This window comes from Nocardia sp. NPDC101769, assembly GCF_044766925.1.
GTDB lineage: Bacteria > Actinomycetota > Actinomycetes > Mycobacteriales > Mycobacteriaceae > Nocardia.
Map to the genome: position 1 here is coordinate 1 of NZ_JBIWMX010000027.1, position 115,343 is coordinate 115,343.

108 protein-coding genes, 2 tRNA genes and 2 pseudogenes (1 of these 112 running past the window's edge) are annotated in these 115,343 nt (G+C 68.1%); 46 read left to right on the forward strand and 66 right to left on the reverse strand.

The features are described 5' to 3' along the window. The 18 genes from ACIRRA_RS32825 to ftsY form a co-directional block, all read right to left on the reverse strand. Window positions 1–127: transposase (locus ACIRRA_RS32825; protein ID WP_402776563.1), on the reverse strand; the 127-nt coding region annotated here is incomplete at its 3' end. Window positions 128–576: 449 nt separating this feature from the next. After that, window positions 577–3,000, reverse strand: a complete 2,424-nt coding sequence (locus ACIRRA_RS32830; protein WP_402776347.1) for a Tex family protein — start codon at window positions 2,998–3,000, stop codon at window positions 577–579. Between the two features lie 598 nt (window positions 3,001–3,598). Then, a complete protein-coding gene (locus tag ACIRRA_RS32835; RefSeq protein WP_402776349.1) occupies window positions 3,599–3,925 on the reverse strand; it encodes a DUF732 domain-containing protein in 327 nt (108 codons plus the stop codon). 13 nt (window positions 3,926–3,938) lie between these two features. Further along, complete coding sequence (gene trmD / locus ACIRRA_RS32840; protein WP_356997765.1) at window positions 3,939–4,634, reverse strand: tRNA (guanosine(37)-N1)-methyltransferase TrmD; 696 nt, start codon at window positions 4,632–4,634, stop codon at window positions 3,939–3,941. 4 nt (window positions 4,635–4,638) lie between these two features. Next, entirely contained in the window at window positions 4,639–5,175 is a 537-nt protein-coding gene (rimM, locus tag ACIRRA_RS32845) for a ribosome maturation factor RimM (RefSeq protein ID WP_402776353.1), read from the reverse strand. Further along, complete coding sequence (locus tag ACIRRA_RS32850) at window positions 5,176–5,418, reverse strand: RNA-binding protein (protein ID WP_029930032.1); 243 nt, start codon at window positions 5,416–5,418, stop codon at window positions 5,176–5,178. Window positions 5,419–5,580: 162 nt separating this feature from the next. Next, the gene (rpsP, locus tag ACIRRA_RS32855) at window positions 5,581–6,021 is read right to left on the reverse strand and encodes a 30S ribosomal protein S16 (protein ID WP_354837712.1); all 441 of its coding nucleotides are present in this window, start codon (window positions 6,019–6,021) and stop codon (window positions 5,581–5,583) included. 454 nt (window positions 6,022–6,475) lie between these two features. After that, window positions 6,476–6,862 (reverse strand): Uma2 family endonuclease, encoded by a 387-nt coding sequence (locus ACIRRA_RS32860; protein ID WP_402776364.1) that lies wholly within the window; start codon window positions 6,860–6,862, stop codon window positions 6,476–6,478. Between the two features lie 94 nt (window positions 6,863–6,956). Beyond that, a complete protein-coding gene (locus ACIRRA_RS32865; RefSeq protein WP_402776366.1) occupies window positions 6,957–8,057 on the reverse strand; it encodes an amidohydrolase family protein in 1,101 nt (366 codons plus the stop codon). Between the two features lie 57 nt (window positions 8,058–8,114). Further along, complete coding sequence (locus tag ACIRRA_RS32870; RefSeq protein WP_402776368.1) at window positions 8,115–9,041, reverse strand: LysR family transcriptional regulator; 927 nt, start codon at window positions 9,039–9,041, stop codon at window positions 8,115–8,117. A 268-nt stretch (window positions 9,042–9,309) separates the two neighbouring features. Continuing rightward, the gene (locus ACIRRA_RS32875; RefSeq protein ID WP_402776371.1) at window positions 9,310–10,047 is read right to left on the reverse strand and encodes an MBL fold metallo-hydrolase; all 738 of its coding nucleotides are present in this window, start codon (window positions 10,045–10,047) and stop codon (window positions 9,310–9,312) included. A gap of 33 nt (window positions 10,048–10,080) precedes the next feature. Further along, window positions 10,081–11,028 carry a fumarylacetoacetate hydrolase family protein gene (locus ACIRRA_RS32880; RefSeq protein WP_402776374.1) on the reverse strand — a complete coding sequence of 316 codons (948 nt, stop codon included), beginning with the start codon at window positions 11,026–11,028 and terminating at the stop codon, window positions 10,081–10,083. 304 nt (window positions 11,029–11,332) lie between these two features. Beyond that, window positions 11,333–12,904, reverse strand: coding sequence for a signal recognition particle protein (ffh, locus tag ACIRRA_RS32885; protein ID WP_402776377.1), 1,572 nt, complete (start codon window positions 12,902–12,904; stop codon window positions 11,333–11,335). Between the two features lie 119 nt (window positions 12,905–13,023). Then, window positions 13,024–13,332, reverse strand: coding sequence for a hypothetical protein (locus tag ACIRRA_RS32890; RefSeq protein WP_356997748.1), 309 nt, complete (start codon window positions 13,330–13,332; stop codon window positions 13,024–13,026). A gap of 197 nt (window positions 13,333–13,529) precedes the next feature. Further along, on the reverse strand, window positions 13,530–15,977 hold the full coding sequence (locus ACIRRA_RS32895) for a [protein-PII] uridylyltransferase (RefSeq protein ID WP_402776380.1): 2,448 nt from the start codon (window positions 15,975–15,977) through the stop codon (window positions 13,530–13,532). Between the two features lie 116 nt (window positions 15,978–16,093). Next, window positions 16,094–16,432: a P-II family nitrogen regulator gene (locus tag ACIRRA_RS32900; RefSeq protein WP_040859831.1), complete on the reverse strand. Its 339-nt coding sequence runs from the start codon at window positions 16,430–16,432 to the stop codon at window positions 16,094–16,096. Between the two features lie 5 nt (window positions 16,433–16,437). Beyond that, window positions 16,438–17,760 (reverse strand): ammonium transporter, encoded by a 1,323-nt coding sequence (locus tag ACIRRA_RS32905; protein ID WP_402776565.1) that lies wholly within the window; start codon window positions 17,758–17,760, stop codon window positions 16,438–16,440. A 261-nt stretch (window positions 17,761–18,021) separates the two neighbouring features. Continuing rightward, entirely contained in the window at window positions 18,022–19,764 is a 1,743-nt protein-coding gene (gene ftsY, locus ACIRRA_RS32910; RefSeq protein ID WP_402776384.1) for a signal recognition particle-docking protein FtsY, read from the reverse strand. Between the two features lie 216 nt (window positions 19,765–19,980). Between ftsY and ACIRRA_RS32915 the strand changes: the two genes are divergently transcribed. Then, a complete protein-coding gene (locus ACIRRA_RS32915) occupies window positions 19,981–20,370 on the forward strand; it encodes a DUF2237 domain-containing protein (RefSeq protein ID WP_326357779.1) in 390 nt (129 codons plus the stop codon). A gap of 18 nt (window positions 20,371–20,388) precedes the next feature. On the opposite strand, the gene ACIRRA_RS32920 is transcribed toward ACIRRA_RS32915, so the two are convergent. Then, the gene (locus ACIRRA_RS32920; protein ID WP_402776389.1) at window positions 20,389–21,294 is read right to left on the reverse strand and encodes a hypothetical protein; all 906 of its coding nucleotides are present in this window, start codon (window positions 21,292–21,294) and stop codon (window positions 20,389–20,391) included. Between the two features lie 174 nt (window positions 21,295–21,468). Further along, window positions 21,469–22,263 carry a TetR/AcrR family transcriptional regulator gene (locus tag ACIRRA_RS32925; protein ID WP_402776392.1) on the reverse strand — a complete coding sequence of 265 codons (795 nt, stop codon included), beginning with the start codon at window positions 22,261–22,263 and terminating at the stop codon, window positions 21,469–21,471. Between the two features lie 103 nt (window positions 22,264–22,366). Here ACIRRA_RS32925 and ACIRRA_RS32930 point away from each other — a divergent pair, with 103 nt between their 5' ends. Next, window positions 22,367–23,287 (forward strand): NmrA family NAD(P)-binding protein, encoded by a 921-nt coding sequence (locus ACIRRA_RS32930; protein WP_402776395.1) that lies wholly within the window; start codon window positions 22,367–22,369, stop codon window positions 23,285–23,287. A gap of 57 nt (window positions 23,288–23,344) precedes the next feature. On the opposite strand, the gene ACIRRA_RS32935 is transcribed toward ACIRRA_RS32930, so the two are convergent. Together ACIRRA_RS32935 and smc are read right to left on the reverse strand one after the other, a co-directional pair. Further along, window positions 23,345–23,548: an HAD family acid phosphatase gene (locus tag ACIRRA_RS32935; RefSeq protein ID WP_402776399.1), complete on the reverse strand. Its 204-nt coding sequence runs from the start codon at window positions 23,546–23,548 to the stop codon at window positions 23,345–23,347. A 97-nt stretch (window positions 23,549–23,645) separates the two neighbouring features. After that, complete coding sequence (smc, locus tag ACIRRA_RS32940; protein WP_402776401.1) at window positions 23,646–27,257, reverse strand: chromosome segregation protein SMC; 3,612 nt, start codon at window positions 27,255–27,257, stop codon at window positions 23,646–23,648. 94 nt (window positions 27,258–27,351) lie between these two features. On the opposite strand from smc, the gene ACIRRA_RS32945 reads away from it, so the two are divergent. After that, window positions 27,352–28,290, forward strand: coding sequence for a MerR family transcriptional regulator (locus ACIRRA_RS32945; protein WP_402776404.1), 939 nt, complete (start codon window positions 27,352–27,354; stop codon window positions 28,288–28,290). 61 nt (window positions 28,291–28,351) lie between these two features. Here the strand turns inward: ACIRRA_RS32945 and ACIRRA_RS32950 are convergent, their stop codons facing one another. After that, on the reverse strand, window positions 28,352–28,780 hold the full coding sequence (locus ACIRRA_RS32950; protein WP_402776407.1) for a DUF1707 domain-containing protein: 429 nt from the start codon (window positions 28,778–28,780) through the stop codon (window positions 28,352–28,354). Window positions 28,781–28,951: 171 nt separating this feature from the next. On the opposite strand from ACIRRA_RS32950, the gene ACIRRA_RS32955 reads away from it, so the two are divergent. Then, window positions 28,952–30,184, forward strand: coding sequence for an acyl-CoA dehydrogenase family protein (locus ACIRRA_RS32955; RefSeq protein WP_402776409.1), 1,233 nt, complete (start codon window positions 28,952–28,954; stop codon window positions 30,182–30,184). A 2-nt stretch (window positions 30,185–30,186) separates the two neighbouring features. Next, a complete protein-coding gene (locus ACIRRA_RS32960) occupies window positions 30,187–31,311 on the forward strand; it encodes an acyl-CoA dehydrogenase family protein (protein ID WP_402776411.1) in 1,125 nt (374 codons plus the stop codon). 111 nt (window positions 31,312–31,422) lie between these two features. Here the strand turns inward: ACIRRA_RS32960 and ACIRRA_RS32965 are convergent, their stop codons facing one another. Then, window positions 31,423–31,602, reverse strand: a complete 180-nt coding sequence (locus ACIRRA_RS32965; protein WP_356997725.1) for a hypothetical protein — start codon at window positions 31,600–31,602, stop codon at window positions 31,423–31,425. A gap of 229 nt (window positions 31,603–31,831) precedes the next feature. Between ACIRRA_RS32965 and ACIRRA_RS32970 the strand changes: the two genes are divergently transcribed. From ACIRRA_RS32970 to ACIRRA_RS32990, 5 genes are all read left to right on the forward strand, one after another. Then, the gene (locus ACIRRA_RS32970; protein ID WP_402776414.1) at window positions 31,832–32,272 is read left to right on the forward strand and encodes a carboxymuconolactone decarboxylase family protein; all 441 of its coding nucleotides are present in this window, start codon (window positions 31,832–31,834) and stop codon (window positions 32,270–32,272) included. 63 nt (window positions 32,273–32,335) lie between these two features. Continuing rightward, entirely contained in the window at window positions 32,336–33,091 is a 756-nt protein-coding gene (locus ACIRRA_RS32975) for a metallophosphoesterase (protein ID WP_402776417.1), read from the forward strand. 178 nt (window positions 33,092–33,269) lie between these two features. Beyond that, window positions 33,270–33,713 (forward strand): CBS domain-containing protein, encoded by a 444-nt coding sequence (locus ACIRRA_RS32980; protein WP_402776420.1) that lies wholly within the window; start codon window positions 33,270–33,272, stop codon window positions 33,711–33,713. A 19-nt stretch (window positions 33,714–33,732) separates the two neighbouring features. Then, complete coding sequence (locus ACIRRA_RS32985) at window positions 33,733–35,022, forward strand: SLC13 family permease (RefSeq protein WP_402776423.1); 1,290 nt, start codon at window positions 33,733–33,735, stop codon at window positions 35,020–35,022. Between the two features lie 83 nt (window positions 35,023–35,105). Further along, complete coding sequence (locus ACIRRA_RS32990; protein WP_402776426.1) at window positions 35,106–37,256, forward strand: acyltransferase family protein; 2,151 nt, start codon at window positions 35,106–35,108, stop codon at window positions 37,254–37,256. Window positions 37,257–37,501: 245 nt separating this feature from the next. Here ACIRRA_RS32990 and ACIRRA_RS32995 read toward each other — a convergent pair whose 3' ends face one another. From ACIRRA_RS32995 to ACIRRA_RS33040, 10 genes are all read right to left on the reverse strand, one after another. Beyond that, complete coding sequence (locus ACIRRA_RS32995; protein ID WP_402776429.1) at window positions 37,502–38,314, reverse strand: alpha/beta fold hydrolase; 813 nt, start codon at window positions 38,312–38,314, stop codon at window positions 37,502–37,504. 136 nt (window positions 38,315–38,450) lie between these two features. After that, window positions 38,451–38,786 carry a MarR family transcriptional regulator gene (locus tag ACIRRA_RS33000; RefSeq protein WP_402776431.1) on the reverse strand — a complete coding sequence of 112 codons (336 nt, stop codon included), beginning with the start codon at window positions 38,784–38,786 and terminating at the stop codon, window positions 38,451–38,453. A 446-nt stretch (window positions 38,787–39,232) separates the two neighbouring features. After that, on the reverse strand, window positions 39,233–40,180 hold the full coding sequence (locus tag ACIRRA_RS33005; RefSeq protein WP_402776434.1) for a potassium-transporting ATPase subunit C: 948 nt from the start codon (window positions 40,178–40,180) through the stop codon (window positions 39,233–39,235). Next, window positions 40,180–42,330, reverse strand: a complete 2,151-nt coding sequence (kdpB, locus tag ACIRRA_RS33010) for a potassium-transporting ATPase subunit KdpB (protein WP_402776437.1) — start codon at window positions 42,328–42,330, stop codon at window positions 40,180–40,182. Before kdpB ends, ACIRRA_RS33005 begins: the two co-directional genes overlap by 1 nt. Then, complete coding sequence (gene kdpA, locus ACIRRA_RS33015) at window positions 42,327–44,003, reverse strand: potassium-transporting ATPase subunit KdpA (protein ID WP_402776440.1); 1,677 nt, start codon at window positions 44,001–44,003, stop codon at window positions 42,327–42,329. Before kdpA ends, kdpB begins: the two co-directional genes overlap by 4 nt. Continuing rightward, entirely contained in the window at window positions 44,004–44,198 is a 195-nt protein-coding gene (gene kdpF / locus ACIRRA_RS33020; protein WP_379421375.1) for a K(+)-transporting ATPase subunit F, read from the reverse strand. Between the two features lie 253 nt (window positions 44,199–44,451). Beyond that, window positions 44,452–45,921, reverse strand: coding sequence for a DHA2 family efflux MFS transporter permease subunit (locus tag ACIRRA_RS33025; protein ID WP_402776442.1), 1,470 nt, complete (start codon window positions 45,919–45,921; stop codon window positions 44,452–44,454). Further along, window positions 45,918–46,433 carry a nitroreductase/quinone reductase family protein gene (locus ACIRRA_RS33030; RefSeq protein WP_402776443.1) on the reverse strand — a complete coding sequence of 172 codons (516 nt, stop codon included), beginning with the start codon at window positions 46,431–46,433 and terminating at the stop codon, window positions 45,918–45,920. The genes ACIRRA_RS33025 and ACIRRA_RS33030 overlap by 4 nt, the downstream gene beginning before the upstream one ends. Then, entirely contained in the window at window positions 46,430–47,833 is a 1,404-nt protein-coding gene (locus ACIRRA_RS33035; RefSeq protein WP_402776444.1) for a cytochrome P450, read from the reverse strand. Before ACIRRA_RS33035 ends, ACIRRA_RS33030 begins: the two co-directional genes overlap by 4 nt. Further along, window positions 47,817–48,641, reverse strand: a complete 825-nt coding sequence (locus tag ACIRRA_RS33040; RefSeq protein WP_402776445.1) for an alpha/beta fold hydrolase — start codon at window positions 48,639–48,641, stop codon at window positions 47,817–47,819. The genes ACIRRA_RS33035 and ACIRRA_RS33040 overlap by 17 nt, the downstream gene beginning before the upstream one ends. 374 nt (window positions 48,642–49,015) lie before the next feature. Here ACIRRA_RS33040 and ACIRRA_RS33045 point away from each other — a divergent pair, with 374 nt between their 5' ends. Then, window positions 49,016–49,807, forward strand: coding sequence for a TetR/AcrR family transcriptional regulator (locus ACIRRA_RS33045; RefSeq protein WP_402776446.1), 792 nt, complete (start codon window positions 49,016–49,018; stop codon window positions 49,805–49,807). A gap of 9 nt (window positions 49,808–49,816) precedes the next feature. Here ACIRRA_RS33045 and ACIRRA_RS33050 read toward each other — a convergent pair whose 3' ends face one another. Beyond that, entirely contained in the window at window positions 49,817–51,646 is a 1,830-nt protein-coding gene (locus tag ACIRRA_RS33050; RefSeq protein ID WP_402776447.1) for a protein kinase, read from the reverse strand. A gap of 78 nt (window positions 51,647–51,724) precedes the next feature. Then, window positions 51,725–52,390: a hypothetical protein gene (locus ACIRRA_RS33055; RefSeq protein WP_402776448.1), complete on the reverse strand. Its 666-nt coding sequence runs from the start codon at window positions 52,388–52,390 to the stop codon at window positions 51,725–51,727. 443 nt (window positions 52,391–52,833) lie between these two features. Between ACIRRA_RS33055 and ACIRRA_RS33060 the strand changes: the two genes are divergently transcribed. The 3 genes and pseudogenes from ACIRRA_RS33060 to ACIRRA_RS33070 all read left to right on the forward strand — a co-directional run bounded on the left by ACIRRA_RS33060 (window position 52,834) and on the right by ACIRRA_RS33070 (window position 54,988). Next, window positions 52,834–52,986, forward strand: coding sequence for a hypothetical protein (locus ACIRRA_RS33060; RefSeq protein WP_402776449.1), 153 nt, complete (start codon window positions 52,834–52,836; stop codon window positions 52,984–52,986). Between the two features lie 111 nt (window positions 52,987–53,097). Next, a pseudogene (locus ACIRRA_RS33065) lies at window positions 53,098–53,324 on the forward strand (transposase); the annotation flags it as partial. A gap of 914 nt (window positions 53,325–54,238) precedes the next feature. Next, window positions 54,239–54,988: a hypothetical protein gene (locus tag ACIRRA_RS33070; protein ID WP_402776450.1), complete on the forward strand. Its 750-nt coding sequence runs from the start codon at window positions 54,239–54,241 to the stop codon at window positions 54,986–54,988. A gap of 526 nt (window positions 54,989–55,514) precedes the next feature. On the opposite strand, the gene ACIRRA_RS33075 is transcribed toward ACIRRA_RS33070, so the two are convergent. The 3 genes from ACIRRA_RS33075 to ACIRRA_RS33085 form a co-directional block, all read right to left on the reverse strand. Continuing rightward, window positions 55,515–55,700, reverse strand: a complete 186-nt coding sequence (locus ACIRRA_RS33075) for a hypothetical protein (protein ID WP_402776451.1) — start codon at window positions 55,698–55,700, stop codon at window positions 55,515–55,517. 966 nt (window positions 55,701–56,666) lie between these two features. Then, window positions 56,667–56,978, reverse strand: coding sequence for a hypothetical protein (locus tag ACIRRA_RS33080; RefSeq protein WP_402776452.1), 312 nt, complete (start codon window positions 56,976–56,978; stop codon window positions 56,667–56,669). A gap of 923 nt (window positions 56,979–57,901) precedes the next feature. Further along, window positions 57,902–58,330 (reverse strand): recombinase family protein, encoded by a 429-nt coding sequence (locus ACIRRA_RS33085; protein WP_402776453.1) that lies wholly within the window; start codon window positions 58,328–58,330, stop codon window positions 57,902–57,904. Window positions 58,331–58,346: 16 nt separating this feature from the next. On the opposite strand from ACIRRA_RS33085, the gene ACIRRA_RS33090 reads away from it, so the two are divergent. Further along, complete coding sequence (locus ACIRRA_RS33090; protein ID WP_402776455.1) at window positions 58,347–60,863, forward strand: ATP-binding protein; 2,517 nt, start codon at window positions 58,347–58,349, stop codon at window positions 60,861–60,863. After that, window positions 60,860–61,561, forward strand: coding sequence for a response regulator (locus ACIRRA_RS33095; protein ID WP_402776456.1), 702 nt, complete (start codon window positions 60,860–60,862; stop codon window positions 61,559–61,561). The genes ACIRRA_RS33090 and ACIRRA_RS33095 overlap by 4 nt, the downstream gene beginning before the upstream one ends. Window positions 61,562–61,601: 40 nt before the next feature. Here ACIRRA_RS33095 and ACIRRA_RS33100 read toward each other — a convergent pair whose 3' ends face one another. Next, window positions 61,602–62,795: a cytochrome P450 gene (locus ACIRRA_RS33100; RefSeq protein WP_402776458.1), complete on the reverse strand. Its 1,194-nt coding sequence runs from the start codon at window positions 62,793–62,795 to the stop codon at window positions 61,602–61,604. Between the two features lie 161 nt (window positions 62,796–62,956). Between ACIRRA_RS33100 and ACIRRA_RS33105 the strand changes: the two genes are divergently transcribed. The 8 genes and pseudogenes from ACIRRA_RS33105 to ACIRRA_RS33140 all read left to right on the forward strand — a co-directional run bounded on the left by ACIRRA_RS33105 (window position 62,957) and on the right by ACIRRA_RS33140 (window position 69,086). After that, a complete protein-coding gene (locus ACIRRA_RS33105) occupies window positions 62,957–63,613 on the forward strand; it encodes an HAD family hydrolase (protein ID WP_402776461.1) in 657 nt (218 codons plus the stop codon). Window positions 63,614–63,683: 70 nt separating this feature from the next. Beyond that, a complete protein-coding gene (locus tag ACIRRA_RS33110) occupies window positions 63,684–64,148 on the forward strand; it encodes an OsmC family protein (protein ID WP_402776463.1) in 465 nt (154 codons plus the stop codon). Further along, window positions 64,145–64,426 carry an acylphosphatase gene (locus tag ACIRRA_RS33115; RefSeq protein ID WP_379401089.1) on the forward strand — a complete coding sequence of 94 codons (282 nt, stop codon included), beginning with the start codon at window positions 64,145–64,147 and terminating at the stop codon, window positions 64,424–64,426. The genes ACIRRA_RS33110 and ACIRRA_RS33115 overlap by 4 nt, the downstream gene beginning before the upstream one ends. Window positions 64,427–64,453: 27 nt before the next feature. Then, complete coding sequence (locus tag ACIRRA_RS33120; protein ID WP_402776465.1) at window positions 64,454–65,617, forward strand: hypothetical protein; 1,164 nt, start codon at window positions 64,454–64,456, stop codon at window positions 65,615–65,617. Then, window positions 65,617–66,780 carry a glutathionylspermidine synthase family protein gene (locus ACIRRA_RS33125; protein WP_402776467.1) on the forward strand — a complete coding sequence of 388 codons (1,164 nt, stop codon included), beginning with the start codon at window positions 65,617–65,619 and terminating at the stop codon, window positions 66,778–66,780. The genes ACIRRA_RS33120 and ACIRRA_RS33125 overlap by 1 nt, the downstream gene beginning before the upstream one ends. Window positions 66,781–66,823: 43 nt before the next feature. Next, entirely contained in the window at window positions 66,824–67,276 is a 453-nt protein-coding gene (locus ACIRRA_RS33130; RefSeq protein ID WP_402776469.1) for a DUF350 domain-containing protein, read from the forward strand. A 127-nt stretch (window positions 67,277–67,403) separates the two neighbouring features. Then, a pseudogene (locus ACIRRA_RS33135) lies at window positions 67,404–68,488 on the forward strand (IS110 family transposase). A gap of 412 nt (window positions 68,489–68,900) precedes the next feature. Further along, on the forward strand, window positions 68,901–69,086 hold the full coding sequence (locus ACIRRA_RS33140; protein ID WP_402776567.1) for a response regulator transcription factor: 186 nt from the start codon (window positions 68,901–68,903) through the stop codon (window positions 69,084–69,086). A 6-nt stretch (window positions 69,087–69,092) separates the two neighbouring features. On the opposite strand, the gene ACIRRA_RS33145 is transcribed toward ACIRRA_RS33140, so the two are convergent. From ACIRRA_RS33145 to ACIRRA_RS33170, 6 genes are all read right to left on the reverse strand, one after another. Next, window positions 69,093–69,674, reverse strand: a complete 582-nt coding sequence (locus tag ACIRRA_RS33145) for a dihydrofolate reductase family protein (protein WP_402776471.1) — start codon at window positions 69,672–69,674, stop codon at window positions 69,093–69,095. A gap of 118 nt (window positions 69,675–69,792) precedes the next feature. After that, on the reverse strand, window positions 69,793–70,650 hold the full coding sequence (gene mutM, locus ACIRRA_RS33150; protein WP_402776473.1) for a bifunctional DNA-formamidopyrimidine glycosylase/DNA-(apurinic or apyrimidinic site) lyase: 858 nt from the start codon (window positions 70,648–70,650) through the stop codon (window positions 69,793–69,795). After that, a complete protein-coding gene (gene rnc / locus ACIRRA_RS33155) occupies window positions 70,651–71,421 on the reverse strand; it encodes a ribonuclease III (protein ID WP_354837808.1) in 771 nt (256 codons plus the stop codon). It lies immediately after the preceding gene. Between the two features lie 17 nt (window positions 71,422–71,438). Next, window positions 71,439–71,621 (reverse strand): 50S ribosomal protein L32, encoded by a 183-nt coding sequence (gene rpmF, locus ACIRRA_RS33160; RefSeq protein ID WP_040859971.1) that lies wholly within the window; start codon window positions 71,619–71,621, stop codon window positions 71,439–71,441. Window positions 71,622–71,623: 2 nt separating this feature from the next. Next, the gene (locus ACIRRA_RS33165) at window positions 71,624–72,304 is read right to left on the reverse strand and encodes a YceD family protein (protein WP_402776476.1); all 681 of its coding nucleotides are present in this window, start codon (window positions 72,302–72,304) and stop codon (window positions 71,624–71,626) included. A 105-nt stretch (window positions 72,305–72,409) separates the two neighbouring features. Then, complete coding sequence (locus tag ACIRRA_RS33170; RefSeq protein WP_402776478.1) at window positions 72,410–73,156, reverse strand: DivIVA domain-containing protein; 747 nt, start codon at window positions 73,154–73,156, stop codon at window positions 72,410–72,412. A gap of 265 nt (window positions 73,157–73,421) precedes the next feature. On the opposite strand from ACIRRA_RS33170, the gene ACIRRA_RS33175 reads away from it, so the two are divergent. Further along, window positions 73,422–73,979 (forward strand): GtrA family protein, encoded by a 558-nt coding sequence (locus ACIRRA_RS33175; RefSeq protein ID WP_402776480.1) that lies wholly within the window; start codon window positions 73,422–73,424, stop codon window positions 73,977–73,979. Window positions 73,980–74,200: 221 nt separating this feature from the next. Continuing rightward, window positions 74,201–75,256, forward strand: coding sequence for a hypothetical protein (locus ACIRRA_RS33180; RefSeq protein WP_402776482.1), 1,056 nt, complete (start codon window positions 74,201–74,203; stop codon window positions 75,254–75,256). 51 nt (window positions 75,257–75,307) lie between these two features. Here the strand turns inward: ACIRRA_RS33180 and coaD are convergent, their stop codons facing one another. Continuing rightward, on the reverse strand, window positions 75,308–75,793 hold the full coding sequence (gene coaD / locus ACIRRA_RS33185; RefSeq protein ID WP_356997673.1) for a pantetheine-phosphate adenylyltransferase: 486 nt from the start codon (window positions 75,791–75,793) through the stop codon (window positions 75,308–75,310). Window positions 75,794–76,049: 256 nt separating this feature from the next. On the opposite strand from coaD, the gene ACIRRA_RS33190 reads away from it, so the two are divergent. Next, window positions 76,050–77,201 carry an alkaline phosphatase family protein gene (locus tag ACIRRA_RS33190; RefSeq protein WP_402776484.1) on the forward strand — a complete coding sequence of 384 codons (1,152 nt, stop codon included), beginning with the start codon at window positions 76,050–76,052 and terminating at the stop codon, window positions 77,199–77,201. 96 nt (window positions 77,202–77,297) lie between these two features. Here the strand turns inward: ACIRRA_RS33190 and ACIRRA_RS33195 are convergent, their stop codons facing one another. From ACIRRA_RS33195 to ACIRRA_RS33210, 4 genes are all read right to left on the reverse strand, one after another. Then, entirely contained in the window at window positions 77,298–78,296 is a 999-nt protein-coding gene (locus tag ACIRRA_RS33195; protein WP_402776569.1) for a sigma-70 family RNA polymerase sigma factor, read from the reverse strand. A gap of 45 nt (window positions 78,297–78,341) precedes the next feature. Further along, window positions 78,342–79,082 carry an SDR family oxidoreductase gene (locus tag ACIRRA_RS33200; RefSeq protein WP_402776486.1) on the reverse strand — a complete coding sequence of 247 codons (741 nt, stop codon included), beginning with the start codon at window positions 79,080–79,082 and terminating at the stop codon, window positions 78,342–78,344. 70 nt (window positions 79,083–79,152) lie between these two features. After that, complete coding sequence (rsmD, locus tag ACIRRA_RS33205) at window positions 79,153–79,710, reverse strand: 16S rRNA (guanine(966)-N(2))-methyltransferase RsmD (RefSeq protein ID WP_402776488.1); 558 nt, start codon at window positions 79,708–79,710, stop codon at window positions 79,153–79,155. Continuing rightward, entirely contained in the window at window positions 79,707–83,111 is a 3,405-nt protein-coding gene (locus ACIRRA_RS33210) for a pyruvate carboxylase (protein ID WP_402776490.1), read from the reverse strand. Before ACIRRA_RS33210 ends, rsmD begins: the two co-directional genes overlap by 4 nt. Window positions 83,112–83,431: 320 nt before the next feature. Between ACIRRA_RS33210 and ACIRRA_RS33215 the strand changes: the two genes are divergently transcribed. The 6 genes from ACIRRA_RS33215 to ACIRRA_RS33240 all read left to right on the forward strand — a co-directional run bounded on the left by ACIRRA_RS33215 (window position 83,432) and on the right by ACIRRA_RS33240 (window position 89,561). Beyond that, the gene (locus tag ACIRRA_RS33215; RefSeq protein ID WP_402776492.1) at window positions 83,432–84,631 is read left to right on the forward strand and encodes a hypothetical protein; all 1,200 of its coding nucleotides are present in this window, start codon (window positions 83,432–83,434) and stop codon (window positions 84,629–84,631) included. 61 nt (window positions 84,632–84,692) lie between these two features. Further along, on the forward strand, window positions 84,693–85,880 hold the full coding sequence (locus tag ACIRRA_RS33220) for a hypothetical protein (protein ID WP_402776494.1): 1,188 nt from the start codon (window positions 84,693–84,695) through the stop codon (window positions 85,878–85,880). Continuing rightward, a complete protein-coding gene (locus ACIRRA_RS33225; RefSeq protein ID WP_402776496.1) occupies window positions 85,877–87,076 on the forward strand; it encodes a hypothetical protein in 1,200 nt (399 codons plus the stop codon). Before ACIRRA_RS33220 ends, ACIRRA_RS33225 begins: the two co-directional genes overlap by 4 nt. Before the next feature lie 74 nt (window positions 87,077–87,150). Continuing rightward, window positions 87,151–88,680, forward strand: coding sequence for a serine/threonine-protein kinase (locus ACIRRA_RS33230; protein WP_402776498.1), 1,530 nt, complete (start codon window positions 87,151–87,153; stop codon window positions 88,678–88,680). A gap of 131 nt (window positions 88,681–88,811) precedes the next feature. Further along, complete coding sequence (locus ACIRRA_RS33235) at window positions 88,812–89,348, forward strand: hypothetical protein (protein ID WP_402776500.1); 537 nt, start codon at window positions 88,812–88,814, stop codon at window positions 89,346–89,348. Window positions 89,349–89,384: 36 nt separating this feature from the next. After that, window positions 89,385–89,561 carry a DUF1737 domain-containing protein gene (locus tag ACIRRA_RS33240; protein ID WP_402776502.1) on the forward strand — a complete coding sequence of 59 codons (177 nt, stop codon included), beginning with the start codon at window positions 89,385–89,387 and terminating at the stop codon, window positions 89,559–89,561. On the opposite strand, the gene ACIRRA_RS33245 is transcribed toward ACIRRA_RS33240, so the two are convergent. Beyond that, window positions 89,524–90,441, reverse strand: coding sequence for a helix-turn-helix domain-containing protein (locus tag ACIRRA_RS33245; protein WP_402776504.1), 918 nt, complete (start codon window positions 90,439–90,441; stop codon window positions 89,524–89,526). The two genes, ACIRRA_RS33240 and ACIRRA_RS33245, sit on opposite strands and share 38 nt — an antisense overlap. Window positions 90,442–90,551: 110 nt before the next feature. Here ACIRRA_RS33245 and ACIRRA_RS33250 point away from each other — a divergent pair, with 110 nt between their 5' ends. The 5 genes from ACIRRA_RS33250 to ACIRRA_RS33270 all read left to right on the forward strand — a co-directional run bounded on the left by ACIRRA_RS33250 (window position 90,552) and on the right by ACIRRA_RS33270 (window position 95,089). Beyond that, on the forward strand, window positions 90,552–91,766 hold the full coding sequence (locus ACIRRA_RS33250) for a DUF445 domain-containing protein (RefSeq protein WP_402776506.1): 1,215 nt from the start codon (window positions 90,552–90,554) through the stop codon (window positions 91,764–91,766). 217 nt (window positions 91,767–91,983) lie between these two features. Next, on the forward strand, window positions 91,984–93,405 hold the full coding sequence (locus tag ACIRRA_RS33255; protein ID WP_402776508.1) for a short-chain fatty acyl-CoA regulator family protein: 1,422 nt from the start codon (window positions 91,984–91,986) through the stop codon (window positions 93,403–93,405). 184 nt (window positions 93,406–93,589) lie between these two features. After that, entirely contained in the window at window positions 93,590–93,721 is a 132-nt protein-coding gene (locus tag ACIRRA_RS33260) for a hypothetical protein (protein WP_402776510.1), read from the forward strand. Window positions 93,722–94,044: 323 nt separating this feature from the next. Next, entirely contained in the window at window positions 94,045–94,266 is a 222-nt protein-coding gene (locus tag ACIRRA_RS33265) for a DUF397 domain-containing protein (protein ID WP_402776511.1), read from the forward strand. A 97-nt stretch (window positions 94,267–94,363) separates the two neighbouring features. Continuing rightward, window positions 94,364–95,089, forward strand: a complete 726-nt coding sequence (locus ACIRRA_RS33270; protein ID WP_402776513.1) for a hypothetical protein — start codon at window positions 94,364–94,366, stop codon at window positions 95,087–95,089. Between the two features lie 4 nt (window positions 95,090–95,093). Here the strand turns inward: ACIRRA_RS33270 and recG are convergent, their stop codons facing one another. Both recG and ACIRRA_RS33280 read right to left on the reverse strand, forming a co-directional pair. Beyond that, the gene (gene recG, locus ACIRRA_RS33275) at window positions 95,094–97,364 is read right to left on the reverse strand and encodes an ATP-dependent DNA helicase RecG (protein WP_402776515.1); all 2,271 of its coding nucleotides are present in this window, start codon (window positions 97,362–97,364) and stop codon (window positions 95,094–95,096) included. Beyond that, on the reverse strand, window positions 97,365–99,083 hold the full coding sequence (locus ACIRRA_RS33280; RefSeq protein ID WP_402776571.1) for a DAK2 domain-containing protein: 1,719 nt from the start codon (window positions 99,081–99,083) through the stop codon (window positions 97,365–97,367). A 339-nt stretch (window positions 99,084–99,422) separates the two neighbouring features. Between ACIRRA_RS33280 and rpmB the strand changes: the two genes are divergently transcribed. Further along, window positions 99,423–99,614 carry a 50S ribosomal protein L28 gene (gene rpmB / locus ACIRRA_RS33285; protein ID WP_011210730.1) on the forward strand — a complete coding sequence of 64 codons (192 nt, stop codon included), beginning with the start codon at window positions 99,423–99,425 and terminating at the stop codon, window positions 99,612–99,614. 72 nt (window positions 99,615–99,686) lie between these two features. Next, a complete protein-coding gene (locus ACIRRA_RS33290) occupies window positions 99,687–100,223 on the forward strand; it encodes a GNAT family N-acetyltransferase (protein ID WP_402776517.1) in 537 nt (178 codons plus the stop codon). Here the strand turns inward: ACIRRA_RS33290 and ACIRRA_RS33295 are convergent. From ACIRRA_RS33295 to ACIRRA_RS33305, 3 genes are read right to left on the reverse strand one after another with little or no spacing between them, the layout of a single operon-like run. Next, window positions 100,207–100,467 (reverse strand): hypothetical protein, encoded by a 261-nt coding sequence (locus ACIRRA_RS33295; protein ID WP_402776519.1) that lies wholly within the window; start codon window positions 100,465–100,467, stop codon window positions 100,207–100,209. The two genes, ACIRRA_RS33290 and ACIRRA_RS33295, sit on opposite strands and share 17 nt — an antisense overlap. Window positions 100,468–100,500: 33 nt before the next feature. Continuing rightward, complete coding sequence (locus ACIRRA_RS33300) at window positions 100,501–101,178, reverse strand: uracil-DNA glycosylase (RefSeq protein ID WP_354837984.1); 678 nt, start codon at window positions 101,176–101,178, stop codon at window positions 100,501–100,503. Window positions 101,179–101,225: 47 nt separating this feature from the next. After that, window positions 101,226–102,161: a thiamine-phosphate kinase gene (locus ACIRRA_RS33305; protein WP_402776521.1), complete on the reverse strand. Its 936-nt coding sequence runs from the start codon at window positions 102,159–102,161 to the stop codon at window positions 101,226–101,228. Window positions 102,162–102,332: 171 nt separating this feature from the next. On the opposite strand from ACIRRA_RS33305, the gene ACIRRA_RS33310 reads away from it, so the two are divergent. Next, window positions 102,333–103,226: a DUF3515 domain-containing protein gene (locus ACIRRA_RS33310; RefSeq protein ID WP_402776523.1), complete on the forward strand. Its 894-nt coding sequence runs from the start codon at window positions 102,333–102,335 to the stop codon at window positions 103,224–103,226. A gap of 48 nt (window positions 103,227–103,274) precedes the next feature. On the opposite strand, the gene ACIRRA_RS33315 is transcribed toward ACIRRA_RS33310, so the two are convergent. The 3 genes from ACIRRA_RS33315 to ACIRRA_RS33325 form a co-directional block, all read right to left on the reverse strand. Beyond that, a complete protein-coding gene (locus ACIRRA_RS33315) occupies window positions 103,275–103,574 on the reverse strand; it encodes a DUF6191 domain-containing protein (protein ID WP_402776525.1) in 300 nt (99 codons plus the stop codon). A 106-nt stretch (window positions 103,575–103,680) separates the two neighbouring features. Then, window positions 103,681–104,778, reverse strand: coding sequence for a D-alanine--D-alanine ligase family protein (locus tag ACIRRA_RS33320; RefSeq protein WP_402776527.1), 1,098 nt, complete (start codon window positions 104,776–104,778; stop codon window positions 103,681–103,683). Between the two features lie 64 nt (window positions 104,779–104,842). Beyond that, the gene (locus tag ACIRRA_RS33325; RefSeq protein ID WP_402776529.1) at window positions 104,843–105,838 is read right to left on the reverse strand and encodes an NAD(P)H-dependent glycerol-3-phosphate dehydrogenase; all 996 of its coding nucleotides are present in this window, start codon (window positions 105,836–105,838) and stop codon (window positions 104,843–104,845) included. A 269-nt stretch (window positions 105,839–106,107) separates the two neighbouring features. Here ACIRRA_RS33325 and cofC point away from each other — a divergent pair, with 269 nt between their 5' ends. The 3 genes from cofC (at window position 106,108) to ACIRRA_RS33340 (ending at window position 110,029) form a co-directional block, all read left to right on the forward strand. Further along, window positions 106,108–106,806 (forward strand): 2-phospho-L-lactate guanylyltransferase, encoded by a 699-nt coding sequence (gene cofC, locus ACIRRA_RS33330; protein WP_402776531.1) that lies wholly within the window; start codon window positions 106,108–106,110, stop codon window positions 106,804–106,806. A gap of 62 nt (window positions 106,807–106,868) precedes the next feature. After that, window positions 106,869–109,073: an RNA degradosome polyphosphate kinase gene (locus ACIRRA_RS33335; protein ID WP_402776533.1), complete on the forward strand. Its 2,205-nt coding sequence runs from the start codon at window positions 106,869–106,871 to the stop codon at window positions 109,071–109,073. Next, window positions 109,070–110,029: an NUDIX domain-containing protein gene (locus ACIRRA_RS33340; protein ID WP_402776535.1), complete on the forward strand. Its 960-nt coding sequence runs from the start codon at window positions 109,070–109,072 to the stop codon at window positions 110,027–110,029. The genes ACIRRA_RS33335 and ACIRRA_RS33340 overlap by 4 nt, the downstream gene beginning before the upstream one ends. Before the next feature lie 262 nt (window positions 110,030–110,291). On the opposite strand, the gene ACIRRA_RS33345 is transcribed toward ACIRRA_RS33340, so the two are convergent. The 3 genes from ACIRRA_RS33345 to leuC all read right to left on the reverse strand — a co-directional run bounded on the left by ACIRRA_RS33345 (window position 110,292) and on the right by leuC (window position 113,174). After that, window positions 110,292–110,927, reverse strand: coding sequence for an HU family DNA-binding protein (locus ACIRRA_RS33345; RefSeq protein WP_356997633.1), 636 nt, complete (start codon window positions 110,925–110,927; stop codon window positions 110,292–110,294). A 156-nt stretch (window positions 110,928–111,083) separates the two neighbouring features. After that, the gene (gene leuD / locus ACIRRA_RS33350) at window positions 111,084–111,692 is read right to left on the reverse strand and encodes a 3-isopropylmalate dehydratase small subunit (RefSeq protein ID WP_354837884.1); all 609 of its coding nucleotides are present in this window, start codon (window positions 111,690–111,692) and stop codon (window positions 111,084–111,086) included. A 57-nt stretch (window positions 111,693–111,749) separates the two neighbouring features. Next, on the reverse strand, window positions 111,750–113,174 hold the full coding sequence (gene leuC, locus ACIRRA_RS33355; protein ID WP_402776538.1) for a 3-isopropylmalate dehydratase large subunit: 1,425 nt from the start codon (window positions 113,172–113,174) through the stop codon (window positions 111,750–111,752). Between the two features lie 115 nt (window positions 113,175–113,289). Here leuC and ACIRRA_RS33360 point away from each other — a divergent pair, with 115 nt between their 5' ends. Both ACIRRA_RS33360 and ACIRRA_RS33365 read left to right on the forward strand, forming a co-directional pair. Then, a complete protein-coding gene (locus ACIRRA_RS33360; protein WP_040811099.1) occupies window positions 113,290–113,991 on the forward strand; it encodes an IclR family transcriptional regulator in 702 nt (233 codons plus the stop codon). Between the two features lie 252 nt (window positions 113,992–114,243). Then, the gene (locus ACIRRA_RS33365; RefSeq protein WP_402776541.1) at window positions 114,244–114,744 is read left to right on the forward strand and encodes a pyridoxamine 5'-phosphate oxidase family protein; all 501 of its coding nucleotides are present in this window, start codon (window positions 114,244–114,246) and stop codon (window positions 114,742–114,744) included. Between the two features lie 74 nt (window positions 114,745–114,818). Here the strand turns inward: ACIRRA_RS33365 and ACIRRA_RS33370 are convergent. The 3 genes from ACIRRA_RS33370 to gltX form a co-directional block, all read right to left on the reverse strand. Further along, window positions 114,819–114,891 (reverse strand) — tRNA-Glu (locus ACIRRA_RS33370). Window positions 114,892–114,960: 69 nt separating this feature from the next. Next, a tRNA-Gln gene (locus ACIRRA_RS33375) sits at window positions 114,961–115,032 on the reverse strand. A gap of 156 nt (window positions 115,033–115,188) precedes the next feature. Beyond that, a protein-coding gene (gltX, locus tag ACIRRA_RS33380; protein WP_402776543.1) for a glutamate--tRNA ligase crosses the window boundary here: on the reverse strand, window positions 115,189–115,343 show its 3' portion. The gene runs 1,312 nt beyond the window's last position; only the last 155 of its 1,467 coding nucleotides appear in the window; its start codon lies off the right edge, out of view; its stop codon occupies window positions 115,189–115,191.

The following is a 115,343-nucleotide window of genomic DNA, read 5'->3' on the forward strand; positions in this document are numbered from 1 at the left end:
ACGGGATGCCCGTGTAGAGCACGAACAGGATGCCGCACAACACTTTTCGGTCGTCGAGCCGCTTGCGGCCGGGATGGCGTGCCTTGCGGGGGACCACCGGCAGCAGGGGTTCCACACGCTCCCACAACCGATCATCGATCTCCCATGGCCTATGTTGTGCCGTCGTATACCTCCAGTCACAGGCGACACACGAAGAACACCAACCGATTCCGCATCATTCCCCCCACCAGCCCCATTTTGTTACGAGTTCTAAGGGAATTCGGCTATGTCGACCCCGACGGCACCCTGCACCGGGTCGGCTCCCCGCTGAGCTAGCCGCATCGCCGCGTGCTCCGGGGAGATCCCGCCTTCGCGGTGCAGTCACGACGGCAGCGATGTCAGCCCTACGGCCATGGGAGGCGGTGCGGCGGCGGCCCGATCGCGTGAACCGCCCTGGGACCGGTCGCGGGCGGCAGTGCCCGGACCCCCGAGGGACCATCTTCCGGGTGCGGTTGCCGTGTCGGTCCGAGTTCGGAAACGGCCGTCCGGCCGGACCCGGGTGGGGTGCGGCCGGACGGGTGGTTCGGGATCGGCTGGTCAGCGACCGAAGCCGGCGCGGCGGAGGGCGTCGGCCATCGAACCGCTGGGGGCGGGCTGGTTGCGGTTGCCGCCACCCTGACGTTGACCGCCCTGGCGCTGGCCACCCTGGCCGCCCTGGCGGTTGTCGCGGTTGCCGCCGCGCGGGCCGCCGCCCTGGTTGTTGCGCGGGCCGCGGTCGGCGCGGTCGGGCTTGGCGTTTCCGGGCTCGTCGTCGAGGCGCAGGGACAGGCCGATGCGCTGGCGCTGGACGTCGACCTCGAGGACCTTGACCTTGACGACGTCGCCGGACTTCACGACCTCGCGGGGGTCCTTGACGAAGTTGTGGGACATGGCCGAGACGTGGACCAGGCCGTCCTGGTGGACGCCGATGTCGATGAAGGCGCCGAAGGCGGCCACGTTGGTGACGACGCCCTCGAGCACCATGCCGGGCTTCAGGTCGGCGACCTTCTCGATGCCCGCGGCGAATTCCGCGGTCTTGAATTCGGGGCGGGGGTCGCGGCCGGGCTTCTCGAGCTCGGAGATGATGTCGGTGACGGTGGGGACACCGAACTGCTCGTCGGTGAAGTCGACCGGACGCAGCGCGCGCAGGGCCGAGGTGTTGCCGATGATCTCCTGAATGCCGCGGCCGCTGGAGTCGAGGATGCGGCGGACCACCGGGTAGGCCTCGGGGTGCACGGCGGACGTGTCGAGCGGGTCGTCGCCGCCACGGATGCGCAGGAAGCCCGCGCACTGCTCGAAGGCCTTGGGGCCCAGGCGCGGCACATCCTTGAGGGCCGCGCGGCTGCGGAACGGGCCGTTGGCGTCGCGGTGCGCCACAATGCTCTCCGCGACCGAGCCGGAGATGCCGGACACGCGGGACAGCAGCGGCACCGAGGCGGTGTTGACGTCGACGCCGACCGCGTTCACCGCGTCCTCGACGACCGCACCCAGCGAGCGGGCCAGCTGCGTCTCGGATACATCGTGCTGGTACTGGCCGACGCCGATGGACTTCGGGTCGATCTTCACCAGTTCGGCGAGCGGGTCCTGCAGGCGGCGGGCGATGGAGACCGCACCGCGCAGCGAGACATCCATGTCCGGCAGTTCCTGCGAGGCGTAGGCGGAGGCCGAGTACACCGACGCGCCGGCCTCGGAGACCACGATCTTGGTGGGCTTGTTCTCGGGGATGCGCGAAATCAGTTCGGCGGCAAGGGCGTCGGTCTCGCGGGAGGCGGTGCCGTTGCCGATGGCGATGAGCTCGACATCGAAGCGGGCGACCAGTGCGCCGAGCACCGCGAGCGACTTCTCGGTCTGGCCCTGCGGCTTGTGCGGATAGATGACCTCGGTCGCGACCGCCTTACCGGTCGAGTCCACCACGGCCACCTTCACGCCGGTGCGGTAGCCCGGGTCCAGGCCCATGGTGGTGCGGGTACCGGCGGGCGCCGCGAGCAGCAGGTCGCGCAGGTTGGCCGCGAACACATCGACGGCATCACGTTCGGCGGATTGCCGCAACCGCATTCGAGTGTCGATGCCCATGCTGACCTGCAGCTTGGTCCGCCACGCCCAGCGCACGGTGTCCAGCAGCCAGGAGTCGGCGGCGCGGCCCCGATCGGCGATGCCGAACTTGACGGCGATGCGGCCCTCGTAGATCGAGCGCTGACCGTCCTCGAGCTCCTCGGTGTCGGGTTCCAGGTGCAGGTTGAGCACCTCTTCCTTCTCGCCGCGCAGCAGCGCCAGGATGCGGTGCGAGGGCAGCTTGCTGAAGGGCTCGGAGAATTCGAAGTAGTCGGCGAACTTCGCGCCCGCCTCCTCCTTGCCGGCGCGCACGGACGAGGTGACCTGTCCGCGTTCCCACATGAGCTCGCGCAGTTCACCGACCAGGTCGGCGTCCTCGGCGAAACGCTCCACCAGGATGGCCCGCGCGCCGTCGAGTTGTTCGGCGTTGTACTGCGCGGGATCGGTGGTCGGGTCGGTCAGTAGCGCGTCGGCCACGGGCTCGTGCCCGGCCTCGCGCGCGATTTGCGCCTTGGTGCGCCGCTTGGGCTTGTAGGGCAGGTAGATGTCCTCGAGGCGGGCCTTGGTCTCGGCGAGCATGATCTGCGCGTGCAGGGCCTCGTCCAATTTGCCCTGACCACGGATGGATTCGATGATCGAGCCCCGGCGCTCGTCGAGTTCACGCAGGTAGCTCAGGCGCTCGTCGAGAGTTCGTAGCTGCGCATCGTCGAGCCCGCCGGTGACTTCCTTGCGGTAGCGGGCGATGAACGGCACGGTCGACCCGGCGTCCAGCAGTTCGACGGCGGAGCGCACCTGCTCCTCGCGCACCCCCAGCTCGTCGGCGATACGCCGGCCGACGCTGGCGAGGCGGACGGTGCTCTCGGTGCTCGCTGCACCCGTGGATGCGGCATCTGTGGATGCTGCGCTGACGGTTTCGGAGGCTGTCGTCACGCCCGCAGACACTACCGCCGCCACCCGACACCCGGTGCAAGGCCCACTCACGATTCGGTCACCATCCCCGCGACACCGAGCCGGAACCGCCGTCACACGCCGATGATGGCAGGATCGCCCGGTGCCGATCCCGACTCTCCGCGAACGTCTTTCGCACCACGCGTTCCGGACCGCCGCCGGCGCCGCTCTCGCCGCGGCAGCACTGGTGGGGACGGTCGGTTGCGTTCGCGCGACCCGTCCTCGGATACCGGCGGGCCCGGGCGTCGATGTGTTCCGGTGCGCCGCAGCGAACGGGCGGTACGTCATCGGCGGATGCGCGGCCCCGGCCCTATCGCCACCGTGAAGATCGGGGACACGATCGAGACCAACGACATGGCGAACGGGACATCACCCGGGCAGCCGTAACGCGGCCTCGGACAAGGAACTTCGCATTCCGCTCGCCGACGGGGTCGGCGCTCACGCTCGACAGTTACGTCCTTGCCGACGACAAGAACATGCGGCTGCCGGAACCCGATGGTAAGACCCGATGGAGCATTCCGCTCGATGCGGCGAAGGGGGAGACGCAGCCGCGGTCAAGCTGTCCGAGCGCGCAGTGGGCTCAGCCGAAATCCCTTGGGGACGTCTTGAATTCGGGGCAGTAGACGGTAACGGCGGCGCGGATGAGCGTTTGCGCGTAACCCCGCTCGTCGGTCGCCACGACAGGAGTGCCCGCGCGCAGCCGGGCGCAGATGTCCTTGCCCTCCGCGATCAGGCGCTGCCCGTCCGCGGTGTCCTCGTAGCCGGGCGACGCGACGGTCTGGTCGCCCAGGTCACTCAGGAAGAGCGCATCGAGGTTGTCCGCGACCGCCTTGCCGCCGCCGAACATCGCGGCGAACAGAGCCAGTCCGGCCAGCGTCGCGCTGAGAAATCCTCTGGTTTCACGCATGACTGACTCTCCTTCAGGCATGGCCCAGGTTATCCGGTAGAAGGTCGGGCCTGCGTTCGGCCGTGCGGCGCAGCGACTGTTCGTGCCGCCACCCGGCGATCTTGGCGTGGTTGCCGGACAACAGGATTTCGGGGACGTCGAGGCCGCGCCAGGACACCGGCCGGGTGTAGGAGGGGCCTTCCAGGAGACCGTCGGAGAACGAATCCTGTTCGTGGGATTGCTGATTGCCGAGGACGCCCGGGATCAGCCGGACGAACGCCTCGGTCATGACCAGCACGGCGGCCTCGCCGCCGATGAGCACGTAGTCGCCGATGCTGACCTCTTCGACACGCACCCGGCGCGCGGCATCGTCGAAGACGCGCTGGTCGATGCCCTCGTAACGGCCGCAGGCGAACACGATGCGCTGTTCGGCGGACCACCGTTGCGCGGTCTCCTGCGTGAACGGGACGCCCGCCGGAGTCGGCACCACCAGGAGCGCGTCGTCCGGGCACACCTCGTCGAGGGCGTCGCCCCACACGGTCGGCTTCATGACCATGCCCGGCCCGCCGCCGTACGGGGTGTCGTCCACCGACTTGTGGACGTCATGGGTCCAGCGGCGCAGGTCGTGCACCTCCACCTCGAGCAGACCCTTGTCGATCGCCTTGCCCAGCAAGGCCGCTCGCATCGGCTCGAGGTATTCGGGGAAGATCGTGATTACGTCGATTCGCACGGCGCTACTCCGGGTCCAGCAGGCCCTCGGGCGGGTCGATGACGATCAGGCCGTCGGCGACCGACACCGTCGGCACCATGGCCAGCACGAACGGCACCAGGATCTCCCGGCCCGCGGGCGGGAACGCGTCCCCGGCCCTGATCGAAAGCAGTTCTCCCGCAGCGGAATGCAGCACCTCGTTGACGGTGCCGACCACGGTGCCGTCGCCGAGTTCGACGCGCAGGCCCTCGAGTTCGTGATCGTAGTACTCGTCCGGGTCCTCCGACGGCGGCAGATCCGCGGAGTCCACCACGAACAGCATGCCCCGCAACGCATCCGCGGCCGTGCGGTCGGCGACGCCGTCCAGACGCAGGAGAAGCCGGCCCGAGTGCTCCCGGACCGACTCCACTTCGAATTCCTGCGTCTGCTTCGCGCGCGGCAGCTTCCCCTTCAGGACGCTGCCGGGCGCGAACCGCAGTTCCGGCTCGTCGGTGCGGACTTCCACGACGAGTTCGCCACGCACACCGTGCGACTTGGCGACCCGCCCGACGACCAGTTCCATCTACTGATCCGTGTCGACCACGTCGACGCGAATGCCCTTACCGCCGATCCCGGCGACCAGGGTGCGCAGGGCGGTCGCGGTACGACCGCCACGACCGATCACCTTGCCCAGATCATCCGGGTGCACGTGCACCTCGACGGTCCGGCCGCGTCGGCTGGTGATCAGCTCGACGTGGACGTCGTCGGGATTGGCGACGATGCCGCGCACCAGGTGCTCGACGGCGTCGGCGACAACGGCGCTCATGCCTCCACCTCGCTGGCGCTCGGCTCCGGCATGACCGCCGAAGCGGCTGTGCCGTTGCTTCGCTCGCTGCGCTCGCTCATGCCTCCACCTCGCTGGCGCTCGGCTCCGGCATGACCGCCGAAGCGGCTGTGCCGTTGGGTCGCTCGCTGCGCTCGCTCACGGCTACTCGGCGGCTTCGGTGGTGGCCTCAGCGGCCTCGGCGGCCTCGTCCTTCTTGGCGGCCTTCTTCTTCGGGGTGACGGCCTCGGCGACCGGCTCGTTCTCGGCGGCAGCCAGGGCGGCGTTGAACAGGTCCAGCTTGGACGGCTTCGGGGCCTTGGTCTTCAGAGTGCCCTCGGCGCCCGGCAGGCCCTTGAACTTCTGCCAGTCGCCGGTGATCTCCAGCAGACGCTTCACCGGCTCGGTCGGCTGCGCGCCGACACCCAGCCAGTACTGAGCGCGCTCCGAGTCGATCTCGATGAGCGACGGCTCTTCCTTCGGGTGGTACTTGCCGATGGACTCGATGGCGCGGCCGTCACGACGAGTACGGGCGTCGGCGATGACGACGCGGTACTGCGGGTTGCGGATCTTGCCCATACGGGTCAGCTTGATACGAACAGCCATGAGCTGATGCCTTTCAAATGGTTGGTCACGTCGCAATTCAGCAGCCCACACGAGGTGGACCCGGTTTTGCGTCAAGTGCTGTGACCGCCGCGCGGTACGGAACCGGAGACGGGCTGACACTGTCCTCGATGAGGACGGTCGTCCATTCTGCCAGAGCACCGGCGGCCCGGAGAAATCGCCCCGACCCGGCCCGGGAAACACCACAGCCCACCGGGTACGACCCCGATGGGCTGCGTCTCACGAAGAGCCTACTGCTGAACCGGGCCCGGCCCGGAGCTCCCGGACGTCAGCAGCTTCACGATCAGTCCGGCCAATACATCGATCGCCAGGGCTTCGATAGACCCCACGGTCATCTCCTCATCAGGTTGAACAACAAACGTCTGAAGCATGACCGATTCACTTTGGTTGCGCAGCCGAATCGCCAGAACCGTCCGACCGGGCCCTCACCTGGGCGTCAGCGGCCGAGTCGGGTACGGGCACCGTCGTCGGTAGTGCACTCGCCGATCACCGCGCACCGCAAGTCATCGAAGTCGACCAGCCGGTAGGCCGAGAATTTCGCCGGCTTGCCCGTCGGAAGTTCGACAATCCACAGATACGGCACCCCGGCTGCCGCATAACCGGCCATCTTCGTGTCGCGTTCCGCGCGCTTGTTGCCCGGTGACCACACCTCAACAGCCAGAACCAACTCGGCCGGTTCATAACTGGTCCGGTGTCGGCGCAGGCGATATGCAGAGGCCAGCCTTCCACCGTCGTCGGACCCAGGGCGTGAATTGTTGAAACCTCCGCAGCCATGGCCGTTTTCCGTCCGATCTGTCTGCTTCGCGCCTGTCAGGCACCACACCGGAGTCGATCAGGTTGCCAATCTATCGACATTGTTCCATGTCGGCCCATTGTTTCCAGGACCGAGCGGCTCGGCCCACGGAACCCGCCATCTGCTACCGATTCGTGGTGACCGGGTCGCGGCGGTGGTGGATGCGGCCGCGCAACACCACCCAGGCGGGAGTGGAGAGTGCGGCCAGGTTCTCGCGTGGGTCTTCCTGGTACACAACGAAATCGGCGGGGGCGCCGGGTTCGATGCCCGGGCGGCCGAGCCAGGTGCGGGCGTGCCAGGACGAGGCCCCGAGGGCGTTGTGCGGGGTGAAGCCCGCGCCGGCGAGGGCGGCGATCTCGTCGGCGATGCGGCCGTGGCGGATGGAGCCGCCGGCGTCGGTGCCGGTGTAGATCGGGACGCCGGCCTCGTGGGCCCTGGCGACGGTGGCGCGGGAGCGGCGGTGCAGGTCTCGCATGTGGGCGGCGTAGACGGGGAATTTGGTTGCACTGTCGGCGATCCCGGGGAAGGTGTCGATATTGACGAGGGTGGGGACCAGGGCGGTGCCGTGGGCGGCCATCAGCGCGATGGTGTCGTCGGTGAGGCCGGTGCCGTGCTCGATGCAGTCGATGCCGGCGTTCAGCAGGCCGGGCAGGGCGTCCTCGCCGAAGACGTGGGCGGTGACGCGGGCGCCCTCGCCGTGGGCGGCATCGATGGCGGCCTTCAGGATGTCGTCGGACCACAGCGGGGCGAGGTCGCCGATCGCGCGGTCGATCCAGTCACCGATGATCTTGACCCAGCCGTCGCCGCGCCGGGCCTGCTCGGCGATGATCTCGGGGAGATCGCGCTCGTCGTCGAGTTCGATGCCTAGTTCGCGGATGTAGCGCCGGGGGCGGGCAATGTGGCGGCCCGCGCGGATGATGCGGGGGAGGTCGTCGCGGTCGTCGATGAAACGGGTGTCGATGGGCGAGCCCGCATCGCGCAGCAGCAAGGCACCCGCGTCGCGCTCGACCTCGGCCTGGGCGATCGCGCCCGCCGAATCCTCGTGTCCGCCACCGTATTTGATGCCCACGTGGCAGTGGGCGTCGACCAGGCCGGGCACGATCCAGCCGGAGGCGTGCACAGTGTCGGCGCCGGGAATCGGTTCGGCGGAGATCAGGCCGTCGCGAACCCAGAGGTCGCGGACTTCGTCGTCGGGTAGGACCACGCCGCGGAAATGCAACCGCATGCCCACCTCCTCGCCTGGGACGGTACGTCTCGACACGAATCCGGGTCCACTATCGCATCAGTCGTCGAGCACGGTGATATCGGTGCGCTCCCGGCACACCTCGCGAATGGCGTCCAGGCCGGCCGCGATCACCGGATGCTCGGCGCTGCCCCGTCGCACCGCGGACAGGTGACGGCGGACCGGGACCGGATCGTCGTGCAGCGGGACGCGCACCACCGCCAGCTCCGGCGGCAGCAACGCGAGCCGGGGCACCAGACTCACCCCGAACCCGTGCGCCACCATGGCCGCCACACCCGGGAAATCGACCGCCTGCCCGGCGATTCGGGGTGTGAACCCGGCGGTGGCGCAGGCGGCCGAGACGACCAGGTGATGGGTGATGCGCGCACGTCCGGTGATCCACGACTCGGCCGCCGCCTCGGTCAGGGCGACGCTGTCGCGCCCGGCGAGCGAATGACCTACGGGCACAAGCAGATCCACCGGCTCGGCCAGCAGCGGGCGCTGCTCGAAACGCAGGTCGTCGGGCGCGGGGCTGCCGGGTGCGGGCAGCACTATCCCGATATCGCTGTCCCCGACCAACAGGGTTTCGAAGCAGTGGGCGCTCTCGTCCTCGATCAGTTCCACGGTCAGCCCCGGATTCGCGTCGCGCAGCCGGGCGGCGGCCGGCGCCACCAGGGCCGCGAGGGCTGTCGGCATCGCACTGATCCGCAACACCCCCGCGATGCCCGCCCGGTGCGCCGCCAGCTCGGCCCGTGCGCTCTCCGCCTGTGCCGCAAGCAGATCCGCGTGCCGCAGCAGCGCGTGCCCCGCGGCCGTCAACTGCACCCTGCGCCCCACCTGCTCGAGCAGTTCGACATCCAGCTCCCGGGCCAGGCCACGCAGCTGCTGCGACACCGTGGACGGCGTCAGATGCAGTGCCGCCGCGGCCGCGGTCACCGTGCCGTGCTCACGCAGTACCCGCAGGGCCTGCAACCGAGGATCGATCATGTGGCAATTCCGAACGATTCGCTGCGAAAACTTTCGATGGACCGAGACTACCGCCCCCGCGAAGACTGGTCTCATGACCGAATCGGACCGACGGTGCCGCCACTGCGGCTGGCCCACAGCCCAACCCTTCCAAGTGCTTTCGCGCCACCGCACCTCCGAGGGCATCGTCAGCTATACCCGCTGCGCCTGCGGCACCCTGCGCATGCACCTGTCCCCTGTGGCCTTCAAAATCTGAAGCACGTGGCCCGGCCCGCCGGCGCCGCGGCGATCACGGCCGGCCGAAATCACCCAGCAGGCTCGACAGGTCCTTCCGGACCGGCAGCCCATGCCCGGGAACCAGAATCCCGGCCTCCAGCGTGCAGAGCGCGCGGGCGCTCGCGAGCGTCCCCGCCTCATCGTGGTTGAACACGCTCGGAAGAAGTTGCAGACCGGTTTCGAGCGCGAGGGGGTGACCGGTGACCAGGGCGTCACCGGAGAACAGCACACCCTCCGACGGCATCAGATACGCGGTGTGACCGTTGGTGTGACCCGGCGTCGGCACCTCGACGAAACCGCCGGGCAGCGCCGCCAGGGTGTCGGCGTCCGCGGACTTGGCGGTTGGCACGGTCATGCCGATGTGACCGACGCAGGCGCGCAGGGTCTGCGCCACCCAGACCGCCCCGCGCCGAGTCCGCAACTGCCGCACCATGTCCACGGGCGTGATCTGCTGCAGGTACTCACGTTTGGCGTGCCGGACCTCCTCGGCGCCGGTGTAGACCGGCACGCCCAGGCGTTCGACCAGGGTCGGAATCGCACCCATGTGATCGAGGTGCGCATGCGTCAGCAGGACCGCGGCGATATCGCCGAGCTCGTGCCCGATCTGGCGCACCGAGCTCAGCAGCGACTCGGTGTCGGCGGGATATCCGGCGTCCACGACGGTCACACCGCGCTCGTCACTGACCAACGCCCAGTTGACGTTCGTGCCCGCGACGACGTAGACGGAATCGGAGACCTGGTCGATTTTCACGTACCTGTCCTCAGTGTTGGATTCGGTGGTCGATCACGGCAGGATTCGATGTTCGATGACGCCGATGCCGTCGATCTCCAGGCGCAGTTCGTCGCCGGGAGCCAGCCATCGGCCCACCTCCATGCCGCTGCCACCGGGCAGGGTGCCGGTGGCCAGCAGCTCACCCGGATACAGCTGCTCGGAGCGCGAGACATGCGCGATGGCCTCACCGAGCGAGAAGCGCATGCCCTCGGTGCCGGTGCGGGACACCGTTTCCCCATTGATCGCCACCGTGGCCGTGAGCCGATCGAGCCGGTCGGCCACCGCTGCACCGGCGACCGCTGTCGCGGACATCGAGCTGACGAAATGCTTGGACTTCTGCGGGCCGAAACCCGACCGCATTTCCGCCAATTGCACATCCCGCGCCGAGAAGTCGTTGACGACCACCACCGCTGCGATCGCGGCCAGCGCCTGCTCCGGCGATGCGTCGCACAGCGGAGCGCCCAGCACCACCCCGAGTTCGAGCTCGAAATCCAGGGCGCGACTGTAGGCGGGCGGCGCGATCGGGACACCCGAGGGCACGATGGTCAGCGCATTGGACAGATAGTAGATGGGCTGGGCGTACCAGAGCCGGTGCGGCCGGTAGGCCGGGAACGTCCGGCGGGTGAGCGTCTCGAATGCCTGCCCGAGCCGGTATCCGGCCGGCAGGAACCGGCGGGCCATCCCACGCGCGGCGTCCACGGCATGCTTCTCGTAGAGCATGAAGTCCCGGAACGAGGCCGGGCACACCGGCAGCACCGTGGCCCCGTCGGCGAGGTCCAGGCGCTCGTAGCGGGCCAGCTCGAACTCCTCGGTCCAGGCCGAGGGCACGAGATCGGCTGCGCCGCCATCGGATTCGCCGACCGTCGTCCACCCGCCGCCGGTGTCGATCTGGCGGAGGATGCGCCGCCGGCCGCGGTCGAGGGTGCGGCGCAGGCGCGGGAGCGGGGGCGGTTCGGTCATCGCATCACCGGTTCTGCCGCGTCGGAGGACACCAAGTGGTCACGCAGGAACCGTACCGATAATTCCGACCACTGCACGGCGTGACCCACGGCGCATGCCTTCTGGGCCGAGCGCTATCGCCTGATGGGACCGATCCTCGCCCGCGCCGCCCTGGCCGGATACGTGACCCGAGCCCTCGGACCCGATCCCGCGCACCACTGAGCGCCGACCCGCATCACCCTGGCAGGACCGCACGATCACCCTTGGCCGGGAACGCAATTCGGCCCCGCCCGGGTGGGGCGGGGCCGAATCAGGTTCGAGCGGATCAGTTCTTGGGGAAGTTCAGCTTCGACAGGTCGAAACCTTCCAGACCCGGCGGGAGTTCGTTGAGACCGGCGGGGAGGTTGGAGAGGTCGGGCATACCGGCGGGCATGCCGCCCGGGAGGCCGGGCATACCGGGGAAGCCGCCGCGCACCTTCGGCGGGGTCGGGCCGCGTCCGCCCTTCTTGCCCTTCTTGCCCTTCTTGTTGGTCTTGCCGCCGCGGCCCGCGCCCGGCAGGCCGAACTGCCGGGACATCGCGCCCATCATCTTCCTGGCCTCGAAGAACCGGTCGACCAGCTGGTTGACATCGGACACCGAGACGCCCGAGCCATTGGCGATGCGCAGGCGGCGGGAGGCGTTGATGATCTTCGGGTTGGCGCGCTCGGCGGGGGTCATGCCACGGATGATGGCCTGTACCCGGTCGAGCTGCTTGTCGTCGACCTGGGCCAGCACGTCCTTCATCTGCCCCGCGCCGGGCAGCATGCCCAGCAGATTGCCGATCGGGCCCATCTTGCGGATGGCCAGCATCTGCTCGAGGAAGTCCTCGAGGGTGAGCTCACCCGAGCCGATCTTGCGGGCGGCCTCCTCGGCCTGCTTGGCGTCGTAGACCTGTTCGGCCTGCTCGATCAGGGTGAGCAGGTCGCCCATGCCGAGGATGCGGCTGGCCATGCGGTCGGGGTGGAAGACGTCGAAGTCCTCGAGCTTCTCGCCGGTGGAGGCGAAAAGGATGGGCTGGCCGGTGATTTCACGCACCGACAGGGCCGCGCCACCGCGGGCGTCGCCGTCGAGCTTGGTCAGCACGACACCGGTGAAGCCGACACCGTCGCGGAAGGCCTCGGCGGTGGAGACCGCGTCCTGACCGATCATGGCGTCGAGGACGAACAGGGTCTCGTCGGGGTTGACGGCGTCGCGGATCCCCGCGGCCTGCCGCATGAGCTCCTCGTCGATGCCGAGGCGACCGGCGGTGTCGACGATGACCACGTCGTACTGCTTGGCGTTCGCCTCTTCGATACCGGCACGCGCCACGTCGATCGGGTCGGAGGCCGATACGCCCAGCGGGTTCTCGCCGCCGCCGATGGAGGTGCCCGGATGCGGCGCGAAGACCGGCACCCCGGCCCGCTCGCCGACCACCTGCAGCTGGGTGACCGCGCCGGGACGCTGCAGGTCACAGGCCACCAGCAGCGGCGTATGTCCCTGTCCCTTCAGCCATTTGGCGAGCTTGCCCGCGAGGGTGGTCTTACCTGCACCCTGCAGACCGGCCAGCATGATGACGGTCGGCGGGTTCTTGGCCAGCCGCACCCGCCGGGTCTCGCCACCGAGGATATTGATGAGTTCCTCGTTGACGATCTTGACGACCTGCTGCGCCGGATTCAGGGCGCCGGAGACCTCGGCGCCCTTGGCCCGCTCCTTGATCTTGGCGATGAAGCCGCGGACCACGGGCAGCGCCACGTCGGCTTCGAGCAGCGCCAGCCGGATCTCGCGGGCGGTCGCGTCGATGTCCGCCGGCGACAGGCGTCCCTTGCCACGCAGATCCTTGAGGGCACCGGCCAACCGGTCGGAAAGGGATTCGAACACCGATGCTCCTGATCTCGAGGGACGTCACTCGAGATACCAGGGTAGTGGGATCCGCGTGATGCCGTTGCGCCAGGCTCGGACCTGCGCGAACGAGGTGGCACGCCAAGCGGTTCCGGCGGCTATTCCAGCGAGCGGGGACGTGGGCCGGGCCGGCGCAGATCATGGTTCTCGGTGGCGACCATGCCGACCGCCTCGCGGGCAGTGAGGCCCAGTTCGAGGGCCAGCCCGTCGAGCAACGCCCATTCGGCGTCGGAGGGCCCCTGGTCGGCGACGGTGGACGCGATGGTCATCGCGGTCACCGCCTGCTGGCCGCTGAGGGTGCGCCCCGGCAGCCAGGAGACCACCCAGCGATCGCCGCCGACGCAGCGGGCGATGTGTGCGGTCAAATCGCTGGTCATCATCGATGCGGACACGACTTCGATTGCCACCGACCTGCTCCCCTCATGCTCGCGACAGCTTGGGACCTCCGGATCGACCTTGCACGCGAATATTAGGGTGTGACGCCGATCACCCGACCGGTATTACAGCAAATTACCTGCAACATTCTGATTAACTGGCAAACATGCGGTTTGCCAGCTAATCCCAGTTCCTGGCGAATAATGGGGAAACGTCTGGAAGATCCGATTCAACTGTCCGATTCGAGAGGTTTCTTCGGTTGTTGCGGCGGCACCACCGCCAGCATCGCCGCCTCGATCTCCGCGCGCCGCCCGGGCGTGTCGGTAGCGCCCAGATCCAGGCAGAACGAGTCGATGACCGCCGAACCCATGGTCACCACCTTCGCCCAGCAGACATTCACCCCGGCCTCGGCGAGCGCCGCGGCCAACCGGCTCAGCAACCCGATGCGATCCTCGGCACGCAATTCCAGCAACACCCGGCCCGGATCGGCGGTCTCGTGCCAGAACACCCGCGGCCGCGCCTGCGCGAACGGGCTCGGCTGGGTGCCGCCCGCGTCGCGCTCCTTGCGGGCCAGCACCGAGGCCAGATCCAGATCGCCGTTGATGGCGCGAATCAGTTCCTGGCGCAGCAGGCCCGGGTCCGGCGGATCACCGAAACGCGGTGCCACGACGAAGGTATCGATGGCCGAGGCGCCCACGCTGGCGAGTTCGGCCGACAACACCCGCAGCGAATGCACGGCCAGCACGCCCGCCGCATCGGAGAGCAGACCCGGATTATCGGGCGCGACCACGGTGACCACATGGTGGTAGCGGCTCTCCCCCGGCTTCAGATCCACGTACACGCCACCGGATTCCGCGCGGGCGCGCAGCTCGTCGGAAATCGGGGTGGGCTCGGGCAGAGCGTCGCCCGCCATGGCCGTGCGGCAGTTGCGCACGAGATCGCCGATGAGCGAGGCCTTCCAGTCGTTCCACACGCCGGGCCCGGTGGCCAGCGCGTCGGCCTCGGCCAGGGCGTGCAGCAGTTCCAGCAACTGCGGGTCACCATCGAGGGCGTCGATCACCATCTTCACGGTGTCGGAATCGGTGATGTCGCGCCGCGTGGCCGTGTCGGGCAGCAGCAGGTGGTGCCGCACCACGCCCGCGAGCGTCTGTACGTCGGAAGGCCACAGCCCCAGGCGATTTCCGATGGAGACGGCCAGCTCCGCGCCGACCACGCTGTGATCCTCGGTGCGGCCCTTGCCGATATCGTGCAGCAGCGCGCCCAGTAGCAGCAGGTCCGGGCGGGCGACCCGGGTGGACAGCGCCCCGGCCTGGGCGACGGTCTCCATGAGGTGACGGTCCACGGTCCAGGTGTGCATGGCATCGCGCGGCGGCAGGTCGCGCACCACGCCCCATTCCGGAAAGAGCCTGCCCCACAGGCCCGTCCGGTCCAGCGCCTCCACGGCGCCGACGGCGCCGCGGCCCGTGCCCAGCAGGACCAGCAGGTCGTTGAGGGCTTCCTTGGGCCACGGCTCGCGTAGCTCGGGCGCGTCCTCACCGAGCCGGTTGAGCGTGGTCGCCGACATCGGCAGCCCGGTCTGCGCCGAGGCCGCGGCCACCCGCAGGATCAGCCCGGGATCGCGCTGCGGCCGGGCATCGCGGGCGAGCACCACCTCCCCGGAGTGTTCGACCACCCCCTCATCGAGTGGTCGGCGTACCGGGGCGCGGCGCAAGCGCGCGAGCCCGCGCCGAGGCAGCGCGTTCCCTGCCGTCCGCAGCCCGACATCGGTGGAGTAGCTCACCGTGCGGGCCGCATCACTGAGCGTGCGGGCCAGATCGAAGCGATCCCCGATACGCAGGGCCGCCCCGATCTCGTCGGCATCCTGGGCCCGCAACTGGTCGCGGGCCCGGCCCGCCACCCGGTGCAGCTCGGTGCGGACATCCAGCAGGCGGCGATGCGCCTGCTGCAACCCGCCACCGGGCACATCCGGACCGAGCCCCGGCATGGCGTCGGTCAGTTGTGCGATGGCGAGAGCGTCCAGCAGCTGGATGTCCCGCAGCCCGCCGCGTCCGTTCTTGATATCGGGCTCGGCACGGTGCGCGACGTCTCCGCTTCTGCGCCAGCGGGTTTGGGCCTGCTCGATCAGGGCATCGAAGCGGGACCGGATTCCGGCGCGCCAGTCCCGGCGCACGCCGCTGATGAGCAGGTTGCTCAGACCGTCGTCGCCAACGATGTGCCGGGCCTCGAGCATGCCGAGGGCGGCGGTGAGATCGTCGGCGGCCACACGCAGCGCCTGCGGGACGGTGCGCACGCTGTGATCGAGCTTGATGTGGGCGTCCCACAGCGGATACCAGAGGTGATCGGCGACCTCGGCGACCCGCTGCGGGTCGACGTCGTCGTAGAGCAGCACCAGATCCAGATCGGAGTAGGGCAGCATTTCCCGGCGGCCCAGTCCGCCCACGGCGACGAGCGCGAGCCCGCTGTCGGCGGTGATGCCGACCTCGTGGCCCTTGGTGGTCAGCCACAGTTCGTAGAGATCCACCAGCGCTTCCCGCAGCGCCTCGGGGTCCAGACGGGCCGAGCGGCCGTTGGCGCTGTGCTCGGCGAGCAGTTGGTTGCGGGCCCGGACCAGGTCCGAGGCTCCGTCGGAAACCGTCTCGGCCTCGGTTCTGTCGTCGCGTTCCTGCTGGAAACCCACAACCCACCACCCATCTGAATTCAGTTCGTCGCCGCACATGGGGGCGGCCCCGCCACCGCCGGTTCGACACCGACGGTGGCCGGGGCCGCCACTGGTTCCGCTGCTCCGGTTACCGCCTACAGAGCGTCGGAACCGCGTTCGCCGGTGCGCACCCGGACGATGGCGTCGACCGGGGTTACCCAGACCTTGCCGTCACCGATCTTGCCGGTGCGGGCGGCTTCCACGATGACCTCGACGACCTTGTCGACGGAGGCGTCGTCCACGACCACCTCGACCCGAACCTTCGGGACGAAGTCGACGGAGTACTCCGCGCCGCGGTAGACCTCGGTGTGGCCCTTCTGGCGGCCGTAACCCTGAACCTCGCTGACGGTCATGCCGAGCACGCCCGCCTGCTCCAGGCCGGTCTTCACGTCCTCCAGGGTGAACGGCTTCACGATCGCAGTGATCAGTTTCATTTTCGTCATGCCTCCTTGACGGCGGCGGTGCGCGCCGCACCACCCACAGCAGCGAAATCGTATGCCGTTTCAGCGTGATCCGACTCGTCCATGCCCACGAACTCCTCTTCCTCCGTAGCGCGGAGGCCGATCGTGAACTTGATGGCGAACGCGATGATCAGCGTCACGATGAACGAGAAGGCAAGCACCACACCGGCTCCCACGGCCTGACGCCACAGCTGGTTGAAACCGCCGCCGTAGAACAGACCCGCGACACCGGCCGGCGCCTCCTTGGTGGCCACCAGGCCGACCATCAGGGTGCCGATGATGCCGCCGACCAGGTGGACGCCCACCACGTCGAGCGAGTCGTCGAAGCCCAGCTTGAACTTCAGGCCCACGGCCAGGGCACAGGCGGCGCCGGCGACCGCGCCGATGGCCAGCGCGCCCAGCACGTTCACCGAGGAGCAGGACGGGGTGATGGCGACCAGGCCCGCGACGAGGCCGGACGCGGCGCCCAGCGAGGTGGCGTGGCCGTCACGGATCTTCTCCACGAGCAGCCAGGAAAGCATGGCGGCACAGGTCGCGAAGGTGGTGGTCAGGAAGGTCGAACCCGCGGTGCCGTTGGAGGACAGCGCCGAACCGGCGTTGAAGCCGAACCAGCCGAACCACAGCAGACCGGCGCCGAGCATGACGAAGGGCAGGTTGTGCGGACGCATCGGGGTCTTCGGCCAGCCCTTGCGCTTACCGAGGACGAGGCACAGCGCCAGACCCGCGGCACCGGCATTGATGTGGACGGCGGTACCACCGGCGAAGTCGATCACGTGCAGCTTGTTCAGGATCCAGCCACCCTCGTGGATGACATTGCCGTCCGAATCGGTGGCGTTGCCGTCGAAGACCCAGTGCGCGACCGGGAAGTAGACGACGGTGGCCCAGACCGCGGCGAACAGCGCCCAGGCGCCGAACTTCAGGCGATCGGCGACCGCGCCCGAGATCAGGGCGACGGTGATGATCGCGAACATCAGCTGGAATGCCACGAACACGGTCATCGGGATGTGGGTGTTGCCGGCCAGCGGGATGCCGACGACCTTGGTCGGATCGGGATCCGACACCGCGTCGGGACCGATTAGTCCCTTGAGACCGAAGAACTGCTTCGGGTTGCCGATCAGTCCGAACTTGTTGTTGCCGAACGATGCCGAGAATCCGTAGATCGCCCACAGCACGCCGACGATGCCCATGGCACTGACGCTCATCATGATCATGTTGAGCACGTTCTTGCTACGGACCATACCGCCGTAGAAGAACGCGAGCCCAGGGGTCATCAAAAGCACCAGTGCTGAACTCGCCAACATCCAGGCCGTGTCGCCGGTGTTCGGCAAATCAACGATGGGGTACGCCACCTTTTGTCCTCCTCATCTCTGGCCCCGCAGCAACCTGCGAATAAGCCTGCAATGAGATTCACCAGTCGGTGTTTCAGCCGTGATCCTGCGGCGTTTCGCGTAGGTGAACGGGTGAGCTTGCAGTGTTGCGGTCACGTTTCCGGAACCGCACCGCTGTTACGGCGAGATGGTGAGGATGATGTTGATTTCGGTATCGGCGCTGTTCAGCGGCCGTTATCCGAGCAGGGCGTCGACGAAGGCGCCCGGTTCGAAGGGTGCGAGATCGTCGGCGCCCTCTCCCAAACCGACCAGTTTGACCGGAACGCCCAGCTCATGCTGCACCTGGAAGACGATGCCGCCCTTGGCGGTTCCGTCCAGCTTGGTCAGCGCGACACCGGTGATGTCCACGACGTCGGCGAAGACCCGCGCCTGCATCAGGCCGTTCTGGCCGACCGTGGAATCGAGCACCAGGATGACCTCGTCAACCGCGGCCTTCTTCTCGACCACGCGCTTGACCTTGCCCAGCTCGTCCATCAGGCCGGTCTTGGTGTGCAGGCGACCCGCGGTGTCGATGAGCACCACGTCCACGCCGCGATCGATGCCGGCCGACACCGCGTCGAAGGCGACGGCCGCGGGATCCGCCCCCTCCTTGCCGCGCACGGTCTCCGCGCCCACGCGCTCACCCCAGGTCTGCAGCTGATCGGCGGCCGCGGCGCGGAAGGTATCGGCCGCGCCCAGCAGCACGCGGCGGCCGTCGGCCACCAGCACCCGCGCCAATTTGCCGGTGGTGGTGGTCTTTCCGGTGCCGTTCACACCCACGACCAGCAGGATCGACGGGTGATCGGCGTGCGGTAGGGCACGGATGGAACGATCCAGCTCGGGTCGTAGCGCGTCGACGAGCACCTCGCGCAGCAGGGCGCGCGCGTCGGCGGCGGTGCGGATGCTGCGGGCGGCCATCTCCTGACGCAGCCGCTCCACGATGGCGGCCGTGCTGGCGGTACCCAGGTCGGCCATGACCAGGGTGTCCTCGATCTCCTCCCAGGAGTCCTCGTCCAGATCGCCACCGCCCAGCAGACCGAGCAGCGACTTACCGACGGCGTTCTGGGAGCGGGACAGGCGACCACGCAGCCGGGTCAGGCGGCCCGCCGTGGGCTCGATCTCGGCGATGGCCGGGGCCGCAGCCTCGGCGAGGGGAGCGGTTGCGGGCGCGGCGGCAGGCGCGCCCGCGTGTGCGGCAATGGCGGCCTCAGCGGCAGCGGCCACCTCGGCGGCGGCGACGGCGGCCTCCGCGGCCTCCTCGGCGGCGGCCTCTTCCGAGGCGGGGTGCTCGACGACATCCCCGGCGGCCGTGCCGGCCGCGGTCTCACCGGCCTGCCCGGCGGCCTCGACGGCCGCGGCTCGGGCGCTGTCCTCGGCGTTCTCCGTCGGCTGGATGGTCACATCAGCCGCGTCGGCGGCCGGGGCGGATTCGGTGGCGACGGGCTCGGCGGGCGTGGCGGGCTCGGTGGGCGTGACGGGCTCGGCGGGTGTGACGGGCTCGGTGGGTGTGACGGGCTCGGCGGGTGTGACGGGCTCGGTGGGTGTGACGGGCTCGGTGGGCGGAGCGAGCTCGGGGCCCTGTACCGGGTCGGGGAGGCGGACATTGGTGATGCTGCGTTTGGCGGCGTCGCGCGGGACGGCGGCGTCGTCGCCGATGTGCGGCTGTCCCTCGTCGTCGGTGCGCTCGGGCGGGAGCGGCTGCGGCCTGGGTTTGCCGGCGGGCGCCTTCTCGCGCTCGGCGGTGCCGGTGCCCTGGCTGAAGTTGAATCCGCTCGCGGCCTGATATCCGCCGGACCGGTCGGTCACCTCCTTGGTCTCGGTGACCTCCGGGGTCAGCGAGATCCGGCGACGCTTGTTCAGGGCATAACCGGCCACCAGCGCCACGAGCAGCACCGCCGCGATCGCGGCGATGAGAATCCACAGTTCAGCAGTCGTCACACCCCCATCCTTTCAGAGGCACTTGTCTTGCCGGATTCACATACCTACCGACGTGTCGGGGAGCAGTGACGCCTATCACACAGCTATGCCGTGCGATGCGGAGACACGCCGGGGCGGGGCCTGGAAATCCCAGCAACTACCAACCGGTCTGCTCTAGAACGTGCCACAGTGCGGAAGGAGCGGCGAATGCGACACCGAGACAATAGGATCGGCGACGTGACCGATCGAAATGTGCTTGGGGGACCGCTGGAGGAGTGTGGCACCGATCCTCTCACCGGCTTCTACCGGGACGGCTGCTGCAGCACCGGTCCCGAGGATTTGGGCAGCCACACCGTCTGCACCGTGGTGACGGCGGAATTCCTGGAGCACCAGAAGTCGATCGGCAACGACCTCGTCACTCCGCGGCCCGAGAACAACTTCCCGGGCCTGCAGCCGGGCGACAGGTGGTGCGTGGTGGCCGTGCGCTGGCTGCACGCCCACGAGGACGGGGTGGCCGCGCCGGTGGTGCTGGCGGCCACCCACGAGAACGCCCTCGAAGTGGTGCCCATGGAAACCCTGCGCAAGTACGCCGTCGACGTCCCCGACGACGTCAGCGACCTGCTCTGAGACCCTGCCGCAGTCGGCTCACCCGCCGGTGCGCAGCCCGTCGTCACTACTCTTGCGCAGCAATGCCTCTGTGGCGCTGCGCAATTCGACGCGGGCCGCGCACAGCTGCGGGTCCGAGGCGAAGGCCACGCGGTCGGCGCCGGCGTGCAGGGGGCCGTTGAGGACCTGCAGCGTGATGGAGCCGGCGACGGCGCCGAAGAACAGGGCGATCAGGGCGGGGCGCTCACCGGCCAGGGTGAGGGCGAGCGCGGCCTGACCGCCGAAGACGGCCGCGGTGGCCGCCGAGACCACCAGCGAGTGGGTCATGTCGGCGCGCAGCGCCTCGCCCTCGTCGTAGGCGTCCACCACGGCGATGCCCAGGCCCAGCACCACCAGGTCGGCCGCTGTCACCGACAGCATGGCCGTGCGTGGCAGGACATTGAGCCCCAACAGGATCAGGGCCGCACTGAGCCCGAGCAGCAGCGCGCCGATGGTGAGCAGGCCGGCCGCCGACCGCCGCGAATCCTCGGACCACTCGGCGTGCTGTCCCAGCATCCCGAGCATGGTGCCGAGCAGCGCCAGCAGGGTGAGCGCGCCGAGCAGGTATCCGGCGGGCAGGAAGCCGCCAGCGGCGGGCATGGCCAGCAGGGCGCACACCGGCAGCAGCCCGACCCGCCACCAGCGGTCCGCACGCTCGACCGCGCCGAGAGGCAGCAGCCGCACGAAGACTCCGCTGAAGGCCAGCACCGGCGCGCACATCAGCACGATCCGCAAGCCGTCGAACCAGGAGCTGCCGCCGGCCAGCCGATCCGCCACCACTGCCGCGGCGAACGCCAGCAACCCGATGGCAGCCCTGCGTAACAACGGCTTTCGCGGATCCCGCGCCAGTAGATACAAACCGAGCCACCATGCGACACCGAACGTCGCGGCCGACACCCAAACCACGCAGGGAGCGTACTTCCCCACCCGCCCATTGCGGGTCCATACGAAAGACGCCGGATATGGCCTTCTACCAGTATTTTTCGCCTCGATACCCGTCTCGTCACACCTTCGCATCCGTTCGGACACACCCAGGTCACGAAGTGCCCCAACGGCTTTCAAGGAGGGGCGATCAGGTGCTCATGCCGGGGTGGCGTGGCGACGGCGATGGGCCTTCTGACGGCAGGCGGCGGAGCAGTAGTGGGCCGGACGACCGGTGCCGGTCGGGTGGATCGGGGTGGCACAGATCGGGCAGTGCGGCGTTTCGTCACGAGCGGTGGTTTCGTCACGGGTCGCGGGCGGGTTCCGGAGTTTCGTTACGGTGCCGGGCGCGGGCCGGGCGCGCATGGAGTCCAGGACCAGGGCGGCGGGGCGGGACAGTTCGTGACCCGGGCTGAGGCGTTGGATGGCAACACATCCCGTGAACAGGGCCAGCACGTCGGAGAACGCGAGGTCCGGGCGGACCGCGCCGGCGCGCTGTGCGGCGACCAGCAGATCGTCGAGGGCGGCGTGGAAGCGGGCGCCCGCGTCCTGCAGCAGTTCGCGGGGCCAGCCGTCATTGGCGGCCAGGTCACAGACGGCCTGGTTGCGATGGGCGGAGGTGATGACCTCGGTGCAGAACGTGAAGAAGGCCCGGCCCGGGTCGGGCGCGTCCCGCAGGCGGTGCGCGACAGCGGTGAGGCGGTCGATGCGCTGCTGCATAACCGCCTCCAGCAGTGCGGTTTTGGTGGGGAAGTGCCGGTAGACGGTGCCCGCGCCGACGCCCGCGCGGCGGGCCACCTCGGCCAGTGACACCGCGACGCCGCCCTCGGCGAGGGCGCGCTGTGCCGCGGCCAGCACCAGAGCGCGATTGCGGCGCGCGTCGGACCGGGTGTTCGGGGTGGGCCTGTCGTGGGACAGGGCCGGTTCCACATGGGACAGGGCGGGTGCGGACATTTCGTTACGCGGGTCCTTTCCGGTGGTGGCCAACGGAAACGGGCGGTTCTAGCGTCGGTATTCGGGTCGATCGACCCGAATACTACCGAACGAACGGGTGACGATGTCTTCTCGTAATGATCCGACCGAGCCTTCTCGCAATGATCTGGTGCTGGTGACCGGGGCGACCGGCAAGCAGGGCGGGGCCACTGCGCGCCGGCTGCTCGCCTCCGGCCGGGCGGTGCGAGTGCTGGTGCGTGATCCGGAATCACCTGCGGCACAGGAACTCGCGGCCGCGGGTGCGCAACTGGCCGTCGGGGACTTCGACGCTCCCGAGTCCCTCGCCCCGGCGCTGTCCGGCGTGGTCGCGGCCTTCCTGGTGCCGCCCGCGACCTTCGGCCCGAACGGGTGGGACACCGAACTGGAGGCCGAGCGCGGCACGCGGTTCATCGCGGCGGCGCGGGCCGCCGGGGTGGAGTTCATCGTGTTCACCACCGTTGCCTCCTACACCGACGACGGAAAGTGGGGCGCGCAGGGCAAGCGGCGGGTGGAGGAGGCGCTGCAGTCCAGTGGTCTGCACTGGACTATCCTGCGCCCGGCCCGCTTCATGGAGAACTACTTCATGCAGGGCTTCCCGGTGGACGGCATCAACGATGGCGTGCACAAGCACCTGTTCCCGGCGGACCGGCGGGTGCAGTCCATTGCCCTCGACGATATCGCCGTATTCGCGCAGCTGGCCTTCGAGGATCCGGCCCGATTCCACGGCCGGGTCCTGGAGTTGGCCGGTGACGATCCGACCATGCCCGCCGCGGCCGCGGCCATCACGGCCGCCACCGGACACGCGGTGCGATATCTAGAGGGCACCGAGGCCGAGGCCGATGCCATGGGGCCCGAGGTCGGGGCGGTCTGGCGCTTGTCGCGGCAGGGCCAGGGCTGGCACGCCGATATTCCCGCGCTGCGCGAAATCCACCCGGGTTTGCGGACTTTCGATATGTGGCTCGCCGAAACCGGTGCGGCGCGGCTGAAGTCGCTGCTGGACGGGTGAGAACCGCGGGCGAGGAGGACCGGAGCCTCCCCTCCCGCGGTCACGGGACTCGGTAGGTCACGGCAGGGCGCCGTTGTAGTCGGGCAGCTTGAAGGTCTTCAGGGCATGCCCGCCGGACAGGTCGGAGGCGCTGTTGCCGATATTGGCGACGATCGTGTAGCCCTGGGCCTCGATGGAGACGCGGGTGGCGGTCTTGTAGTCGGCGAGGGCGCCCGCGCCGCTGGAGCCGGTGGTGAGGCCGCCGCCGTAGAGGCCGTCCACGGGGTAGCCGACGGTGGTCAGGTTGATCCAGGCGTTTCACTTTGCCCCGCACCGCAATCCCGCTCATCGGGACGCCGCCGCCACGGTCGTCACCGGGTCACGGTGTCGCGCCGACCAGATTCTCCCCGCGCATGCGCTGCGAGATCACCTGCGTGATGCCGTCTCCGCGCATGCTGACGCCGTAGAGCGCGTCGGCGATCTCCATGGTCGGCTTCTGGTGGGTGATGACGATGAGCTGGCTCTTCTCGCGCAGCTGCTCGAACAGGCCGATGAGCCGGCGCAGGTTGGTGTCGTCCAGCGCCGCCTCGACCTCGTCCATGACATAGAACGGGGAGGGGCGGGCCCGGAAGATCGACACCAGGAAAGCCACTGCCGCAAGGGACTTCTCGCCACCGGAGAGCAGTGACAGCCGCTTGACCTTCTTGCCCGGCGGGCGGGCCTCCACCTCGACGCCGGTGGTGAGCATGTCGCTGGGATCGGTGAGCAGCAGCCGCCCCTCACCGCCGGGGAACAGGCGGCCGAAGACGCCGGTGAATTCGCGCTCGACGTCCTCGTAGGCCTCGGTGAAGACCTGCAGGATGCGCTCGTCCACCTCGGCGACCACGTCGAGCAGGTCCTGGCGGGCCTTCTTGACGTCCTCGAGCTGGGTGTTGAGGAAGGTGTAGCGCTCCTCGAGGGCCGCGAACTCCTCCAGCGCCAGGGGATTCACCTTGCCGAGAGTGGTGAGGTCCTTCTCGGCGCGCTTGGCGCGCCGCTCCTGGGTGGCGCGGTCGTAGGGCATGGGCTGGGGTGCGCTGACGGCGTCGCCGCGGTCGCGGGCCTGCTCGTACTCCATCATCTCCAGCGCGGTGGGCGGCATGGGGACGTCCGGGCCGTATTCGGCGATGAGGTCGTCGAGGCTGATGCCGAACTGTTCGGAGATGGTGGTCTCGACCTGTTCGATACGCAGCGCGGCCTGGGCGCGGGCGACCTCGTCGCGGTGCACGGCGTCGGTGAGCTGGGTGAGCTGGGTGGTGAGGGTGCGTGAGCGTTCCTTGGTCTGCTCGACCTGGGCCGCGAATTCGCTACGGCGGCGCACCAATTCGTCGCGGCGGGTGGCGGCCTGGCCGACCACCTGCTCGAGTTCGGCGGCCACCCGTTCCGCGGATTCGGCGACCACGGCGGCGACGGCGGCGGCCTGGCGGCGGGCGGCCTGGGCGCGTTCGGCGCGGGCGCGGGTCTCACGTTCGGCACGGGCCGCACGGCGCAGCGAATCCGCTTTGCCGCGTACCGATTCCGCGCGTTCCTCGGCGGTGCGAACGGCCAGGCGGGCCTCGACCTCCATCGAGCGGGCCTCGGCGAGGGCGGCGGCGGCCTCCTCGCGGGCGTACCCCGCGGTCTCGGTGCCGGCGGCCTCCGGATCCATCTCGGCCTGTTCCAGTTCGGCGTTGCGCAGCCGGTCCTCGAGGTCGGCCAGCTTGGAAAGCGTGTCCTCGCGGCCGGTTTCGGCATCGTCGCGCTGGGCCAGCAGGCGGTCGCATTCGCGCTGGGCGGTGCGTGCGGCGTGGCCGAGGCGGCCCAGGCGCTCGTAGATGGCGACCAGGGCCTGATCGGATTCGTGCAGGGCGAGCAGGGCGTGGTCGACCGCCTCCTTGCGGTCCGACTGCTCGGCGAGCGCGCCCGCCAGCGCGGCCTCGAGTTCCTCGGCCGTGCGCTGCCAGGAGGCCAATTCGTCCTTGGCGGAATCGATGTCGGCCTGCACCTCGAGCTGGCTGGGTGCGCGGTCGGAGCCGCCGAGCAGCCAGCCGCTACCGGTGAGGTCGCCGTCGCGGGTGACCACGCGCAGTTCCGGGCGCTCGGCGAGGACCCGTGCGGCGGTGGCGAGATCGTCGGTGACGGCGATGCCGGCGGTGAGGGCGGCGATGGCGCCGCGCAGGTCGGCGGGACAGTCCACCACCTCGGTGAGCCAGTGCGCGGCGGCCGGTAGTCGCGAATCCGCCGGTGCCACCGGGTGATCGGTGACGTCGGCATACACGATGGCAGCGCGGCCGCCGTCGGATTCCTTGAGCGCGCGCACGGCGGCGTGGGCCGAGGGCCCGGTGTCGGCGGCGACGGCGTCGGCCAGCGGGCCCAGTGCGGCGGCGACCGCGGACTCGAAACCGCCGTGCACCCGGATCAACCCGGACAGCGGACCGAGCAGGCCATCGGTGCGGTGCTCGAGCAGCCAGGCCGCGCCGTCCTTGCGGCGCAGGCCCATGGTGAGGGCCTCGATGCGGGCGGTCAGCGAGGCGACGCGTTTGCCGGCCTCGCGGTCCTTCTCGCGCAGTTCGGTGACGCGCTGGTCGACCAGGGCGAGGGCCTGGGCGGCGTGCTCGTAGGAGTGGTCGAGGCCTTCCTCGCCCGCGTCGAGTTCGCTCAATTCGCCCTGCACGGCCTCGAATTCGGCGTTCGCGTCCTCGCCGCGGCGGCGGGCCTCGGCGAGGGCGGTGGACATGCGCGCGATCTCGCCGTCCACGGACTGGGCGCGGATGCGCAGGGTGTCGACCTGGCCGGACAGGCGGGCCAGGCCCTCGCGGCGGTCGGCGATGGCGCGGACGGCGGCCAGGTGGGCCTGTTCGGCTGCCTTGGCGGCCTGCTCGCGTTCGTGCAGTTGCTCGCGGGCGGCTTCCAGGGTTTCGGTGGCCATTTCGACCGCTTCGCGTAGCTCGGCCTCTTCGGCTTCGACCCGATCCGCCTCGCGCTCCAGCTGTTCCGGGTCGCGGCCGGCGCCGGCGGGCTGCTCGATGGTGAGGTTGCGGGCGCGATCGCGGGCAATACGGATAGTGGCATTGACGCGTTCGGTCAGGGCGGACAGCTGGAACCAGGTCTGGGCGGCGGCCTCGGCGCTGGGGGTGAGCTTGGAGAGCTCGAATTCCTGCTGGGCCAGGGCGGCATTGGCGGCGTCCAGCTCGGCCTGCATATTGACCTGTTGTTCGCGGGCGTAGGCCTCCTTGCTCTGCTGGCTCTCCAGTTCGCGGCGGCGGCTCACCAGATCGTCGGCGGCCAGGCGCAATCGGGCGTCGCGGAGTTCGGACTGGACGGTCGCGGCGCGGCGGGCCACCTCGGCCTGCCGGCCCAGCGGCTTCAACTGCCTGCGCAATTCGGTGGTGAGGTCGGTGAGGCGGGCCAGGTTGGCCTGCATGGCGTCCAGCTTGCGGACCGCCTTCTCCTTGCGCCGCCGGTGCTTGAGCACACCCGCGGCCTCCTCGATGAAGGCCCGCCGATCCTCCGGCCGCGATTCCAGAATCGCCGACAGCTGGCCCTGACCGACGATGACGTGCATTTCCCGGCCGATGCCGGAGTCGCTGAGCAGCTCCTGGACATCCATGAGCCGGCAGGAGTTTCCGTTGATCTCGTACTCGCCCGCGCCATCGCGGAACATGCGGCGGGTAATGGACACCTCGGAGTACTCGATGGGCAGCACGCCGTCGGAGTTGTCGATGGTCAGCGTGACTTCGGCACGACCGAGCGGGGCACGGCCCGCGGTGCCGGCGAAGATGACGTCCTGCATCTTTCCACCCCGCAGGGCTTTCGCGCCCTGCTCACCCATCACCCAGGTGAGCGCGTCGACGACGTTCGATTTCCCCGACCCATTGGGCCCGACCACGCAGGTGATCCCCGGTTCGAATCGCAACGTCGTCGCGGACGCGAAGGACTTGAACCCCTTCAGCGTCAGACTCTTCAGGTGCACAGCGGCTCAGACTACCCGCTCCGACAGGATTGCTCCGAGTATGCCGGACACCAGGACTTGAGTCTCCACCAAGGGGAAGCACCAAGGTTGACGCATGGACGACGAAACGCTCTACACGATCGGGGCGCTGGCCGAACGCACCGGCCTGACGGTCAAGACCATTCGGTTCTACTCCGATAAGGGGATCGTTCCGGCGACCATGTACAGCCCCGGCGGCTACCGGCTGTACGACATCGAGGCCGTGGCGCGCCTGGAACTGGTACGCACCCTGCGCGAACTGGGCATGGACCTGGCGACCGTGCGGCGCGTGCTGTCCCGCGAAACCTCTCTGACCGAGGTCGCGAACGCGCACGCCGAGGCGGTGGACGTACAGATCCGCGTACTGCGGCTCCGGCGCGCGGTGCTCCGCGCGGTGGCCAACCGGGGATCGAACGACAAGGAGATGGGATTCATGCACAAACTGGTGCAACTGTCCGAAGCCGAACGTGCCCGCATCATTCACGACTTCGTCGACGACACCTTCGGCGCCGTGGACGGCAACCCCGCCGTCCTGGAACTGCTCCGTTCCACCATGCCGGAGCTCCCCGACGACCCCACCCCCGACCAGGTCGGCGCCTGGATGGACCTGGTGGAACTGGTGCAGGACAAGGAATTTCGAGCCGCGGTCCGCCGTATGGCGGAGTATCAGGCCAGGGAACGGGCCGCAGGCGACGACACCGGCCTGCACCACGACCTCACCGAAGCAGTCCGCGCCGAGGTCGGCCGTGCCCTCACCGAGGACATCGCCCCCGAAAGCCCCGCGGCAGCCCCCGTCATCGACACCCTGACAGCCCGCTACGCCGAAACCTTCACCAAACCCGACGACCGCGATCTCCGCGAGTGGATCCTGAACCGCCTCGAGATCGCCAACGACCCACGCGTAGAACACTATTGGCGCCTGGTGGCCACCATCAACGCCTGGCCCCCACTTCCTGACCTGATCCCAACCTTCGACTGGTTCGCCACCGCGCTCCGCACCCAACTCTCCCGGTAGTCGGGTCGGCGACCTCGGTCGGTTTGTTCCGACGATGCCAGGCCCTGACGAGCACTCGGGGTCAGTGGGTGCGATAGCGGTTCCAGGCGGCGGATTCCCAGCCCATGAGGATTCGGAAGGCGAGGACTGCGCCCCAGGGGGCGATGACCCAGATGGGCCAGGGGTAGGTGAATTCGCCTGCGGCGAGGGAGATTGCGGCCCAGATGACCAGGCAGAGGAGGCTGACGCCGAGCCAGGCGCTGCCTTCGATCCGCTGCCAGATGGGGAAGCGGGTACGGGAGACGGACTGGGCCGCAACGATCTTGGGCAGTTTGGGCAGGTCCTGGAGGACCAGCTGGAGGTCTTCGCGGGTGGCCGTGGCGTAGACGCGGGTGAGGCGCTCGTTGTATTCGGCCATGTCGAGGCGGCCGTCGGAGAGGTGGCGGCCGAGGATATCGGCGATCTGGGCGCGCTCGGCGTCGGAGGCGCGGGTGCCGGTGGTGATGTCCATGTCGATCCTCTCGATCGGACGCTACCTTATGTTCCACAGTGGAACATAAGTCCAGGATAAACCTCCACAATGGAATGTCAAGGAATTAAAGTGAAGGCAGGTGACAGCACATTTGCCAGCAGGGGCGATGCGATGAGATGGTTAGTGACAGTTCTCGGACAAGGAGTCATCGTGGACCTCGACTGGTCGGCTGCCGATCTGGCATTTCGTGATGAAGTGCGCAGATTCCTCGACGAAAAGTTAACCGACGATCTTCGCCGCGCCGGACGGTTGGCGACCAGCGTCTACCCGGACCACGAAGCCAGCATGCAGTGGCAGGCCATCCTGCACGAGCGCGGCTGGGCCGCCCCGGCATGGCCGGTCAGGTACGGCGGCTGCGACTGGAGCCTGACCCAGCACTACATCTTCGGCCGCGAATGCACCCTGGCCGGCGCACCGAACCTGTCCCCCATGGGAATTCGCATGGTCTCGCACGCCATCATGGCCTTCGGCACCCCGGAGCAGAAGGACTTCTTCCTGCCCCGCATCCTCACCGGCGACGTCTTCTTCTGCCAGGGCTATTCGGAGCCCGAGGCGGGCTCGGACCTGGCCTCGCTGACCATGGCCGCGGTACCCGACGGCGAGGACCTGGTCGTCACCGGCTCCAAGATCTGGACCACGCACGCCACCGAGGCCAACTGGATCTTCGCCCTGGTCCGCACCTCCCGGCAGGCCAAGAAGCAGCAGGGCATCACCTTCGTGCTCATCGACATGCGCACCCCGGGCATCGAGATCCGCCCGCTGGTCATGACCTCCGGCGAGCAGGTGCAGAACCAGGTGTACTTCGACCAGGTGCGGGTGCCGCAGGCGAACGTGCTGGGCGCCATCGACGACGGCTGGACCGTCGCCAAGTACCTGCTCAACTTCGAGCGCGGCGGCGGCGCGGCGGCCCCGGCCCTGCAGGTCATGGCCGAGGAGCTCGCCCAGGCGGCCACGGAGCAGGTCGCCCCGAACGGCGGCGCGCTCATCGACGACCCCGCCTTCGCCGCCAAGCTGGCCGACGCCCGCCTGCGCGCGGACGTGCTGGAGATCCTCGAATACCGCACCCTCGCACTGGTTTCCAGCGGCAAGGACCCGGGGCCGGCCGCATCCACCATCAAGATCCTGGGCACCGAGCTGAGCCAGGCGCTCACCGAGCTCGCGCTGGAGGCGGCCGGTCCGCGCGGGCGCGCCTATCAGCCGCACGCCACCATGCCGGGCGGCCCGATCGCCGATTTCACCCCGCCCGCCGACGGTTTCGTCGCGGGCGCGGACTGGCAGGCGGTCGCCCCGCTGCGGTACTTCAACGACCGCGCCGGCTCGATCTACGCCGGCAGCAACGAGATTCAGCGCAACATCATCGCCAAAGCCACCCTGGGACTGTAGCCATGGACTTCTCCTTCACCGCCGAACAAGAACTGCTCCGCGACACGGTCACCGAGTTCCTCGCGGCGCGCTATCCGCTCGAGCCCAGCCGCGCGGCGGCGCGCACCGGGGCCGGCTGGCAGCCGGAGGTGTGGCGCGGGCTGGCCGAGGAGGTCGGGATCCTCGGGGCGAGCCTGCCGGAGTCGGTGGGCGGCATCGGGGGCGGCCCGGTCGAGACCATGATCATCGCCGAGGCGCTGGGCGCGGCACTGGTGCTGGAACCATACGTGGACACCGTGGTGGTGGGCGGCGGCCTGCTGCGGCGCGCCGACGGCAAGCGGGCCGAGGATCTGCTGACGGGCATCGCCGCCGGCGAGGTGGTCACCGGATTCGCCGCGCTGGAACCGCAATCCGGCTACGACTACACCGCTGTCGCGACCACCGCGGTCCGCGACGGTGACGACTGGGTGCTGACCGGCGAGAAGACGGTGGTGACCTCCGCACCGCTGGCCACTCACCTGCTGGTGACCGCGCGACTGGACGGCGGCATCGCACTGTTCGTGGTCGATTTCGACGCCGCCCATCCGCCCACCGGGCTCACCGCGCACCCGTACCGCACCATCGACGAGCGCCAGGCCGCGGACCTGACCTTCGGGGCCCTGCGCGTGCCCGCCGACGCCCTGCTGCTCGCGGACGCGGGCGAGGCCATTGCCGTCACCCTGGACGAGGCCATCGCGGCGGTGTGCGCGGAGGCGGTCGGAGCCATGCGCAAGGTCGTCGCCGACACCGTTGCCTACACCAAGCAGCGCCAGCAGTTCGGCGTGCCGATCGCCAGCTTCCAGGCGCTGCAGCACCGCATGGTGGACATGCTGCTGGAGCTCGAACAGGCCGTGGCCGCAACGTATCTGGTGACACTGAAACTGGACGCCCCCAGCCCCGAGCGGGCCCGCGCCGCCGCGGCCGCCAAGGCCACCATCGGCCGCGCCGCCCGGCGCATCGGCCAGGAGTCGGTGCAGCTGCACGGCGCCATGGGCATGACCGAGGAGCTGGCCATCGGCCACTTCTTCAAGCGCCTGACCGCTGTGCAGTACGAGTTCGGCACCACCGACCAGCACATCGCCCGCTATGCCGCAATGACGCGGCCGTAGCGGTTCCGGCGCACCGGTTCAGGGGTGATCCGGTGTCCGGCCGGGTTCCGGTGAATCGCCTGGGGATCCACCGGAACCCGGTCGTCGCGCAGGTGCCCCCGTGGCGTCCGGTTACCGGCGATGGCCCTGGTCGACGCCGACGGGTATCCGGCCGGCATCACGGTGTCCGGACCTGGGCGCGGCGGCGGCGCCCCGCGCCGACCCTCGCACGGCGAGCACGATAACCAGCGCCAACGCGGGTCCGGTGACGAAGCACAGCAGACCCAGCGCGATCAGCAGAACTGTTCCCACGTGCGGATTATTGTCCGCCGCGCCGCATTTCGCACAATTACGGCAAACGCCGCCCTCCAGACCCAGCGAGCCGACCGGTCCACTTGGAGGCCGCCCGGGAACCCGCCGGCAACTCCGGCCGCGAGCAGCACCATGCTGGTGTGATCGAGGCCACAGCGGCCCGCCCGTCACGTCCCCGGGCCCTGTCTCGTCCCTGGTGTGGAAACGAACCGGAGGAAAGGACGACACCATGTCGCGATTGGCCATGCAGCAGGCGGCCCCCGAGGTCTACAAGGCCTGGATCGCCGCGGAGACCGCGATCCGTCGCGGACCCCTGGACGCCACCGTGCGGGAACTGGTCAAGATCCGGGTCTCGCAGCTCAACGGCTGCCTGTTCTGCATTGACATGCACTCCACCGAGGCACGCAAGGAGGGCGAGACCGAGCGACGGCTCTGGCACCTCAACGCCTGGCGGGAGTCCGAACTCTTCACCCCGGCCGAGCAGGCCGCGCTGGAATACGCCGAGGCCGCAACGCAACTCGGCCCGCACGGGGTGAGCGACGAGATCTGGGCGGGCGTGGAGAAGCACTTCGACGAGGGCCAGCGGGCGGGTCTGGTGGCGGTGACGGCGCAGATCAACCTGTGGAACCGGATCGGCGTCCCACTGCGGCTGGAGCCCCTGGGCGAGTAGCCCGCACCAGCCACGGCCCGAATAACGTTGACAGCCAGGAAGGTTCTGTGGCTGGCTGACGGTATGGGCCGTGGCGAGAGCGATGCCGGACGCGTCCGGATCGCGGCAGTGGGCGATCTGCACATGCGCGAGAGCATGCGCGGCCGATTCCGGCCCGCCCTGCTGGAACTGGGTGAACGCGCGGATGTGCTGCTGCTGGCCGGTGATCTGACCAATGGCGGCACCCTGCGCGATACCGACGTGCTGTGCGCCGAGATCGAGAAGCTGCCGGTCCCGGTGGTCGCCGTCCTGGGCAATCACGATCACGACCGCCGTCTCGGCTTCCGGATCTCGGTGCGGCTCAGCGAGATCGGCGTCCACATGCTCGACGGCACCGCGATCACCCTGCCCGTCAATGGGATTCGCCTGGGCGTCGCCGGGGTCATGGGCGGCAGCGGCGGACTTCCCGGCCACCCGGGCAATCCCGCCGAGGGCAGCGTCGAACACCGCACCCGCTTCCGCCGCGGTCCCGCCGACGCCGCCCGCCTGCGCGCCGCTCTGGAATCCCTCGACACCGATTTCCGCATCGCCCTCATGCACTTCTCCCCCGTCGTGGACACCCTGGCCGGCGAATCCCCGGAGATCTACCCGGGCCTGGGCTGCCACGATCTCGCCGAGGCGGTGGACGCGGCCGGCGCCGCCCTCGCCATCCACGGCCACGCCCACGGCGGCACCGAATTCGGCCGCACCGCGGGCGGCGTCGAGGTCCGCAATGTCTCCTATCCGGTCATCCGCACGGCCTGCCGGGTGTACGAGCTGACACACCCGGGCGACAGGTAAACCCGTTCGCGGTACCGTTTACGAAATCTCTACCCAAGGTGTGCCGGGAAGTCTGGTCGGCCGGTCCGAAACCTCGGGCTGCACCGGTCCGACCTGGGAGTTTCGATGCGGCAGCCATTTTCGATCTTGACGTATTCTGCTGCGGTGAACGCTCGGCTCTTCGTCGTATCCTGCACATATGCATGCCGCTCAGATGGCCGAGGACTATCCCGTGATCGATCTGGACTCCGACGCGATCGACGCGGCGAAGTTACTGGCCGAGCATCGACTACCCGGGATTCTGGTGACCGATGCCAAGGGGGAGCCGCATTCGGTGCTGCCGGCGTCGCAGGTGGTGCTGTTCATCGTGCCGAAGTACGTGCAGGACGATCCGTCGCTGGCGGGGGTGCTGAACGAGTCCATGTGCGGGCAGGTGGTGAAGCGGTTGCGGGGCAAGAAGGTTCGAGATGTGATTCCGGAGCGGCTCACCAAGATTCCGGCGGCGAAGGCCGACGACAATATCGTCGAGGTGGCCGCGCTGATGGCGAAGTACAAGTCGCCGCTGGTGGCCGTGCAGGACGGCAAGACGCTGCTCGGCGTGATCACGTCCGCGCGGCTGCTCGAGGTGGCGCTGGCGAACTGAGCCCGCCGGGGCGGCCCTCGTGACCGCGGTCGCCATTGCCGTCTTCGTCGTCGCGTATGTGCTCGTCGCATCGGAGCGGGTGCACAAGACCATTGCGGCGCTGGTCGGCGGGGGCGTCGTCATAGGCATCGGCATCCTCGACTCCGACGACGTCTTCTACTCACACGAGACCGGCATCGACTGGAATGTCATCTACCTGCTACTCGGCATGATGATCATCGTCGGGGTACTGCGGCAGACCGGCATCTTCGAGTACGTCGCCATCTGGGCGGCCAAGCGCGCCAAGGGATCCGCGCTGCGGGTGATGATCCTGCTGGTGCTCATCACCGCCACCGCGTCCGGCTTCCTGGACAATGTGACCACCGTGCTGCTCATCGCCCCGGTCACCCTGCTGGTGTGCGAGCGCCTCGAGGTGCCGCCGGCGCCCTTCCTCATCGCCGAGGTGCTGGCCTCCAATATCGGCGGCGCGGCGACCCTCATCGGCGACCCGCCCAACATCATCATCGGCAGCCGGGCCGGGCTGTCGTTCAACGACTTCTTCCTGAATCTGACACCGATCGTGCTGATCACGCTGGCCGTGTTCACCCTGCTGCTGCCGCGCCTGTTCAAGGGCTCCTTCGACGTCGATCCCGAACGCGCCGCCGACATCATGCAGTTGAACGAGCGCGAGGCGATTCGCGATCCGAAGCTGCTGATCAAGTGCGGAATCGTGCTCGCCGCCGTGTTCGCGGGATTCTTCGGCCACCCGATCTTCCACCTCGAACCGTCGCTGGTGGCATTGCTCGGCGCGGGCGCACTGGTGCTGATTTCCGGTCTGCCGCAACAGGATTACCTATCCGCGGTGGAATGGGAGACGCTGCTGTTCTTCGCCGGTCTGTTCGTGATGATCGGGGCGCTGGTGAAAACCGGTGTGATCGCGCGCTTGGCGAAATTCGCCACCGAACTCACCGGCGGTGACGCGCTCGTGGCAACCATGCTGATACTGGTGGTCTCGGCCGTGCTGTCGGGTGTCATCGACAACATCCCGTACGTGGCGACCATGAGTCCGCTGGTGGCCCAGCTGGTGGAGCACATCGATCACCCGGCCCGGGCGAACGCCCTGTGGTGGGCGCTGACGCTGGGCGCGGATTTCGGTGGCAATCTCACAGCAGTCGGGGCCAGCGCGAATGTGGTGATGCTCGGGATCGCGCGGCGCTCGGACCAGCCGATCTCGTTCTGGGAATTCACCCGGAAGGGCATTCTGGTGACTACGGTCACGATTACGGTGGCCGCGCCATATCTGTGGCTGCGCTATTTCGTATTCGCCTGACCTGCGACAAAGGGCACGACACGGACCCCTTCTGTGTGGCGATTGGTAATTTCCGCGACCCCTGACCGACAATGGCAGCCGCCATGTCCATATCCAGCACCGATCACCCGACCTCGCCGGGCAGCGACCGACAGGACGCGCCGGGCGCCCCCGCCAGGCCCGGGACCTACCGCCTCGATCTGGACGGATTGCGTGGCGTAGCTATCGCACTGGTCGTCGCCTTCCACATCTGGGCCGGACGCGTATCCGGCGGTGTGGACGTGTTCCTGGTGCTGTCCGGCTTCTTCTTCACCGGCATGCTGGTGCGCCGCGCCGACAGCGGATCGGTGGGTATCCTGACCACCATCCGGCGCACGCTGCGCCGGCTGCTGCCCGCCATGGTGGTGGTGCTGGCCGCGGTGGTCGTCGCCACGGTGGTGCTGCTCCCCCACACCCGCTGGTCGAATATCGCGGGCCAGACGCTGGCCTCGCTGTTCTACTACCAGAACTGGTATCTGGCGCTGTCCTGGTCGGACTATCTGGCCGCGGACCCCTCGGTGAGCCCGCTGCAGCACCTGTGGTCGATGTCGGTGCAGGGGCAGATGTATCTCGCGCTGCTACTGACCGTCGCCGGCGTGGCCTGGGTGCTGCGCCGCGTGATTCGGGCGGGGGCATGGAAACTGGCCGCCGAGTACCCTCTGCTGCGCCGCGCCGGACAGGACGGTGTGCTGCGGCTGACGCTCGCGGTGATATTCGCCGCCGCCGCCATCATCTCGTTCCGCCATGCCGGCGAAGGCGTTTCGACCCAGCAGGGCTGGAACTACTACGACACCTTCGCCCGCGCCTGGGAACCCCTCGCCGGCGGTCTGCTCGCCCTGGCCGCGCCGCTGATCCGGCTGCCCAGGCCGACGCGGGAGGTGTTCGCGTGGACCGGAATCGCGGCCATCGCCTGCTGTGGCTGGATGGTGAACGGCTCCCTGGTCTTCCCCGGCCCGGCCGCGCTGATTCCGGTCCTGGCCACGGCCGCACTGATTCTCGCGGGTGCCGGCCGCGATACCGCCGATCAACCGCTGGTGAATCGCCTGCTGGCTTCCTGGCCGGTGGTGCAACTCGGCGGATTCGCCTACGCGCTGTACCTGTGGCACTGGCCGATGCTCATCTTCTATCTGGGCGAACTGCATCAGCGGCGGGCCGGGTGGCTGGGCGGGCTGGTCATCATCCTGATCTCGCTGCTGCTGGCCTTCGTGACCCATCACCTGGTCGAGGAGCCACTGCGGCTGCGCTCGCGGCCCGCCGCGACCCCCGCGCGCGGCCGCGTGCTCGCCGGGGTGGCGGTGTCCACGGTCGGGGTGCTGCTGGTCGGCTCGACCCTCACCTGGCAGTGGAGCATGGGCGCGAAGGCGCACGCGGTCGGCGAGCTGGATCCCGCAAAATATCCGGGCGCGGAGGCCCTCACCGATCACGCGCTGGTGCCGCGCGCCCCGATGCGCCCCACCACCGAGGAAGCCCCCGCCGATATCGCCTACCCCACGCGCGACGGCTGCATCGCCGACTTCGACACCCGCTCGGTCGTCACCTGCACCTACGGTGATCGCGACGCGCACCGCACCCTCGCGGTGGTGGGCAATTCGCATGCCGAGCACTGGGTTCCGGCATTGCAGATCCTGGGCGAGCAGTACCGTTTCCGGGTCGTCGTCTACTTGAAGATGGGCTGCCCGCTCACGGTCGCCGAGGAGCCCATCTACAAGGGCCAGCAGAACCCGGACTGCCGCGACTGGTCGTCCGAGGTGATCGACCGGCTCGGCGTGGAGCGCCCCGAGTACGTCTTCACCACCGCCACCCGCCCCAGCGACAATGGCGGCGACGAGACCCCGCAGGACTACGTCGACGTCTGGTCGGCGCTCTCCGACCGCGGGCTCCAGATCATCGGCATCCGCGACACTCCGTGGCTGCGCCGCAACGGCATTCGCTACCGCGCCATCGACTGCCTGGCGGGCGGCGGCGATCGCCTCAGCTGCGGCATCCCGCGTGCCGAGGCCCTCAGCCCGGAGAACCCGGCCGCCGTGCCCGCCGCCGCCTTCCCGAACATGCACCTGATCGACCCCAACGACGCGGTCTGCGAACACGACATCTGCCCGGTCGTGGAGGGCAACATCCTCATCTACCACGACGAACACCATTTGACCGCAAGCTATTCGCGGTCCATGGCCCCCGAACTCGCCCGCGAACTCGAGCCCATCCTGGACTGGTGGTAGCGCGGGCGCTGGGCATCGGCTTGCCGAAAGCCGCGATCAGGCCATCGCTTTCGGTCTTGCCGATGGCGATCACGGTGTGGTCCCAGGCCAGATCGGGAGCGACCTTCTGAAATGCCTGCAGGTCTTCGGGCCGGCCGCGCAGCAGCACGGTCGCCGAAGGCGGCAAGCGGGCCGACCCGCTTGCCGGATGCCGGAAAGTGCATGGGTGTCATGAAACCTGGTGAGTGTCCGGTGGATTGCTCTGCTCAGCTCAGCTGGTGGAGAGTCGCCGCCGTGTCGCGGATGGCTTCGGCGACGGCGTGGAAGTCCTTGGCGAGGATCTTGGAGTGATTGCTGGCGACCCGCGCGCTGACCGTCAGGTTCGGGTTGACCGCCAGCAGCGGTTCCAGGGAGGCACGCACCGCTTCGATCTCCTCTTCGGCCGCACCGAGATTGGCGCCGGTGGCCACGACGTAGCGGACCGGGCAGCGCAGCCGTTCCAGGACCGGGGCGAGGGCGGCACAGAGCTGGTTGAGCTCGACATTGACCTCGGCGTGCTGCTCGGCGCTCATCCGCGCGGCCAGACCCAGCGGGCGCAGCACCGGCATCATCGGCCCCATCTTGCGGAACATCGCCCGGATCCGCTCCAGGTTCTCCTCGTCGGTGAAGCCCCAGGGCATCGCGCCGTCGGCCGATACGACGCCCGCGATGCGGTCCGGGTTCCGGTCGGCCCAGTGCACCGCGACCAGCGCGCCGTAGGACCAGCCCACCAGAATCGGCCGCTGCTCCACACCCCGCGCCGCGAGCACGGCATCGACATCCCGCACGCAGGCGTCGAACGAGTAGTCCGCCGAGGTCTTCGACTTGCCGCGCGCCCGCTCGTCGAAGGTGATGTGCCGGAACCCGGGACCGAGATCGGCGATCACCTTCTTCCAGTTCTTCTGCGTGGCATAGGAACCGTTCAGGTAGACGACGGGAACGCCGCTACCGCCGGTGTCGGTGACCGCGAGGACCGTGTCCTCCACCGTCACCATGCCGGTCCAGGTCGAGGTGGCCGGGGAAGTGCTGTTGTTCGTCATGACAGGTTGCTCCTTGATCCGCTTCGGGCGATGTCGGCAACTGTCGTCGTCCCCGCTGTCAGACACCTGACACGGACCTGACATGGGCGCTGACACGACGATTCCGGGCCCGATGCTGCGCGGACCCGGCTGATGATCAGCGGTCGCGGGCCGAATGCGGGTGCTGGTAGAGCGCTTCCCAGACCGCGAAGCTGCTGAGCAATTCGATGGTGCGCCAGCCACTTTCGGTCAGGCGGACGGGGCCGGCGATGTCGAGGGGGTCGTCCCAGGTGCCGACGAGGTCGGCGGTGACGACGCCGTAGGCCGCCAGGAGCCGTAGGACTCGCGATACTCCGGGCCTGCGGAGGCCGAGTTCGGCGCGCAATTGCCGCACCGTGTGCGGCTCGCGGGCCAGGAGGTCGAGCAACTCCACCACGCCACGGTGATTCACCAGCTCACGTAGTGCGGACAGCTCATCCGCTGGGTTATCCATCGAACCGACGCCTCGCCTTTCGACCACGGAACCTTGTCGGCACCGACGCTAGGCTGAGCGGACGGGCTGATCGCCCGATCTTGACGTCCCCCGTTCGCCCCGGCCCGCCTTCTTTACCGAATCCATACGCGCTACCGATGACGCGGTAACACGACAGAATTCGGGGCCTCGCAGGTGCTCGGCAACAACCAGCCCCTGTGCCGATCGCCGTCTCCTGCCGCACCATCGCGGCCACCAATCCGCACGGACCGAATACTCCGACGCGGCAAAGGCTTCCGGCGTCGAGACGGTGACCACCGACGGCCATGCGCCCACCCGCGGCCCAGTTCTCGCCCGTGCGGTGAGCTGCCCGACCCCATCACGTGTTCGCCGGACCGGTAGCCGGCATGCCAAAGGGGCCCGGTCGCCTTCGTGAGCGAAGCGACCGGACCCCAGGGGTCGGCTGATCAGCCCTTGGACGGGTACTTGCTGTCCAGGTCGTAGTTCAGCTCGACGACATTGACCGTGGGCTCACCCATGAAGCCCAGGGCCCGGCCGCTCTTGTGGGCATCCACGAGGGCCTTGATCTGATCCTCGGAGACGTGGCGCGCCTTGGCAACCCGCGCCACCTGGATGGCCGCGTACTCCGGGGAGATCTGCGGGTCCAGGCCGGAGCCCGAGGCGGTCACCGCGTCGGTCGGCACCGGGGTGTCGGAAGACGCGTCGCCGCGGATCGGCACGATCTGACCGGCCGAGTAGTCCTCGCCACGCTTGGCGCACTCCACCTTGACGCCCTCGTACGCCTGCATGAACGGCGTGGTCGGGTTCTTCGGATCGGTCGAGCAGGCTTCGTTGACGCTGATCACCTGGGTCGGGTGGGTGACCAGACCGTGCGAGTCACGGTCGCCCATGACCGCCAGCACCGAGCCGATGCCACCGGAGGTGCAGTACGGACGGCTCCCGTCCACACCCTCGAGCTGGCCGACCGCCGCGCTGCGCGAGCACACGGTGCTGAGCAGGCTCAGCTTGTCCTTCTTGGGGTCACTGGCGTCCAGACTGTCCACCACGGACTCCGGGCCCATATTGCCGAAGGAGGTGTTGGTCGGGTCGTAGCCGTCCGGGATCGCGCTCACACCAGTGGTCGAGTCGGGGGCCGGGGAAGAGTTGGACGGACGCGTCTGGAAGTACTGCACCAGCGCATTGCCCTTACCGTCGGTGAACGCCTGCCCGATCAGGCTGGAGCCCACCAGCTTTCCGTCCTTGGTGATCAGCGAACCGTCCGCCTTGTCCTTCAGCCCGGGTATCTGCGAGATACCCAGAACCACGGCCGGGTAGATGAGCCCGGTGATCACCGTGAGCACCAGCAGCGCGCGCAGCGCCGCGATGTGTTGCCGAATCCAGGCTGACATACGCATTAGGACATCCCCGGGAAGAATTGAATGACAAGGTCGATGAGCTTGATCCCGATGAACGGCGCGATGATGCCACCGAGGCCGTAGATGTACAGGTTGCGGCTCAACAGTTTCGACGCGCTCGACGGACGGTAGTTCACACCGCGCAGCGCCAGCGGGATCAGGCCCACGATGACGAGCGCGTTGAAGATGACCGCCGACAGGATCGCCGACTGCGGCGAGTGCAGCCGCATGATGTTCAGGACGTCCAGGCCCGGGAACAGCACCACGAACATCGCGGGAATGATCGCGAAGTACTTGGCGATGTCGTTGGCGATCGAGAACGTGGTGAGCGCACCACGGGTGATCAGCAACTGCTTGCCGATCTCCACGATCTCGATCAGCTTGGTCGGGTCGGAATCCAGGTCGACCATGTTGCCGGCTTCCTTGGCGGCGGAAGTACCGGTGTTCATGGCCACACCCACGTCGGCCTGCGCCAGGGCGGGAGCGTCGTTGGTGCCGTCACCGGTCATCGCGACCATGCGACCGCCCTGCTGCTCCTTCTTGATGAGCGCCAGCTTGTCCTCGGGAGTCGCCTCCGCGAGGAAGTCGTCCACACCGGCCTCGTCCGCGATCGCCTTGGCGGTCAACGGGTTGTCACCGGTGATCATGACGGTGCGGATGCCCATCTTGCGCATCTCGTCGAAGCGCTCGCGCATGCCCTGCTTGACGACGTCCTTCAGGTGAATGACGCCGAGCAGCTTGGCGGTGCCCTCCTTGATCTCCGCGACCACCAGGGGGGTGCCGCCGGAGGCGGAGATGCCGTCGACGGTCACGCCGACCGCTTCCGGGATCTCGCCGCCATTGGAGCGGACCCATTCGGTCACGGCCGAGGCCGCGCCCTTGCGCAGCTGGTGGCCGTCGGCCAGGTCCACACCCGACATACGGGTCTGGGCGGTGAACTCCACCCAGCTGGCGCCGACCAGTTCGCCCGGGGTGCGCTCCCGCTTGTTGTACGCCTGCTTGGCGTACACCACGATGGAGCGACCCTCGGGGGTCTCGTCCGCGAGGCTGGAAAGCTGTGCGGCGTCGGCCAATTCGTCGGCGGTGACGCCCGGCATCGGCACGAAGTCCGAGGCCTGGCGGTTACCGAGGGTGATGGTGCCGGTCTTGTCCAGCAGCAGGGTGTTGACGTCGCCGGCGGCCTCGACCGCACGACCCGACATGGCCAGCACATTGCGCTGCACGAGACGGTCCATACCGGCGATGCCGATGGCGGACAGCAGCGCGCCGATGGTGGTCGGGATCAGACACACCAGCAGCGAGACCATCACGATGCCGGTGACACCGTTGATGTCGAGCGCCTGGTTGTCGCCCACACCCGGATTGTTGACCTTCGAGAAGATGGCCAGCGGCTGCAGGGTCGCCACCGCGAAGACGAAGATGATCGTCAGCGCGGCCAGCAGGATGTTGAGCGCGATCTCGTTCGGCGTCTTCTGCCGCGAGGCGCCCTCGACGAGCGCGATCATCTTGTCGATGAACGAGCCGCCCGGCTCCTGGGTGATCTTGACGACGATCCGGTCCGACAGCACCGTGGTGCCGCCGGTGACCGCGGAACGGTCACCGCCGGACTCGCGGATCACCGGCGCGGACTCACCGGTGATGGCCGACTCGTCCACGGAGGCAATGCCTTCCACGACATCGCCGTCACCCGGAATGACCTGGCCCGCCTCGACGACCACGTGGTCGCCGCGCTGCAGCTCGGGGGCCGCGACCTTCTCCTCGACCACCCGTGCGCCCGGGGACCAGTTCACCAGACGGCGAGCGATGGTGTCGGTCTTGGCCTTTCGCAGGGTGTCGGCCTGCGCCTTGCCGCGACCCTCGGCCACGGCTTCGGCCAGGTTGGCGAAAATCACTGTCAGCCAGAGCCATACGACGATCGCCCAGGCGAAGAACGTCGGATGCACCAGCGCGAGAATGGTGGACCAGACCGCGCCGATCTCGACGATCAGCATCACGGGATTGCGCCACATGATGCGCGGATCCAGCTTCTTGACCGCGTCCGGCAGGGACTTCACCAGCATCTTGGGGTCGAACAACCCCGCCGAGACACCGCGTTTCGGCTTGCCGGGCGCCGCTTTCACCGGCGCAGAATCGATGGTGGGAGTGCTCATGAGTGGATTCCTTCAGCGAGCGGGCCGAGCGCCAGCATCGGCAGGAAGGTGAGCGCGACCAGGATGATGGTGACGCCCGCGACCATGCCGACGAACTGCGGCCGATGTGTCGGCAACGTGCCCTCGGAGGCGGGGGTGTGACCCTGCGCCGCCAGCGAACCGGCCAGTGCCAGCACGAAGATCATGGGGACGAAGCGACCGAACACCATGGCGAAGCCGAGTGCGGTGTTCCACCACACCGTGTTGCCGGACAGACCGGCGAAGGCCGAACCATTGTTGTTGGCCGCGGACGTGAAGGCGTACAACACTTCCGAGAGCCCATGTGGACCCGAATTGGCCATGGCCGCTCGCTCGCCCGGCAGTGCCATCGCGATGGCCGTGCCGGTCAGCGCGATCAGCGGCGTCACCAGGAAATACGAAGCAGCCAGCTTGATTTCGCGCGGGTTGATCTTCTTGCCCAGGTACTCCGGGGTGCGGCCGACCATCAGACCGGCGACGAAGACCGTGATCACGGCCAGGATCAGCATGCCGTACAGCCCCGAACCGGTACCACCCGGCGCGACCTCACCGAGCTGCATGTTGAACATCGTCATCATGCCGCCGAGGCTGGTGTACGAGTCGTGCGCCGAGTCCACCGCACCGGTGGATGTGAGCGTGGTCGCGGTGGCGAAGGTCGCCGAATCCGGTACGCCGAAGCGGGTTTCCACGCCCTCCATGGACGCCCCGATGGCACTCGGCACGGTGCCGTGGTGCTGCAGCTGGAAGAAGTTCATCACCGTGACACTGAGGATGGCCAGGGTCGCCATGACGGCGGCGATGGCCACACCCTGCTTCTTGGAGCCGATCATGCGACCGAAGGTCCGCGGCAGCGAGAAGCTGATCACCAGCAACATGAAGATCTCGAGCCAGTTGGTCCACGCGGTCGGGTTCTCGAACGGGTGCGCCGAGTTCACGTTGTAGAAACCGCCGCCGTTGGTGCCGAGCAGCTTGATCGCTTCCTGGCTGGCAACGGGTCCGCCCGGCAGGGTTTGCGAACCGGTGTTGCCCACCGTCTGAGCGATCTGGTCGTACACGTGCAGGTTCTGGATGGCGCCGCCCGCGACGAGCACGATGGCGAACACGATCGACAGCGGCAGCAGAATACGGGTGGTTCCCCTCACCAGATCCACCCAGAAGTTGCCGAGTTCGCCGCTGCGGCGGCGGGCGAAGCCGCGTACCAGCGCGACCGCCACGGCCATACCGACGGCCGCCGAGACGAAGTTCTGCACGCTCAGGCCCACGGCCTGAACGACATGACCCATCGTCGACTCACCGGCATAGTTCTGCCAGTTCGTGTTCGTGACGAAGCTGATGGCGGTGTTCCACGCCAGATCCGCGGTCATCTTGGTGCCCGGATCGTTCAGGTGCAACGGCAGTTTGCCCTGAATCAGCTGCAGGAAGAACAGGAGCAGCACGCTGATGGCCGAGAAGGCCAGCACGCTGCGCGCGTAGACGGCCCAGGTCATCTCGACGCCCGGCTGCACGCCGATCAGTCGATAGATGCCCTTCTCGGCCTTGGAGTGCTTCTCGCTGCTGTAAACCCGGTACATGTAGTCGCCCAGGGGCACATGCACCGCGGCCAGCGCGATGACCAGGGATACCGCGAACAGGATCCCCGCTGTTGTCGTGCTCACTCAGAACCTCTCCGGATACAGCAGCGCCGCCACCAGATAGATGGCGATACCGACGGCCAGGACCAGACCGATAATGTTCTGCGTCACAGCCGTTCCACCCCGCGTTGGATCAAGCCGAACAGGGCGAAGATCGCCACCGTCAGCACCGTGAACACCACGACAGACATGTCTCGAAACCTCTCTGCTTACGGGCACGTCCTGAGACGCGCCGGAGTGAGTCAAGCGCCCGGATAGCCCAACTTCGAGGCCCTTTACGCCTTCTTAGCGTCCCAGCGGGTCGCATTGACGCTCCGCTTACAGGGTCTCCCCGCGTGTCGCAGGATGTCGTCGACATACCGCCCAAAGCCATCAAGAAACCGTCAGGACCTGGTATTTCAACGAAACCCGGACGCGCCGAAGCCCCCGGAGAGCGATGCTCTCCGGGGGCATTGCGCAGGCGAAGTGGGGGTCAGCCCAGGGCGTCCGCCGTCTCCTGCGCCGCGGCCGCCGGGGATGGCGCGGGAGTCCGATGCACCAGTAGCAAACACGCAGCGATACCGACGATCAGCACCGCCGAAGGCAGCACCATCGACTGCGCCAGCGCTGCGCTGAACGCGGATTGCACTGTGCCCGAGAGGGATCCGCTCGCGCCCTCGCCGACCGACGGAATGCCGTGCGCGGCAAGCCGAGCCGGAATCAGTGCGCCGATGCCCGCGCTACCGAGCACCAGGCCCACCTGCCGGGCGGTGTTGTATACGCCCGCGCCGACCCCGGCCTGATGCATGGGCAGCCCGTAGGTGGCGATGGCCGCGAGCGGCGACCAGACGCAGGCGTTGGAGATACCCATGCACACCAGCGGCAGCAGCAACTGCCACAGTGGCGTCTCCGGTTTCATCACCAGCCCGAACCAGGCGATGCCGATGGCGAATCCGGCGAAGCCCGCCACCGGGACCACGCGGGGGTGCACCCGGTCCACCAGCTTGCCGACGATCGGGGAGAACAGTGCGGTCAGGAAGGCCATGACGATCCACACCGTCGCGGCCTGGGTCGGCTTCATCCCGCGCACGTTCTCGAGATAGAAGTACCCCGGCAGCATCATCCCGGTGGTGGCCACGCCCATCGCGGTCATGGCCAGCGTGCTCAGCGCGAAGTTCCGATCCCGGAACAGCGACAGCGGCACCAGCGGCTCGCCCGCATTGCGCGCCTGGACCGCCAGGAAGGCCACCAGCAGGACCAGTCCCGCCCCGATGCACAGCCAGATCCGCCCCGACCAATCATCGGTATTGCCCTGCTGAATCCCGAAGACCACCAGGAACATTCCCGCCACACTCAGGGCCACCGACGGCAGATCGAACCGGTGGCGATGGGTCGGCAGCGCCGGCACGAACAACACCGCCAGCACGAACGCCACCACGCCGATGGGCACATTCACCAGGAAGATCCACTTCCAGCCCAGCCCGTCCACCAGAATGCCGCCGATGATCGGGCCCACCAGCGAGGCCACGCCCGCCACCGAGCCCCACGCGCCCATGGCCGCACCGCGCTTGTCGGGCGGGAAGATTCGCGTGATCACCGCCATGGTCTGCGGCGTCATCAAGGCCGCGCCGACGCCCTGCACGGCCCGCGCCACGATCAGCATGCCGATGCTGCTGGACAGGCCACACCCCAGCGAGGCGAGCGTGAACACGGTGAGCCCGGCCAGGTAGACGGTTTTCGGACCGAACTGGTCACCCAGCCTGCCGGTGACCAGCAGCGGCACCGCATAGGCGAGCAGATAGGCGCTGGTCACCCACACGACAGTCGATACGCCCGTGTGCAACTCGGCCATGATCGCCGGATTGGCCACCGCCACGATGGTCATGTCGACCAGCAGCATGAAGAACCCGAAACACAGTGCCCCCAGAGTGGTCCAGGGGCTCCGTTCGGTCTGGGCGGTCATACGATTCCCACTCCTTGTACTCGTGCCGGATTCAGATCGCAGATGAGCACCGGCACTTCACGTTCGGCCCATCGCTGCATCCAGGCGAACTCGCGGTTCTTCCGGGCCAGCAGCGACCAGGTCCGCGCGCGCTCCTCGGAGCCGGGCTCGAGGATCCTGGCCCAGGTCTCGACCTTCCGGCCGGCGATCTGCACGGTGACATCCGGGTTCCGCTGAATATTGCGGAACCAGTTCGGCAGCGACTCCTGCCCGCAGTGCGAGGCTGCGAAAGCGATGCGGTCGTCATCGAGCGGCAGATACACCACCGCGACCGTCCGCGGCGCCCCCGACTTGCGCCCGACGGTCGTCAGCACGGCGATGGGCAGCGGGTCTTTGCGGAAGCTGCCGAAGAAGTTCCACTGCGCGGCCCGACGGCCGTCGGTCTTGATATAGATCCAGGTGTTGAGCCTGGTGACGACCTTCAGAATGCGCGAGTAGGCACGGGTGTTCAGCCAGAAGGGAGTGATTCTCATTTCGCACGCGCCCTCATCATCATCGGCAGGCCGTTGTCGGGCCCCAGCACACCGCGCATCCGCCAGCGCGGCCGATAGTTCGGCACCGTCACCGGCGCGAACCGGCGGGCCAGCAGGATCACCAGCAGGTGGGTTTCCATGAACGTGAAGCTCTTTCCGATGCACACCCGGGAACCACCGGCGAACGGGTGATAGGCGTAGGGGTGCATGCGGTACTCGGCGTCATCGGCCCAGCGCTGCGGATCGAACTTCTCCGGGTTCTCCCAGAAGTCACGATGCCGATGGGTGAAGTACGGCGCGACGAGCACCGTCGAACCGGCTTTCACGGTGTAGGGGCCGAATCGATCATCGGCCACCACATCGCGCAGATAGATGGGAGCGGGCGGGTACAGCCGCAGCGTCTCCTTGATCACGCCGAGCGTGTACGGCGCGTCCTTCAGGTCCTCGAGCGAAATATCCTGCGGCAGTCCGTCGATCTCGTCGTGCAGGTTCGCCGCCACCTCCGGGTTGGTGGCCAGGACGTACCAGACGAAGGCGAGGGTGCGCGCGGTGCTCTCGTGCCCGGCGATCAGCATGGTGACGCACTGATCGCGCAAAAGCTTGTCACTGAGCGTGGATTCGCTCGACATGATCTGCGACAGCAGGTCCGCGGGGCGCTGGTCGGCGGGCAGCTTGCGGCGTTCGGTGATCACTCGCAGCACGAACTCGTCGAGCCGATCCCGGGCGATCTCGTATTCGCGGCGCGCCGGAGTCGGCACCCACTCCGGCGGGCGGAACCGGTTGAGCTGGCGGCCGGAGGTGTACTGGATCATCGTCTCGACCGCGTCCTGCAGCTGCTCCCGGACGTCCTGAGCGGTGGTGCTGAACAGGCTCTTGAGAATGATGGACGCGGTGAGAGCGGCCATCTCCGAGAGCATTTCGATCGGCTCGTGGCTGCCTGCGCGGGATTCCCAACGGCGCGTGAACCATTCGGCGTCCTCCATCATCAGCGGCGCGTACCCGCGTACCGCCTTGGGAGTGAAGAAGGGAGACAGCAGCTTTCGCTGCGTCTTCCACTCCTTGCCGACGCTGGTCACCAGGCCGTCGCCGATCAGCAGCGTGCGCGCGCCGTCGTAGCTGGGGCCCTTGGTGTAGTTCTCCATCCGCTCGACGTTCACGGCGCGCGCGTGCTCGGGATGCGCCAGCACCACGATGCGCTTGTCGGCCACCCGGAGTTCGGAGATGTCTCCGTACTCGCGCCACATGCGCTCGATGATCTCCAGAATTCCATTGCGCTGGAAATCAATCGCGGTGAGCACACCGATACGGTCGCGCCGACCGGGAATCGGCCGGGATTCCCCGGCCGAGAGGTCCTCCGCCGCTATATCGTGCGCGACGGGGCATTCATTGACACTGGTCATCTGCTCCACCATTCTCGATGTCACGAACAAAGCTGGCGACAGCGGCAGCGACAGTGCGTGGTTGTTTTCTCCAGGAAAAGTGCCCGAGTCCTTCATCGATGATCCGGCGACCGATGGCCGCGCTACGGAATTTGCTCAGCAGGACTTCGGTCTGCCAGGCGGGGACATTGCGATCCCCGGTGAAAGTGATGGCGAGCATGGGTGTCTCGCTGTCGGCCATACCGGCCTCGTAGTCGTAATCGGTGCCACCGAGTTCGTAACGCCCGGTTTTGGCGATGCGCACGATGTCCAGCACCAGACCGCGGGTGGGCGCGCCGAGCAGTGTGGTGCGCGGGACCAGCCCGATCAGGCCGACCAGCCCGAGGATGATCTTGGTGACCACGGTGCGCAGCACGCTCACGTTCTGCATTTGATCGACCGGGGCCGTGCCCGAGGCGATCAGCACCAGACCCGCAATGTTCTTCTCCCGCGCCGCATAACAGGCCGCGAGCTGCCCGCCGAAGCTGTGCCCGAGGACGTAGAGCGACGATGCCGGGAACTGCCTGCGCACGAACTCGGCGACCAGGTGATAGTCATTCACCACCTGGGCATGCATGCCGTACCGGCTCGTCCGCGGCGGCTCCGGGCGGGATTCGCCCTGCCCGTGCAGTTCGCCGACGACAACCGTGCAGCCGCGCTCCCGCAATTCACTTGCGAATTGCCGATATTGCGCACCGCGGGCCCCGATGCCGGGCCACACCATGACGACCGGTGCGTAGGCCTCCGCCGCGCGCAATATTTCCACTTTCGTGCCGACACCGTCCGGCATTTCGATAGTCCAGGATTCACATGCTCCAGGATCCATATCGACCCCCATTCTTGGAACTTGAGGTTTATCAACCCGTTTCGAACCATACGGGCCGACCGGTACTGCCGAAAGTTCACTGCGTGCGGATCGTTACCGCGGGCTCTGTATACATGGGGTGAATTCATCGATGGCGCAGGTCATCTGGCGTACAGGAGAAGAGTCTCGGCGTTATGAAAGGAACGGCCACCCGGACACATGGCGTAACGAAACACCGAATTCGTAACGCCCCCGGCGTGATAGCCGAAACGCACTGCGCCTTGTGTGGCCGCACCACGTGACGCGTGAGAACATCGAAGACGCAAGACCTTCGATAACCAGAGAGTCCAGCACGAACGATGCCTCGACCGATCCGCACCGCGACCGTGCCGCGTCTCGCCCCGCGTGCCGAGGCGCGAGCCACGTACGCCCGCATCCTGGATGCCGCCCAGCAAGCCTTCGCGGAGCAAGGCGCCTCGGTGTCGCTGGCCGAGATCGCCCGCCGGGCGGGGGTGGGCGCGGGGACCGTCTACCGCTGCTTCCCAACCAAGGCTGGACTGCTGGAAGCGGTTCTCGAGCAACGGATCGAACGACTCAACGCTCTGGCCGCAGATCATCTCAAACATCGCGATCCCGGTGTGGCGTTCTTCGATTTCTGTGTCGAGGTCGTCGCCTCCGCACCCACCGAGGAGACGCCCTGCGATCTGCTGACACTGGGCGACGGCTGGCCGCGCGCCCGCGTGCACGGGGCGGGCATGCGCTTTCATCAGGGCCTGACCCTGCTGCTGGCCGCCGCCCAGCACCACGGCGCAGTGCGCGCCGACATCTCGGTGGCCGATGTGCTCGGCATCTTCACCGCATGCACGGCCGCTCAGCGCCTGCCGGGGCAGACCGCTCCCATCGGCCGCACTGCGGCGCTGATCCTGGATTCTCTTCGGGCCGACCGGAATTCGACCGCCACCCTCGATGCCATCTCCGGCGGGCGCGACCGGGCCGCAGTCGATCGAGCCGATGACGCCTGCCACACCTGCGGTTCCGCGCTCTCCCGCTCGGGCATCGGCCGCCGCGCCCGCTACTGCTCCCCGGCCTGCCGCCAGAAAGCGCACCGGGAACGGACCCGGCTGGCCGGGCCGGCCTCGACCGTGGCCTGAACGGCGGGCTCAATTGCGGGGGTAGGTCTTGACGATGGTGCCGTCGAGGCCGGCCGCCAGGTAGGCGCCGCCGTAGTCGTCCGAGAGGTAGACCAGCAGGCTGGGCTGATCGTCGTTGAAGGTCCAGGCGGGGTTGACGATGATGTAGCGGCTGGTGGGGTTGGGGACGTTGAGTTGCTGAGCGGCCGCGGTCAGCAGGGCGGGGAGAAGGTCCCAGTTGATGGAGCCGAGGTCGATGGTGGGCTCGGTCAGCTCGCTGCCGGCGCCGTCGCGCTTGGCGGTCCCGTTGCGGTAGGAGAACTTGTCGTAGAGCTTGGGCTGGCCCTGGACCGGGGCGCCCGTGCCGATGTAGGTCGGGTAGATCGTGGTTTCGGTGAATTGTTTGCCGCCGGTGACCTTTTCGAGGGCGGCGACGGCCTTGCGGACGCCGTCGGGAGTGAGCAGGTCGGTGGTCGCGTCGCCCTTGGCGGTGGTGGGGGCGATGACGGTGGGCGGGATGACGCCGCTCAGCGGGATGCCGGTGGGTTGAGTGGGGACGTTCGGCTGCCCCGAGAGGCCTTGGCCGCCACCGGAGGAGGAAGGCCACAGGGCAATGGCGGCGACCGCGGCGACAGCCAGGACGACACCGACACCGGCGAGCATCCAGGGGCGCGAATTGCGTTGCGGCGCAGCAGGAACGGGGATCGGCGAGACAGGTGGAAACGGCTGGGATGCGGTGAATCCGTGGGGCTGCTGGACTGTCGGGTATCCCGTCGACGGTGAAGTGGTCGCGAAGCCCGGCTGCTGCGGTGCGGTCGGAAACCCCTGGGGCGGGGGCATTGCCGGGAAGCCCTGCGACGACGGCGAGTTCTGGGGTCCGGACGTCGTCGAGAATCCCTGGAAATGGGGCGGCGGCGTGAAGTCCTGGGGCGACGACGTGAAGCCCTGAGCCGGCGGCGTGAAGTCCTGGGGCGACGACGTGAAGCCTTGGACCGGCGGCGTGAAGTCCTGGGGCGACGACGTGAAGCCTTGGACCGGCGGCGTGAAGTCCTGGGTGACCTGGGCGAGCATCTGGTCGACCTGGTCGGCCGGCGGGCGGTGGCCGGGGTTGGGGACCAGGAGGGCTTGCAGGACCGGGGTCAGCGCGCCGGCCTGGCGTGGGGATGGGACCACGCCCATCAGGACAGCGGCGAGGGTGGCGACGTCGGTGTCGCGGCGCATGGGCTGGTAGCCCTCGACGGCGGCGAAGAGGACCAGGCCGAGGGACCAGAGGTCGGAGGCGGGGTTGCCCTCGTGGCCCTGGAGGCGTTCGGGGGCGACGTACGGGAGCGAGCCGACGACGCTGCCGGTGGAGGTGAGGCCGGTGAGGTCGTTGACGGCGGCGATGCCGAAATCGGTGAGGACGGGGGAACCGTCGGTGCGCAGCAACACATTCGGGGGCTTCACGTCCCGGTGCAGGACACCCACCGCGTGCGCGGCGCGGAGACCGGCCAGGATGCCACGACCGACCCCGGCGGCCTGCCCCGGCGACATCGGCCCCTCGTCCATCCGGTCGGCGAGCGAGCCGCCCGCGACCAGTTCCATGACGATCCACGGATGCTTCTCGACGGGCGTGTCCACGATGTGGTGGATGGCAACCACATTCGGGTGCGTGATGCGCGCCAGCGCGCGTGCCTCGCGCAGCACCCGCTCCCGCTGTACTTCCGCGGAGCCCGCATCGCCTTCGGCCCGCACCTCTTTCAACGCCACCTCGCGGTGCAGCGCGATGTCGTAGGCGCGCCACACCGTGCCCATGCCGCCGCTGCCGAGTGGTTCGATCAACTCGAAACGCCCGTCGACCATTGCCCGCCCGGAATTCACGGACGACAGCTTAGGGTTCCCCCACTGCACACGCGAGATCTGGTACCAATCAGTCTTTTCCAACCTGGTGAATTCAGGCTAAGTACCCTGCAATCCATTGCCGGTCCCGGTGGCCGCGCCGAGCCCGTAACCGACAGCTCCGCCCACGATGCCAGCGGAAACAGCGGCCACTGCCCCGCCGAGCAGAGCGCCTACCGCAGCACCGGCGCCGGCCCCCGCGAGGGCGCCGCCCGCGGCTCCCCAGGGCGCACCCACCCCCAGGGTCGGAACGGCCATGGCGAGGCCGCCAGCGACCCCACCGGCAGCCCCACCGAACGCAGCCCCGATAATCGCTCCCGGCACTGCCCCGACCACCGCGCCCGGTATAGCCCCCACGACCGCGCCGATGATGAGACCGGCTGCACCGCTACCCACATTCAGCCTGGTGACCCTGTCCGAGTAGTCGCTGTCAACCGAGTGCAGCCCGCCGCCGATGACGGCATTGGTGGCGGCTGCGGCGTTCTTCGCCTGATCGAGCAGGGCGTCGGGGACACTCTTCGGCACCGGGATGCCGAACGCACCGGGCGGTACCGGGCTCGTCCAGAGCTGCTCGAAGACCGCGGGCGCCGGGACGCTGAGCTGCGTCGCGGCGGCACCCGTGGCGCTGGAGCAGGTCACCACCGCGACGGCCAGTGGTATCGCGCCGGCGATCGGCAGCAGGGCGCGTCGCGCGCTGGTCTTGGATTCTCCACACCGACGAGTCATGCGACCACCCTCTCGTTGGATTCGACTTGGAAAAGCTCCCTGACCACTGCCTATCGGACACGTGCGGCAAGGGTGATAGCCACATCGTAACTGCGTCATGCAAGAAGTGCGGCCTACGCCACATCTTTTGAGCACGGGTTGCATCGAGCCGGCGGTGATTGGCGCACTAGGCCGAGAGATTTTGGTTTCAATGCCAGCTATCGCATTTGCTGTCTTGTTGCTTACCGCGCAGTGGTTCGCCGGGTGCCTCCCGGCCGCTGACATCCAGATCGATGCCTTACCGGTTGGTCTTCTCGAGCCCGCTCGGATCCTGTCAACAACACGGCACACGACTGTAAAGAAACTGTCAGGATCAGCGACCTGACCAGCATCGGAGGTATGAAGTGGAATCCGTGCGCGCACACGCGCACCCGGATCACACCCCGATAGGTAAAGGAGAAGCCGTGCCGCACATCGCCGTCACCCTGATGGTGATCTTCGGATTCCTCGGTTGCGCACTGGTACTGCGCGTCCTGGCCGCCGCCGAAGGCACCCGCGAATCCGTCCGCACGGCACAGCAGGGCTTCCGCGCGCCGCGCGCGATGATGAACGAGTAAGACGCGGGCCAACCTGCACCCGCAACACTCTCCTGGGTGAGCATCCATTCACACTCAGGTCCGGCAGGTTCAAATCCTGCCGAGGACACACTCTGACCAACAGATGTGCACAGGCTCGTCGAATCCCTCGGCATCACAACACTTTCCAAATCGCAGGGACCGATGATGGCCCGAGATCTCGACGCCCAGTTCGAGACGTTCCGCACCCGTCCGCTCGACCAAGGCTCCTACACATACGCCGACGCTGACGCGCCGATACTCGAAGTCCGCGAGAACGGACGTGTCATGAACGTGCACACGCGCTGATCGGCACCGACGTCAACGCCGCAGGTCGCCGTGTCGAACCCGCGACGAGTAGCTCCGGCGCTTCCTCATGCGCGTCATAGCGGATGACTCTAGCCGTTTCGGTAGTGGCTGGTCACGGATTTGCCGGATTAAGTCGCATGAAATCCTAGAAAATTATGGCGGGACCCGAGGGCCGGCCAGCGGTGCGATCATGACGAGACCCTGCCCAGCCGAATCGGTTCGACTGAATTATCCGATTGAGGACCGTCCCCAAAACGGCAATCAGGAAGGATTCGCCGGAACGTTTGCGTGTTTTCCGGCGGAACCCTAAGGTCGTGGCTTGCCGGCCCAGCAAAGGCAAGCCGGTCGACGCGGTGAGTCCTCGCACCGGGACACCACACAGTCGCCGCGTGTCGGTAATGCCAGCACCGAGTCCGCGGGCATTACCTCTTCCGCAGCAATCGACGAGCGACTCACATCACGCCGACGTCCAAAATACGTCCAGGCAACGGAACGGTAGTGGGCGGCATTCCGCCACTCAGGCACAGGAGAATGAACCCAGCGTTTGTGCCCGGAAACGGACCCGAGGTCGACTCCGTCGATGACCGCGGCTGGCGGCGATGGGCACATACCGAGCAAACACTAGAAGAAAAATCTACCGGCGAAACTCGGGCCGAATAGCGTGAGCGCTCATATGCGTCGGAGAACGATCAGCAGAGACCCTCGCTGAAAGCAGTGATCGAGACCGGCGCCGAGGTCGGCAGTGCACCGACCGGATCACGCCGGGCTTCTCGAGGAGAATTAGAAACTTCTTGAAGGGAATTAGAAACTTCTCGAGGAGAATTAGAATTGAACATACGTTCCAGGGTAATCCGAGCGATACCTGCAGAGGCATGACTGTCAAGGTGTACTGCAATCCGGAAAAATCGATGCAATCGGCAATAAGTCACATCTAGAGTCAAAGGATATGGAGCATCCGACGATGGATGGCAGTGGTCATACGGCTGGATTCGCTCGTGAACTGCGACCGGCGGAACGGCTTCAACTCTCCCGGGAAATCTATGCGATCGTGACGCGCATGGCCGGCGTCATCTCGGGTCTCGGGCCGGACGCCTGGCGGCGATACGAGAACGGAGCCCTGGATGCCGTTGAGGTCCGGGAGCTTCAGCTCGGTTTTCTTCACATATGCAGCGTCCTCGAGTGCGAGATCGACCCGTGGATGACAGGTGGGGCGGCCGCGGCTCTCGACCACATTGCAGACCTCGGCGATATCGCGGCCGTGACCCATCTGGGGCGGGCGACGGTACATCGCCGATGGGGCCATCTGGAGTCGATCGGTGCGCGGATAGCCCTGGTGATCTCCCGCCCGTGGCCGGACGTTGAGGCCCTGGTCGACACATCGGGTGGCCAGGTCTCCTATGAAATGGACCGTCGGTGGTGGCACATCGGGACCGCTGTGCGCCGAGGTGCACGCCACGCCATCGTCGTCGTCGATCGTGTTGTCCAGCGTGTCTACGAGCTCGATCCGGAGGGCTGGGTACCGGACGGGACCGGGTACCTGTGGGAATTCAGCGCCGTCGGCGCGGCACCGCTGGGGAACCAGCGAGTCCAGGACGCGTTCGATCACGGACTTCTGCCCGTACGTTTGGGTGATCGTTATCCGGCTCGACTGGACGTGGGCTGCATGCCATGCTATTTGGCCGATGACGGCGGCTAGAGCCGTGTCAGGCAACGCTCGGTAGGTAGTCGAGGTGGCGGATCTTGGATCCGACGCCGACATCCCGGATCGGTCCGGTGTGCCGGCTGCGCCAGCGGATGTGGTGGCCGATGGCGGCACCTTGTTCGTCGTGGCCGCGGTAAGTCGGTGCCGTTGAATGGCAAGTACCCGCAGCGCGGCGAACTCGCACCCGATGCGGTTGAGCCATGACTGTTACGTCGGCGGGAAAACCAGTTCCACGCCGTGCGCGGCGCACCACTCGCGCATCTCGCGCCGCTTGTGCACGGAGTAGTTGTCACAGGTCAGTACAACTTTCCGCCCGGCCAGCGGCCCGCAAGGATTTCAAGTCGACCACTCGGTGCTCAGCGAGTTCCGTTCCCGGACGCCGCGGACTCCAGCTGCGGCAACACCCTACCGAGGCGTTCGAGCACAAATGACCGTTCGAATTCGGCGACCTCCGCGATTGTTCCGATCGTGGGTCTACAGGCCGAAACGCACCAACCTATGGAACTCACGAAAGGTCAACTCACGAAAGGTCATTGCACACCAGCACATTGCGCGCCAGGTCCTCCAGACACCGTCTGGCGCGCACTGCTGACCAGGGATCTTTGGCGAACAGCCCCGGATAGCGTTCACAGTAGGCAATGAAGGTGGATCTTTCGGTAACCCAGACGACCTGAAAATCGTTGAATGTTACATGCTCGGCGTACACTGCGCTCCGTCTCTGCAATCGGTACCAAGATTTTTCTGAACAATTGTCCTAGAGTGGTGGTCGAATCGGCGCAATGAGCGGTAAACGGGCTACTCAGACCGGCTCAGATGATCCGGTTGCCGACTCCTGGTTCGAGCTTCGGCCACCACGTTCCCATCACGACAGTCCAACGCCTCCCGATCGATGAATGTGTTTGCCCTCCCAGCGGTGGTGTCGGGGATAGTCGACACCACCGCGACATTGTGGAGCTTAGAAGGGCGTTCATTCCACAACATCAGGATCCGCTAAGGGGGGTAGCGAATCATTCGCCAGAATACATCTCAGAGGGGATATTCGATGGATAAAGAGGAAAGGTTTCCCGTTTGCCTGATTGAGGACTGTCCCCATTCGGACAAAAACCGGCAGTCGCGGCTTTGGGATTCCGGCAAATCTGCAAGTCGCTCCACACTCAGGATTCATCGACACCAACCCCGCTCCCCCATGATGTTCGCCAGAAAGTGGCTATGCCAGGATTTCCGGTGACTGAACCGCTACCGGAGACTTCGCCTATTCGCCAACGCGGACAACGCCTTCCGGCAGTAGTGAACGCCGATCGGCAAAAACAGCGCCATGAACAAGACGCCCGCCGTCTGCTCGCTCCGGGGGATTGTCGCCGGCAACCACCGCCTGCACCACCGGTGGGAACAGTTCACCGCCCAGCGGCACCGTCCCCATTGAACAGTCGTCCCGTGGTTCCCAATCCGCGCATATCAGTCTGACCACGCCGTCGCCAAACCACGACACGACCCCGGGTGAACCCCGCTCGGCCACACACGAAGGCGGTCCTGGCAACCACGATCGCCAGGACCGCTTTCAACTGCCGCTCCACAGAACATGCTCACATATCAGCTGTTCGGTGAGGACGATATGCATGCCTCGGTCCAGGCGCAACGTGCAGAGGGATCCACCCCGGGCAACTGCCTTGGGTTAACCATCAACGTCGCCATCCGTTATCGGCTCCCCTGAGCACTCGGTGAGATCCGGAATCTCGCCGCTCTCATCGGGCCGAGGAACGCCAACAGTGTCCAGCCACGCGTTGACGGCATTGTCGACTGTCGCCCAGATGATGAACCCCCGGCTCTTGATCCATTCCAGACGAACGATCGTCGAGCCCTGTAATTGGGTGCCGAACGGTCTTTTTCCTTTGCCGCCACTTCTGCGAACGGGCAGATCTGCCGCTAGGGCCTTTGCCATCAAATCCCCACCACCTTCAACCGAAGCACCCAGGACAGCCTTCACAGTTTGACTCCTCCCACCTTCCAGTGCACGTCAGCTCGAGGTCTCGCGTGAACGATTGCTCTAGAACCTATCTCATTTTTGCGGAATCTTCCCCTAAAAACTCGTACTCACAGCGATGAAGCAAGGACGCACGCCGCGCGGGCCGGTCGTATCCATGTCGGCGAGATGCCAACGAGAAAGGCGGTTTCCAGCGGCCATTACAACGATGAGAGGTGTCCGGAGGCCAGCCGAGCGTCGAAGATCTCGGCGGGTGTGCGGTCGAGGACAACGCGGGGCGGTGATTGAGCCCGTACTCGACCCGGGCCGGATGCGCGCGGCGGTGGCGACGTCGGCGCCTTTCGGAAAGTGCTGGCGCAGCAGTCTCGTTGCGGGAGATCGCCCGATGGCAGGAGGGCAGGTTTCTTCGGTGAGTACGTTTGGTAATCACTGCTCGCTTCGTGACCTCCGATAGCTTCGATTGCTCAGCGTCCCAGTCGATTCCACCCATCATGGTGACGTTGCTGCCTTGGTCCCACGGCACGGATTCGTGTGGGTGCCAGTCCTCGGCCGCCGCCGAGACATCGGCGCCCGGAGTTTCATCACATGATTGAAAAGTGTCCACTCATCGGCGAACTCGAACTACCGAATCGCAAAGATCGTCTCCCACAATGGTTTCAAGATCGCGGCGAACACGAACAACAACTACACCGCTGCCTATCCGACGGCATTCAGCAGCCCCAATTGCACGCAATACCACCATGATTGCCAATGTCACCGACCTCGACGCCGCGTCGTCAGTGACCTCTACGGCATTCACCCCGGCACAGCACATAAGTGGGCCAACTGCGTGAACAACCAGCTGGGCCGGCTACCTGGCCTGCCTCCCGAACGACAACTCCACGCTCGACAACCGAACCGTCCCGGGTAGGGGACCGGCTTCGGTTTCAGACCAGCGCCGGTCGCCGTGGCGATTGGCTACCACAGCCTTGATCAGCGCGTACATGCGTCCGACGGCTGTCTGCGGGTCGGCTTCGCCGTTGGCCGTCACGAGGTACGGCCCGTTGACCTCGGCGGCGTCGATCCAGTCCTCGAGCCGACGTGGCCGGCGGGTCGATCTGCCGAGGTCCCCCCGTAATGAGAGCGTTAAAGCGGCCAGCACGGTACTCCTCGACCATGCGGTCGTACGCTGGGCGTTTCTTGGCTTCGGCGAAGGCGGAGACCGGCTTCTCCGTATAAATTTCACATATGGACCAATCCCGAGCCTCGGCGATTCGCTTACAGTCCTCGGGCTGGCGTTCGACCGCCAGCCCTTCGCCTGACGTGTCCAAACTGACTCGGAGGTAGATCACTGCACGGACCGTCACGGGGGACACGAAAGGTTATTTAACGTTGAAACGCGGGCAACTACGCATCTACCTCGGCGCGGCCCCCGGCGTGGGCAAGACCTTCTCGATGCTCTCCGAAGCGCATCGGCGGCTGGAGCGTGGCCGCGATGTGGTGGCCGCGGTGGTGGAGACCCACGGCCGGAGCAAGACGGCGGAGCTGCTCGCCGGAATCGAGCGCATCCCGCCGAAGATGATCGAGTACCGCGGCACCACCATGCCCGAGCTGGATGTGGACGCCGTGCTGCGGCGCCATCCGGCGGTGGTGCTGGTCGACGAGCTGGCGCACACCAATGTCCCGGGCAGCAAGCACGAGAAGCGCTGGCAGGACGTACAGGACCTGCTGAACGCGGGCATCGACGTGGTGTCGACGGTGAATGTACAACACCTGGAGAGCCTCAACGATGTGGTCGAGCAGATCACGGGCGTGGTGCAGCGGGAAACCGTGCCGGACTGGGTGGTTCGCTCCGCCGACCAGGTGGAGCTGGTGGACATCACGCCGGAAGCCCTGCGCCGCCGCATGTCCCACGGCAATGTCTACGCCGCCGAGAAGGTCGACGCGGCGCTGCGCAACTACTTCCGCCCGGGCAATCTGACCGCACTGCGCGAGCTGGCACTGCTGTGGCTGGCCGATCAGGTCGACGCCGCGCTCGCCAAATACCGTGCCGATCACAAGATCACCACCACCTGGGAGGCGCGCGAACGGGTCGTGGTGGCCGTGACCGGCGGCCCGGAGTCGGAGACCATCGTGCGGCGCGCGAGCCGGATCGCCGCCAAGTCCAGCGCCGAGCTGATCGTGGTCCACATCGTGCGCGGTGACGGGCTGGCCGGAGTGTCGACGAAGCGGCTCGAGCGCCTGCGCGACCTGGCCACGAGTCTCGACGCCAGCCTGCACACCGTCACCGGCGAGGACGTGCCCACGGCGCTGCTGGATTTCGCGCGCCAGGTCAACGCCACCCAGCTGGTGCTGGGGACCTCCCGCCGCTCGCGTTGGGCGCGCATGCTCGACGAGGGTATCGGCGCCACCGTGGTGCAGGAGTCGGGCAAGATCGACGTACACATGGTGACCCACGAGGAATCCAACAAGGGCGGCTTCCGCTGGTCCTCACTGACCCGGCGCGAGCGCAAGGTCGGTTCCTGGTCGGCCGCGTTCATCGTGCCGTCGGTGATCTGCGCGATCATCTACTTCTGGCTCGATCGCCTGCTGGACCTCAGCGGTGAGAGCGCCCTGTTCTTCATCGGCGTCATCGCGGTCGCGCTGCTCGGCGGCGTGGCCCCCGCGGCGCTGTCGGCGCTCCTGTCGGGCATGCTGCTGAACTGGTTCTTCACCGAACCCCGCTACAGCCTCACCATCGACCAGCTCGACAACTTCCTCACCATCGTGGTGCTACTGTTCGTGGCGGTCGCGGTCGCGGCACTGGTGGATGTGGCTGCCAAGCGAACCCTGGAGGCGCGCAAGGCCTCTCGCCAGGCCGAGCTGCTGACGCTGTTCGCGGGCTCTGTGCTGCACGGCGCCGATCTCCAGGATCTACTCGAACGCGCCCGCGAGACCTACAACCAGGACGCCGTCAGCCTGGTCACCGACGACGAGGTCATCGCGTCGGTGGGCGAGCAGCCGCCGACGAAGGTCAGCGACGCCGAAACCGCTTTGGAGGCAGGCGATGACATGCACTGGCTGCTGTTGCGAGGACGTCCCGTGACCTCCGGGGACCGCCTGGTGCTGGGCGCGGTCGCGAATCAGGCGGCGGGACTGGTGCAACAGAAGCAGCTGCAGGAGGAGGCGAGCGCCGCGCAGGCGGTCATGGAGGCCGACAAGCTGCGCCGCGCCCTGCTCTCGGCGGTCAGTCACGATCTGCGCACTCCGCTGGCCGCGGCCAAGGCGGCGGTGTCCAGCCTGCGCAGCGACGATGTGGAGTTCTCCCCCGAGGACACCGCCGAATTGCTGGAGGCCATCGAGGAATCCGTGGATCAGCTGACCGCGCTGGTCGGCAACCTGCTCGACTCCTCGCGCCTGGCGGTCGGCGTGATCAAGCCGCAGGTGCGCAAGGTCTACCTCGACGAGGTGGTGCATCACGCGCTCATGGGCATGGGCACCCGCGGCATGCGCCGCACCACCATGGACCGGGTGAAGGTGGATGTCGACACCGTCTCGGTGCGCGCCGATCCCGGTCTGCTGGAACGGGTCCTGGCCAATCTGATCGACAATGCCGCCCGCTACTCCCCCAGGGATTCGATGGTGCGGGTGGCGGCAGAGCAGGTCGGGAAGCGGGTGGCCGTTACCGTGGTCGATACCGGTCCGGGCGTACCGACCGGCCTGGAGGACCAGCTGTTCGAGCCCTTCCAGCGGCTCGGCGACCGCGACACCTCCACCGGCGTGGGCCTGGGCCTGTCGGTGGTGCGCGGTTTCGTGGACGCCATGGGCGGCACCGTGCACGCGGAGCCCACCCCTGGCGGCGGTTTGACCATGGTGATCGATCTGCCCGCGGGGGACGACCCCGCGCACACCGAAGAGGAGAACGGGTGACGAACGCGGCGGCAGCGCCGACCAAAGTGCTCGTGGTCGACGACGAACCACAGATACTGCGCGCGCTGCGCATCAATCTGTCGGTCCGCGGCTACGAGGTGACCACCGCATCCAATGGGGCCGCGGCCCTGCGCGCGGCCGCCGAGAAGCACCCGGACGTCATAATCCTCGATCTCGGCCTGCCTGATATGGACGGCATCGAGGTGCTGGCCGGCCTGCGCGGCTGGTCCACCGCCCCGGTCATCGTGCTCTCCGCCCGCACCGACTCCTCCGACAAGGTGGAGGCCCTCGACGCCGGTGCCGACGACTACGTCACCAAGCCCTTCGGCATGGACGAACTGCTGGCCCGCCTGCGTGCCGCCGTCCGCCGCTCCGCCAATATCGCCGACACCGCCGAGCCGGTCATCGAAACCGCCTCCTTCACTGTCGATCTCGCGGCCAAGAAGGTGACCCGCCACGGCCACGACGTGCACCTGACCCCCACCGAGTGGGGCGTGCTGGAGATGCTGGTCCGCAATCGCGGCAAGCTCGTCGGCCGCCGCGAGCTCCTGCGCGAGGTCTGGGGCCCGTCCTACGCGACCGAAACCCATTATCTGCGTGTCTATCTCGCCCAGCTGCGCCGCAAACTCGAGGACGACCCCTCCGAGCCCAAACACCTCCTCACCGAGGCGGGCATGGGCTACCGCTTCCAGTCGTAATCCCCGATCAGCGAGCTCTCGCCGCGATGGACGCGCGAACTTACCGCGTCAGGCGGAGCGGCAGCGACTTGAGGCCGTTGTTCAGGTTCGAACGGATCCGCCGGGATTCGCCGGTCTGCTCCATTGCCGGGAAGCGGGTCAGCAGCTCCTCGAAGAACACCCGCCCCTCCAGCCGGGCCAGGTGCACGCCCAGGCAGAAGTGCTGGGCCAGCCCGAAGGACAGGTGCGGGTTGGGATTTCGGCGGATATCGAAGCGCTGCGCGTCGTCGAAGACGTCCTCGTCCCGATTCGCCGAGGTGTACCACATGGCGACCTTGTCCCCGGCCCTGATGGGAACCCCGCGGATCTCGGTGTCGGCGGTGGCGGTGCGCCGGAAGTAGTGCAGCGGGTTGGCGTATCGCAGGATCTCCTCCACCGCACCGGGAATCAGCGTCGGATCCGCGCGCAGCGCCGCGAGCTGAGCGGGATGCCGCAGCAGCAGTTCCAGACCCGAGGACAGCATGGTCTTGGTGGTGTCGTTGCCCGCGGTCACCAGCTGCGTGAAGAAGCTGCCGAACTCCAGGTCCGACATGGGTTTTCCACCGTAGGACCCGCCCAGGATGAGCGAGGTCAGATCCGCCTGCGGCGGCTCGGCTCGCCGCGCCATGGAGAACTGGATGGCGTAGATGGCCATATTGGTGAGCTCGGCCGTCACGTCGAAATCGCCGACCAGGTCCGGATCCTGCTGGCTGGTGGACTGTTCGGCCCAGCGCCGGATGCTCGGCCAGTCCGCGACCGGAATGCCGAACAGACCGCCCACCACCTGGCTGGGCAGCACGCCCGCCACGTCGTGCACGAATTCGACGTCGCCGTCGACGCTTTCGAGCAGGTTCCGGGTCAGCTTCCGGACCCGGTCCTCCAGCTCGCCGATGACCCGCGCCTTGAAGTGCTCGGCCAGCGGCCTGCGGTAGTCGGTGTGCCGCGGCGGATCCATCATGAGCAGCATGTTGCGGGTCTGCTCGAGGCGTTCGGGCGGCTGGTTCTCCAGAATCACGCCTTCCCGCTCGGCGGAGAACAATTCCGGATTGCGGGCGACGTGCGCCACATCCGCGTGCTTGAGGATCGCCCAGTAGCCGGGTTCGCCCGGCATCTCCTGCCAGTGCACCGGGTCTGTGCGCCGCAGGTCGGCGAAGATCTCGTGGATCGGCCCGGACACATAGAGCTCCGGATCGTAGATGTCCATGACCGTGCCCACGGCCCACCTCGGTATTCGCTTGCGGGTATGCGTCTTTCGCTTCGGACGCTAACGCCGCGCGCGAGCGGGCGGCGCGCTTCCGCACCACGATCCCGGTCAGTGGACGCGCCGCATGCGCCCCCGATGCCGGACCCGGACGGTGATGAACCACCATGGAAGCCATGTCTGTTGCGATCGTGTTCGACATGGACGGTGTGCTCATCGATACCGAACCCATCTGGGAAGAGGTGCGGCGCGCGTACGTCGAGGAGATGCGCGGGCGCTGGCTGCCCGACACCCAGGACCGGTTCATGGGAATGAGCACGGCCGAATGGTCGCGGTACCTGAGCGAGGAGCTGCTCGACGGCCGCCGCACGCCCGACGAGGTCGCCGAGGACGTCATCGCCCGCATGGCCGCCCGCTACGCCGACCACCTGCCGCTCATGCCGGACGCGGTCGACACCGTGCGCCGGCTGGCCGAGATCTACACCCTCGGGCTGGCGAGCTCGTCCCCGCGTCGGCTGATCGACGTGGTGCTCGACCACATGGGCGTCACCGACCTGTTCGCCGCCACCGTATCGACCGAGGAGGTGGCGCGCGGCAAGCCCGCGCCCGACGGCTACCTCGAGGCCGCCGCGCGGCTGGGTATCGACCCCGACGCGTGCGTGGCCGTCGAGGATTCCAGCAACGGCCTGCGCGCCGCCCACGCCGCGGGCATGACGGTCATCGCCGTCCCGCATCCCAAGTACCCGCCCGCCGTCGACGCCATCGCGCTGGCCGCGTACGTCGCCGACAGCCTGAAGGAGGTCACCCCGGAACTGGTGGAGGAATTCCGCTGACCACCTCGGCGTTCCGAACGAGCGGCAACCAGATGGTTGACCTGGGTGACCCAATGGGAGGATCTTCCTTATGTCCGAACAGACCGCCGCACCGCAGACCGTCGCCACCGACCCGGCCGCCGAGCCGGTCAAGCTGTGGGCCGAACGCACCGGCACCCGCGCCTACACCGGCCACAACAACCGCGGTGGCGAGGTGTTCATCGCGTCCGCGGGCGTGCCGGGCGCGTTCACCCCGGGTGAGCTGCTGAAGATCGCGCTGGCGGGCTGCACCGGCCTGAGCGCCGACTTCACCCTCGCGCGCCGGCTGGGCGAGGCGTTCGACGCCACCGTGCACGTCTCCGGCGACGCCGACCGCGAGAACGAGGTGTACCCCGAGCTCAACGAGGAGTTCGAGCTCGACCTCAGCGAACTCGACGCCGAAACCCGCGAGCGCCTGCTGGTCGCCGCGCAGCGCGCCGTCGACAAGGTCTGCACGGTCGGCCGCACCCTCAAGGCGGGCGCAACCGTCAATCTGACGTTCCGCATCGACGAATGAGCGGTGACCCGGTCCGCCTCAGCGCCTGGGTCCACGGCCTGGTCCAGGGAGTCGGCTTCCGCTGGTGGACGCGCTCGCGCGCCCTGGAACTGGGCCTGACCGGCTATGCCCGCAATCACCGCGACGGCCGCGTGCACGTCGTGGCCGAAGGGCCCCGCGATCGCTGCGAAACCCTGCTCGACCTGCTACGTTCCGGTACTACACCGGGTCGGGTAAACCTGGTGGTGGAAGACTGGAGTGCCGCCGCGGGCGACATGACAGGATTCGAAGAACGCTAGCGAGCGGCGAGCCCACGGAGTCGACCAATGTCCACAGACCGTCCCGGTAGTCCGGAAACCCCGGACCGCCCCACCCCCGACCCCGCACACCCCGCCGAATCCCATACCGCCCCAGCCGATCCCGCCCACCCGGGCCACGAGCACTATCCGCTACCCGCCGACCCGGACGCCGAGACCGCCGGCACCGGCGACACCGATCCGACCGTCCGATTCAGGGCCGAGCCCACGGCACCCGGCCGGACCCCCCGCGGCCATGAGCCGACGCTCGCGCTGCCGAACGAATCCGCATCCGGATCCGGATCCGGTGAATCTCGGAGCGGCACGGGCGGTTTCGGCGAGCCGGGCACCGAACGACCGGACGGGTATCAACCAACACTGCCGATGCCGGCGGATTTCGGGGCGGAGCACGGCGGCGAGCATCACGGGCCGCATCATCTCGCGGGGGAATTCCATGGTGGGCCCGGGGCTTTCGGGCGGCCGGGGGATGGTGGCCCGACCGCCGCGCCGGGGCCGCTGCTGGGCAATGCCGGGTTCGTCCTGCCCGGGCCGGTGCTGGAGCCGGAGGAACCGGCCTTGCCGGCGACGATGGACGAGCCGGTGGCGCCGCCGCGGCGCGGCAGCATCACCACGCAGGAGGCGGGGGTCACCCAGCCGCGGCCGCCCACCGTGGCGGAGGCACGGGCGCGGGAGAAGGCCAGGAAGCGAGCCGAGGCGCAGGAGCGGGCCGAGGCGGAGGCCGCGGAAGCCAAGCAGCGCAAGAAGAAGCGACTACTCGTCGGCGGCGCCGCCGTGGTGGGGATCGCGGCGCTGGTGGGCGGCGGGTACCTGGTGGCGGAGGCGTGGAACGGACCCGAGGTGACCGCCTCTTGCACGGTGGTGGCCAACAAGGGCGAGACCGTGCCCACCGGACAGGGGCAGAGTGTCACTGCGACACAGGACAATCAGGAGATCGTCGTTCCGGACAACTACTGTTCGGATGCCCAGGATCATGGGGACGGCGGGATTCACCCCGGCTTCTTCTTCCTGGCGGGGCACTCCTACCGCTACTACTACGGCGGCAGCGGCACCATCGGGCACGCGCCGTCGGGCGGCAGCACGACGGCCCCGAAGGGTTCGACGGTGAAGACCAAGAGCGGCAGCACGATCCAACGCGGCGGACTCGGCGCGAAGATCCACGGTGGAGGTTCCTAGTGCGGCGGGTACGCAGCACTCCGCGGCCGGGCTGGCAGCGGATCATCGAGAGTCAGGGTCTGGTCTACGGCTCTCCGGGCCAGTACCCGAACGGGCAACCCCGTCCCTATTGGGACGAGTCGGTGCACTACGAGTTCGACATGGACGAGATCCTGGCCATGGAGGCCCAGGTCGAGGTGCTGCACTCCATGTGCCTGCACGCCGTCGAACAGGTGGTGCTGACCGAGCGGTTCGCCGATTTCGGTCTGCCGCAATGGAGTTGGGAACCCATCACCAAGTCCTGGCACCGCTCCGACCCGCACATCTACGGCCGCTTCGACATGCGCTACGACGGCCGCGGCCCGGCGAAACTGCTGGAGTACAACGCCGATACGCCCACCTCCCTGCTGGAGGCGGCAATCGTGCAGTGGCACTGGCTCACCGACACCCACCCGGACGACGACCAGTGGAATTCCCTGCACGAGAAGCTGGTCGAGCGCTGGGGTGAGATGCGCGAGACGCTGCCGGGCTCGCAGCTGCACTTCAGCTGGTCGGGCGCGGACTCCTCCGGCGAGGACAATGTCACCACCGCCTACATGCAGGAGACCGCCGCCGAGGCCGGATTCGACACCGTCGCCCTGCCCATCGAGGACGTCGGATTCGACACGGAGCTGCACCGTTTCGTGGATCTGGCCGAAGCCCCCATCGAGGCCATCTTCAAGCTCTACCCGTGGGAATGGGCCCTCGACGACGATTTCGGCCGCCGCGTGGTGGAGTCCCTGCCGGAAACCATGTGGATCGAACCGCTTTGGAAGTCCCTGCTGTCCAACAAGGCCATCCTGGCGGTGCTGTGGGAGATGTACCCCGGCCACCCCAACCTGCTGCCCGCCTACATCGACGACCCGCACGAACTCACCGAGTACATCCGCAAGCCGAAGCTGGGCCGCGAGGGTGCGAACATGACCATCGTCGGGGCGGGCATGGAAACCGCCACCGGCGGCGTCTACGGCGCCGAGGGGTACGTCTACCAGATGCTGGACCCGCTCCCCGAATTCGACGGCATGCGACCGGTGCTGGGTGCTTGGATCGTGGGCGACACCTCCGCGGGACTGGGTATCCGGGAGACCGTCGGCCTGATCACCGACGACAGCTCCACCTTCGTCCCGCACCGCATACCGCAGTAACCGCAGTAGCCCTGGCCCGATTCACCCCAATCCGGAGGATTCGATGACCACCGCTCTCGCACTCGAAGCCGGGTATTGGCACTCCCTGGGCCGCGGCGTCGGCGCGATCCTGAGCTACGCCCTGCTGGGCCTGGTGCTGCTGCTCATCGGCTTCCAGGCGGTGGACTGGACCACTCCGGGCCCGCTGCGCGCCATGGTGGCGCGCGGGCTGCCGAACGCCGTCATCGTCAGCTCCGCGGCCATACTCAGCACGGCGTTCATCGTGGTGCTGGCCATCTATGCGCAGGCGGGCAAGCTCGCCGAGGGCCTCATCGCCACCACGATCTACGGGCTGGTCGGCATTGCAGCCCAGGTGATCGCGATGCGCAGCCTGGAATACGTGCTCGGCATCGATATCGGTGCGGTGCTGAAGGATCCGGAGTTCAGCACCGAGTCCGTGGTGGTGTCCGCCGCGCACATCGCCATCGGCCTGGTGGTGGCGGTCGCGATTCTCTGAGGCCCGGCTAGACGGTATGAGGGCCCACTGAGGTCGAGGCCGGAGGCCTCGATTCTGCAAAGCCGCGTGGGTTGCCGGGGTGAAACTCATTTCGGTAGAGCCACATTTGCAGGTCAGGAGGCCCCCGGTGAGTATCGAGCGTACGAGTGTCGGGTTGGATGTGCACGCGTTGTCGGTGGTGGCGTGCGGGATCGACAACGAGACCGGGCAGCTGACGCGGCAGCGGCTGTGCCCGGATCCGGGACAGATCCTGGCATGGCTGGCCGGGCTGGCGGGGCCGGTGAGGGTGGTCTATGAGGCCGGGCCGACCGGGTTCGGTCTGTACCGGGCGTTGACCGCCGCGGGGGTCGAGACGGTGGTGGCCGCGCCGTCGAAGCTGCAACGCCCGGCCGGGGACCGGATCAAGACCGACGCCCGCGACGCGCTGCATCTGGCGCGGTTGCTGCGCCTGGGTGAGATCGTGGCGGTCGCGGTGCCGACCGTGGGTCAGGAAGCGGCCCGCGATCTGGTCCGTGCCCGCGAGGACGCGCGCGGTGATCTGATGCGGGCCCGCCATAGGTTGTCGAAACTGCTTCTGCGGCAAGGGATCGTGTATTCCGGCGGGGCCGCCTGGACCGGGACGCATGATCTGTGGTTGCGCGGGCAGCGCTTCGACCAGCCCGCGTTGCAGGCGGCATTCGACGCCGACTACGAAGCGATGACGCTGACCAGGATCCGCCGCGACCGGCTCGATACCGCCATCGCCGAACTGGCCGCCGACAGCGACTACACCCCGGCCGTGCGCCGGTTGGGCTGCCTGCGTGGGATCTCGACGCTGACCGGGTTCGCCCTCGCCGTCGAGATCGGGGACTGGCATCGGTTCACCGGCAAAACCATCGGCGCCTACCTGGGCCTGGTCCCCACCGAATACTCCTCCGGCACCACTCGATCCCAGGGATCGATCACCAAAACCGGTAACACCCACGCTCGACGGCTGCTGGTCGAGGCCGCGTGGCACCACCGCAAGACCTACCGCAACCCCACCGCCACCATGGGCGCGCGCTGGGCGCTGGCACCGGCCGCGGCCCGCGCCCGCGGGCACGCCGGCACCATCGTTTGCACCACCGGTGGGAACAGTTCACCGCCCACCACAAACGCCCGGTGATCGCCAACGTCGCCGTCGCCCGCGAACTCGCGGGCTGGTGCTGGTCGCTGGCCGTGCTCGACGGCTGACCAGGCCCCCGAAGACCGCGGCCGGGCGGGCAGAGCATCGAGTCGGCGTGCGGGACGATCCGCGAAACGGCTATGGGCAGCAACACTTTTCGCGTTGCAACGCTCGACCTCTAGACCAGCGGCACCGTCCCCATCGAACAGTCGTCCTGCGGTAACCAACCCGCGCATATCAGTCTGACCACGCCGTCGCCAACCCCACGACACGACCCGAGACAGACCCCGCCCGACCGCACACGAAAGCGGTCCCGGCAACCCACCTTGCCGGGACCGCTTTCACCTGCCACTTGACAGAACAGGCCTACATATCAGCCGTACTGCGGCACCGGGGCGGTGGCGCGCCCGGCCGCCGCCCGCAGCGACGCGGCTGCTGCGCGACCCGGGCCGCGGCACCGGCCCGCAACCCGCGGCCGACCTGACCAAACGGGAATCGGAGATCCTGTGCCTGCTGGCGACCGGCGCGTCCAACCGGGAGATCGCTCGCACCCTCTACGTCAGCGAGGGCACGGTGAAGAACCACGTCTCGAACATCCTGACGCGGCTGGGCGTCCGGGATCGGACCCAGGCCGCGATCTACGCGCTCGACCACGGCCTGGCCTAGCGGCGGTCAGCGCACCCGGCTGTACTTGATGAAGGCCACGCCGTCTTCGAAGATGCTGCTGGTGAGGACCCGGAATCGGGCGGGTTCGGGCAGGTGACCGGCCGTGCCGAAGAGCGGTCGGCCGTGGCCCAGCACCATCGGGTAGAGCTTCAGGAACACCTGGTCGATCTCCGGCAGCAGGGTCTGGGCGAGCTCACCGCCACCGCACAACCAGATGCCGAGCCCCTTCTCGCGCTTGAGCTCGCGCACCCGCTCGATCGGGTTCTCGGCGATCAACTCCACATCGGGGGCCGGATTCTCCGGCAGCGTGCTGGACACCACGAACTGCCGCAGATGGGCGTATGGGCTGGAAGTGCCGGTCCGGACGCCGAAATCGTGCGTCTTGCGGCCCATGATCACGGTGTCGAAGTTCTGGCAGGGTTTGTCGACGCCCAGCACCTGACGAACCTTGGTCGGGAGGGTCTCCGGATACTGCGCGATGATCGCGGGCCCGTGGTCACCCCCGACCGGGAAGAAGTCGACCGAACCCGCATCGGTGGCGATGAATCCGTCGATGGTGGCCGCGACGTAGTAGGTCAGTTTGCGCATTTGTTTCCTCCAGCCGGCACCACGCATGCCGCTAGTGAAAAAGGTAGCGCCTCGACAGACGGGATAGGGAGGCTCGGTCACACTGGAATGACCTCGAAGCGAAGAATACCTGCTGGTCTCAGCCGCGCGGGCGCGGTTGGCAGCGGGGGCAGGAGAAAGACGAACGGTTCATGAACTTCTCCCGGCGCATGATCGCACCGCAGCGACGGCACGGCTCATCCTCGCGCCCATAGGCATTGAGCGACCGCTCGAAGTACCCGGACTGGCCGTTGACGTTCACGTAGAGGGCGTCGAAGGAGGTGCCCCCAGCCCGCAGCGCATCGCTCATGACATTCTGCGTCTCGCCGAGCAGCGTGTGCAGCACGGGCCCGGTCAGCTTGGCCGCCGAGCGCTCACCGTGGATCTTGGCCCGCCACAACGCCTCGTCGGCATAGATATTGCCGACCCCGGACACCACGGTCTGATCCAGCAGCAGCCGCTTGATCTCGGACTGCTTGCCGCGCAGGGTCTTCACCACGGCATCGGCGTCGAAGAGCGGATCCAGCGGGTCGCGCGCGATGTGGGCGGCGGACTCGGGCACCCAGGTCCCGTCCACCTCGACCAGATCCGAGAGCATCCAGCCACCGAAGGTGCGCTGGTCCACGAACCGCAGTTCGTTCCCGTCGTCGAGGGCAGCGATGATGTGCGCGTGCTTCTCCAGCGGCGCGGTCGCGGGCTGCACCAGCATCTGCCCGGACATGCCGAGATGCACGACCAGAGAAGTGTCGGGCTCATCGAAGGTGAGCCAGAGGAATTTGCCCCGCCGCTGCGCGTTCTCGACGCGCAGACCGGTCAATCGGGCGGCGAGATCGTCCCCGCCCAGCTCGTGCCGGCGCACCGAACGCGGATGTTTGACCGTCACCCGGTCCAGGACGCGGCCCACCACATGCTCGGTGAGCCCGCGCCGGACGACTTCGACCTCGGGAAGCTCGGGCATCTAGCTCTTCGAGCCGTCGGCCGAACCCTCGGGCGCGTTCTCGGCGTTCAAAGCCTTGTAGGCCGCGCCCGCGGCCTTCTGTTCCGCTTCCTTCTTGGAGCGGCCCACCCCCTGGCCGTAACCCTGACCACCGATCACCGCGGTGGCGGTGAACTCCTTGTCGTGGTCGGGCCCGGTGGAGGTGATCTCGTAACTGGGCACGCCGATGCCGCGCTCGGCGGTCAGCTCCTGCAGGCTGGTCTTCCAGTCGAGCCCGGCCCCCATGCGGGGACCGCGCTCGAGCAGTTCGGCGAACAGTCGCAGCACGACGGTGCGTGCCACATCGATGCCGTGCTGCAGGTGCACCGCACCCAGCAGCGACTCCATGCCGTCGGCCAGGATGCTCGGCTTGTCGCGGCCACCGGTGAGCTCCTCGCCCTTACCGAGCAGGAGATGGCGGCCGAGACCGCCCTCACCGAGACAGCGGGCCACCTCGGCCAGCGCGTGCATGTTCACCACGCTCGCGCGCAGCTTGGCCAGCTCGCCCTCGGACTTGTCCGGGTGCTCCAGATAGAGGCGCTCGGTAATGCTCAGGCCGAGCACCGAATCGCCCAGAAACTCCAGGCGCTCGTTGGTCGGCAAGCCACCGTTCTCGTAGGCGTACGACCGGTGCGTCAGCGCTAGGCGCAAAAGCTCCGGTTGTACGTCCACGCCGAGTGCCTCGAGCAGACTGGCATGGTCGGCTGCATCACCTACGGCGGGAATATCCGCCGCATCCTTGCTGGCGGTCACGGTCGGCTGAACGCGAATCAGATCGCGGAGGTGACCTGACGGCCCTTGTAGGTGCCGCAGCTCGGGCACGCGATGTGCGGCAGGGTCTTCTGGCCGCAGGCGCGGTTCGGGCAGGTGATCAGGGTCGGCGCGGCGGCCTTCCACTGGCTGCGACGCGCGTGGGTGTTGGCACGGGACATCCGGCGCTTCGGAACGGCCACGACTAGCTCTCCTCTGTCTTCTTACTTGCGGCACCGTTGTGTCCCGCAAGGGTGGAATCGGTTGATGGGTCCGACACGGTCTCCGTATCGGTGGACTCAGCCCGACTGTGTTCGTTGTCAGTGAATCCGGCGAGTCCGGCCCAGCGAGGGTCAAGTATCTCATGACCGTGGCCGGAACCCGCAATCGCCATCTTGACGCCGCATTCCGGGCACAATCCGGCGCAGTCCGGCTCGCACAGCGGCTGCAGCGGCAGCTCCAGGCCGACGGCGTCGATGATCACCGGTTCCAGGTCGATGAAATCGTCGACCAGGCGCGGGATCTCGTCTTCCTCGGTGGTCTGCTCGGTGGCGCTGTCCGGGTAGGCGAACAGCTCGGTGAGCTGCAATTCGATCTCGTCGGTGAACGATTCGAGGCAGCGCGAGCAATCGCCCTCGATGGGAGCGGACACCGTGCCGGTGACGAGCACGCCCTCGGAGACCGACTGCAGCGTGAGATCCAGCTCGACCTGCGCACCGGCCGGGATGCCGATCAGATCGAGGCCGATCTTCTCGGCGGTCGTCAGGGTGCGCTGCAACTCGCGCATGGATCCGGGGGCGCGTCCGAGACTGCGTACGTCCAGCACGAAGCCCGCGTCGATCGTCTTGTGACGATGACGCGGACCATTACCGGAATCGGCGGACATCTCTGAACTCGCTCACGCTAGGTGTGGAATGGGCAACCACCCAACAATACCGAAAGCCCCGCTTGCGACCCAAATGGGACGAAAGCGGGCAACTCAATCGGAAATTCAGCGGCGGAACTCGGAGGCGTAGTCGGGGACGGAGCCGCCCGAGCGGGCTTGGTGGCGGCCGCGGCCGAGGATGCGCAGCGTGTTGTGCAGGGTTTCCTCGAAGTCGGCGAGCTTGCCCTCGACGTAGTCGTCGCATTCCTGGCGGAGGCGGTCGGAGTCGGCCTGGGCGGTGTCGATGAGCCGGGCGGATTCGGCGTGGGCGGCGCGGACCACCTCGGTCTGCGAGACCAGGCGGTCCTGTTCGGCCTTGCCCTCGGCGACCGAGCGGTCGTAGGAGGCCTGACCGGCGGTGGCCAGGCGGTCGGCCTCGACGCGGGCGCGGCCGGTGAGGGTGTCGTATTCCTTCTGGCCGTCGGCGACGGTGCGCTCGGCCTCCTCCTCCGCCGAGCCGACCAGGTGCTCGGCGTGGGCGCGGGCCTCGGCGACCATGCGATCGGCGTGGGCCTTGGCGTCGGCGAGGATGCGGTCGGCCTCGTCGCGCGCGGAGGTAACCGTGTGGTGCGCTTGCTCATTGGCGGTCTTGACCGTGGTCTCGGCGCCGGTGCGGGCGTCGGTGACGATCCTGTCGCGGTGATCGAGCACGTCCTGGGCGTCGTCGAGTTCGCCGGGCAGGGCCTCGCGGACATCGTCGAGGAGTTCCAGCACCTCACCGCGCGGCACGATGCAGTTGCGGGTCGGCGGGATGCCACGGGCCTCTTCGATGATGGCCACCAGTTCGTCGAGCGCTTCGAATACCCGGTACATGTGCTACTCCACTCTCCTGCCAGGACTCACGGCGAGACTCTCCGCTTCAGCCAGTCTGCCAATCTCAGCGCTGTCAACAAGGTCCGACACGGCGTGTCGCTGGTTTTCCGGAACATGGCCTGTTTCACAGACCACAAAAACAAGTGGAGGAAACCACTCCACTTGGTGTTACCTTGGAAGGGCGAGAACGTGTCGGCCAATGACAGTGGCCCGGTAGAACTCCGGACCGCCCGGCCGACACCGATGTGTTCGGATGGGGAAGACAATGGCTGTCCACGAGATTCCGGAACGGGCGACGATCCCCGTGACCGGGCTGGTGAACACCTATACCTACGGCGCGGAGGCCCTGGCCTACGGCACCGAGGCCCTCGCCCACGGCACCGAAGCCCTGCACGCGACGGGCTCGCGCTGGCTGGGCCGGCTGGGAGTCTGGCTCCGCGGTGACGCGGTCTTCGCGCAATTGATTCGCTTCGCCCTGGTGGGCGGCCTCAGCAATGTCGGCTACATCCTGCTGTTCCTCGCGCTCTACGGCGGCGGCCCGCAGCTGGCCAATCTGGCCGGATCCATCGTGAGCACCGCGCTGGCCAACGAGATGCATCGACGGCTCACCTTCCAGGCGGCCGACCGGGTGCGCTGGTACACAGCGCAATTGGAGGGCGGCGCGCTCGCGCTGGCCGGACTGGCCATCACCTCGGGTGGCCTGGCCATTCTCGAGGTCACCGAGCCGGGCATCGGCGGCCTCACCGAAGCCATTGCGGTGCTGGGTATCACCGCCGCGGTCGGCACCATGCGCTTCCTCACCCTGCGGCTCTGGGTGTTCTGAGCCCCACCACTCCTCGTTCTTCGCGTGCGTGGGAACCCTTTTCGGCCGGTCCGCGTCCAAGACAGCATCGACGACGAAAGGGGTTCCGACATGGACCGTTGGCGCGGATGCCTTGGGGGACGGCGGGATACGGCCGGGCCGCGACCACAGCGGCCGGCGGGGCGGGTCTGCGGGTCGTGCGTGCGGCACCGGCGCCCACAGCCGCCCCGCCGGGAGGGCGAATGACCACCCGGACGACGACTGCCGCCGCGGCGATGGAGACCGCGGCCGAGACGATCGCCACCAGCGCCGAGGGGACGGCCGGGGGCGGCGGACGGCCGTGCGGGGCAAGCGGATCCCGGCGGGCGCTGCTCGAGGGGTGCGGCGCACAGCGGGGCCCCGGTCAGCAGCGGGGGCACGGCCGGCAGCGCAGACCTGCGCAGCACGGGCTCGTACCGACATCGGGCCGGCGGGAACAGCATCGGCAGTTGATCCGGGCCGTGCTGCCGGACCTGGCGGCGGGCACCGTGGTGAGTCACCAGTCGGCGGCCGCGCTCTACGGCACCACGCTGTGGCGCACTCCCCTGGATCGCGTGTGCGTCACCCGTAACCGCCGGGGCGGCGGCCGGACCAGGCCCTTCACGAAAGTCCATGGTTCGCCGGTGGATTCGGCGGCGGAGCTCGACGGGCTGCTGGTCACCACCCCGGCGCGGACGGTGGTGGATCTGGCCCTGACCCTGCCGTTCGACGCGGCCGTGGTGGCGGGCGACGCGCTGGCGGGGATGTTCGGGCTGGGAGCGACCGAACTGGGCGAAGAGCTCGCACGGGCCAAGGGCCGCTACGGGATCGGCCAGGCGAAGCAGGTGATCGCGATGCTGGACGGCCGCAGTCAGAGCATCGGCGAGTCCCTCAGCCGCACCATGATCCATCAGCACGCACTACCGCTGCCCCGGTCGCAGGGCAATGTCCTGACTTCCGATGGCCGGTTCGTCGGCCGGGTCGACTTCTATTACGAATCCGCCGGTGTCCTCTGCGAATTCGACGGGCCCACCGAATATGGCCGGCTGCTTCGGCCGGGTCAGGACCTCGCGGCCGCCGTGCAGCGCGAGCGGACCCGCGAAACCTATCTACGCGCCCTCGGTTTCGACGTGGTCCGCTGGACCTGGGACGACCTGCTCAGGGGGCGGCCGGCCCGGCACCTGCGGTCCGCCCTGGCCACCCGCCGACGCCGCCCGGACGGCCGGATCGAGCCGGCCCCGGCGCCCGAGCCGCGCGCCCTGACGGTCCGTGCACTCTGAACCGGGCCGGATTCCGCAGGGGCGGAAGGGGTTGCGCCCCTGCGGTGGCGATCAGGCCCGGCGTTCGGCGATGCGGGCCAGCAGGCGCTTGTGGACGATCGGCGGCAGCAGGTCGGCGATGTCACCGCCGTAGGCGGCGACCTCCTTGACCAGGGAGCTGGAGACGAAGCCGTAGGCCGGGTTGGTGGCGATGAAGTAGGTGTCGACACCGGTGAGCTTGCGGTTCATCTGGGCCATCTGGAGCTCGTAGCCGAAGTCGGTGGCGTCGCGCAGGCCCTTGACGATAGCGGTGATGCCCTGCTGCTTGGCGAAGTCGACCAGCAGGCCGCGCCAGGATTCCACCCGCACATTGGGCAGGTGGGCGGTGACCTCGCGGATCAGGTCCATCCGCTCCTCGACGGTGAACATGCCCTGCTTGTTGGGGTTCACCACGACGGTCACGACGACCTCGTCGAATTGCGCGGCGGCGCGGGCGATCACGTCGAGATGTCCATTGGTCACGGGGTCGAACGACCCGGGGCACAGTGCTCCAGCCATGGCCGAACGTTACCGCATGTCGGCGGGGCGGCCGCGGCCCGGTCCAGCCTCCGCTGCGCAGTCATGCCTGGTCAGCTATGGTTCCGAAACCCAGCAACTGCTTGCTCCCTGTTTCCGTACTGTTCGGTTTTCTCGCGTTGATCGTTTCCTGACCCGATTGCGAAGCTGCATCGGCAATCTCGCTCGATGAAGGAAGTACACACATATGGCAAGGGCATCGTTGGGTCGGAAGATCGCAGTCACCGTGGCTGCGACGGTGAGCGCGTTCAGCGGCCTGGTGGGCGCGTCCGCGTCGGCCGATCCGGGGAACGGCCAAGGGGCGGCGCCGGAACACATCTTCTACATCATGATGGAGAATCAGGGGGACGACGACATCCTCGGCAACACGGCCGATGCGCCGTTCATCAACCAGCTGGCCAACGACAACGGCGTGTCCACCGGTTTCCACGGTGTGACCCACCCGAGTCTGCCGAACTACCTCTCCATGTTCTCGGGCGACTTCCAGGGCATCTGGGACGACTGCAAGGCCGGCGCCGACTCCACCTGCGCCCCCGAGGAATTCGTCCCGAACTCCGGCGACGGCACCTCCAGCGCCTCGCTGACCCCGGAACAGATCGCCAGCGCGACCGCCAAGCCGCACATGTTCGCCGGCAAGAACCTGGTCGACGAGCTCGAGGGCAAGGGCAAGTCCTGGAAGGCCTACATGGGCGGCATGCCGCAGGCCGGCTTCCAGGGCGAGTTCGCGCCGGGTGACGTCAACGGCACCATGGTCAAGCTGTACGCCCAGAAGCACAACCCGTTCATGTACTTCTCGGACGTCAACTCGCCCGGCAATGCCCGCCTGCAGAAGGTGGTGCCGTTCGAGAACAACTTCGACGCCGACCTGAAGAGCGGCAACGTGCCGAACTTCACCTGGATCAGCCCCGACCAGTGCTCGGACATGCACGGCATCTCCAGCGCCGCGGCCGCGCTGGTCAACAAGCCGAACTGCACGGAGCCGGCTTCCGGTGTGGCGCACGGCCCGATCCAGCTCGGTGACGCCTTCCTGAAGGACACCGTCACCAAGATCACGAGCTCGGACACCTGGAAGAAGACCCGTTCCAGCATCGTGATCGCCTGGGACGAGAACGACTACTCCGGCTACTCCGGCGGCCCGGGCAGCCCGGTCGGCGCCAATGGCACCGTGCTCGGTGGCGGCGACTCCCCGCTGCTGGTGATCAACTCCGACAAGGTGCACAAGGACAAGGACGAGAAGGGCAAGCCCCAGCCCCACCACAAGACGTCCACCGACCTCGCCGACCACTACTCGGTGCTGTCGGCCGTCGAGCAGATGTGGGACCTCGGCTGCCTGGCGAACACCTGCCAGTACAAGGCTCCCGAATCGCTGCGGGACCTGTTCCAGAACTGACGTTCTCGGACATTCCTGACGATGCCCGCCGTGTCGCACACGGCGGGCATCGCCGTATTCGCCGCTCCCGCTGTCGATCTCGCGGCGGGCCCGGCCTCAGAGTTCGAGCGCGGCCTCCGCGCCGAAGGTACGCACCAGGGTCGGATCGTTGAACGCGGTGATGCGCCCGATCCTGGCCCCGATCAGCGTCAGGACATGGATCCCGTAGGCCTCGTAGTGGTGGTCGTCGACGCGTTTGTGAACGATGAAGGCGGGCTGGCCATTCGCGCGGGTCGGCGTGAAACGCCACAGGCCCGGCTGCAGGACGCGACTGCGCAGGAACCCGAGGACCGCGTCGCGGCCGGTGAACCACGTTGGCGTGGGCGGCATTTCCATCTCCACGTCGGCACGCAGAAGCTCGAGCAGGGCGGCGTGGTCGGCACGGGTGAACGCGTCGACATAGCCGTCGAGCAGCCGTCGCTGGGCGAGTTCGTCCGGCTCGGCCAGGTCCGCCTCCACCGGCCCGGCCTGCGCCAATCGGCTCCGGGCCCGCCGCAGCGCACTGTCCACGGCGGTCGGCGTGGTGTCCAGCATGGCGGCGACCTCCGCCGTCCGGAAGGCCAGCACGTCGCGCAGCGTCAGCACCGCGCGCTGCCGGGCGGGCAGAAGTTGCAGTGCCGCAATGAAAGCCAGCCGCACCCCAGTCCGTCCCGCCACGATGGCGGCCGGATCGTCGAACCCGAAGAGCGAGTCCGGCGCGGGCTGCAACCACTCCACCTCGGGCTCCCGGGCCGCCATCGCCACCCGGTGATCGTCCTCCGGCGCACCCAGTCCCGACGGCAGCGGCCGACGCGAGCGCCCTTCCAGCGCGGTCAAGCAGGCCATGGTGGCGATCTTGTACAGCCAGTGCCGCAGCGACGACCGGCCCTCGAACCCGCCGAAGCCCCGCCAGGCCCGCAGGTAGGTCTCCTGCACCAGATCCTCGGCGTCGTGCACCGACCCCAGCATTCGATAGCAGTGAGCGAGCAGTTCCGGGCGGAATCGCTGTGTGAGAGCGGCGAATTCGCGCTCGGTGGGCGGTGCGGTGACCGCGGGCCGTTCGGTGTCGGAGGGCATGGCCGCTACTCCCGGAGGTGCGCTGGTCGTCATGGTCGCGACCCCTCAGCCGATCTGCTTCAGCCCGGCGCCGCTCACCAAGTATTCCGCCGCACTGCCGGCATCATCGGCGAGTTCGAGAACCGCCTTGCCGACCTGTTCGGGTGTGAGCGCCGGAGCCATCCCGGCGAGATAGGTCTCCACGTCGATGCCCTGCCGGGCGGCATACCCAGCGACCCCTTTCCGGCCGAGACCGGTGGCCGGTGTCAGCCTGGGCAGCAGGGCCACGAACCGAATGCCGAGCCCCGCGCGGTCCGATTCCTCGGCGGCGTAGGTCCGGATGAATCGGATGGTGGACTTGGCTCCCGCGTATCCGCCGCTGAGCGGCGACCCGGCCAGCGCGGCCCCACTCGACATGGCGATCACCGCGCTCCCCGGGGGGAGCGGCTCCCGCAAGGCGGCCCCGATCCAGACGAACACCTGCTTGGTATCGGTCTCCCAGTTGCGGCTGAAGGTCTCCCAGGTCTGCTCGTGCACGGGGGCCAGGGGCGGAGTGGCTCCGGCGTTGAGCACCAGCAACTCCGGCCGGTACCCGCGAATCACCTTCTGCGCCACGGCTTCCTCGGTCGCGTCGGCGGCCACCGGCACGAACCTGTCCCCGAGCTCCGCACGGACGTCCTGCAATGCCTGCGCGTCTCGTGCCACGCCGATCACCTGCGCGCCCGACGCGACGAGCGAGGCGGCGATCGCCCGCCCGAATCCCCGGCTCGCGCCGGTGACCACGGCGGTCCGTATCGAATCCGACATCACGCACTCCCTACTCCGGTCTGTTCCTGTCGGTATTCAGACCGGCGGGAGCCGGGAAATCCGTCGGGTGTCAGCCCTCGAATTCGGCGAGATCGATACGTGTCTCGCCGTAGGTGCGCGATTTCAGCGGGGCGTAGCCGTCGGGCCAGGACACCTCGGGCGACCGGGTGGAGCGTTCGACGACGAGGAGCGCGCCCTCGTGCAGCCAGCCGTTGTCGACGAGGGCGCGGAGGTCGGCCTGCACATCGGCGACGTCGAGGTCGTAGGGCGGGTCGGAGAAGACCAGGTCGTAGCGCTCCGGTGGCGCACCCGACAGGACGCTGGTGACCGAGTTCTGGCGCAGCTCCGCGCCCGGCAGCCCGAGGTCGCCGATATTGCCGCGAATGATGACGGCGGCCTTGCGGTCCGCTTCGATGAGCAGCGCGTGGGAGGCACCGCGGGACAGGGCTTCCAGGGCCAGCGCCCCCGAGCCCGCGTAGAGGTCGAGGACGTGCAGGCCGTCGAAATCCATGCGGGCGTGCAGGAGGCTGAACAGCGCCTCGCGCACGCGGTCGGAGGTGGGGCGGGTGCCCGCCGGGGGGACGCGCAGGCGTCGACCCCCGGCGGTACCTGCCACGATGCGGGTCATTCGGCGGCGGCCTCGGTGACGCTCACGTCGACGAGCAGGTCGCCGCCCTCCACCTGCTGCACCTTGGCGATGGCCACGCGACGGACCACGCCCGCGCGCGGGGCGGTGATGGCGGCCTCCATCTTCATGGCCTCGATGGTGCCAATGGTGTCGCCCGCCGCGACCGAATCACCGTCGGAGACAGCCAGGGTCACCACGCCGGCGAAGGGCGCGGCGATGTGGCCGGCATTGGTCTTGTCGGCCTTCTCGGCGGCGGGGATCTCGCTGGCGATGGAGCGGTCGCGCACCGTGATGGGTCGCAGCTGCCCGTTGAGGATGCACATAACCGTGCGCATGCCGCGCTCGTCGGGCTCGGAGATGGCCTCCAGGCCGATGAGCAGGGTGACGCCCTTGTCGAGCTGGACGTGATGTTCTTCATCGTGGCGCAGGCCGTAGAAGAACTGGTTGGCCGACAGCCCGGTGGTGTCGCCGAACTTCTCGCGGTGGGCGACGAATTCGGCGGTGGGGCCGGGGAACAGCAGGCGGTTGAGGGTGGCCCGGCGCTCGGCCGACGTCCCGTTCAGCCCGGCCTCGTCGGCCGTGGTCAGCTGGGTTTCCGGCTTGGCGGGGCCGCGGCCGGCGAGGGCGCGGCTGCGGAAGGGCTCGGGCCAGCCGCCGGCCGGGGTGCCGAGTTCGCCGCGCAGGAAGCCGATGACAGAGTCCGGGATGTCGTAGCGACCCGGATCGGCGGCGAAGTCGTCGACGTCGACGCCGGTGCCGACCAGCGCCAGCGCCAGATCGCCGACCACCTTGGAGGACGGGGTGACCTTGACCAGCCGGCCCAGCATCCGGTCGGCCGCGGCGTATTTGGCCTCGACCTGCTCGAACTGGTCGCCCAGGCCGAGCGCGATGGCCTGCTGGCGCAGGTTCGAGAGCTGGCCGCCGGGAATCTCATGGTGGTAGACGCGGCCGGTCGGCCCCGGCAGCCCGGATTCGAAGGGCGCGTACACCTTTCGCAGCGCCTCCCAGTACGGCTCCAGGTCGCACACGTTCTGCAGGTTCAGCCCGGTGTCGTGGGGCGAATTCGCCGCTGCCGCAACGATAGCCGAGAGCGCGGGCTGAGAAGTGGTCCCCGCCATGGGTGCCGACGCGCCGTCGACGGCGTCCGCGCCGGCCTGCCAGGCCGCCAGGTAGGTGGCCAGCTGGCCACCCGGGGTGTCGTGGGTGTGCACGTGCACGGGCAGGTCGAACTCCCGGCGCAGCGCGGTGACCAGCGTGTGCGCGGCGGGCGCGCGCAGCAGTCCGGCCATGTCCTTGATACCGATGACGTGCGCCCCGGCCTCGACGATCTGCTCGGCGAGCTTGAGGTAGTAGTCGAGCGTATAGAGGTTCTCGTTCGGGTTCGACAGGTCGCCGGTGTAGCTGAGCGCGACTTCGGCCAGGGCGGTGCCGGTTTCGCGGACGGCGTCGATGGCCGGGCGCATCTGGTCGACATTGTTGAGCGCGTCGAAGATGCGGAAGATGTCGATGCCGGTGGCGGTGGCCTCGGAAACGAAAGCGCGCGTGACCTTTTCGGGGTAGGGCGTGTAGCCGACGGTATTGCGGCCGCGCAGCAGCATCTGCAGGTTGATGTTCGGCACCGCCTCGCGCAGCGCTGCGAGCCGCTCCCAAGGGTCCTCGTAGAGGAAGCGCAGCGCCACGTCGTAGGTTGCGCCGCCCCAGCATTCGATGGACAACAGCTCGGGCGTCATGCGCGCCACGTGCCCGGCCACATCGAGCAGGCCGTTGGTGCGGACCCGGGTGGCCAGCAGCGACTGGTGCGCGTCGCGGAAGGTGGTGTCGGTGACGGCCACGCCTTCGCGGTTGCGCAGCCACTGCGCGAAGCCGTCCGGTCCCAGCTCGAGCAGCCGCTGCCGGGAGCCCGGCGGGGGCGGCACGGTCATGTCGAGGGCGGGCAGCTTGTCGTGCGGGTACACCTTGGTCGGCCGCGAGCCGTGCGGCTTGTTCACGGTGACGTCGGCCAGGTACTGCAGGATCTTGGTGCCGCGGTCGGCCGAGCTCTTGAGGGTGAGCAGCTGGGGTCGCTCGTCGATGAACGAGGTGGTCACCCGGCCCGCGCGGAAGTCCGGATCGTCCAGCACCGCGAGCAGGAACGGGATGTTGGTCGTCACGCCGCGGATGCGGAATTCGGCGACCGCGCGCCGGGCGCGGGCCACCGCGGTGGCGAAATCGCGGCCGCGGCAGGTGAGTTTGACCAGCATGGAGTCGAAGTAGGCCCCGACCTCCGCGCCGACATTCGCACCGCCGTCCAGGCGCACGCCCGCGCCGCCGGGCGAGCGGTAGCCGGTGATGCGGCCGGTGTCGGGCCGGAACCCGTTGGCCGGGTCCTCGGTGGTGATGCGGCACTGGAGCGCCGCGCCCCGGATCTGGATGCCGTCCTGGCTCAGGCCCAGGTCCGCCAGGGTCTCCCCCGCGGCGATGCGCAGCTGCGACTGCACCAGATCGACATCGGTGATCTCCTCGGTCACCGTGTGCTCCACCTGGATTCGCGGGTTCATTTCGATGAACACGTGATTGCCGCGCTCGTCGAGCAGGAATTCCACGGTGCCCGCGCAGGAGTAGCCGATCTGACGGGCGAAGGCCACCGCGTCGGCGCAAATGCGTTCGCGGAGTTCGGGATCCAGATTCGGGGCGGGCGCGAGCTCGATCACCTTCTGGTGGCGGCGCTGCAGCGAGCAGTCGCGCTCGAAGAGGTGGATGACATTGCCCTGCTGGTCGGCCAGGATCTGCACCTCGATGTGGCGGGGGTTGACCACCGCCTGCTCGAGGAACACGGTCGCATCGCCGAAGGCGGATTCGGCCTCGCGCGCGGCGGCCTCGATGGATTCGCGCAGCTGGGCCGGATCGGTGACCCGCCGCATGCCACGCCCGCCACCGCCGGCCACGGCCTTGACGAACAGCGGGAACTCCATGGACTCCGCGGCGGCCATCAGCGCGTCCACATCGGCGGACGGTTCGCTCGAGCGCAGCACCGGCAGTCCGGCGGCCTTGGCGGCGGCGATGGCGCGCGCCTTGTTACCGGTCAGTTCGAGGACCTGGGCGGACGGGCCGATGAAGGTGATGCCCTCGCGTGCACAGGCGGCGGCCAGGTCCGGGTTCTCCGACAGGAAGCCGTAGCCCGGGTAGATGGCGTCGGCACCGGCGCTCTTGGCGGCCTTGATGATCTCCTCGATCGACAGGTACGCCCGCACAGGGTGGCCGGGCTCACCGATCTGGTAGGCCTCGTCGGCCTTGAGCCGGTGCACGGAGTTGCGGTCCTCGTACGGAAAAACCGCGACGGTACCGATGCCGAGTTCGTAGGCCGCGCGGAAGGCGCGAATGGCGATCTCGCCGCGGTTGGCGACCAGGACTTTGGAGAACATGGGTAGAAGGTACCTGCCCGGAGATACGGATCGGGCATCGAAGTCCCGTTCGGTGCAATCTTCACAGGACGGACTTCCCGCTTGCGAATTTGTGTTAATCACCGCGATACATCCCTGCCGGTGAGGGTTGCGTCGCTCCGACCACGGAATTTGCCGTCATGCTAAGGATTGCGGCCCCGCGGCCAACCGCGGCGCGGGCGCGCGCCGAGACATCCCGGTGGCCGGATTGCCGCGCGATCGTGTCCGAGACCACACCCCCGGCGGCCAAAGCCGCGCGAGAAGGCTTGCGCGCCGGTAAAATCCGGCGCGAGGAGGGGACGGTGACATCGTTCGCGTGGCGCGCGCCGCTGCTGTGCGGTGTCGCGGTCGTGCTCGCCGCCGCGACCGGCTGTACCACCAGCGTTCCCGGGCAACCGGTGCGGCAGCAGACCGATCCGGGCAGCCTCGAGGTCGGCAACTATCAGGTCACGCCGCGCGTGGTGGGAAATGCCAAGACCGACAAGCAATCCCGCATCCGCGAGTCACAGCGGCTGTCGGACTACGTGGCGCTGCCGTTCGAGGCCGACAGGGACTACGCCTACGAGTGCTCCAACGACGTCCGCCCGCACATCGTCACCAATCACAAGGGCCTGGGTGACATCCTCATCAACGACACCTTCGACGAGGTTGCCCACGATCTGCAAGGCGGCTGGGTCGATACCTGGTGCACCGGATCCGATTCCGACGACAAGCACCGCAGGCTGAGCATCGCGGTGCTGGAGTTGCCGGACGCCGGGCGGGCCGCGGCCGTCGGACCCGCGCTCGAGCACGACGACTTCACCTACAACGTCGACAACCGAGCCGTCACCCTGCCGAAATACCCTGGCAGCAAGGCGCATTGGCGGCCGAACGTGGCCTCGATCGGCTCCTGGACCGTGCACGATCGCTATGTGGTGTTCATCAAGGTGGTCGACGAGATGGCCGCCGCGCCGGACCTGGCCGACCTGAGCGCCCGGACCGAACGGATGCTGGACGTGGCGCTGCCGCTGCTGGACCGGTTCCAGCCCACGCCCGCGGACAAGTTCGAGCACCTGCCGCTCGATCCGGACGGCATTCTCGGCCGCACCCTGCCGACGAATCCCGAGGAGCCCATGCGGCCGGACCCGGACGGGGTGTACACGGGCCGTGGTGCGCTGCAGAGCCTGACCGACAGCGACCTCGATTTCCTGACGGTCGGCGACATCGACCTGGTCGGCTACGGCGACGCGCTGGTGTTCCACAGCCGGACCGGGACGGCGGCCCGGGCGTTGTGGGGCCGATGGGATCCGTCCAAGGACACCTCCGGCGATCGCCGGAGTATCGCCCCACCGCCGGGTTTCCCCGGCGACATCGGCTGTTTCGCGGTGCTGGACCACGGAAATGTGGTCGCCAACCAGTGCAACTTCCACGTGGACCGGTACACCGTGCAGGTCGGCGCCTTGAACGTGCCGGAGCTGTATCAGAAGACCTCGGCCGAATACGTGCTGGTGACGAGCAGGTGACGGCGTGAGGCGAATCAGCGAATTCCGCAGGCCGCGAACGGTTCTGTCGATCGTGACGGCGGTGACCGCAGTCCTGGTGGTGGGCATCGCGGCGGCGTCGTCGACGGTTCCGGGTCACCCGATTCCCGGCATGACACCGGCCGACTTATCGAAACTCGTTGTCGGACCGTATCCTTCGGCCCCGATCGAGTACGCCCCGACGTACTCGGTCGCCACCGACGCGTACCAGATCGAGTCGCGCCGCATGATGACCTATCTGGTCGGCCCGGACGAAATCGATCCGGACGTCACGTATCTGGGCGGAGCCCGGGTGCTGGACACCTCCGACGCGAACTTCGACGACACCAACGGGCCCTTCCCCAGGGCCTGGCAGGCTGTCGCGCAGAACAACCGGATGATCGCGGGCGCGTACATCTGGCGCAACAACAACAGTGTCCGGGCGCGCAAGCACATCACCCTGGCGGTCATGCGGTTCCCGACCGAGCAGGCCGCCCGGGCCGCGATCGACGGGTTTGCCGATGCGCTGGCCGCCCCTGGGCTGCACCCGATTCCGATCGACGGCGTCGACGCGCGGGCGTCGTCGATCACCGATGCCAAGGGGCAGGTCTTCGCGGTGCACGGCGTGTACGCAATCGTCGGCCACGCCGTGATCCCGCAGGCCGATCCCGCCGCACTGGGGGTGCGGCTGCGGACCATGGCTCAGGCCCAGCTCGCTCGGATGGCCGATCTGGCTCCCACGCCGCTGGAGGACCTCCCCGATCTGCCGATCAACCCCGGCAACATCCTGGGATTGACGCTGCCGAACAAGTACGACACCTCCGATGCCGACCAGTTGGGATGGAATTACGGCGGTGTCTACACCCCGGCGGGAGCCCTGCACTACGAACGCGACGGCGCCGCCGCCCGCAGGGCGTTCGCGGCGGCGGGGGTGGATCTGGTCGCCCGCAATGCCGCGACCGTCTACCGCACCCGGGACCTGGCGGCCGCCTTCGGTTTACAGGCCGCGCTGACCACGCTGGGCCGCGACGACGACGAATTCCCCAATCCGCCCGGCATCACCGACGCGCACTGTATCCAGCTCGACGAACCAGAGCCGATTCGCCAGTACACCTACATCTGCGCGGTCGTGTACGGCCGGTATGTCGCGGTGATCGGGACGGCGGCGCGTTTCAGCGGCGGGGCACCGGCCTCATTCCCGCAACGGGTGTCGGCGCAGTATTCGATGCTGGCCAAGGGCGGACAGTCATGACCACGGCACGCACCGGAACCGTGCCCGGCCGCCTGGCCCTGCTGACGCTGGCGGTCGCCCTCGCGGCGTCGTGCGGTTCCGACCACCGCGAACCCGCCACACCCGCCTCGAAGGCCGCGATCGTCGATGCCTCCCAACTGGATCCGGGCAACTACCCGGTCGTCCCGCGCGCGATCACGAACCAGAAGCCCGACATCACGGTGGGCGATCTCCTGCAGGAGTCGATCCGGATGGCCGAGCATGTGCCGCTGGCCCTGGACATCGACAACCGCCTGGTGTTCAACAATTCCGCGCACGCGATCACGGCGGACTACCCGCCTATCAGCATCGACAACTTCAATGACAAAGCGCCGGGCCTGATCTCGGGCTGGGAGTCGGGCGGGCGGCATCGGGCCGACACCACGCTCGGGCTGAACGTGGACATCACGGTGCTGCGGTTCGCGAAGCCCGAGCAAGCCGCGGTGGCCGCGAATTTCCTTGTCGGACTGGCCAACCCGGAGTACCCGGACAAGGGTCCGCTGCAGATTCCCGGGTATCCCACCGCCAGGGCCGCGCTGACCTCGCTCGAATATGTGAAGGCCACCTACGCGCAGGACGGCTACCTCTACTGGCTCTACGTCGAGGACGACCTCACGGTGCCCGACGGTCCCGGGGCCCTGCTGGACACGACGAAACTGGTGCTGGACAAGACGATCGAGGCCATGCGGGACTACCGGCCCACCCCGCTGGATCAGCTCGCGGGGCTGGCCACCGATCCCGAGGATCTGCTCGCCCGCACCCTGCCGGCGGGCAAGGGCCAGATCTGGGCGACCGAGGGACTGTACGGTCCCCACGCCGCCCTGACCCTCGACGATCGGCCGGCGGCCACCCGGCGCGCCTTCGACGAGAACGGGGTGGACCTGGTGGCGCACGCACTCAGCGGCCTCTACCGGGCCCGGGACGCGGCCGGCGCGCAACGGCTCACCGGCGCCTTCGTGGACGAGCTGAGCGACCGGTACAAACCCATCGACCCACCGCCCGGCCTGGCGACCGCCCGGTGCCTGCAGCTGAAGGACGAGAAGAACACCGCCGGAGCCAAATTCACGTGCTATCTGCCCTACGACCACTATGTGGCCGAGGTGTTCGCCGACCAGTCCCAGGATCTGCGCCAACGACTTTCGGCACAGTACGAGCTACTGGCATACGGGCACATCTGATGCCGGGCCGGGTGTGACGATCGTTGCTAAATTCGTAAGGGTCGGGATCCCGGCAGTGCTGAGGGAGGATGTCCATGCCGTTGCGGCCCGGCACGATCGTGGGCGGCCACCGGGTGATCCGCGTGCTCGGCAGTGGCGGGATGGGCACCGTGTATCTGGTGCAGGATCCGATGTTCCCGCGGCGGCTCGACGCACTGAAGGTGCTCAGCGCCGATCTGTCCCACGACGAGCACTACCGGGCGCGGTTCGAGCGCGAGGCGAATCTGGCGGCGGAACTGGATCATCCGAACATCGTCACGGTCTACGCGCGTGGCGAGGAGGACGGGCGGCTGTGGATCGCCATGCAGTACGTGCCCGGCACCGACGCCGCTGTGGAATTGAAGAAGAACCCCGCCGCCATGACGCCGCAGCGGGCGCTGCGCATCATCACCGAGGTCGGCAAGGCCCTCGACTACGCGCACCGGCGCGGGCTGCTGCACCGGGATGTGAAGCCCGCGAACTTCCTGCTCTCACCGGGTGAACCGGACGACAAGCTCGGCGGCGAGGAGCGGGTACTGCTCACCGATTTCGGTGTGGCCAAATCGATTACCGACGGCCGCGAGCTCACCGCCACCGACAGCCTGATGGCGACGCTGGCCTACGCGCCGCCCGAACGCCTGGTCGCCGGGCCGCTCGACCATCGCGGCGACATCTACAGCCTGGGCTGCGCGTTCGTGAAGCTGCTCACCGGCCGCACCCCGTTCCCGGTGACCTCCCTGGCCGAGGCCACCCTGGGTCACCTCCAGGAGCCGCCACCCGCGCTGAGCCCGCTGCGCCCGGATCTGCCGCCTGCGCTGGACGCGGTCATCGCCAAGGTGCTGGCCAAGGATCCGGACCACCGCTACGCCACCTGCCACGACTTCACCCATGACGCGGCGCTGGCCTTGCAGGGCCGGATACCTTCCGCCGCACCGGTTGTCGCGGCCCCGCCGATCGCCGTCCGCCCCAGTGCCGGGGACGAACCGCCGACCGTGTGGATCGGCTCGCTGCGGCCCGCCCCGCGCCGGCGGCGGTGGCTCGCTCCGGCCATCGCGGCGATCGTTGCGCTGCTCGGCATTTCGGGCGTCGCCGCCTTCCTGGCCAGCAACCACGAGTCCGGCGGCTCGACCGCCGCGACCACCACCGTGCACACCGATGCGCTGGATCAGGTCCGCTCCGCCCACCCCACCTTCCAGAACAAGACCGTCGCCGCGTTCAACTTCGGCGACGGCAGTCTCTCCGCCGACCTGGACACCAGCGATCAGGCGAAGTTCCTGGTGGACATCGGCTTTCGCTACAGCACCGACTACCGCGCCCAGCCCGGCGAGACGTCGCCGCGCCCCCTGTCCCCGTCCGACGCCTCGGTCCCCGACGTCGACGTCGTGATCGTCGTGCGTACCGACCAGCAGGCGGGCAACGGTGGCCTGCGCGGCCTGCCCAGCAGCTTCCTCTCCTCCAGCCTCAGCCACGCCAGGTTGGTGATCATCGACGATCCCGCCACCGTCCAGTCCTTCCAGACCTGGACCGACCGCTCCCCCGACGTCCTGGTCCAGAAGGTCGTGCCCGCGATCGTGAAGGTGCTCTGATCCGGCACCGGTCACGGTCCGCTGAATCGAGAGTTGTTGTGGCGCTTGATGGGCGGCCCGGCGCAGTTGCGCCACCGTGGTTGGCCGGACCCGCCGGCCCTGTTACGCTCCGGCCCGGACAGGAGGTCGAGGTGATCGGAAAGCAGTGGGGGGTCCGATGCCTGCTGGCCGTGGCCGTGCTGGTGCTCGCGGGATGCGGCTCGTCCCCCGCACCCCGAACCGACCCTGGCTCAACGCCTTCCGCGCACTCGAACCGGGATCTGTGCGTCCGGATGACCGACTTCTTCCACAACACGCTCGGCGTCCCCGACGCGCAGGTGGCCGAACTCAGCCAGGGCACCATCGATGCCGCCATCGGCATGACCGGATCCTGCTACCTGAACCTGCAACGCCGCGCCCCGTACGTCGCGTGGCTGACGGTGCGCAATATGCGCAAGCCCGACCACACCGACCCCACCGGTGACCGCTACCAGCGCCTGGACGGCTTCGGCGAGGACGTCTGGCGAACCCCCGACGACAGCTACCTGACCCGGGTCGGCACCTGGGAGGGCATGCTCGCCATCGACGACAAGATCGCCACAACGAGTTCGGTCCCGCTGCGGATGACGGATCAGAAGGTGCAGGACACCATTCAGTTCCTCATCGCGATCACCCGCGAGATGCAGTAGCGCCCGATCGTCGGGCGGCCGCCCTAGGCTGTCGGCATGACCGAGCAACCGCGACTGCGCTACCGCCTGATCACCGGCCCCGACGACGCGACCTTCTGTGAGCGGATCAGTGCACTGCTGGACGAGGGTTACCGGCTGTACGGCTCGCCCGCGGTGACGTTCGATGGCAACTCGGTCATCGCCGCGCAGGCGGTGGTACTGGGCGAGAAATGACGGACTCCAGCCCGTCGCCGATGCGACGCGCGGCCGCGGACAACTCCGTGAGGTAGTGGCGGCGTTCGGCGCGAGTGACGTCCTCGCGCAGGGGGCCGATCTGCAATTCCATGACCGCCCGGCCGCGGGCATCGAACACCGGGGCGCTCATGTAGCTCAGCGGCAGTGTCGCGTCGCTGTCGAATGTCTGTTGGTCGTAGGCGCTTCCGCCGAAGGTCGCCAACTGCGCCAGCACCTTTCCCCGCAGGTCCTTGCTCCCCGGATGTTCGGCGAGGTGATCGGCGACCTCGGAGAGGACCCGCAGGCCGGGCAGGCTGTCGGCTTCCAGCCGCCAGGCGCAGTAGCCGGCGCTCCGCAGGGTGTCGAGGACGGCGCGATATTCGTCACGTCGGTCGGCTCCTCGGGTATCGAGCCAATCCCGTTGGCGGGCCGCGCCGGTGTGGGCGATGATCGCGGCCCCCGCCGGCGCGAGCAGTGGAATCCGCACGCCCGACTCCATTCCCACGGTGAGGCGGTCGCGGGTGACGGCGACGAACTTCAGGTGACCCCCGCTGAGCGCGGTCAGTGCCGCACCGCAGTCGACGCAATCGGCCAGCCTCGCCAATTCCCGGTCCAACCAGGCACGATCTTGCTGGCCGGCGGCGGCCCGCGCCCCGACGGAGGCGAGCCGCGCGCCGAGTTCATAGCTCAGATCGGGGAGCCGGCGCACCCACCCGCGTTCGGCCAGCGCTGCCAGGATCGCTCCGGTGGTGGAGCGGTTCAGGTCCAGGCTGTCGGCGATCTCGGCCGAGGTGAGCGAGTCGCGTTGGGCGGCGAGCAATTCCACGATGGAGATCACGCGCTGGGTGGGCGGTGAGCTCTCGGTCTTGCCAGTGGGCACGCAGGTCTCCTAGCCTGAGCCGCGGCACAAATAGCCGCACGGCTGAGTACGAATAATTGCACCGAGGAGCAGGGCATGGCAACCACCGGGACACAGGGGCCGATCGGGTCGTGATCGCGGATTTTGCCGACCACTGGCTGCTGTACTGCTCCATCCCGCTCGTCGCCGCCCTCATCGGCTGGGTGACCAAGATCGTCGCCGTGCAGATGCTGATGTATCCGCTCGAATTCAAGGGCATCCCACCGTGGCTGGGCTGGCAGGGTGTCATTCCGCGCTCCGCGCCGCGCATGGCCACCATCGCGGTCGATCTCATGTTCGGCAAGCTCATCGATCCGCAGGACATCATCGCCCGCATCGATGTCGCCGAGCTGACCACGCGGCTGCGCGAACCCCTCGACGTCGGTGTCGATTACATGGTCCGCGCCATGATGATGAAGCATCAGCCGCGGCTCTGGGTGAACATGCCCGACGCCGCCCAGCGCGCCATTATCGAACGCGCGCAACGGGATCTGCCGCAGCTGATCGAGGACATCGTCTACGACCTGCGCACCAATATCGACCAGGTGATGGATCTGCGCGGCATGGCCATCAGCGCGCTGGTGGACGACAAGTCACTGCTGGTGGAGATGGTGCGCCGGGTGGGCCGCAACGAGCTGCGCTTCATCGTGCGCTCGGGCCTGATCTTCGGCACCGTGCTGGGCTTCGTGCAGATGATCACCTGGGCGCTCACCCACTCCCCTTTGCTCATGCCCGCTTTCGGCGGTTTCACCGGATTGATCACCGATTGGCTGGCGTTGCAGATGATCTTCCGCCCGATCCGCCCAGTCGGTATCGGACCGTTCAAGTGGCAGGGCCTGTTCCACAAGCGCCGGGAGCAGGTCTGCACCGACTACGGCGATCTCATTGCCACCGAGATCCTCACCCCCGCACGCATTCTCGAGGCCGTCCTCAATGGCGAGCGCGCCGACCGATTGGCATCCCTGCTGAGCCGGCACGTCAGCGACTTCCTCGAACTGCAGACCGGCCCGGCCCGCCCGCTCATGCTGATGGTCGCGCGCGACAGCTACACCGCCCTGGAACGCGATGCGGTCACCTTCGTGCTCGATCACGTCAAGGCCGCCGCACACTCCGGTTTCGATCAGCACGCCATCGAGGCCCTCGATGTGCGCAACCTCGTCATCGAGAAGACGAAGCAACTCACCGACGACGAGTACGAGGGTCTGCTGCGCCCGGCGTTCAAACAGGACGAATGGAAGCTGGTGGCCATCGGCGCGGTGCTCGGGTTTCTGGTCGGCGAACTCCAGGTTCACCTGATTCTGGGGTGAGCCCGCCGATCTCGGCACACATTCCGGACCTCGTTCCTCCTCGGCGGCGTCGGGTTGGTCGTACCATAGGGATTCGCGCGCAAAACCGGCCATAGCACCGAATTCGCATGCTACGCAGGACGGCCGCCATGGTGAAGTGCCACGCAGAGTCGGCAAAGTTGCGGCGAGTCTCCTCAAATTGCGATGTTTGCGAAGCCGAATCGGTACCATCCTGCACGTGCGCAAGATGTATGCGGGCGCCCGACTACGGCGGTTGCGCGAGGAACGGCGGATGACCCAGGCGGCCTTGGCCAAATCCCTGGACCTGTCTCCCAGCTACCTCAACCAGCTCGAGCGTGATCAGCGGCCGCTCACCATTCCCGTGCTGCTGAAACTGAATTCCACCTTCGATCTCGATGTGCAGTTCTTCGCCGCGGACTCCGACGCGCGGCTGGTCTCGGACCTGCACGAGATCCTGGTGGAGGCCGCGGGCGGCAATGCCGCGCCGGTGGCCGAGGTCGAGGACCTGGCCACCCGCATGCCCGAGGTCGCGAAAATCGTTGTGGCCATGCACCGCCGACTACGCGCCGCGACCGACCAGTTGGATCTCTTGTCCTCCAAGGTGGCCACCCCCACCGGCGCACCCGGTGTCCCCATGCCCTACGAGGACGTGCGCGACTTCTTCTACGATCACCACAATCACATCGCCCAGCTGGATCTCGCGGCCGAGCGGCTGTTCGAGGAGAACGGGCTCACCATCGGCTCCCTCGACCGGCAACTGGCCCGGGTCGCCGAGGAACGCGCCGGGGTCACCGTCCTGGTCCGCGGCGACGGCGCCGATCCGAACATCCCCAAGCGCCGCTACGAGCCCGAGACCCGCACCCTCACCCTGGCCCGGCGGCTGCGGCCCGGGCAGCGCGCCTTCCAGATCGCCACCACCCTGGCCTTCCTGCTGCACGGCAGCCTGCTCGACGAGGTTCTCGACGAAAGTCCCTCGCTCACCGGCGAATCCCGCACCCTGGCCCGGATCGGGCTGGCCAACTACTTCGCCGGCGCGCTCATTCTGCCGTACAGCAAGTTCCTGCGCTCCGCCGAGGAGCTGCACTACGACATCGACCTGCTGAGCCTGCGCTTCGAGGTCGGCTTCGAGACCGTCTGTCATCGACTCAGCACCCTGCAGCGGCAGGGCCAGCGCGGGGTGCCGTTCTTCCTGATCCGCACCGATCGCGCGGGCAATATCTCGAAACGCCAGTCCGCCACCGCCTTCCACTTCTCCCGGGTGGGCGGCAGCTGTCCGCTGTGGGTGGTGCACGAGGCGTTCAACCATCCCGGCCGCATGCTGTCCCAGATCGCCGCCATGCCCGACGGGCGGCGCTACCTGTGGGTGGCCCGCACCACGGCGCCCACCCCGACCGGATTCGGCTCGGCCGGAAAGGAATTCGCCATCGGGCTGGGCTGCGACATCGAATACGCCGACCGGCTGGTGTATTCGCGCAGCCTGGAGCTGGACGACCCGGCCGCGGCCGCGCCCATCGGCGCGGGCTGCAAGGTGTGCGAGCGCCCCGGCTGCGCCCAGCGCGCCTTCCCGCAGATCGGGCGGCCGCTGGCGATCAGTGAGCACACCAGTTCGGATCTGCCGTATCCCCGCATGCCCCGCTGAGGTTCCCGCATCCGTAGCCGAGCCGCCGCTCGGCTACCGCCGAGTTCCCCTGTAGCGACACCGGCAATCTCGCCATGGCGCGATACCAGCTGCGGGCAATTCTCGCCGAATTTACCCAGGACGATCATGGACAATGTGATCGACGGCGCCATCGGCGCGGCCGTGGTCGACTACAACAGCGGCAATGGCGCTCGGCATGCTCGGCAGCTTCAAAGCACTGGATCTCCAGATCGCCGCCGCGGGCAACACCGAGGTGGTCGGAGCCAATATGCGCACCATCGATCAACTGGGCATCGAGGAGGACCTCGAGGTGTGAGAAAACGCCCGGCAGCATCCCTGTTCGCTCATACGGACGGCACCGCCGAATTCCGTACGGGCGAACGTGTCTGTGCCCGTAGTGAACCGTCGATCTTGAATCCCCATGACGGGTCACCGATTTGCAATCGATCGGGCGCGCTCCCAGCAGCTACCCGGTAGTGTGAACACCGTCGAACAATCGGTCATCCGGCTGTCTCCGGGTCCCGTGTTCGCATTCGTTCAGCCGATGCCAGACGGCGCTGTCCCGCATCGCGGACCCCGGCTGCTCTTCCTCGCCTCGCGTCCGAACCGACCTGTGAAAGGACGAAAGGAACCGCCCCCATGATCACCCAGGCAGATCTGCCCGCAGGACTCCAGCTGCGGACGAGCGCGGCCGGCGGCCCCCAGGGCAGCTCCGTCCAGGTCGGCTACTGGCCCGGCCGCGGCATCGTGGTCGCTCACAGCAAGGAAGGCCGCAACGGAGCGGTGCTGCTCTTCACGGTCCGGGAGTGGGAAGCCTTCATCCAGGGCGTGAAGGCCGACGAATTCCCCGCCGCCGGCTGACTTTCCGGACACGCCGCACCCACCTGTCCGCTATGGGCACTCGAGACCGGCCGGTCCCACGGAATACGACGGCGAGGGTCGGGACGGGTTAGGTTCGGTGGCTGTGGCGTTCGAATACCGGGTTGGCGACATCCTCGAGCTGTCCTGTCCGTTCACCGATGCGCGGGTGATCGAGCTGACGGCGGAGGATGTCTTCGTCGAATGGCCGTGGTGGGCCGTGGATCCGGCGAGCGACGGGGTGCGGTGGAACGGCGTGGTGGCGGTGGCTGCCGGACCGGACACGCCCGGATGGGAACGGGAAGTGTTCCGGATCCAGCCCGCGGCGGCGGAACTCACCGCGGAGGCCGGCTGCCGCATCGGGATTCCGCCGACCGTCGTACACGTCGTCGCCGTGCGGCACTTCGATCCGCCGCGCGTGACGGGGTGGCTGCCGCGGCCGCGACGGGAGGTCGTCTACCTGCGCGCGGGACAGTCCTTCGATCCGGAGCTCGACGATCAGGGCGCCGTGTTCGATCCCGAGGACGACATCCCGCGGCGCGTCGAATTACGGTTCCGCCCATACGCCTTCCTGGAGATCGGCGACGAGGTCGCCGACGCCGGCGGGCGCGCGTGGCGCTTCGGCGGACCCTGGACCTGGCAGCCGTTCGACGGGGCCGAACCCGGCCGGCCCACCTGGCCGCTGCTGCTGCTCACCCGCGACGGCGACAGCGATGACGCGGCCGCGGTCGACGTCACCGAGGCCACGCTCAGCGGCTCGCACGACGAAGAACTCGCCCGGTGGCGCGAGCTGGCGCAGCTGACCCCGGAGCCCACGGACGGCTGACCCGTCAGGACTTGGCCAGAAACTCCAGGCGTTCGCCGTCCACGGCCGCGCGCATCATGCTCGCCAGGCCGGGATGGTTCCGCAGGCCCGGATCGGACTCGACGATCTCGCGCGCCAGCTGCTGTGCGGCCGTGATGACTTCGAGGTCGTCGAGCAGCGACAGCAGGCGCAGGCTGCGAGCCGTGCCCGACTGCGCCGCGCCCAGCACATCGCCCTCGCGGCGCTGCCGCAGATCCAGCACCGCCAGTTCGAAACCGTCGGTGGTGCCCGCGACCGCCTCCAGCCGGGCCATGGCCGTTCCCATCGGATTGGTCTCGGTGATGAGCAGGCACAGGCCCGCGTGCTTGCCCCGGCCGACGCGGCCGCGCAGCTGATGCAGCTGGCTCACGCCGAAACGGTCCGCGTCGACGATCACCATGACCGTGGCATTCGGGACGTCGACACCGACCTCGACCACCGTGGTGCACACCAGCACATCGATCTCGGCGTCATTGAAGGCCCGCATGACGCGGTCCTTCTCATCGGCCGGCAGGCGACCGTGCAGCAGGCCCACCCGTAGTTCCTTGAAGGCCCCGGAACCGAGCATCTCGTACATGTCGACCGCCGAGTGGGTGGTGGGCCCCTCCTTCTCCTCCTCGGCTTTCGCCTTGCGGCCCTTGCCCTTTCCGTTCTCCTCCTCGTCGCCGATGCGCGAGCACACCACATAGGCCTGACGGCCCTGCGCCACCTCCTCGCCGATGCGCTCCCACGCCCGATCCACCCACGCCGGTTTCACCTTGGCGGGAACGACTTTCGAGGTGATCGGGGAACGGCCGCGCGGAAGCTGGGTCAGCACAGAGGTTTCCAGATCGCCCAGCGTGGTCATGGCGATGGTGCGCGGAATCGGGGTGGCGGTCATGACCAGCAGGTGCGGGCTGGCGGCGTCCTTGGCCTTGGCGCGCAGGGCATCCCGCTGCTCCACGCCGAAGCGGTGCTGCTCGTCGACCACCACCATGCCCAGATCGAAGAACTCCACATTGTCCTGGATCAGGGCGTGCGTGCCGATCACCAGGCCCGCCTCGCCGGTGACCGCGTCCAGCAGGGCCGCCTTCTTCTGGCCCGCCGACATGGAGCCGGTCACCAGCACCACCTTGGTGGCCTGGTCGGCCGCACCCAGCTCCCCGGCGTTGCCGAGATCGCCGAGCATCTTCGTCAGGGACCGATAGTGCTGCGCCGCAAGGACTTCGGTCGGCGCGAGCAGCGCGCACTGCTGGCCGTTGTCCACCACCTGCAGCATGGCATGCAGGGCCACGATGGTCTTGCCCGAACCCACCTCACCCTGCAGCAACCGGTGCATGGGATGGCTGCGCGACAGGTCGGCGGAGATCTCGTCGATGACCGTGCGCTGGCCCTCGGTCAGCTCGAACGGCAGCCGCTTGTCGAAGGCGGCCGCGATGCCGTCGGTCCGCGGCGGGCACGACTTGGCGGCCCGGCCCTCCACCTGATGGCGGCGCTCGGCCAGCACCAGCTGCAGGGCCATGGCCTCGTCGAAACGCAAACGGCCGCGGGCGGCCTCGATATCGGCCTTGTGCTCGGGTAGGTGGATCAGGCGCAGCGCGTCGGAGACCGGCAACAGCGCGTGCTCGGTACGCAGTGCTTCCGGCAGCGGATCGTCGATAGGGTCGAGCTGGTCGAGCACCTGACGGATGCAGCGCAGCAGATCCCAGCTCTGCACCTTGGCCGTCGACGGATACACCGGGATGAACTCGCGCTCGAAGAACGAGACATCCACTCCCCCCGCGCCTTTCGCGCTCTGCGCCAGGCCGCGCAGCGCGCCGCCGCCGCGCACGGTGGTGAGGCCCTCGATCGACCCGTCACCCTTTTCCGGCAGGATCAGATAGTCCGGGTGCGAGAGATTCCAGCGGTCGGGCCGCCACCAGTGCACGGTGCCCGACATCATGGCCCGCACACCCTCTTTCACCAGATAGCGCACTTTGTCGCCATTGAAGAAGGTGATCTCCACCGGGCGCGCGCCACCGGTGTCCAGGTTCACCTTGAGCAGGCTGCCGCGCCGATTCTTCATGGGCCGCAGCTCGGTCTTGGCGACCCGGCCCATCACCGTGATGTGCTGGCCCTCCTCGGGCGCCTCCTCGGTGAGTGGCTGCCCCTGGGTGGCGTAGCGCAGCGGATAGTGCCGCAGCAGGTCCTCCACCGTCTGCATGTCGAAGTGTTCCTGCAGCCCCTCGGCCGCCTTCACCCCGAGCACGTGGTCGAGCCGATCCGCCAGTGTCGCCATCTATTCCACCCCGATCTGCACCAGGTCACCGGCCTGCCCGCCCGGATACACCACCACTTCCACACCCGGGAAACCCGCGGCCACATGCCCGGCCAGATCTGCGGAAAGTCCTTCCGGCGCATCGCATCCGATGAGCATGGTCACCAATTCCCCACCCAGCCCGAGCATCCGGTCCAGCAGGGTGCGCCCCGCCGCCCGCACATCCGAATCGATCACTACCACATCGTGGCCCACCAGCCCGAGCCCGTCCCCCGCCTCGCACATCCCGACCATGGTCAGCGCCCGCTCCGGCGCCATTCGCAAAGCCCCCCACCGTGTCCCGGCCGCCGCCTCCGACATGGCGAACGCGTCGTCCGCCGCGGCCCGCCCCGTATCGTGCATGGCCAGCGCCGCCAGCCCCTGCACCATCGACCCGCACGGCAGCATCAGCACCTCCCGCTGCCCGTCCCGCGCCGCCACGCTCACCGCCACCAGCTCGTGCGCGGGCAGCGCCCCGTTCGGCAGCACCAGTACCTCCCGCTGCCGGACCGCACGAATCGCTTCGAGGAGCACGTCCGCCGTCACCTCCCCCTCCAGCACCACCGCACCCGCGTCCTCGAACAGCCGCACCGCGCCCACCCCGGTCGCCACCGCCAGAATCGCCCGATCCGTCCCGCCGAGAGCGTGGGGGGACACGGTCAGCGTCTCGATGCGAATCCCACTCAGCGCCCCCGTCTCCAGCCCGGCCTCGACCGCCGCGCCCGCATCGGCGCAGTGCACGTGCGCGGACCAGGTCTGCGACCCGTCCCCCACGACGACCACCGAATCCCCCAGCGCACCGAGCCGATCCCGGAGGGCGGCGATCCGCCGCTCATCGGTCCCGCGCACCAGGAACATGACCTCGTAGTGCGGTGCGGCCACCCCCGCTCGGCCGACCGAGCCGCTCACAGCCGAATCCACTACCGCGACAACCGGATTCGACGCCGTCACGCCAGGCGTCTCCGGCCCCGCGCCCGGAATGCCCGCGTCGAGATCGCCCGTGGCGCTCACGACTGTCATCGCGGATTCCCGCTGCTCCGGTGCGCCGCGGCGGTAAGCCGGTCGCGTCGGTGCGCTGCCCCCGGCCGCCGCCACCAATTCGTCCAGCAGAACCAGCAATCCGCGCGCCCCAGCGTCCACCACCCCGGCCTCACGCAGCACACCCAACTGCGCGGGCGTCTCCCCCAATGCCTTGGCCGCTCCATCGGCCGCCGCCAGCGCCACCGCGACCAGCTCCCGCTCCGTACAGTCGGACGCCCGCTCGGCAGCCCGATCCAGCACCGTGAGCATGGTCCCCTCGACCGGAGAACTCAGTGCCTCCCGCACCAGCCGTGCGGCCTGCCGCAATGCCACCCGCAGCGCCCGCTCGGTCAACGGCCCGGTGACCACCGCGTCCGCTATCCCGCGGAGCACCTGAGACAGGATGATCCCCGAGTTTCCCCGCGCTCCGATGGTCGCCGCTTTGGCCATGGCCGCGGTAACCGCGTGAGCGGACACCTCCGGCTCGTTCGTGTGCACCGCCTCGGCTTCCGCGTGCACGGCCTCGGCCCCGTGGACGGCTGCCCGCATGGTGCCGAGCAGATTGGTGCCGGTGTCGGAGTCCGCGACGGGGAAGACATTGAGGGCGTTGATCTCGTCCCGGTGGCGTTCCAGGGCGGTCAGGGCGAGCCGGCCCCACCTCAGCAGGGCAGTTCCATCCAGGCCCTCGTGACCGTCGAGCGCGTCCGCTACCCCGGGCACCGTCACCGTCCTCTCACGTCGTGGAATCCCGGCCGCCAGCCTAGTCGGGGCGACCGACACCACGCCGCCACCTGGCATTCGTACAGCGCATACGGAACCGTGCACGGGGGCTGATTGGACACGCCCGGGCGAGGTTGGCTACTCTTGTGCGGTTGCCTCACGCAGGCACGGTCCTGCCCTCTCAGGTATCGGCCCGCGTTCACCAGCAATTCGCTGGTAGGTACGTCCAAGACATTAGGCTTTCGGACACGCTGCGCACCGTGCAGCGCGTCCCACTATGACATGAAGGAGCTCGCGACTATGGCTGCCGTCTGTGACGTCTGCGCCAAGGGCCCCGGCTTCGGTAAGTCGGTTTCGCACTCGCACCGGCGCACCAACCGTCGCTGGAACCCGAACATCCAGACCGTGCGCGCCCAGGTTGCCCCGGGCAACACCCGCCGCATGAACGTCTGCACCTCCTGTCTGAAGGCGGGCAAGGTCGTTCGCGGCTGAATCAGCTTTTCCACAGAAGCCCCGGCACCCGGAATGGGTGGTCCGGGGCTTTTGTCATCAATGGGAGGACGCATGAGCGAATGGCAGGTGGTCCCGCTCGGGCCCGAGCATGCCCACAGTCTCGGGGCCTGCCATGTCGCCTGCTGGCGTGAGGCGTATCAGGGCCTGATCCCCCAGCACGTGCTGGACGCCTTCGATGTGGATCAGCGCGCCGCGGCCTGGGACCGGGTCCGGGTGAAGTATCCGGGGCACGTGTGGGTCGCCGTCGTCGACGACACCGTGGTGGGATTCGCGGCCGCCGGCCTCGCGGCCGAGGAGAACTCGCCCACGCCACGGGAACTCAATGCCATGTACGTGCGTGCTGCCTACTACGGCACCGGCCTCGCCGACGATCTGATGCGCACGGTGCTGTCGGACGACGCCGACACCTCACTCTGGGTGTTCGAGGAGAACCCGCGCGCGCAGGCCTTCTACAAGAAGTACGGCTTCGAACTCGACGGGGAACGTCGAGTCGAAGCCTTCACTCCCGCAATGCAAGTGCGGATGGTGCGCCGGGCGCCGCGCGACGAGGACCGGCGCCCGACGCCCGGGATCACGCCGCGCCGTTGATGCAGTCCACCTGCTGGCTGATCGACTGCACCACGCACGCCAGGCGCGAGGTCACATTCGACGACAGGCCGCTCACGCTATTGGTGTCGAGCAGGCTGCCGACCGGGGTGACCGTGGTGGTCTTCGCGTCGGGGACGTACGGGTCCAGCGTCAACGGCTCGGCGTTCGCGGCGGCCGGGACTGCGGCCAGCGCCGCGCCCGCGGCCAGCGCGACGAAAACACCACGGGCAGTCTTCTTCTGCATACACATGCTCCTGAATCAGGTAACGGTTCAGCGCTACGGCAGACGCCAGTCCACCGGCGCGGCCCCTAGGGTACCCAGCAATTCGTTGGTTCGGGAGAAAGGCCGAGAACCGAAGAATCCTCGCGAAGCCGACAGCGGTGAGGGATGGGCGGATTCGATGTACGGAGTGCTGCCCAGCATGGGCTTCAACGTCGAGGCGTCGCGGCCCCACAGAATCGCCACCAGCGGCTGGTCCCGGGCCACGAGCGCCCGAATTGCCTGCTCGGTCACCGCTTCCCAGCCCTTGCCGCGATGCGAGGCCGGCTGGCCCGGCTGCACGGTCAGCACTCGGTTCAGCATCAGCACCCCCTGATCGCACCACGGCGACAGATCACCGTTGGACGGCGTCGGGAAGCCGAGATCCTTGGAGTACTCCGAGTAGATGTTCGACAGACTGCGCGGGATGGGCGAAACATCCGGGGCCACCGAGAAACTCAGCCCCACCGGATGGCCCGGAGTCGGATACGGATCCTGGCCGACGATGAGCACCCGCACCTTGTCGAACGGCCGCTGGAAAGCCCGCAGCACGTTCTCCCCCTTCGGGAGATAGCCACGCCCCTCGGCGTTTTCGGTTCGCAGGAATTCACCCATCGCGGCAATGCGGTCGGTCACCGGCTCGAGGGCCTCGGCCCAGCCCGTATCGATGACTTCCGACAGTGGTTTCGCACCCATGTCGGGAAAACTTATCGTGTCGAGTTTCATCGCGGTACCGGACCCGGCTATGCGAAGGATTCCCAACCGCCCGGTCCGGACCGGAGGGTGCCGTCGACGGTGACGCCCGCGCCTGCGCGGACCTGTCCGATGCGCACCCAGCCCTCCGGCAAATCGCCCGAATCGGCGAAAGTCGCTGCGAATGCGTGGTCCTCGCCGCCCACCAGAATCCAGTCGAGGGGGTTGACGCCCAGTGCCTTCCCCACCGCCGCCAGCCCGGGATCGGCCAGCGCCGCCGTCGCCAGATCGATGGCCACACCGGAGGATTCGGCGATATGCCCGAGATCGGCGAGCAGCCCGTCCGACACATCGGTCAGCGCGGTGATCTCCGCGGCGTCCGGCAGCTCCAGCACCGCCGCGTAGGGCGGCCGCGGAACCCGGTGCGCGGCAACCGCGTCCGCGAACTCGGCGGCATCGGCCCCGGCCGTCAGCACCGCCAGCCCCGCGGCCGACCAGCCCAGCCGCCCGGCCACCGCCACCACGTCGCCCGGCCGCGCCCCCGACAGCTTGATGGGCGCCCGGCGCGGATCGCCGAACGCCGTCACCGAAATGATCAGCAGCGGGCTGCGCACCATGTCACCGCCCGCGATGGAGGCTCCGGCCCGCCCGGCCTCGGCCCACATGCCGTCCGCCAGCGCGCGCACGAATTCGACCGGGGTGTCCGACGGGCAGCCCAGGCCCACCACGAAGGCGCTGGGCACCGCGCCCATGGCGACCACATCCGCGGCGTTCTGGGCAATGGCCTTGCGGCCGATATCGTGCGCGCTCGACCAGTCGGTGCGGAAGTGCCGGTCCTGCACCAGCATGTCGGTGGTCACCACGAACCGGCCCTCGGGCGCGGCGATCACCGCCGCGTCGTCGCCCGGACCGAGCAGCACCCCGGGCGTCTGCGTCCGCCCCTGGTTCACCAGCGCGATGAGCCCGAATTCCCCGAGCTCGCCCACGGTGCGGGCGGCCGGAACGGACTGCGGCCTGCTGCTGGCGGTGATGGCGGTCTCCTTCGGGACGAGTGTGATGCGGACGCCTGACCGCTCGACGGTACCCTCGAACCCGCAATCGACGACCAGCAGCCGGGACGCGTGCCCGGCACGCCACGATCGGGGACCGACGACCGGATGAGCAACGACACCCGCGGCACCGAACCGGACACGACTCCGGAGCGCACCGACGCGACCGACGCCGACGCGGCGAAGGCTGCCGACGCCACGGCGGCGGAGACCACGGACGCTACGGCGGGAGAGACCGCCGACGCCGCGAAGTCGAAGGACTCGGACACCTCGGCGTCGAAGGACTCGGACACCTCGGCGTCGAAGGACTCGGACACCTCGGCGTCGAAGGACTCGGACACCTCGGCGTCGGACTCGGACGACACGGGGTCGAAGGATTCAGACGCAGACGCCGTCGAAGAGGCTGCGGCGAGCCAGGAATCGGACGACGGCTATCAGGTCCGCCGTTCCCCCGCGCTCATCGCCACCGCCGTCGCCCTCCCCGTCGCGCTGGTCGTCGGCCTGCTCGTCATGGGCGTGCTGGCCAATCGTCATCACAGCCGCGACCCGCTGGTCCTGGGCGCCGTGCCCGCGCCGACCGCGTCCGGCCCGGAGTGCGCCGCCCTGATGCCCGCGCTGCCCGACAAGATCGGCGACTACACCACCTCCGAGCTGGTGCAGCCCGCGCCGCCCGCCACGCACGCCTGGCAGCTGCCGGACGGCGGCGATCCCATCGTGGTGCGCTGCGGCCTGGATCGGCCGCTGGAGTTCGTCAAGTCCTCGAGCATGAACCAGATTCAGACCAGCAGAGCGGCCAGTGGGGACACCGGCGTCAACTGGTTCGAGGTGCGCGACCAGACCAGCGGTGTCACCTCCGGCACCTACTGGGCGGTGGACCGGGGCGTCTATATAGCGCTGACCATGCCCGACAATGCCGGACCCGGTCCGCTGCAGGACATTTCGGCGGCCATCCAGCAGACGATCCCGCAGAAGCCGATCGACCCGAACCCGATCCCGAACTGACGGCAGCCGGACCGACAGATATATATCTGTCGGTGCGTGCTCCATCCGTCAGAGCTTGCGGAGGATGGCCTTCCCGGCAGTGAGGTCGACATCCACGCCCTCGTCCCCGTCGCCCGGATTCTCCCGGTGCATCAGCACCGACTGCCGCTGCTCCATCTCGTGCCGCTTGGCGGAGTTGAACGCCGCGTCGAACTGCTCCAGGCCGATGGCTGCCGCGCTGCGGTCACCGTGCTCGGCCCGCATCCACGGCAGCGCGGTGCGCCCGGTCACCCTGCGGAAGGCCACATCGGCGAAGGCCACCGCGATGATCAGCAGTGCCAGGCCGGGAATCGTCAGAGCCACGATCACCTGATCGAGGCTACGCGCGGCCCGAGGCGGCCGCCGTCGCTCGCAGGTCGCATACGAACGGCCCGGTCCCTCATCCGAATTGATGAACCGGCCGCCGGAGGTGCGGTCAGCGCAGGCCGGTGCCGCGCGCGCGAGCCGTCTCGATGAGGGTGCTCACCAGCGTCCGGTTGTCGATGCCGGTGGCCTCCCACATGCGCGGGTACATGGAGATGGCGGTGAACCCGGGCATGGTGTTGATCTCGTTGATGACCGGCCCCTCGGCGGTCACGAAGAAGTCGACGCGGGCCAGGCCCTGGCAGTCCAGCGCCCGGAAGGCCTGCACCGCCAGCTCGCGGATCTGCTGGGACGCATCGTCGTCCAGCTTGGCGGGGACGTCGAACTCGCAGACGTCGTCGAGGTACTTGGTGTCGAAGTCGTAGAACTCGGGCGCCTCGGCGTCGTCCTCCGGCATCCGGATCTCGGCCACCACGCTGGCTTCCACCCGGCCGTCCGGGAATTCCAGGACGCCGCACTCGACTTCGCGTCCGACGATGCCGGCCTCCACGATCACCTTCGGGTCGTGGCGGCGCGCGGTCTCGATGGCGGCGTCGAGCTCGTCCCAGCTGTCCACCTTGGTGATGCCGATGGACGACCCGCCGCGGGCGGGCTTCACGAAGACCGGCAGCGCCAGGCGGGCCCGGTCGGCGTCGGCGACCGTCGCTACCCCGGGCCGCAGCACCACCTGCACACCGATCGGAAGACCTTCGGCCGCAAGGAGTTTCTTGGTGAACTCCTTGTCCATCCCGGCCGCGCTGGCCAGCACGCCCGGACCGACATAGGGCAGTTCGGCCAGCTCCAGCAGACCCTGCAGGGTGCCGTCCTCACCGAAGGCGCCGTGCAGCACCGGGAACACCACGTCCACGGCGCCCAGCACGGTGTCGGCGCCGTCCAGCGGCACCAGGGCGCCGCCGCGCGAGGGATCGGCGGTCAGCGCCAGCGCGGTGCCCTGCTCGTCGACCGTGGGTAGCGCCCGATCCTGCGCGGACAGCGCCCGCGGATCCGCGTCGCCGAGCACCCAGGTGCCATCGCGCGTGATGCCGATCGGAACCGCCTCGTACCGTTCGGGATCGAGGCTCGCCAGCACGGTGCGTGCCGAGACACACGACACCCCGTGCTCGTTGCTGCGGCCGCCGAACACCACCGCCACCCTGGTCCTGTTGGTCATGCCCCGAACCGTACCCGGTCGAATATGGCGGCAGTGTTACACGGTTGCCCCTACCAGAGGCAGGTCATTCCGATTTCAGGCGGCGGCCCTGCAACTGCCCGACCGCCTCGGCCGCCGACAGCCCCTCGTGGCACACCTGGTGCACGGCATTGGTGAGCGGCATTTCCACCCCGTGCGCCGCGGCCAGCGCCCGCACCGATGTGCAGGACTTCACACCCTCCACGACCTGGCCATGAGTGGCCTGCAGCGCGGTCTCCATGGTGCCGCCCGCACCCAGCGCGTGCCCGAAGGAGCGATTGCGTGACAGCGGCGAGGTGCAGGTGGCCACCAGATCGCCGACACCCGCCAGCCCCGCGAAGGTGACCGGCTCCGCGCCCACGGCCACCCCGAGCCGGATGATCTCGGCCAGCCCGCGGGTGATGAGGGTGGCGATCGAGTTGTCACCCAACCCCATTCCCGAGGCGATGCCGCAGGCCAGCGCGATGACGTTCTTGCAGGCACCGCCGATCTCGCAGCCGATCACATCGGAGTTGGTGTACGGCCGGAAATAGCCGGTGGCACAGGCGTGCTGGACCGCCTCGGCCCGCGCCACGTCCGAGCAGGCCACCACGGTCGCGGCGGGCTGGCCGGCCGCGATCTCGTGCGACAGGTTCGGGCCCGACAGCACTGCGATCCGGCTCGGATCCGCGCCACTGACCTCCGCGACGACCTGGCTCATGCGCAGCAGGGTCCCGGTCTCGATGCCCTTGGCCAGACTCAGCAGGGTGGCGTCGGCCGGAATCAAATCCTTCCAGGCCGCGAGATTGGTGCGCAGCGACTGTGACGGCACCGCCAGCACCACGATGTCGGCCCCGTCCAGTGCAACGGCGGGGTCATCGGTTGCGGCCATCGGCGGCAGCGGGACATCCGGCAGATACCAGGGATTGCGATGCTCGGTGGCAAGCACTTTGGCCACCTCCGGCCGTCGAGCCCACATGGTGGTCTCGGTTCCCGCGTCCACCAACACCTTCGCGAACGCGGTCCCCCACGACCCCGCGCCCAACACCGCTGCCCTTGCCATCTGCTCAATATATGCGTGTGTGATCGGAGCCATGCCGTTGTGGCATCTCCTGGAATTCGACGCCGCTCACACGGCCGTCACTTACGAGTGGGAAGATTCGGACATGTTGGCACCCAGACGTGGTTCGACCCACAAGTTCGCGGCCCGCCTCGGTTCTGGACTGCGCTCCGCCGCCCCGCGCTTGGAGCGGGGGAGCGAAGCGGAGGAGCGGAGGAGGGAAGAACCGAGGTAACAGGGCCGCGAACAGCCCAGAGCGAAGCGGAGCGCAATTGGACACAGTGCACGCGGTCATCGCGGTCAAGAATCTCGGACTCGCCAAGAGCCGGCTGTCCGATGGGCTGCCCGCGCATCAGCGGCCGCGCCTGGTGCTGGCCATGCTGTCGGACACGGTGACCGCCGCGGCCGCCGCCCGCGGGGTGGCCTCGGTGACGGTGGTGACCCCCGATCCGGCGGTCGCCGATCTGGTTCGCGAACTGGGCGCGACGGTCCATCCCGAACCCGCCGCGATCCCGCCGCACACCAGCGGACTGAACGCCGCCCTGACCGCGGGCGCAGCCGCGGTGCGGAAGGCCCACGGCCCGGTCGATCTGCTTGCCCTGCAAGCGGATCTGCCCGCGCTGCGCCCGGCCGAACTCTGCGACATGCTGGCGAGCGCCGGGCATCAGCGCTCGGTGGTCGCCGATCACGAGGGCAGCGGCACCGTCGCCCTGCTGGTGCGCGGCGGATCCGCCGCGCTGAACCCGCTTTTCGGTCCGGACTCCGCCCGCCGTCATGTCGCCGGCGGCGCGGTGGAGTTGCTGGGCGAGTGGCCCGGGCTGCGGCAGGACGTCGACACCGCCGCGGATCTCGAGCGCGCTGCCGCGCTCGGGGTTGGCAGAGCCACCGGCGCGCTGCTGCATGAAATCGGCGTGTCGCAGGCGTGTCGAGGAATCGAAGATATGTACCGAGCCGGGTCCTCACTGTGCTGACGCGGCGTGATCTGCGCTGCAATGGACGGTGTCAGTTCGGCACCCCACCCGCGACATAAGGAATGATCGTGAGAGTGAGCGATACGGATACCGTCAAGCAATCGCCGCTACTACCGGCGGCGCCGCCCGCGGCAACCCCACCGCCCACTGTCATAGCGCCGCTCCCGGCGGACCGGTATGTCAATCGGGAACTCAGCTGGCTCGATTTCAACGCCCGCGTCCTCGCCCTCGCCGAGGACCATTCCCAGCCGCTGCTCGAGCGCGCCAAATTCCTCGCCATTTTCGCGTCGAATCTGGACGAGTTCTACATGGTCCGGGTGGCCGGTCTGAAGCGCCGCGCGGAAACCGGACTGTCGGTGCGGTCGGCCGACGGCCTGTCCCCCACCGAGCAGCTCGAGATGATCGCCGTCCGCACCCAGGAGATCGCCGAGCGCCATGCTCGCGTCTTCCTGGACCAGGTGCTGCCCGCGATGACCGCCGAGGGCATCGCCATCATCCGCTGGGCGGACCTGGAGGACACCGAAAGGCAGCGCCTCTCCGGATATTTCCAGGATCAGGTCTTCCCGGTGCTGACCCCGCTGGCGGTCGACCCGGCCCACCCGTTCCCCTATATCAGTGGCCTGAGCCTGAATCTCGCCGTGACGGTGAAGGATTCGGTCACCGGCGGCGAGCACTTCGCCCGAGTCAAGGTGCCCGACAATGTGGATCGCTTCGTCCGGGTCCGCCGGGTCGCGGCCGGCAACTTCGCCCCGGGCCGTGATTCCGCTGCGGCACAAGGCTCCTCCACGGCCGCCTTCCTCCCCATGGAGGAGCTGATCGCCGCGCATCTGGATCAGCTGTTCCCGGGAATGGAAGTGGTGGAACAGCATTCGTTCCGAATCACCCGCAATGCCGACCTGGAGGTCGAGGAGGACCGCGACGAGGACCTGCTGCAGGCCCTGGAGCGCGAACTCGCCCGCCGCCGCTTCGGATCCCCAGTGCGGCTGGAAGTCTCCGACGACATGACCGAGCACATGCTCGATCTGCTGCTGCGCGAACTCGACGTGGACCCGGCCGACGTCATCCAGGTGCCCGGCCTGCTCGACCTGTCCTGCCTGTGGCAGGTCTACGGTGTGGACCGCCCCATCCTCAAGGACGCCCCCTACGTCCCGGCCACCCCGCAGGCGTTCGGCGAACGTGAAACGCCCCGAAACGTTTTCGCCGCACTGCGCGAGAGCGACGTGCTGGTGCACCACCCCTACGACTCCTTCTCCACCAGCGTGCAGCGGTTCATCGAGCAGGCCGCCGCCGACCCGCAGGTACTGGCCATCAAGCAGACCCTGTACCGCACCTCGGGTGACTCCCCCATCGTCAACGCGCTCATCGGCGCCGCCGAGGCCGGCAAGCAGGTGGTCGCGCTGGTCGAGATCAAGGCCCGGTTCGACGAGCAGGCCAATATCAAATGGGCGCGGGCGCTGGAGCAGGCCGGCGTGCACGTGGTCTACGGCCTGGTCGGGCTCAAGACCCACTGCAAGACCTGCCTGGTGGTTCGGCGCGAGGGTGCCACCATCCGTCGCTACTGCCACATCGGCACCGGCAATTACAACCCGAAGACCGCGCGCCTGTACGAGGATGTCGGATTGCTCACGGCCGCACCGGAGATCGGCGCGGACCTCACCGACCTGTTCAACTCGCTGACCGGGTACTCGCGAAAGGCCAACTACCGCAACCTGCTGGTCGCCCCGACCGGCGTGCGCGCCGGCATCGTCGAGCGCATCGAGCGCGAGGTCGAACTGGCCGCCCAGGGCGAACCGGCACGAATCCGGCTGAAGGCCAACGCCATCGTCGACGAGCAGATCATCGATGCCCTCTACCGCGCCTCCCAGGCCGGTGTGTCGGTCGACATCGTGGTGCGCGGCATCTGCGGACTGCGTCCCGGGGTGGAGGGCATGAGCGAGAACATCCGGGTGCGCTCGATTCTCGGCCGCTTCCTGGAACATTCGCGTGTCCTGCACTTCCAGGCGCAGAACGAGTACTGGATCGGCAGCGCCGACATGATGCACCGCAATCTGGACCGGCGCGTGGAAGTGCTGGCGCAGGTGAAGGATCCGAAGCTGACCGAGCAGCTGGGCCGGGTATTCGACTCCGCGCTGCACCCGGCCACCCGCTGCTGGGTGCTGCAGGCCGACGGCAGCTGGGCCGCCCAGCCCGGCCCCGACGTCCCCGGCGATCAGATCCGCGATCACCAGGACTACCTGATGCGGCTGCGACGTCCGGATCGCCAGTGAGCCCGGCCCACTTCGATCCTGCCGCCGATTTCGCCGATCCCCGCGTCGCCGCCAATATTCTGGCGGCGGGCGCGGTGCTGTGGCGTCCAGCGGCGGATGGCGCGCTCGAGATCGCCCTGGTGCACCGGCCCAAATACGACGACTGGTCACTACCCAAGGGGAAAATGGATCCCGGTGAGACGCCGGTGATCACGGCCGTGCGCGAGGTGGCCGAGGAAACGGGCCTGAATTCGCGCCTGGGCCGCTATCTGGGCCACGTGACGTATCCGGTGACCGGGCATCGCAAGCTCAAGCGGGTGGACTACTGGGCCGCCCGGGTACTCGACGGGGAGTTCGAATCCAATCTCGAGGTCGACGTCCTGGACTGGCGCCGCCTCGACACCGTGATGGACGCCCTGTCCTATCCCATGGACCGCAGCATCGTCCGGAACTTTCTGCGCCAGCCCGCCGAAACCGCCACCCTGCTGCTGGTGCGGCATGCCAAGGCCGGTCGCAGCGACCGTTTCGCCGGTGACGACGAGCTGCGGCCGCTCGAAAAAGCCGGTCGCGCACAGGCTCGTGCCCTGGTGCCGAACCTGCTCGCCTTCGGCGCTGCCGAAATCGTCTCCGCCCCACCGGCCCGCTGTGTCCAAACCGTGACCCCGCTGGCGGAAAAGCTGGGTGTGGACGTGGAACTCGAACCGCTGTTCTCCGAATCCGGTTATGCGGCAGCACCCGATGCCGCCCTCAAACGCGCCCGCGACCTGGTCTCCGCCGACACCGTGCGGGTGATCTCGAGTCAGGGCAAGGTGATTCCGGATCTGCTGGAGTGGTGGGCCGCCGCCGACGGCATCAGCCTGCCACCGGCCCGTAACCGCAAGGGCAGCGTCTGGGTGCTGTCCTTCCACGACGGCCGCCTGATCGCGGCCGACCATCTCGACCGCGCTCTCACCCCGACCGATCTCCCCCGGGGCTGACGGCTTTCCGGCCCGTCGGCGGGCGTTTTTCCCCGCCGGCCGGCGGTCCGGCCCGCCGAGAACCCTTGGAACGAAGCCGTACCGGCCCCTGTCCGGCCGAATCCACCCGGCGCCCTGCCGATTTCCAGCGGGTGCCCTGCCGATTTCCGGCCCCCATCGAGCCCCCAACCCACCCGCACACATGCGAAACGGCCCGGCGATGCCGGGCCGTTTCACGTTTGTCCTGCTCGAAAACCCCCGTCAGCGACGGGTTGTGGCCTTGCTACCGGCGAGCGGTGCGCTTGGCCGCGGTCTTCTTGGCGGGAGCCTTCTTGGCCGTCTTCTTGGCAGTGGCCTTCGAAGCGGTGGCCTTGGTGGCCTTCTTTGCGACCGTGGTCTTCTTGGCAGCCGTGGCCTTGGCCGGGGTCTTCTTCGCGACCGTCTTCTTCGCCACCGTCTTCTTGGCCGTGGCCTTCTTGGCGGGCGCCTTCGAGGCGGCCTTCTTGGCCGTGGTCTTGGCCGGAGCCTTGGTGGCGGCCTTCTTGGCCGCCTTCTTGGCAGTGGTCTTCTTGGCGGTCGCCTTGCCCGAAACCGGGGCGGCCACACCGCGCTTCACGGCCGGGCCGCTCGAAGCGATCTTCTGCTTGCCGGCAATGATCGCCTTGAACTGAGCGCCGGGACGGAACGCCGGCACCGAAGTCGGCTTCACCTTGACGGTTTCGCCGGTGCGCGGGTTACGAGCAACCCGGGCGGCCCGCTTACGCTGTTCGAAGACACCGAATCCGGTGATGGTGACGCTCTGACCTTTGTTCACAGCACGCACGATCGTGTCGACCATCTGCTCGACTGCAGCAGTAGCGGTGCGCCTGTCAGTACCCAACTTCTCGGTCAGAACATCGATCAGTTCCGCCTTGTTCATTGAATCCTCCGCAGACTAATGGCCCGTCGTCGGACCGACTAGGTACCACGGTAAACCCTTTCCGGGCAAGAGTCTATGTGCCACGCGGAAATACATGACGCATGGCACACGCTCAGCTACCTGGTTTGAGGGGGTTCAGCTAACGCCCATCAATGATTACGTCTGCGAAATACGGGCCGGAATGGTGGCGGGTTTCCAAGTCGGCCTTGCGTTTTCGAACCGGTCGATCTCATCACTGTGCCGGAGAGTGAGCCCGATGTCGTCCAGCCCTTCCAGCAGGCGCCACCGGGTGTAGTCGTCAATATCGAACGGCAACACGACCGTTCCGGCCGACACGGTTCGCGCCTCGAGGTCCACCGCCAATTCCAAACCCGGCTGTTCCTCGAGCAACTTCCAGAGCAATTCCACATCGCTCTGCGCCATCCGGGCCGTCAGAAGCCCATCCTTGCCCGCGTTCCCGCGGAAGATGTCGGCGAAGCGAGACGAGATCACCACCCGGAACCCGTAGTCCTTCAAGGCCCAAACGGCGTGCTCACGTGAGGATCCGGTACCAAAATCCGGGCCGGCGACCAGCACACTACCCCGGTTGAAGGGCTCGGTGTTCAGAATGAAGTTCGGATCTGTCCGCCATGCCGCGAACAGGCCGTCTTCGAAACCCGTTCGGGTAACGCGCTTCAGATACACCGCCGGGATGATCTGGTCGGTGTCGACATTGGATCGGCGCAACGGAACGCCGATCCCCTTGTGGACCTTGAAGGCTTCCATCGGTGATTCTCCTGAGTCTGTGGGGGCAGCGGTATCTGGGCCGCTACCGGAATGTGATCAGTTCAGATCCGCAGGTGAGGACAGGGTTCCGCGCACCGCGGTGGCCGCGGCGACCAGCGGCGAGACCAGGTGCGTGCGACCGCCCTTGCCCTGTCGCCCTTCGAAGTTCCGGTTCGAGGTGGCGGCGCAGCGCTGACCGGGGGAAAGCTGATCCGGGTTCATACCCAGGCACATCGAGCATCCGGGCTGGCGCCATTCCGCGCCCGCGGCGGTGAAAATCTCGCCCAGACCCTCTTTTTCCGCCTGCAGCCGCACCCGCATCGAGCCCGGCACGATCAGCATGCGTACACCGTCCGCGACCTTTCGGCCCGTCAGAATGTCTGCGACCGCACGCAAATCCTCGATCCGGCCATTGGTGCACGAACCCACGAAAACCGTGTCCACGGCGACATCCCGCAGCGGGGTGCCCGGCCGCAGGTCCATGTACTGCAGCGCCTTCTCGGCGGCCGCGCGCTCGTTCTCGTCGAAAATCTGCTCCGGATCCGGCACCGAGTCGCCCAGCGGCGCACCCTGTCCCGGGTTGGTGCCCCAGGTGACGAAGGGGGTCAGCGCGGACGCGTCGATGTGGACCTCCGCGTCGAAAACCGCGCCCTCATCGGTCTTCAGGGCGTCCCAGGCGGCCACGGCGGCGTCCCAGTCCGCACCCTCGGGCGCGTGCGGGCGGCCCTTCAGGAACTCGTAGGTGACCTCGTCGGGCGCGACCATGCCCGCGCGGGCACCGGCCTCGATCGACATGTTGCACATGGTCATCCGGGCCTCCATGGACATGCCGCGCACCGCCTCGCCGCGGTACTCCAGCACATAGCCCTGGCCGCCGCCGGTGCCGATCTGCGCGATGACCGCCAGGATCACGTCCTTGGAGGTGACGCCCGCGGGCAGCTGCCCGTCGATATTGATGGCCATGGTCTTGAACGGGCGCAGCGACAAAGTCTGCGTCGCCAGCACGTGCTCCACTTCCGAGGTGCCGATGCCCATGGCCAGCGCGCCGAACGCACCGTGGGTGGAGGTGTGCGAATCACCGCACACCACCGTGGTTCCCGGCTGGGTCAGGCCCAGCTGCGGGCCCACCACGTGGACGATGCCCTGATCGAGATCGCCCATCGAGTGCAGGCGCACACCGAATTCCTCGCAGTTCTTGCGCAGCGTCTCGACCTGCAGGCGCGACACCGGATCCGCGATCGGCTTGTCGATGTCGACGGTCGGGACGTTGTGGTCCTCGGTGGCGATGGTGAGATCCGGGCGGCGCACCGGGCGACCCGCCGCACGCAGTCCGTCGAACGCCTGCGGGCTGGTGACCTCGTGCACCAGGTGCAGGTCGATGTAGATGAGGTCGGGTTCACGATTCGCGCCCTCGCCCGCGCCGCGGACGACGACGTGCTGGTCCCAGACCTTCTCCGCCAGAGTGCGTGGCCGGTCGGCCATAACTGCTCACCTCTCGATTGACATACCCACGCCCGGTGGTGTGCGCGGTGACTGGCGTCCGAGCTGGGAGCGGCTGGTTTGCATTTCCCAACATGCGAGACGCTAATATCGTTCTATGAGACAGCATAGCGGTATCGGGGTTCTGGACAAAGCGATGGCCGTCCTGCACGCCGTAGCCGAGCAACCCTGCGGCCTCAACGAGCTCTGCGCCCGCACCGGACTGCCCCGCGCCACCGCGCATCGCCTGGCCGTGGGCCTGGAAACCCACCGCATGCTGGCCCGCGACAGCCAGGGTCTGTGGCGGCCCGGCCCGGCCCTGTCGGAGCTGGCGACAACCGCCAGCGACCCGCTCCTCGACGCCGCCGCCACCATCCTGCCGCGCCTGCGCGAGATCACCGGCGAGAGCGTGCAGCTCTACCGGCGCGACGGCAATGCCCGCGTCTGCGTGGCCGCCATGGAACCGGCCGCGGGCCTGCGCGACACCGTGCCGATCGGGGCACGCCTGCCGCTCACCGCGGGCTCGGCCGCCAAAGTGCTACTTGCCTGGGCCGATCCCGAGTTGCAGCGCACGGTCCTGCCCGAGGCCGTCTTCGGTGAGCGGGCCTTGGCCGAGGTGCGGCGCCGCGGCTGGGCGCAGAGCGCGGCCGAGCGCGCGGCCGGCGTGGCCAGCGTGTCCGCGCCCGTGCGCGACGCCGCGGGCGGGGTGGTCGCGGCCGTCTCGGTATCCGGGCCCATCGACCGCATGGGCCGCCGGCCGGGCGCTCGCTGGGCGGCTGATCTGGTGGCCGCCGCCGACGCCCTCCACAAGCGCCTCTGACGGACTTTGCGGGCCCGGGCCAACCCCCGGGGTGGCCACTGCCGTCACGACAGCCCCACGGGTCGCTCAGCCACCCGACCGCAGTTGTTCGACTTCCCGACCGCAGCCCTCGCCGGATTCCGGCGGGGGCTGCGCTGGTTCGCGGGCCCGGATGCGCCGTTTCCAGGGCGGACCGCCGGCTTCGGCCGTGAGCCAGGTGGCAGGAAATGGCCACTGTGACTGCGCTCATACGCCGTAAATTACAGTCGGCCCATGGGAGTTAATCAACGCGCGCAGATCGTGATGTCCGAACAGGAGATCACAGAATTCATCGAGCGCAGCCGCATCGCCACCATGGCCACGCTGGGTGCCACGGGCGCACCGCATCTGGTCGCCATGTGGTACGCGGTGATCGACGGTGAGATCTGGTTCGAGACCAAGGCCAAGGCCCAGAAGACGGTGAATCTGCGCCGCGATCCGCGCGTCACCGTGATGCTCGAGGCCGGCGACACCTACGACCAGCTGCGCGGCATTTCCATCGAGGGCCGCGCGGAGATCGTCGACGACCCCGAGGCGCTGTTCAAGGTGGGAATCAGCGTCTGGGAGCGCTACACCGGGCCGTACAGCGACGAGGCCAAGCCGTTCGTGGAGGCCATGCTGAACAAGCGGGTGGCCGTGCGCGTGGTGCCCGAACGCACCCGCAGCTGGGATCACCGCAAACTCGGCCTGCCCGCCATGCCGCTGGGCGGCAGCACCGCTGGTCAGCAACCGTAGGCACCGCTGGTCGGCACCGTAGTCGGACAGAAAAGCGAAGGCCCCCAGCCGGTTGGCTGGGGGCCTTCGCTTTGTAGTCCCGACGGGATTTGAACCCGCGCTACCGCCTTGAGAGGGCGGCGTCCTAGGCCGCTAGACGACGGGACCAGGATGAGATTTCGGCAGACTTTGCGGTCCGCCGAAGCTTCTCGAATTCGAGAGCCGAAGCTCTCGCAGCTGGGGTACCAGGACTCGAACCTAGAATGGCTGAACCAGAATCAGCTGTGTTGCCAATTACACCATACCCCATTGACCTGGGCTTTCGGGTTCCTCCCGGGGGAAGCTCCCGACCGCGTTCCGGCCGAGAAGAAGATTAGCAGCATCCCCCGGTGGATACACAAACCGGCTGGTCAGGGGCCGGTTTGTGCATCATTTCGGATTACCTGCGGGCCTTCGGAACCGATCTCAGGCGGTCCCGGCGAGCGCGGACCGCATGCGGTCCATGGTGAGCTCGCGGCCCAGCAGTTCCAGCGACTCGAACAGCGGCGGGCTGATATGGGATCCGGTCACCGCCACGCGCACGGGCGCGAAGGCCTTGTTCGGCTTGAGACCCAGTTCGT

Bases quoted from the DNA above. Each gene is read 5' to 3' on its own strand.
- ACIRRA_RS33195 (WP_402776569.1), bottom strand. From the start codon at position 78,296: ATGCCCTCCGACACCGAACGGCCCGCGGTCACCGCACCGCCCACCGAG.
- ACIRRA_RS32900 (WP_040859831.1), bottom strand. From the start codon at position 16,432: ATGAAACTGATCACTGCGATCGTGAAGCCGTTCACCCTGGAGGACGTG.
- rpmB (WP_011210730.1), top strand. From the start codon at position 99,423: ATGGCTGCCGTCTGTGACGTCTGCGCCAAGGGCCCCGGCTTCGGTAAG.
- ACIRRA_RS33040 (WP_402776445.1), bottom strand. From the start codon at position 48,641: ATGCCGGACGGTGTCGGCACGAAAGTGGAAATATTGCGCGCGGCGGAG.
- ACIRRA_RS33000 (WP_402776431.1), bottom strand. From the start codon at position 38,786: ATGGATAACCCAGCGGATGAGCTGTCCGCACTACGTGAGCTGGTGAAT.
- ACIRRA_RS33325 (WP_402776529.1), bottom strand. From the start codon at position 105,838: ATGGCAAGGGCAGCGGTGTTGGGCGCGGGGTCGTGGGGGACCGCGTTC.
- ACIRRA_RS33240 (WP_402776502.1), top strand. From the start codon at position 89,385: ATGACCGAGCAACCGCGACTGCGCTACCGCCTGATCACCGGCCCCGAC.
- ACIRRA_RS33165 (WP_402776476.1), bottom strand. From the start codon at position 72,304: ATGTCCGCCGATTCCGGTAATGGTCCGCGTCATCGTCACAAGACGATC.
- ACIRRA_RS32865 (WP_402776366.1), bottom strand. From the start codon at position 8,057: ATGCGGTTGCATTTCCGCGGCGTGGTCCTACCCGACGACGAAGTCCGC.
- ACIRRA_RS33045 (WP_402776446.1), top strand. From the start codon at position 49,016: ATGCCTCGACCGATCCGCACCGCGACCGTGCCGCGTCTCGCCCCGCGT.
- ACIRRA_RS33320 (WP_402776527.1), bottom strand. From the start codon at position 104,778: ATGACCAACAGGACCAGGGTGGCGGTGGTGTTCGGCGGCCGCAGCAAC.
- ACIRRA_RS33360 (WP_040811099.1), top strand. From the start codon at position 113,290: ATGAGACAGCATAGCGGTATCGGGGTTCTGGACAAAGCGATGGCCGTC.
- rpsP (WP_354837712.1), bottom strand. From the start codon at position 6,021: ATGGCTGTTCGTATCAAGCTGACCCGTATGGGCAAGATCCGCAACCCG.
- ACIRRA_RS33200 (WP_402776486.1), bottom strand. From the start codon at position 79,082: ATGTCGGATTCGATACGGACCGCCGTGGTCACCGGCGCGAGCCGGGGA.
- ACIRRA_RS32990 (WP_402776426.1), top strand. From the start codon at position 35,106: ATGTCCATATCCAGCACCGATCACCCGACCTCGCCGGGCAGCGACCGA.
- ACIRRA_RS33070 (WP_402776450.1), top strand. From the start codon at position 54,239: ATGGAGCATCCGACGATGGATGGCAGTGGTCATACGGCTGGATTCGCT.
- ACIRRA_RS33335 (WP_402776533.1), top strand. From the start codon at position 106,869: ATGATCGTGAGAGTGAGCGATACGGATACCGTCAAGCAATCGCCGCTA.
- ACIRRA_RS32945 (WP_402776404.1), top strand. From the start codon at position 27,352: ATGGACGACGAAACGCTCTACACGATCGGGGCGCTGGCCGAACGCACC.
- ACIRRA_RS33260 (WP_402776510.1), top strand. From the start codon at position 93,590: ATGGCGCTCGGCATGCTCGGCAGCTTCAAAGCACTGGATCTCCAGATC.
- kdpB (WP_402776437.1), bottom strand. From the start codon at position 42,330: ATGAGCACTCCCACCATCGATTCTGCGCCGGTGAAAGCGGCGCCCGGC.
- ACIRRA_RS32995 (WP_402776429.1), bottom strand. From the start codon at position 38,314: ATGACGAACAACAGCACTTCCCCGGCCACCTCGACCTGGACCGGCATG.
- ACIRRA_RS33035 (WP_402776444.1), bottom strand. From the start codon at position 47,833: ATGACCAGTGTCAATGAATGCCCCGTCGCGCACGATATAGCGGCGGAG.
- ACIRRA_RS33295 (WP_402776519.1), bottom strand. From the start codon at position 100,467: ATGCAGAAGAAGACTGCCCGTGGTGTTTTCGTCGCGCTGGCCGCGGGC.
- ACIRRA_RS33300 (WP_354837984.1), bottom strand. From the start codon at position 101,178: ATGGGTGCGAAACCACTGTCGGAAGTCATCGATACGGGCTGGGCCGAG.
- ACIRRA_RS32835 (WP_402776349.1), bottom strand. From the start codon at position 3,925: ATGCGTGAAACCAGAGGATTTCTCAGCGCGACGCTGGCCGGACTGGCT.
- ACIRRA_RS32850 (WP_029930032.1), bottom strand. From the start codon at position 5,418: ATGAGCGCCGTTGTCGCCGACGCCGTCGAGCACCTGGTGCGCGGCATC.
- ACIRRA_RS33310 (WP_402776523.1), top strand. From the start codon at position 102,333: ATGAGCAACGACACCCGCGGCACCGAACCGGACACGACTCCGGAGCGC.
- rimM (WP_402776353.1), bottom strand. From the start codon at position 5,175: ATGGAACTGGTCGTCGGGCGGGTCGCCAAGTCGCACGGTGTGCGTGGC.
- ACIRRA_RS33030 (WP_402776443.1), bottom strand. From the start codon at position 46,433: ATGAGAATCACTCCCTTCTGGCTGAACACCCGTGCCTACTCGCGCATT.
- ACIRRA_RS33110 (WP_402776463.1), top strand. From the start codon at position 63,684: ATGTCCGAACAGACCGCCGCACCGCAGACCGTCGCCACCGACCCGGCC.
- ACIRRA_RS32960 (WP_402776411.1), top strand. From the start codon at position 30,187: ATGGACTTCTCCTTCACCGCCGAACAAGAACTGCTCCGCGACACGGTC.
- ACIRRA_RS33210 (WP_402776490.1), bottom strand. From the start codon at position 83,111: ATGTTCTCCAAAGTCCTGGTCGCCAACCGCGGCGAGATCGCCATTCGC.
- ACIRRA_RS32905 (WP_402776565.1), bottom strand. From the start codon at position 17,760: ATGTTGGCGAGTTCAGCACTGGTGCTTTTGATGACCCCTGGGCTCGCG.
- ACIRRA_RS33120 (WP_402776465.1), top strand. From the start codon at position 64,454: ATGTCCACAGACCGTCCCGGTAGTCCGGAAACCCCGGACCGCCCCACC.
- ACIRRA_RS32925 (WP_402776392.1), bottom strand. From the start codon at position 22,263: ATGTCCGCACCCGCCCTGTCCCATGTGGAACCGGCCCTGTCCCACGAC.
- ACIRRA_RS32975 (WP_402776417.1), top strand. From the start codon at position 32,336: ATGGGCCGTGGCGAGAGCGATGCCGGACGCGTCCGGATCGCGGCAGTG.
- ACIRRA_RS33105 (WP_402776461.1), top strand. From the start codon at position 62,957: ATGTCTGTTGCGATCGTGTTCGACATGGACGGTGTGCTCATCGATACC.
- ACIRRA_RS33180 (WP_402776482.1), top strand. From the start codon at position 74,201: ATGACCACCCGGACGACGACTGCCGCCGCGGCGATGGAGACCGCGGCC.
- ACIRRA_RS32950 (WP_402776407.1), bottom strand. From the start codon at position 28,780: ATGGACATCACCACCGGCACCCGCGCCTCCGACGCCGAGCGCGCCCAG.
- ACIRRA_RS33170 (WP_402776478.1), bottom strand. From the start codon at position 73,156: ATGTACCGGGTATTCGAAGCGCTCGACGAACTGGTGGCCATCATCGAA.
- leuC (WP_402776538.1), bottom strand. From the start codon at position 113,174: ATGGCCGACCGGCCACGCACTCTGGCGGAGAAGGTCTGGGACCAGCAC.
- ACIRRA_RS32980 (WP_402776420.1), top strand. From the start codon at position 33,270: ATGCATGCCGCTCAGATGGCCGAGGACTATCCCGTGATCGATCTGGAC.
- rsmD (WP_402776488.1), bottom strand. From the start codon at position 79,710: ATGACCCGCATCGTGGCAGGTACCGCCGGGGGTCGACGCCTGCGCGTC.
- coaD (WP_356997673.1), bottom strand. From the start codon at position 75,793: ATGGCTGGAGCACTGTGCCCCGGGTCGTTCGACCCCGTGACCAATGGA.
- recG (WP_402776515.1), bottom strand. From the start codon at position 97,364: ATGGCGACACTGGCGGATCGGCTCGACCACGTGCTCGGGGTGAAGGCG.
- ACIRRA_RS32870 (WP_402776368.1), bottom strand. From the start codon at position 9,041: ATGATCGATCCTCGGTTGCAGGCCCTGCGGGTACTGCGTGAGCACGGC.
- ACIRRA_RS33345 (WP_356997633.1), bottom strand. From the start codon at position 110,927: ATGAACAAGGCGGAACTGATCGATGTTCTGACCGAGAAGTTGGGTACT.
- ACIRRA_RS32930 (WP_402776395.1), top strand. From the start codon at position 22,367: ATGTCTTCTCGTAATGATCCGACCGAGCCTTCTCGCAATGATCTGGTG.
- ACIRRA_RS33145 (WP_402776471.1), bottom strand. From the start codon at position 69,674: ATGCGCAAACTGACCTACTACGTCGCGGCCACCATCGACGGATTCATC.
- ACIRRA_RS33230 (WP_402776498.1), top strand. From the start codon at position 87,151: ATGCCGTTGCGGCCCGGCACGATCGTGGGCGGCCACCGGGTGATCCGC.
- ACIRRA_RS33265 (WP_402776511.1), top strand. From the start codon at position 94,045: ATGATCACCCAGGCAGATCTGCCCGCAGGACTCCAGCTGCGGACGAGC.
- ACIRRA_RS33055 (WP_402776448.1), bottom strand. From the start codon at position 52,390: ATGACTCGTCGGTGTGGAGAATCCAAGACCAGCGCGCGACGCGCCCTG.
- ACIRRA_RS33225 (WP_402776496.1), top strand. From the start codon at position 85,877: ATGACCACGGCACGCACCGGAACCGTGCCCGGCCGCCTGGCCCTGCTG.
- ACIRRA_RS33005 (WP_402776434.1), bottom strand. From the start codon at position 40,180: ATGCGTATGTCAGCCTGGATTCGGCAACACATCGCGGCGCTGCGCGCG.
- mutM (WP_402776473.1), bottom strand. From the start codon at position 70,650: ATGCCCGAGCTTCCCGAGGTCGAAGTCGTCCGGCGCGGGCTCACCGAG.
- ACIRRA_RS32880 (WP_402776374.1), bottom strand. From the start codon at position 11,028: ATGACCGAACCGCCCCCGCTCCCGCGCCTGCGCCGCACCCTCGACCGC.
- leuD (WP_354837884.1), bottom strand. From the start codon at position 111,692: ATGGAAGCCTTCAAGGTCCACAAGGGGATCGGCGTTCCGTTGCGCCGA.
- ACIRRA_RS32970 (WP_402776414.1), top strand. From the start codon at position 31,832: ATGTCGCGATTGGCCATGCAGCAGGCGGCCCCCGAGGTCTACAAGGCC.
- ACIRRA_RS33115 (WP_379401089.1), top strand. From the start codon at position 64,145: ATGAGCGGTGACCCGGTCCGCCTCAGCGCCTGGGTCCACGGCCTGGTC.
- ACIRRA_RS33130 (WP_402776469.1), top strand. From the start codon at position 66,824: ATGACCACCGCTCTCGCACTCGAAGCCGGGTATTGGCACTCCCTGGGC.
- ACIRRA_RS33290 (WP_402776517.1), top strand. From the start codon at position 99,687: ATGAGCGAATGGCAGGTGGTCCCGCTCGGGCCCGAGCATGCCCACAGT.
- ACIRRA_RS33175 (WP_402776480.1), top strand. From the start codon at position 73,422: ATGGCTGTCCACGAGATTCCGGAACGGGCGACGATCCCCGTGACCGGG.
- ACIRRA_RS33365 (WP_402776541.1), top strand. From the start codon at position 114,244: ATGGGAGTTAATCAACGCGCGCAGATCGTGATGTCCGAACAGGAGATC.
- ACIRRA_RS33025 (WP_402776442.1), bottom strand. From the start codon at position 45,921: ATGACCGCCCAGACCGAACGGAGCCCCTGGACCACTCTGGGGGCACTG.